This is a genomic window from Oceanibaculum indicum P24, from assembly GCF_000299935.1.
Classification (GTDB): Bacteria; Pseudomonadota; Alphaproteobacteria; order Oceanibaculales; family Oceanibaculaceae; genus Oceanibaculum; species Oceanibaculum indicum.
On the sequence record NZ_AMRL01000014.1, the window covers coordinates 1 to 105,047 of the forward strand.

Genomic DNA, 105,047 nt, shown 5'->3' on the forward strand with positions numbered 1-105,047 from the left:
AGCCGGTCCAGCGCGGCGCGGGCATCGCCGGCCAGCGCGGCCTCGCGCCCGGCATCGCTGTCGAGCTGGCGCAGCCGCTGTTCGGCCAGCGCCTTGGCGTCGGCAATCCGGCGCTCCTCGGCATCCAGCTCGGTCTTCTTGATCGTCAGGTGCTGGAATTGCGCCCCGGCCTCGGCTTCGGCCTGCCGCAGGCCGGGCAGCTTCTCCTGCGCCTCGGAGGCGAGGCGGGAGGCTTCCGAGACCTCGCCGGTCAGCTTCGCCACCGTGCGTTCGGCCTCGCGCAGCCGGGCCAACACCGTCTCGCGTTCGGCCAGCGCCTGCTGCCAGCGCAGATGCAACAGGATCGCCTCGGCGCGGCGGATATGGTCGGAAAGGTTACGGTAGCGGCCAGCCTGCCGCGACTGGCGCTTCAGCGCCTGCAGCTGGCTGTCCATCGTCTTCAGCACATCTTCCAGCCGGGCGAGGTTGCCCTCCGCCGCCCGCAGCCGCAGCTCCGCCTCATGGCGCCTTGAATGCAGGCCGATGATGCCGGCGGCTTCCTCCAGCAGCATGCGCCGGTCAGCCGGCTTGGCGTTGATGATCGCACCGACCTTGCCCTGGCTGACGAGGCCGGGGGAGCGTGCACCGGTCGAGGCATCGGCGAACAGCAGCTGCACGTCGCGGGCGCGCACCTCCTTGCCGTTCAGCCGGTAGGCCGAGCCCTTGTCGCGCTCGATACGGCGGCTGATCTCGATTTCCAGATGGTCGTTGAAGCCGACCGGGGCGCGGCGCTGGCTGTTGTCGAGATGGACCGAGACCTCGGCGATATTGCGCGGCGTGCGGCTGGAGGTGCCGCCGAAGATGACGTCATTCATCTCCCCACCGCGCATCTGCCGGGCGGAGGTCTCGCCCATCACCCAGCGCAGCGCCTCGACAAGGTTGGACTTGCCGCAGCCATTGGGACCAACGATTCCGGTGAGGCCCGGCTCGATCAGCAGTTCGGTCGGATCGACGAAGGATTTAAATCCCGTAAGGCGGATTTTCCTGAACTGCACCGATGCCCCATTCCCCGGATGATATCGCCGGCTGCTCCCGTCAGGAGCCGCCGACCAGCGGTTTCAGCACCTTCTCGAACTCGGCGAAGGGCTGCGCCCCGCTGATGACCGCCTTCTGCTCGCCATTCACCCGGACGATGAAGGTCGGCGTGGACTGGATGTTGTAAGCGTTCTGGCCGTCCAGCCGGATCTGCAGCACGCCATCGGCCAGCTTCTCGTCGGCCATGCAGGCCTCGAAGCGTTCCTTGCTCATGCCGCCCAGCCGGGCGATCTGCCCCAGCGCGCCAATCGGATCAGCCGCGCGGCTCCAGGCGTTCTGGTTGTGGAACAGCGTCTCCAGATAGGCGAAATACCGGTCCTCCGGCGCGCAGCGCGCCAGCATGGAGGCGCGCAGCGCCAGCCCGTCCAGCGGGAAGTCGCGGTAGGTCAGCTTCACCTTGCCGGTGTCGATGAAAGCCTTTTTCACCTCGCCCAGGATTTCCCGGTGGAACTGCGCGCAGTGCGGGCAGGTCAGCGAGGAGAATTCGAGAATCTCTACGCTCGCCTCCGGATTACCGAGGACGCGGTCCTTCAGCATGGTCTCCAGCGATTGCTGGGCACTAGCCGCCACGCTCCAGGTCAGCAGCACGGCGCCCACTACAATTTGTGCAATTCGCTTCAAAATCGCCTCCGACACGCAAGATGTTGAGTGAGAATACCGGCCACCACCAGCCGGTGCAAGATTCGAATCCGCCCCGCCAATATGGCGAATTTGCGGGTGCCTTTCCGGGGCTAACGCCGGTCCGGGCCCGGTTTCGCCAGCACCGCCTGGCCGAGCCTGTCCAGCGCCTGGCGCAGCCCGTCATCGGCGATGCCCGAAATATCCTGATCCAGCTGCTGACGGGTCGGCGCTGCCAGCGGCGGAATCTGCGGCAGCCGGGGCTTTTCCTCGCGCAGCAGCTCGCCCTGATGCAGCGCCAGCCGGGCCACCGCCGGATAGCCCAGATAGCGGTTCACCCGCTCGACGATCTGCGCCGCGCTGTACTGGATTTCCAGCGCGAAGGGCGCATCCACCGTCAGATGCAGCGTCGCCGCCCCGGCATTGGCCCCGCGCCCGCGCGCCAGCTTGCGCGGCTGGCAGCGCTCCGCGATCTCCGTCCCGACGATGGCGGGCCAGTCCAGCATGACCGAGGCCTCGACCGCCGCCTTGCCGCCCAGCAGCTTCTTGGCAAGGCCGCGCACCGGGGCCGCCACCGAGGACAGGCGCCGGTGCCGCACCGCCGCTGGTGGTGCGTTCTCCCCTGACGCACTCACTCCGGACTCAGGCTGGGTTTTGCGTTTCGTCATGTGACTGGCATATGGGAAGCGGGCGCCTATAGTCTAGCCGCAAACCGCCGCCCGACCCGAACCGAATTGCATGGCCGCCCCTCCCATCGCCCCGCAAGAGCTGAACCGCCTGCTGCTGGACTGGTATGACCGGCACCGCCGCCGCCTGCCCTGGCGGGCGGAACCGGGGAAGCGCGCCGACCCCTACCATGTCTGGCTCAGCGAGATCATGCTGCAACAGACCACCGTAGCAACGGTCGGCCCCTATTTCCGGCGGTTCCTGGAGCTGTGGCCGACGGTGGAGGACCTGGCCGCCGCCGATCTGGATGCGGTCCTGCATTCCTGGCAGGGGCTGGGCTATTACGCCCGCGCCCGCAATCTGCACAAATGCGCGCAGGCGGTCGCCGGACGCCATGGCGGGGTCTTCCCCGACACCGAGGCGGAATTGCTGACGCTGCCCGGCATCGGCGCCTATACAGCCGCCGCCATTGCCGCCATCGCCTTCGACCGCAAGGCCACCCCGGCGGACGGCAATTTCGAGCGTGTCTTCGCCCGGCTACACGCGGTGGAAACGCCGCTGCCGGACGCCAAGCCGATCCTGCGCGGCCTCGCCGCAGCCCTGACACCGGAACGGCGGCCGGGCGATCATGCGCAGGCGGTGATGGACCTCGGCGCCACCATCTGCACCCCGCGCAGCCCGAAATGCATGGCCTGCCCCTGGCACGAACCCTGCGAAGCCCGGAATCTCGGCATCGCCGCCGACCTGCCGCGCAAGAGCCCGAAGAAGCAGAAGCCGACCCGGCGCGGCATTGCCTTCTGGGCTGTCACGCCCGGGGGTGCTGCACTGCTGCGCCGCCGACCCGAAAGCGGGCTGCTGGGCGGCATGATGGAGGTGCCCTCCACGGACTGGACCGAAGCCGATAGCGCGCTGGCTGAGGCAGAAGCACCGGTAAAGGGCGAATGGCGGCTGCTGCCGGGGCTGGTACGCCATACCTTCACCCATTTCCATCTGGAACTGACGGTGGCATCCGCGTCTGTCGCAGAGCAGAAGGTCACCGACGGCGTCTGGGTGCCGCTCGACCGGCTGGGCGAGCACGCGCTGCCGACGGTCATGAAGAAGGTGGTGACCCATGCGCTGGCACAGGCAGGGAAGCAAAAGCGCTAAGCGCGGCACCGGACAAGTGCGCACCAACCGCCCCACATCCTCCATCCGTCACCCCCGCACTTGTTGCGGGGGTCCAGGCCTCCGCTAGCTGGATGACCGCCCGAGCAAACTGAACCCTGGATTCCCGGGACAAGCCCGGGAATGACGGTCTGAGTAAATGGCATCATCCGTCACCACATACGATCTGGTCCGGGCGGGCGGTCTCGCCTATCTTCCCTGCCATGACAACCGAACCCTCTGCCTCTCCGCCGCTTCGCGCCCGCCTGTCCGACGTGCCGCTGCCCGCCCTGGTGCTTGGGCTGGGCGGGCTGATCCCGTTCCTCGCCGGCGCGGTTGCCGTCTGGCTGTTCGAGCCGATGGCGGCGCGCGTCGCGCAGGACATGCAGGTCGCCTACGCCACGGTCATCCTCTCCTTCCTGGGGGCGGTTCATTGGGGTGCAGCGCTCAGCCGGCCTGACGGCGCACGCAGCTGGGGCTGGATGGGCTGGTCGGTGACGCCGGCGCTGCTCGCCTGGTTCTCCGTCATGATGGCGCCGGAGAGCGCGCTGATGGCGCTGATGGCCTGCTACCTCGCCGCCTTCGCGGTGGACATGCAGGCGGTGAAGAAGGGGCTGCTGCCGCTGTGGTATCTCAGCCTGCGCCGGGTGCTGACGACCGGCGCCTTCCTCTGCCTCGGTGCCACATTACTCAGGCTGGGCTAGGGGCTGGGCTGACCTTGCCTTGACGCGCCCCCGCGCGCTATTACCGATGGAAAGCCCGGCGAACGGGTATATCGGGGATGCAACACGGGAGGCGGAGATGCAGTTTCTGGTCATTGCCTATGACGGCACCGACGATCTGGCGCTGGCGCGGCGCCTGGCTGTACGCGAGAAGCATCTGGAAGGCTGGTACAAGCTGGTGGCCGACGGGCACGGCATCACCGGCGGCGCCATCCTCGACGAGGAAGGCAAGATGATCGGCTCCTCCGCGCTGCTGGAGTTCCCCGACCGCGCCGCCTTCGACAACTGGCTGAAGAACGATCCCTACGTCACCGGCGATGTCTGGCGCGACATCACCGTGCACCCCTTCCGCGTCGCGCCCACCACCAAGAGCTGAGCGACCATGACCGATACTCCCCCCTCCGAAACGCCCCTGTGGCAGCCCTCGGCCGACCGCATCGCGCAGGCGAACGTCACCTGCTTCATGGCCGCGCTGGAGAAACGCCACGGCGTGAAGGCCGGGGATTTCCGGGGACTGTGGCGCTGGTCGGTGGAGAACAGCGCGGAATTCTGGGACCTGATCTGGGATTATTGCGGCGTGATCGGCGAGAAGGGCGGGCGCATCCTGATCGACGAGGACAGGATGCCCGGCGCGCAGTTCTTCCCCGATGCGAAGCTGAATTTCGCCGAGAATTTGCTGCGCAAGAATGACGACAGCGACGCCATCGTGTTCTGGGGCGAGGACAAGGTGAAGCGCCGCCTGTCCTGGCGCGACCTCAACGAAGCCGTCTCCCGGCTGGCGCAGGCGCTGAAGGCAGAAGGCGTGACCCAGGGCGACCGGGTGGCGGCCTATATGCCGAACCTGCCGGAAACCGTGATCGCCATGCTGGCGGCCAGCTCGCTGGGAGCGACCTTCACCAGCGCCTCCCCGGATTTCGGCGTGCAGGGCGTGCTCGACCGGTTCGGCCAGACCGAGCCGAAGGTACTGATCGCGGTTGAGGGCTATCACTATAACGGCAAGGTCATCGACTGCCTGGCGAAGCTGCGCGAGGTGGCGGCCCAACTGCCGACCGTGCAGCGCGTGGTGGTCGTGCCCTATGCCCGCGAGGCGATGGATTTGAGCGGCATCGACCGGGCCACCCCCTATGCCGACTATGTCGCGCCCTATCAGCCGAAAGCGCTGGAGTTCGTTCGGGTGCCGTTCAACCACCCGCTCTATATCCTCTATTCGTCGGGCACCACGGGCGTGCCGAAATGCATCATGCACGGCACCGGCGGCACGCTGCTGCAGCATCTGAAGGAATTGCAGCTGCACAGCGACGTGAAGCCGGGCGACCGGGTGTTCTACTTCACCACCTGCGGCTGGATGATGTGGAACTGGCTGGTCAGCGCGTTGGCCTGCGAGGCGACGCTGCTGCTCTATGACGGATCGCCCTTCTACCCCGACGCCCGCATCCTGTTCGACTATGCCGATGCCGAGGGCATGACGCTGTTCGGCACGAGCGCGAAATATATCGACGCGGTGCTGAAGAGCGGCCTCGTCCCGCGCGAGACGCATTCGCTGAAGAGCGTGCGGGCGATGACCTCAACCGGCTCGCCGCTCTCGCCGGAAGGCTTCGACTTCGTCTATGCCGGCATCAAGCCGGATATCTGCCTGTCCTCGATCTCCGGCGGCACCGACATCGTGTCCTGCTTCGTGCTGGGCAACCCCATCGGCCCGGTCTGGCGCGGCGAGATCCAGACCCGCGGCCTCGGCATGGCGGTCGATGTGTTCGACGATGAGGGCCAGCCGTTGCGCGAACAGAAGGGCGAGCTGGTCTGCACCAAGCCCTTCCCCTGTATGCCCATCGGCTTCTGGAACGATCCCGATGGCGCGAAATACCGCGCCGCCTATTTCGAGAGCTTCCCGAACATCTGGTGCCATGGCGATTTCGTCGAGCTGACGAAGCATGACGGCATGATCATCTATGGCCGCTCCGACGCCACGCTGAACCCTGGCGGGGTGCGCATCGGCACGGCGGAAATCTACCGCCAGGTGGAAAAGCTGCCGGAAGTGCTGGAGAGCATCGTCATCGGCCAGGACTGGGACAGCGATGTGCGCGTCGTGCTGTTCGTGCGGCTGCGCGACGGGGTGACGCTGGATGAGGAGCTGGAAAAGCGCATTCGCCAGCAAATCCGTTCGGGCGCCACGCCGCGCCATGTACCGGCGAAGATCGTGCAGGTCGCCGACATCCCGCGCACCAAGAGCGGCAAGATCGTCGAACTGGCGGTGCGCAACGTGGTGCATGGCCGGCCCATCAAGAATATCGAGGCGCTGGCCAACCCGGAGGCGCTGGAGCTCTACCGCGACCGCCCGGAACTGGCGGACTAGCGGGAGCCATTTTAAGCCGTTCCCTGTTTCACTGACCGTCGGTTCTCACAGACCGTCACGTTCTCTCGGGCCGTCACATTCTCTCGGACCGTCACCCCCGCATTTATTGCGGGGGTCCAGGCTTCCGTTTGCTGGATCATCGGCCGAGCAGGCTGAACCCTGGATTCCCGCAACAAGTGCGGGAATGACATTCTTGAGTAAATACCGGCGCATTCCAGCACCCGTCTTTCCTAGGGCAATACCTCCCCGGTTGCCGATTATGCCGGCAAGCCAATATCATAGGGGGAACCGGAGCCCTGGACGGGACAGCGGATGGCAGCGAGCGAACAGCGATACGGGCAGATGCGGGGCGGTAAGGAACCGCCCGAGCCGCTGACCCAGGAAGATATCGTCCGCCAGCTCGACGCCGCGATCCTGGAGCATCTGGACTGGATGCTGCGCTGGAACCGCTCTGCCGTGTGCAAGGTGCAGCCGGCCGGCGACATTACCTCCGAACACGCGCATTTCCTGTGCGGCTTCGGCAACTGGTACGATCTGCATCAGCATGATCCGCTGGTCGCCCAGCCCGCCTTCGAGGCGCTGGCGCTGGCGCATCGCGACCTGCACCGCAACGCCGCCTGGCTGGCCGCGCGCGCCTGGAAGGACGCGAAGATCCCGGTCGAGGAATATGACGTGCTGGTGGAGAAGGTGACTCGCTTCACCGACCTGGCGCGCAAGCTGCTGAAGGCGTTCCAAAAGGTCGCCTCCGACCTCGACCCGCTGACCGGGGCGCACACCCGCCAGACCATGACCAAGGAGCTGATGCGCGAGCGCGAGCGGTCCTTGCGTAGCGGTAAGCCCTGCATGGTTGCGATGGGTGACCTCGACCACTTCAAGAAGGTGAACGACACTTACGGCCACCAGGCCGGCGACATGGTGCTGCGGCTGGTCGCCGCCGCCTTCCTGGAGGCGCTGCGCCCCTATGACCGGCTCTATCGCTATGGCGGCGAGGAGTTCCTGTTCTGCCTGCCGGATGTCTCGGCGGAGGCGGCGAAGCAGGCGCTGGAGCGGCTGCGCCGCCGCATCGAGGAAATGCAGGTGCCGATCGGCGGCGGACGCACAATCCACGTCACCTGTTCCTTCGGCATTGCCGCCCTGTCCGGCGACAGCTCCGTGAAGACCGCGACGCAGCGCGCCGACGCGGCGCTCTATGCGGCGAAGGAAGCCGGCCGCAACCGGGTCATCGCCTGGACGCCCGATATCGGCTGAAGCCGGTCAGAAATCCGTCACCCGGCCCTTGAAGGCCCAGTCGCCATAGCGCGTCGGCTCCGGCCCGGCCGGCCCGCCAATCTCCTTCGGCATGTCCTCAGGCTTGGGGGCCGTCTTGGCGGCTGCGGGCGGTACCTTGCCGCTCTCCAGCTTGCGCTCGCGGAAGGCCGGCTTGGGGGTCTGGTCAGGCTTGTTCTCGGTCATTGCCCTTATATGGCGCAGGGATGCGCAGCCGCCAAGTCTTGAGGGGCAAGTCTTGAAGCGCGTGCCTTTGCTGCGCATTTATCATCGGCTTCAGATGTATTCCCGCAATCGGGCGGGATCGGTTGAAAGGACGGGTTTCCGACGATGGGTTTCACGCGCACCGCGATCTTGATGGCCGGGCTGACCGCGCTGTTCCTCGGCATCGGCTTCATGCTGGGCGGCGAGGGCGGCATGCTGATCGCGCTTGCCTTCGCGGCGGCGACCAACCTGTTCGCCTACTGGAATTCCGACAAGATGGTACTGCGCATGTACGGCGCCCGCGAGGCGACGCGGGAGAGCCAGCCCTGGCTGTTCGACATTGTCGCCCGCATGGCGGAGCGCGCCAGCCTGCCAATGCCGCGCGTCTATATCATCGAAACCGACCAGCCCAACGCCTTCGCCACCGGCCGCAACCCGGAGAACGCCGCCGTCGCCGTGACCACCGGCCTGATGCGCGTGCTGTCGCCGGAAGAGGTCGCGGGTGTGCTGGCGCATGAGCTGGCACATGTGAAGAGCCGCGACACGCTGATCATGACGGTGACCGCCACGGTCGCCGGTGCGGTGTCCATGCTGGCCAATTTCGCGCTGTTCTTCGGCAACAACCGCAACAACCCGCTAGGCATCGTCGGCACCATTCTGGTGATGGTGCTGGCGCCGATGGCCGCGATGCTGGTGCAGATGGCGATCAGCCGCTCGCGCGAATACGAGGCCGACCGGGTTGGCGCGGAAATCTGCGGCCGCCCGCTGTGGCTGGCCTCGGCCTTGCGCAAGATCGAGCAGGCAGCTCAGGTGATCGACAACAACCCGGCCGAGAGCAACCCCGCGACCGCGCACATGTTCATCATCAATCCGTTGCATGCGCATGCGGTGGACGGGCTGTTCACCACCCATCCGAAGACGGCGGAGCGTATCCGCCGGCTGGAGGAAATGGCCGGGCAGAAGCTGGCGGCCGCTGCCGGCCCCTGGGGTTAAACCTGATGGGGAAAGCGGTGGTTCAGCAAGCGATGGCCTGCGGTCCCTGCAGCCGGTCGATCTTGCGGATCAGGTAATCGACGTCCGCCTGGTCGAGGATATTGTCCGGGTTTTCATCCACCGCCGTCAGCACGCGCTCGATCATCCGCACGGCATAGCGCTCGCGGTCGCGCTCAAGCCCGTCGAACTGCGTCTCGTCGGCAACCTCCACGGCGGTCTGCAGCACGACGGCGAGCCGCCCCGGCAGATCGGCCTTCTTCAGCAGCGAGGCGAGGCCGCGCCGGCCGGCATCATGCACCAGCAGCCGCGCATTCTCGCGCGGGATGCCGGCAATGACCGCCAGCGAGGATTCCAGGAAATCGATGTCGCCCAGCACGGCGGCACGCAGGATCAGCGATTCGGTGAGCCGGCCATTCTTGTGCAGCTGCTTCGCCAGCGCCTCGACCGCCAGGGTGGAGCGCGCGCCGCGCAGCAGCGACATGGTCGCCCGCTCGCGGCTTTCCAGCACAAGATCGGTCGCCATGTCGGGCGACAGGGCGTGATGCGTGACCAGCCGCTCGCGCAGCCGCTCGGACACCAGATTGACCAGCCGTTCGGCGATGGTCACCGGCAGCACCGGCCGGCTGACCAGCCCTTCCTTCACGGTCTCGCTGTTCGGGAAGGCGGCAAGCGCCCGCTCCATCGCGCGGTCACTCAGATCGGCGCCGGGATTGGACACCACGGTCGCCACCACGGCCTCGTTGCCGCTGTCCACCAGCGCGTCGGCGACGCTGCCCGGCACATGCTCGCGCTTGGCGATGGACAGCAGCTTCGCGGTGTCGCTGTCGCGCACCAGCATCAGCAGGTCGGCCTCGGTCAGCACCGAGGCGCTTTCCAGGATCGGCCCGGCCACCTCGGCCTCGTCGCTGGCCAGGATCATCGCCAGATCATGCGGCAGATCGGGAAGCGACTTCACGCTGGCGGCAAGCGCCGCGCGCACCCGCTGCTCGGCATCGCGCGCGAACATCTGGAACAGCGCCATCACCGCCTCGCGCTCGGCGGGCGACATCTCGCTCTCGGCATAGGTGGCGGCGAGCTTCTGGACAGTCGCCTGCCGGCTTTCGCCGGAACGGTCGGCGGCCAGCCGCGCCACATCCTGGGCGCTGAGGCCGTGGCCCGCGGATTCCTTGGCTTTAGGGCTCTCGCCCTTCGGGTCGCCGGATTTCGTCACCTTGTCCCTCACCCCGTCGCGGAATGACATAAAATTTACATCATTATGCGCTTAATCATGCATTCCATGCAATCCAGCGAATCTGGCCTGCGACCAACAGTCCGGTTGCCGCGCGGCCCGCAACAACTAGAATTAGTCCGCGTATGTGCCCTAAACACATGCCCGTACATATGGGAGAAAACAGAATGCTGATGAGGAAGCTAAGCCTGCCGGTCGTTGCCGCCGCGCTCGCCACCGTCATTTTCGCCCCCCAGGTTCAGGCCGGGGATGCCGCGGCCGGGCAGAAGGTCTTCAACAAGTGCCGCGCCTGCCACGTGGCGGACAAGGAGACCAACCGGGTCGGCCCGCATCTGGTCGGCATCATCGGCCGCAAGACCGCCAGCGTCGATGGTTTCAAGTACTCCGATGGCATGAAGGCGGCCGGCGAGAAGGGCCTCGTCTGGACCGAGGAGAATTTCACCAAGTACATGAAGGACCCGAAGGATTTCGTGCCGGGCAACCGCATGGCCTTCGTCGGTCTGAAGAGCGACAAGGAAATCGAAGACCTGATCGCCTTCCTGAAGAAGTAGTCTGCACGACAGCACGTTAATGCGCGTTTCCCTCGCCCCGGAAGGGGAGAAGGATGCGAACGCTTACGAACGTAAGTGAGTTAGCGGAAGCCGGGTGAGGGGAGATTTGGTGCCACCCTTGTGCATGTCCCCCTCACCCAGCTTCGCCTAGCCTCGGCTTCGCCTAGCCAAGGCTGCGCAACCCTCTCCCCCAAGGGGGCGAGGGAATCACCAGAAAGCAATTATAGAAATCCCTCACACCGACAGATAGGCTTGGCGGGCGTCCTCGTCCGCCATCAGCTCGTCCATGGTGCCGGAAAAGCGGATGCCGCCCTTCTCGATGATGGTCGCGCGGTCGGCGACCAGCTTCGCGAAATGCAGATTCTGCTCCGACAGGATGAGCGTCAGCCCTTCCGCCTTCAGCGCCTTCAGCGTGACGGCCATCTGCTCCACGATCTTCGGCGCCAGCCCCTCGGACGGTTCGTCCAGCAGCACCAAAGAGGGGTTGCCCATCAGCGTGCGTGCGATGGTCAGCATCTGCTGTTCGCCGCCGCTCATCTGCCCGCCCGGCCGGCGCCGCATCTCCGCCAGGTTGGGGAACAGCGCATAGAGCTTCTCCGGAGTCCATTCCGGCACGCCAGGCCGGGCCGGCTGGCGCCCGACCTCCAGATTCTCCTCGACCGTCAGCTCGGTGAATACACGGCGTTCCTCCGGCACGTAGCCGAGGCCCAGCCGGACGATCTCGTGCGGCGGCCGTCCCGCCACTTCCGTTCCCTCGAAACTGATGCTGCCCGATGTCGGCGGCACCAGCCCGACGATGGATTTCATGGTGGTGGACTTGCCGGCCCCGTTGCGGCCCAGCAGCGCCAGCACCTCGCCACGCGACACTGACAGCGCCACATCGGCCAGGATATGGGCGCGGCCATAATGCGCATTCAGCCCTTCGACGGTCAGCATCACGAAGCCTCCCCCGCGAACATGGCGCCACTGCCGAGATAGGTTTCCTGCACCAGCGGATTGTCGCGCACCGCCGCCGGCGTGCCCTCGGCCAGCAGCCGGCCCCGGTTCAGCACCAGCACCCGGTCGGCATGGCCGAACACCACATCCATGTCATGCTCGGTGAACAGCACGGAGATGCCGCGCTGCTTCACGATACTGGCGGTCAGCTCCATCAGCCCGACGCGCTCGCGCGGGGCCATGCCGGCGGTCGGCTCGTCCATCAGCAGCAGCTTCGGCGCATTCGCCAGCGCCACCGCCAGCTCGACGCGCTTCAGGTCGCCATAGGCCAGCACGCCGCAGGCGCGCTCCGCCTGCTCCGCCATGCCGACGAGGGCGAGCAGCTCCATCGCCTCCTCCCGGTACTGGCGACCGGCATCGGCGAACAGCGACAGCAGGCGGTTATGGTGCGACAGCAGCGCCATCTGCACATTCTCGCGCACGCTCATCGAGCCGAAGGTGGCGGTGATCTGGAAGGTGCGCCCAACGCCCAGCCGCCAGATGCGGCGCGGCGCCATGCCGGCAATGTCACGGCCCAGCAGCCGGATGGTGCCGGCATTGGGCTTCAGCTGGCCCATCAGCATGTTGAAGCAGGTGGTCTTGCCGGCGCCGTTCGGGCCGATCAGCGCCAGCAGCTCCCCGGCATCCAGCGTGAAGGACACATCGCTGACGGCGTGGATACCGCCGAAGGATTTGGCGAGGCCCGCAACCTCAAGCACCCGGCTCATGCCGCATCCTCCCGGTCCATGAAGCGATGGCGCACGAAGCCGGCGATGCCCTGCGGGAAGGCCACCACAAGCCCGACTATGACGAGGCCCAGCAGGATGCGCCAGTAATTGGTCAAGCTCACCAGCTCGGTCTTGATGGCGGTGAAGCTGACCGCGCCGACAATCGGCCCGGCCAGCGTCTGCACGCCGCCCAGCAGCACCATGACCAGCGCATCGACCGACAGCGGGATCGCCATTAGGTCGGGCGAGACGCTGCCCTTCAGGAAGGCGAAAAGCCCGCCGGCGATGCCGGCGAACAGCCCGGCCAGGGTGAAGCCGAACCAGCGCATGCGGCGCACATCGATGCCGATGGCATCCGCACGCAGCGGCGAATCACGGCCGGCCCGCAGCGCATAGCCGAAGGGCGAGAAGGCGGTGCGCCTGAGCGCCAGCAGCGCCAGCACCACGACGATGGCGGCAAAGCCGTAGAAGGCCGCCGCCGAGGACGCCCAGGAGGACGGCCAGATGCCCAGCATGCCATTGTCGCCGCCGGTGACATCGAGCCACTGGAAGGCGACCGCCCAGGCGATCTGCGCGAAGGCCAGCGTCAGCATGGCGAGATAGACGCCCGACAGCCGCACGCAGAACCAGCCGAACAGCAGCGCCCCCAGCGCGCCTCCGACCGGCGCCATGAACAGGGCGGCCTCCATCGGCCAGGCGAAATGCTTCACCATCAGTGCCGCCCCATAGGCGCCGAGGCCGAAATAGGCGGCATGGCCGAAGGAGATGACGCCGCCGATCCCCATCAGGAAATGCAAGGACGCGGCGAACAGCGCGAAGATCAGGATTTCCGTGGCGATGGTCAGCGCGTAATTGCCCGCCATGCCGGGCAGCGCCACCAGCAGGGCCAGGACCGCGAGGCCAAACCATTTCAGCGAGGCGGGGGCGGGCAGCAGCGGCGGTTCCACCGCGCCATGCGCGGCATGCAGTGTTTCCCGCCGGCCCAGCAGCCCCCAGGGCCGCACCACCAGCACCACCGCCATGACGGCGAAGATCAGCACCAGCTCGACCTGCCAGAACTGGATGCCCAGCACGCTCATATCCGCATTGGCGACGGCGAAGACGCGGATCAGCGCGATCAGCAGCGCCGCCAGATAGGCGCCGAGGATCGAGCCCATGCCGCCGACCACCGTGACGACGAACACTTCGGCGATGATGCCCAGATCCATGGTCAGGCTGGCATTGCCCTTGGGCAGCTGGATCGCCCCGCCCAGCCCGGCCAGTGCGGTACCCAGGAAGAACACGCCGGTCAGCAGCCATTTCTGGTTCACGCCCAGCGCCGCCACCATCTGCCGGTCCTGCGTCGCGGCCCGCACCAGAATGCCGAAGCGGGTGCGGTGGAACAGCAGCCACAGCCCGGCCAGTACCAGCGGCGCGAAGGCGATGAGGAAGAGATCATATTCCGGCAGGCGCTGCACGCCGAACGGCACGGCGCCGGTCAGCCCCGGTGCACGCGGGCCCAGCAGGTCTTCCGCGCCCCAGATATAGAGCGCGATATCCTGCACGATCAGCACCACACCGAAGGTGGCGAGCAGCTGGAACAGCTCCGGCGCGTGGTAGATGCGGCGCAGGATGGTCATTTCCATCGCCACGCCGATCAGCCCGACGGCGATGGCAGCCAGCAGCACCCCGCTCCAGAAGGCGAGCACGCCGCCGCCCATCCCCTCGATCAGCGTCCAGGCGATATAGGCGCCCAGCATGTAGAAGCTGCCATGGGCGAAATTCACGATCCGGGTAACGCCAAAGATGATGGTCAGCCCGCAGGCGACCAGAAACAGGGCAGAGGCGCTGGCAAGCCCGGTCAGCAACTGGGCGATGAACAGTTCCAAGGGCGGGGTTCCCTACTTCTCCCCTCTCCCCCAAGACTTACGCCCAGGGCGGGAGAGGGTTGACGAGGCTTGGCGAGGAACGAGGCTAGCCGAGGCTGGGTGAGGGGTAACCTTATCGACACAAGCCCCCTCACCCGGTTCGCTATCGCTCACCACCCTCTCCCGCGAGGGGAGAGGGTGAGCAGGGCGGTTAGCCATCCCAGCGAGGGAAAAGGCCTACGATAAAAGCTTACTCCTTCGCGCGGAGCTTCTTCACCACCTCGTCGGGCGGCAGATAGTCCTCGCCCTTGCCGAAGCGCCAGTCGACCATGCGCGGCATGCCGTCCTTCACGGTCAGCGTGCCGACATAGGCGCCCATGGTGCTCTGGTTGTCGATGGCGCGGTAGGTGATCGGCCCCAGCGGCGTGCCGAGCTTCAGGTCGGCGAAGGCATCCACGACCTTCTCCGTCTCGGTCGTGCCGGCCTTCTCCATCGCCGCCTTCACCGAATACAGCGCGGCATAGCCGACCACCGAGCCGAGGCGCGGATAGTCGTTGAACTTCTTCTGGAAGGCCTCGCGGAACTTCACATGCTCCGGCGTCTCGATGGCGTACCAGGGATAGCCGGTGACCAGCCAGCCCTCCGGTGCCTCATCCTTCAGCGGGTCGATCCAGTCCGGCTCGCCGCCCAGCATGCTGGCCACGGTGCGCTTCTCCCACAGGCCGCGCACCTTGCCTTCGCGCACGAACTTCAGCAGGTCGCCGCCGAAGGTGACGTTGAAGATGGCGTCCGGATTGGCCGCCGCCAGCGCCTGCACGGCGGCACCGGCATCGATCTTGCCCAGCGCCGGCCACTGCTCGGCGACGAACTCCACATCCGGCTTCTTCGCCTTCAAGAGCTCCTTGAAGGCGGCGACGGCGGACTGGCCATATTCATAGTTCGGCGCGATGGTCGCCCAACGCTTGGCCGGCAGCTTCGCCGCCTCCTCCGCCAGCAGGGCCGCCTGCACATAGGTGCCGGGGCGCAGCCGGAAGGTGTAGCGGTTGCCCTTCTGCCAGGCGATCGAGTCGGACAGCGGCTCGGCGGCGATGAAGATCACCTTCTTCTGCTTGGCGAAGTCGGACACGGCAAGGCCGACATGCGACAGCAGCGTGCCGAACAGCAGGGTCGCGCCCTCGCGGCTGACCAGCTCGTTCGCCACGGTCACCGCGTCGGCCGGCTTGGCGCCATCATCGCGGCTGACCACCGTAACCTGTTTGCCGAGAATGCCACCGGACGCGTTGATCTCCTCCAGCGCCAGCTCCCAGCCCTGCTTGTAGGGGATCGTGAAGGAAGCGAAGCCGGTATAGGAATTCATATCGCCCAGCACGATCTTGTCGGCGGCGACAGCCGACCCGTTAGCCGCCAGTGCGGCGGTCATGCCGGCGGCGAGTGCCAGGCCGGAAAAGCGTCTGCGTGTCATCATCGTCGGTCCCCCAAACAAAGTGGATTGCTCTAACAACCTGGCCCGTTCTTAACGCAGGCCATCCTCTCCCTTGATCTCGCTGACCTGCAGGCCGCCGACACGGGCATGGATGCGCCCGCCGGTGGTCATGACCAGGCAATAGACGATCTCGTCGGCGCGCGGCGCGTCGTGAATGCCGACCTCCATCGCGTCGAAATGGCTGCGCACATAGGCAGCGTCCTTGTGGCCCAGCGCGACATCGAGGCGCGCGCCCGCCGACCCTACCTTGGTGGCGGACGGCACGATGGCCTTGGCGCTGCCCAGCAGCTCGCGCATCGCATAGCCGCCCGGCACATGCCAGCAGGCACCATGCTCCAGCTCGCCCGCCGTGCCGATGATCGAGCCCTTGCCGTAGCTCTCGATCTTCGCAACGTCGCCGCCCAGTGCTGCGATCAGCCGTTGCGACATCTCCAGCCCCAGCGGCTTCAGCGCCTCCATCAGCGGCGTGATGTCTGCGACATAGCGCCCGGCATAGGGATTCTTCAGCACCGCCAGACAGGCGGCGCGCAGGATCGGTCGTTCCGGCGCGGGGCCGCCCTCGTGGCGGATTTCCTCCACGGTCAGGACCATCTTGCGGATCTGGACCAGCTCGCTCATCTCGTCTCCGTCAGTTCGGGCAGTTCGGGGCTGAGGGCGGTGCCGCACAGGGCAAAACGTCCGCGCAATGACAGCACCGCCGCATGGATGTGTCCAGCCTCGCGCATCGCATGGGCCCGTTGCAGCCCGACGGCAAGCGCCTGGCCGATCTCGTCATCGCCCAGCGGCCCGACCTCCAGCGTCACCGGCAGGTCGCCGAGATCGCTGTCGGGGTCGAGGCTGCTGGCCGGCGCGCGGCGGATTTCGGGGTGGCCCGGCAGATCGACGGCATTGGCGATCAGCGTCGCCGCCGCATCCGCCGCCGCCGCATCGCGCGCGAGCACGGTCACCGCATCGGCGATCCCCAGCGACAGCGACCGCCCGCCAGAACCGCTGGTGGCGATGCCGCGCACCGGCGTCTCGAAGGGGATTTCCGCCAGCCCATCCATCGCGCCCTGGGTGAGGTCGGGCACCAGTCCGGCGCGGAAGCTCTCACCCGGTGTCAGGTGGAAGGCGATATCGCCGCCATCATTCACATAGGCCTTTGTCAGTCGACGGTCGCGCAGCATTGCGGCCAGCACATGATCCGCCACCGATCCCGCCACCGCCGCCATCGGCGTCACATAGAGGCCGCGGAACGGCCAGACCGCCGCCAGCATCCGCCGCGCCACCGGGCCGTGCAGCGCGGGCGGCGCCTCGCCCAGCGGGCGGCGCAGCAGGTGCAGTTCCAGCGTCAGCCTCTCCAGCAGCCCGTCGAAACCCTGCACCGCCTGCCAATAGGCGCGGCGCACCTCCGCCAGCGGACCGAACGCCTCGATCACCAGATCGATGGGGCCATGCTGCAGATGCAGCCGGCCATCGGGCAGGAAGGCGCGCTGCACGCTCATGTAAGCCTGTCCTGAGGGTCGAGAGGCCAGGGATTATCCGATGGCTGCGGCCATGACTGGCGGCGCGCCACCGCCTCCAGCACCGCTTCCAGCGGCTTCACTTCGCCGCTATGGCCGCCCAGCGCCTCGTAATCGGGCAGCGGCAGGGTGAATTCGATGGGCGCCACCAGCGCTGGGGTCGGCACATAGCCGAAGGAATTCTCCGGCATGCGGGTGACATCGACCATCAGGGTGATGCCGCCGCCCGGCCAGACATAGACCGGCGCGCCGCCACAGGTGACACGGGTGACCAGTTCCCGGACGGAGCGCGTGAGGCGTACCGGATTCTCGGTAACACCGGCGCGCAGGCTGCCGCCCGCGCCTGCCATGAACAGCACGGAGGTCATGGCCGGCTCGCAATTCTCCTCGATGCGCCCGACCACCGGGTTCAGCCCCGGCGGCAGCGGCTGCGCCACCGGCACGAGGTTCTCGTCCAGCACGAAATAGGCATGGTCCTCACCGGTGGTGGAGACCATCAGCAGGCGCAGGCCGGGCCAGGCGGTCTTGGGATCGATCCTGTCGATGATCGACAGCGGATCGGTGACATCCGTGCCGCCCCAGCCGCTGCCCGGATTGGCGACCTGGAAATAGCGGCCCGGCGTGGAGCGCCGCCCGCGCACCCGGATGCCCGCCGCCCGCACGTCCAGATACTTGCCGGCCTGATGTTCGGTGAAGACGCCGGTGATGTGGTCGTCCACCACGATCACCTCGTCGGCATGCTCATGCCATTGCTTGGCGAAGATGCCGATGGTGGCCGACCCGCAGCCGACCCGCATGCGCTGTTCCTGCTTGCCATCGACGATGGGCGGCTTGCCGGCCTGGACGATCAGCGCGGAGCCGCCATCGACGGTCAGTTCCACCGCCTGCTTGTTGCACAGCGCCAGCAGCGCCGCGCAGGTGGCGTTGCCTTCCTTCTTCGACCCGCCGGTCAGGTGATGCACGCCGCCCAGGGAGAGCATCTGCGAGCCATATTCGGCGGTCGTCACATGGCCCACCGCCTCGCCCTCATGGCGCACGGCGGCCTGTTCCGGCCCCAGATAGCGGTCGGTATCGATCTTCAGCTTCACGCCGCAATAGCTGAAGATGCCCTCGGTCACCACGGTCACCGTATCGACGCCGCGATGCTGCGTGGAGACGATGAAGGGGGCCGGCTTGTAGTCAGGATAGGTGGTGCCGGAGCCGATGCCGGTCAGGAAGGTCGGCGCGCCGGCCACCAGCGATCCGTCCCAATGCTCCTTCAGGAAAGGCACGACGGCACCCTTCTCCGCCGCCACCTGCTGGGTCACCACCAGCGGGTCGAGCCGCACCAGCTCGCCATCGACATTGCCATAGCGGTCGCACGCCCCGCTGCGCCCCTTGCGGATGCGGCAGATCACCGGGCAGGCGTCGCAACGGACGATTTCGCCCTCATCCTGTTCCGCTGTCTTCGGCGTGGCGTCGTTCATTGCGCGGCCTCCGCCTCTCTGATCGCCTTCAGCACCCGGTGCGGCAGCGCCGGCACCTTGGCCACCACCGCCCCGGTGGCGTCGCGGATCGCCCCCAGGATGGCCGGCGCGGTCGGCACCAGCGCCGGCTCGCCGATGCCCTTGGCGCCATAGGGGCCAAGCGGCTCAGCATCCTCGATCAGGTGCATCTCGATATCCGGCACATCGCCGAAGGTGGGGATCAGGTAATCATGCAGATTCTCGGTGCGACCGGGGATGAATTCCTCCATCAGCGCCAGACCAAGGCCCTGCGCGATGCCGCCCTGGATCTGCCCTTCCACCAGCATCGGGTTGATCGACCGGCCGACATCATGCGCGGCGGCGATCAGCAGCGGCTTCACCGTGCCCAGCTCGATATCCACCTCGACCTCGGCGATCTGCGCGGCGAAAGCATAGGTGGCATAGGGCACGCCCTGGCCGTTCTCGTCCAGCGGGCTGGTCGGCGGATCGAAGGTGCCCTCGCCGGTCAGCACATCGCCTTCCTGGCCTTCCACCGGGATTTCCCGCAAATCGATGCGGCGCACCACGACCCCTTCCGCCACCATCAGGATCGGACCGTCCAGCGACAGCACCGATTCAGGACCGGCATTGGCGAGGCGCAATATGGTCGCGCGCAGGTCGAGGCCCGCCAGCTCCGCCGCCTTGCCGGACACGAAGGTCTGGCGCGAGGCCGAGGTCTTGCCGGCATCCGCCGTGCGGTCGGTATCGGCATAGATCTGCTCCACCAGACCGACCGGCAGGCCCAGCGCATCGGCGGCGATCTGCGCCATGATGGTATAGCTGCCCTGGCCGATATCGTGCGCGCCGTTATACAGCGTCAGCCGCCCGTCAGCCTTCAGGCCAATGCGCATGGTCGACGGGTTCGACATCGATGTATTGCCGCAGCCATACCACATGCACCCCACGCCGACGCCGCGCCGCAGCGGACCGCCCTTCGCCTTTTCCGCCGCGTTGAACGCCATGTTCTGGCCGACCAGCGCGCGCCAGCGCGGGCGCAGCGCCTCCAGGCAGGCGGCCATGCCGACCGACTGTTCGATGATTTGCCCGCAATGCGTCGCCTCGCCGGCGCGCAGCGCGTTCAGATGGCGGAATTCCAGTCGGTCGATACCCAGCGCCAGCGCCAGATCATCCATCGCCGCCTCATGCGCGATGGCGGCCTGCGGCACGCCGAAGCCCCGGAAGGCACCTGAAGGCGTGCCGTTGGTATAGACCGCGCGGCTGGTGCACAAGGCCGCCCCCACCTTGTAGGGGCCGGTCGCGTGGACCGGCACGCGGTTCGCCACGGTCGGCCCCCAGGAGGCATAGGCGCCGGTGTCGAAATCGCCATGGAAGCGGAAGGCGGTGATCTTTCCTTCAGCATCCGCCGCCGCCTCCACCGCGATGGTCGCCGGGTGGCGCTTGGTGGTGGAGGCCATGGATTCCGGCCGGTGGTAGATCATGCGGACGGGCCGCTCCAGCAGCCAGGCCGCCGTCGCCAGCAGCGGCTGCACCGACATGTCCAGCTTGCCGCCGAAGCCACCGCCGGTCGCCGTCGGGATGATCCGCACATCGGCCTTCGCGATGCCCAGCACATGGGCAACCTCGTCGCGGTCCATATAGGGCGTCTGGGTGCAGGCGGTGATCTCCATGCGGCCGCCGACGCGCCGGGCGAAGCCGGCCTCCGGCTCGATATAGGCATGCTCGACATAGCTGGTCTCGAAGCGCCGTGCCGTGCGCGCCACAGCATTGGCGAAACCGGCCTCCAGATCGCCACGCGCGACATGGCCCCGGATCAGCACATTGCCCGCACTGGCGGCGTGCAACTGCGCAGCGCCCTCGGCCAGCGCGGCCTCGGTGCCGATCAGTGCCGGCAGTTCCTGCCACACGATGGGGATATCCGCCTCGGCCACCCCTTCCAGCGCGGCGCGATCGCCGACCAGCGCCAGCACCGCCTCGCCCCGGAAGCGTACATAACCATCGGCCAGCACCGGCTGGTCCTTCAGGTCAGGATAGATGCCGAAACTGTTGCTGCCGGGCACGTCAGCGGCGGTGAAGATGCGCTCGATGCCGGGATGGTTTTTCCGGAAGGCATCCAGATCGCCCAGCGTGAAGCGCGCATGGGCATGGGGCGAGCGGATCGCACGCAGCCACAGCGCATCGGCGGGCGCCTCGTCGGCGCCGAATTTCTCCTCGCCGGTCAGCTTCGGAATCCCGTCCTTGCGGGGAATGCGCGCGCCAACGGCGGCACCGCTCTTTGCCCCCACAAAAGCCCCGGACGCGCCGGCATCCAGTACGGCATCGACGATCTTGCGGTAGCCGGTGCAACGGCACAGCACGCCGCCCAGCGCATCCTCGACCTGCTGGCGGGTGGGCGCAGCGGTAACAGCCAGCAGCTCGCTCGCCGCCATCAGCATGCCCGGCGTACAGATGCCGCACTGCGCCGCGCCATGGCGATGGAAGGCCTGCTGCAGGCCGTTCAGCCGGCCCTCCTCTGCCAGCCCCTCTACCGTGACAATATCCGTCCCGTTCGCCTGTGCGGCCGGCACCAGGCAGGCACAGACCTGCCGCCCGTCCATCAGTACGGTGCAGGCGCCGCAATCCCCGGCATCGCAGCCCACCTTGGTGCCGGTCAGCCCCAGATTGTCGCGCAGCACCCGCGTCAATCGCCGGCCTGGCGGCACGGAGAGCGTCACCGGCTGGCCATTCACCGTCAGGCGGATGCGGCTGTCACTCGCGTGTGACATGGCGATGGGCGCGTTCATGCTGTTGCTCCAAGCTCGGCAAGGCAGCGTTTCACCAGCACCAGCGCCGCCTCAAGGCGGTAGCCGGCATCGGCACGGATATCATCGATCGGTGCCAACGCGGCCAGATGCTCCGTCGTGACCATACTGGCGAGGCCCGCATCGGCAGGCTGTCCGACCAGTGCGACTTCCAGCACCGGCAGGCGCTGCGCCACGGCGGAGCAGGCGCCAACCGCGATGCGCGCGGCGGCGACCCTGCCCTCCTTCACCTCCAGCAGGCCAGCGACCATGGTGATGGAGATGACCAGATATTTGCGCGCACCCAGCTTCAGGAAGCTGGCGCGGGCGGCCTCCGCCGGCTTCGGCACCAGAATGGCGGTCACCAGCTCGTCCGGCCGGCGGGCTGTCTTTCGGTTGCCGAGGATGAAGCCACCCAGCGGCAGCACCCGCACCCCGTCGGCCGAGGCCAGCTCCACCGAGGCGTCCAGTGTCAGCAGCGGCGGCACGCCATCGGCGGCGGGCGAGGCGTTGCAGAGATTGCCGGCGATAGTGGCGCGGTTCTGGATCTGCGCGCCGCCAACCTCCCGCGCCGCGCGGCGCAGCCCGTCGAAGCAGGGCGGCAGGTCGCCTTCGGCAATATCAGACCAGCGCGTCAGCGCGCCGATGCGGAAATGATCGCCGGCATCGGCAATGCCACGCAGCCCGGCAAGGCCGGTAATATCGAGAATATCCTCAGGGCGCTGCGCGGTGACGCGCGCCGGGTAATGGTCGGTACCGCCGGCAAGCAGGGTCCAGCGTCCCTCGCGCAAGGCGGAAACCGCGTCCTCGAGCCGCTCCGGGCGCAGATATTGGCCGTCGCTCACCCGTATTCTCCCAATCTGCTGGCCGCCCACCACCCTTAACAGTGCCGGGACGCTTGCTGCCAGGAAACCCTGTTACCCTGTTCGCCGCCGGGTTGGTCCCAGTCAGCTATTCATTTGTGTACATATGTTTTCTTGCATAGTGAGACCGCCCGACCCCACCCGTCAAGAGGGGAGAATCAGTGGCAACTCCTGTACGGCCGCTTCGCGGCCGCAGACCACATTCGCTTCTGCATGCGGCCTTGCATCAGCAGCATGTTGTGCAGCGCCGTAATGCCGGCCATCATACACTTATGCGCACACTTGAAACCGACATCGCGATCATCGGTGCGGGCGGGGCCGGGATGGCCGCCGCCATCGCCGCCTCGGAAGCGGGCAGCCGCTCCATCCTTATCGACCGCAGCCTGATCGGCCGCGGCGGCGCCACGGTGATGGCGCAGATGACGGTGGCCGCCGCCGTCGGCGAGCAGACCGAGGATCACTGGACACACCATCTGAAGGACACGCTGGCCGCCGGGCGCGGGCTGTGCGACGAGCGGCTCGCCCGGCTGCTCTGCGAGGAGGGCGTTACCGCCATCCGCCGCCTGCAGGACTGGAAGGTCGGCTGGGCCGCCGAGGACGGGCATCTGAAGCAGGTGCAGGCACCGGGCCATGACCGGCCGCGCTGCGTCTATGTCGATTTCCTGAATACCGGCCCCGCCGTGTCCAAGACGCTGCGCACGCAGGTCATCCGGCACGAACCGGTACGCCGGGTCGGCGATCTCTATGCGGTGGACATCGTGCAGCGCGACGGCGCGGCGGTCGGCGTGCTGTGCCTGCATCTCCACACCGGCGAGCCGGTGCTGGTCTCCGCCCCTGCCACCATCATCGCCACCGGCGGGCTGACCCGGCTGTACCGGCGCAACAGCGCCTCGCTGAACATGGGCGGCGATGGCTACGCGCTGGCGCTGCGCGCCGGGGCCAGCCTGATCGATATGGAATTCGTGCAGTTCTTCCCGATCGGCCATCTGGCGCCGCGCCTGATCGGCATGGACCCGATCATGTGGGACCCGTTCCGCTACAAGCTGGGCGGGCGGCTGCTGAACGGCAACCGCGAGGAGTTCACGCAGAAGTACGGCGTCGCCGATGGCGGCCGCTACCAGATCACACGCGATCAGGCGACCTATGCCATCACCAAGGAGGTCGAGGCCGGGCGCGGCAGCCCGGCCGGCGGCGCCTATCTCAGCTTCGAGCATGTGCCGGAATCGGAGCTGCGCAAGGCCTTCGGCCCGATCATCGACAAGCTGGCGAAGAATGGCATCGACCTGACCAGGACCGCCATCGAGGTCGCCCCCATCGCCCATTACCATATGGGCGGGGTACAGGTCGGCCCCGACATGGAGACCGAGGTGCCGAACCTCTATTGCGCGGGCGAGGCGGTCGGCGGCGCGAACGGCGCCAACCGGCTGTCCGGCAACGCCATCACCGAGGCGCTGGCCTTCGGCTTCGTCGCCGGGCGCAGCGCCGCCAGCCGCGCCAAGGCCACCGGCCCGGTCGGCGATATTGCGTCAGACGCGGCAGAAGGGCTGGCGCTGCTGCGGGCCGACGGTCCCAAGAACGCGCCGAACAGCGCCGCCCTGATCGCCGAATTGCAGGACCTGATGCAGGATTATGTCGGCCCGTTCCGCACGGCGGAGAAGCTGGCCCATGCGCTGGCCGAACTGCGCCGGATGAAGGCCGATCTTGGCGCTGTGCCGTTCGGCAGCGGCGCTGCCTACGATCCCGAGCGGCTGGACTGGCTCGACCTGCGTACCATGCTGACCGTCGCCGAGGCGGTCACGCTCTCCGCCCAGGCCCGCACCGAGAGCCGCGGCGCGCACCAGCGCGAGGATCACCCCGGCCTCGACCCGGCCTGGGAGCTGAACCAGATCGTGCAGCTGAAGAATGGCGGTCTCTCGCTGGAACGCCGCGCCGTCATCCGCCAGGAAATGGAGGCCGCCTCGTGAACCAGACCGCCCGCCTCATCCTCCAGCGCGGCCGGCCCGGGGAAGCGCCCCGCGCCGAGGCCCATGACGTACCGTTCGAGCCCGGCCAGTCGGTGCTGGATGGGTTGCGCTGGATACGCGCGCACCGCGACCCGGCGTTGGCCTTCCGCTTCTCCTGCATCAACGCCAATGCCTGCAAGGAATGCATGATGCATCTGGACGGCAAGGTGATCTATGCCTGCACCGAGCGGCTGCGCGAGGGCGACATGACTCTGGCGCCGCTGCCCAACAAGGCGCTGATCCGCGACCTCGTCACCGAGATCGCCCCGCCCGACGAACGGCTGGAGTAGGGATTTGGGTATTCCCCCCTCACCCAGCTTCGCCTAGATCGCTTCGCTCACAAGGCTGCCCATCCCTCTCCCCTTCCGGGGCGAGGGAAGAAAAAAGAGACATCAAAAAGAAATCCCTCGCCCCGGAAGGGGAGAGGGTTGCGAAAGCTTGGCGAACGTGAGTGAGCCTAGCGGGAGCTGGGTGAGGGGAGATCGATATCCCCTACCCCGCCAGTTCCTTCAGCCGGGCGAGGCAGGCGGCGCGGTCGGGGCGGAAATCCGCCTCCATCCACCAGCCCTCAACCTGTTTCAACAGCTTCCCGACCGCCGGGCCGGTGGGGATGCCGAGCGCCATCGCATCCTCGCCATTGACCGGCAGCTTCGGGCGCACCCAGCCATCGGCAGCGGCAAGCTGCACGCGGTAGCCCGCCTCCACCCAGGCCGGCACCGCGCCCGGCTGGTCGGCCAGCCGCCGCGCCCAGTCCAGCAGCACCAGATCGCGGTAGGTTTCATCCCCGATGGCGTAGAGCAGGCGGCGGCGGTCCTGCGGCCCGGCGGCGGGGTCGATATCGGCCGCCGGTTTCAGCATGGCGGTCAGACGGTCGCGCTCCGCATTGGACAGGCGCAGCCGCGTGGCCACTTCCTTTCCCGCCTTCGCATCCGGCAGGATCGAGGCAAGCCGGCGCAGCGGATCCGGGGCGGCCTCCTCCATCTCGCCGGTCAGCAGGGTCAGCGCCGCCAGCCGTCGCAGATGCGTCGCCTCCGGCAGGGCGTGGGAAAGAACGCCGGCCTGCCGCATCAGATAGAAGGTCGGGGCCGGGTCGCGCGCCGCCAGCAGCTTCAGCAGCTCGTCGCGGATACGCTCCCCGGCGAGGTTCGGCAGCAGCGGCGCGAAGCGCTTGCAGGCGGCCAGCCCCTCCTCGTCCGGCGCCATCCGCCCGTAATGCGCGTGGAAGCGGAAGAAGCGCAGCAGCCGCAGCACATCCTCCTGGATGCGGCGTTCCGCCTCGCCGACGAAGCGCACCCGCCCCGTTTCGATATCGGCCAGACCGCCAACCGGGTCATAGAGCGTGCCATCGGGATCGAGGAACAGCGCGTTCATGGTGAGGTCGCGGCGCTTCGCATCCTCGGCCCAATCGTCGGTATAGGCGATGCGCGCGCGCCTGCCATCCGTCTCCACATCGACGCGCAGGGTGGTGATCTCCACCTTCACATGATCCTTCACCGCCGTGACCGTGCCATGGTCCAGCCCCGTCGGCACAGCGCGGATGCCGGCGGCCTCGATCCGGCGCATCACCTCTTCCGCTTGCACATCGGTGGCGGCGTCGATATCGGCGACCGGCAGCCTCATCAGGCTGTTGCGCACGCAGCCGCCGACGAAGCGCACGCGCCCGCCGCCTGCCATGGCCGCCTGCATGATGGAAATGACCGCGGGATCGGATACCCAGTCGGGCAGTGGGTCGAGGCGCCGTACAGGCTGCATGGTCCGCGCCGCCGGTCAGCGGCTCGGCGCGGCAGGCGCATCGCTGTGCCCCGGCGCGATCTGCCCGTCGATCAGCTTCGGCGGCGTATAGACATCGCCCGGATGCCCGCCTTCCTGAAAGAACAGCGCGCCGGCGCCCAGCACCAGCAGCATGAGGCCGACGCCGAAGGCCGCCAGATAGACCCAGGGCGCATCGCCCAGCTTCGGTGCTGAGTCCGGCGTGCCAGCCGCCATCGCCTTGCGGCGGGCATGGCTGAACCACAGGAAATACAGGATGGTCGGCGTCAGGATCGGCAGCAGCACCATAAGGGCGACGCGCAGCATGATCAGTCCTCGCCCGTACGGAGCACGATATTGGCCAGATTGACCAGCATCGCCGCCGTAGCGCCCCAGATGTAGTAATCCATGTAGGGCAGCACATAGAAGGAGCGCTTCACCCCATCGCCCTCGCGGCTGTGCACCTGATGGTTGGCCCGGTCCAGGATGAAGGACAGCGGCACCTCGAAAATCTCCGCAACCTCGAACGGGTCGGGCCGCGTCTCGAAGGGCGGGGTCAGCAGGCCGATGACCGGCACCACGGAAAAGCCGGTGCGGGTGCGATAGGGCGACAGCCGGCCGATAACCTCCACCACATCGCGGGGGATGCCGGTCTCCTCCTCCGTCTCGCGCAGGGCGGCGGACACCGGATCGTCGAGGTCGTCCGCCTCGATCCGCCCGCCGGGAAAGCTGATCTGCCCCGGATGATGATAGAGATGGTCAGTGCGCTTGGTCAGCAGCACGGACATCTCGTCGGGACGCTGCACCAGCGGCACCAGCACGGCGGCGGGGCGGCCGGGGATAAAGCCAGGCGCGGTTTCGGGCAGGCCGGGGCTCATATCGCCATCGCCGGTCAGCAGCCCGCCATGCCGCGCATCGCCGCCGAACAGCGTGCGCAGCCGGACCGCATCGACGGTCAGCCGTTCAGGCTGCCCAGCGTGAAGAATGTTCCCTTGCTCCATACGCCCAGTCGCGGTGTTCCGCCCTCTTCGGTTTCCTCGCCGATCTCGACAAGCTGGTAGAATATCGGCCGCAAGATCAAGGCCTCAAGCCTGTCCCTCACCAATATATAGGGGCTCGGCTCTCCCGTCGCCGCATTAGTCTCCACCCGGATGGGATGATCCGGCCCGGCCTCGACCCAATCGTCCAGATTGGTGCGGAAGCGCAAGACCTGGTCCCGGCCCGTGCCCTCGACCTGCAGTTCCACGGCGGTGAAGGGCGCGTCCTCGACCTCGATCAGGCCGCGCTCCACCGGCGTCACCAGCCAGTAGCTGCCGTCATCTTCTCGCCGTAATACCGTCGAGAATAGCTTTACCAGTGGCTTCCGGCCGATTGGCGAGCCAAGATAGAACCAGGTGCCATCGCGGGCGATCCGAATGCCGAAATCTCCGCAGCTTTCCTCCGGTCCGTCGCCCTTCGGCGAAGGGCCGGGATTTGCGCTGCCGGATGCACTGGCGTTGTTTCCGGCTTTTTCACGCCCCGGCACTGTGCGCGCCGCCCCCAGATGCCTAAGTATCTCTTCAGGAGCCTTGTTCCCTGACAGCCGGTCCTGTGGCGTGTCCGGGGCAGAGGATCGCGTCGGACGGTCAGGGTCGGGGTTCGCGCCAGTCATTTCCTGTCCTTCCATCTGGCTTTCTGGCTATTCGGCCTTCTGTCGGGTCGGCGTGCCGCGCCAAAGAATATTGATGGTTCCGGCAGCTTCGGCGCCAACAGCTTAGGGAGAATATTGGCATGAGCGTGACCGATCCCACCCCTTTTTCCGGCAGCGCCGGCACCGCCGACGACAAGCTGGTGGCCGAGATCGAGACCCTGGCCGAACGGCTGCGCCTGGTGCGCGAGCGGGTCGGGCGGGTGATCTTCGGCCAGGAGCATGTGGTCGATCAGGCTGTCATTACCCTGCTGGGCGGCGGCCATTGCCTGCTGATCGGCGTGCCGGGCCTGGCCAAGACCAAGCTGGTGGAAACGCTGGGCACGGTGTTCGGTCTGGGCGAGAAGCGCATCCAGTGCACGCCCGACCTGATGCCCGCCGACATCCTGGGATCCGAGGTGCTGGAGGAAGGTGAGGGCGGCAAGCGCGCCTTCCGCTTCATCCAGGGGCCGATCTTCGCGCAGCTGCTGATGGCCGACGAAATCAACCGCGCCAGCCCGCGCACCCAGTCCGCGCTGCTGCAGGCGATGCAGGAGCGCCGCGTCTCGGTCGCCGGCCAGTATCACGAACTGCCCGCCCCCTTCCATGTGCTGGCGACGCAGAACCCGATCGAGCAGGAGGGCACCTACCCGCTGCCCGAAGCACAGCTTGACCGCTTCCTGCTGCAGATCGATGTCGGCTATCCCGGCCGCGATGCCGAACGCCAGATGCTGATCGCCACCACCGGCGCGGAGGAAGAGCGCCCGGTACAGGTGATGAGCGCTGCCGACCTGCTGCATGGCCAGCGCCTGCTGCGCCGCATCCCGGTCGGCGACAGCGTGATCGACGCCATCCTGACGCTGGTGCGCAATGGCCGGCCCGAGGAAAGCCCCATCGCCGCCGTGCGCGAGCATGTCGCCTGGGGGCCGGGGCCGCGCGCCAGCCAGGCGCTGATGCTGGCGATCCGCGCCCGCGCGCTGATGGATGGGCGGTTCGCCCCGTCCATCGACGATGTGCTGGCGATGGCGAAGCCGGTGCTGCGCCACCGCATGGCGCTGAATTTCGCTGCCCGCGCCGAGGGCGTCACGCTGGACGCGGTGCTGGACAGCATCGCCGCCCCGCTGGGCTGAGACGGCGGACCCGGACCGCATGCTGCGCCAGCGCGCTGAACAGCTCGCCTCTACCCTGCCGCCGCTGCTGGTCGCGGCGGAGCGGGTGGCCTCGACCGTGGCGCAGGGCGTCCACGGCAGGCGGCGCGTCGGCCAAGGCGACAGTTTCTGGCAGTTCCGGCATTACACCTTCGGCGATTCGGTGCGCAGCGTCGATTGGCGGCAATCCGCCAAGGGCGACCATGTCTATGTCCGCGAGACCGAGTGGGAGGCGGCGCAGAGCGTGTGGCTGTGGCGCGACGCCTCGCCCTCCATGCGCTACCGCTCCGACCGCAAGCTGCCGGAAAAGCTGGAGCGCGCGGAACTGCTGTTGGCGGCCCTGGCAGCATTGCTGGCCGGCAGCGGCGAGCAGGTGGCGCTGCTGGGCGGCGTGCATGCCCCCTTGCGCGGCCAGAGCGCCCTGCCCCGGCTGATCGGCGAGCTGGAGCGCACGCGGGATGCCGTCGATGTCGCGGCCAGCCTGCCGCCGGCCATTCCGCTGCCGCGCCATGGAGCGACCGTCTGGATCGGCGATTTCCTGTCGCCGGTCGCAGAGATCGAGGCGCGGATCGCCCGCGATGTCGGGCGTGGCGTGCGCGGCTTCCTGCTGCAGGTGGTGGACCCGGCGGAGGCCGGCCTGCCGTTCCGCGGCCGGGTGCGCTTCGACGGGCTGGAGGGCGAGGCCTCGACCCTGATCAGCCGGGTGGACACTGTCCGCGCGGATTATCACCGGCGCTTCGCCGAACATCAGGCGGCGCTGCGCCACCTCGCCCGCACCGCGGGCTGGCATTTCGCCCAGCACCAGACCGACCAGCCGCCGGAAAAGGCGCTGCTCGACCTCTATATCGGACTGTCGCAGCCAGCCGGTGCCGGCGGCAACCGCGACCGGATGAGGGGCTGACATGCTGACGCTCGGTCCGCTCGCCTTCGCCACGCCCTGGATCCTGGTCGCCCTCGCCGCGCTGCCGGTGCTGATCTGGCTGCTGCGCGTGGTGCCACCGGCCCCGCGCCGTGTCGCCTTCCCGGCGATCCGGCTGCTCTACGGGCTGAAGCCGCGCGACGAAACCTCCGCCACCACGCCCTGGTGGCTGATCCTGCTGCGCGTGCTGCTGGCCGCCCTGATCATCCTGGCGCTGGCGCATCCTCTGCTGAACCCGCGCGCGCCGCTGGTGGGCGGCGGGCCGCTGGTGCTGGCCATCGACGATGGCTGGGCGGCGGCGCGCGACTGGCCGCAGCGCCAGCAGGCCGCCGAGGAACTGCTGGACCAGGCCGAACGCGCCGGACGGCCGGTGCTGCTGCTGACCACCGCGCCCTCCTCCGCCGGCCTGCCGGACCGGCTGTCGCCGCTGCGCGCGGGGGAGGCCCGCAGCCTCGTGCAGGCTCTGCAGCCGAAACCCTGGGCTACCGACCGCGCGGCGCTGGCGACCTGGCTGCGCAGCCAGGAACTGCCGGCCAGCGCGGAGAGCTTCTGGCTGTCCGACGGGCTGGGCGGCGAAGGCACCGCGGCGCTGGCCGAAACCCTGCAGCGGCTGGGTGCGCTGACGGTGATGACCACCCCGCCCTCCACCGTGCCGCAGCTGGCCTTCCCGCCGGAAAGCGAGATTGACGGGCTGATCGCCAGCCTGGCCCGCGCCGATGACCGGGGGGCGCTGGACAGTGCCGTGCGCGCGGTGGCCGCCGATGGCCGCATCCTGGCGCGCGAGGCGATCCGCTTCGAGGATGGCGAGACACGCGCCGAGGCGCGCATCGTGCTGCCCAGCGAGCTGCGCAACGAAATCGCCCGGCTGGAGATCGAGGATCAGGCGACCGCCGGCGGCGTGGCGCTGATCGACGAGCGCTGGCGCCGGCGCCCGGTCGGGCTGGTGTCGCAGACCAGCTTCAGCGCCTCGCAGCCGCTACTCTCCGAACTGCATTATCTGGATCAGGCGCTGAGCCCGTTCAGCGAGGTGCGGCGCGGCCCGCTGGAAACGCTGCTGGCGCGCGAGCTGGCGGTGATCCTGCTGCCCGACAGCGGCACGCTGAGCACCGCCGAGCAGGATATTCTGCGCCGGTGGGTCGCCGATGGCGGCGTGCTGCTGCGCTTCGCCGGGCCGATCCTGGCCGCCGCCGAGCCGTCCGGGCAGGCGCTGATCCCGGTGCCGCTGCGCCAGGGCGGCCGGCTGCTGGGCGGTGCCCTGTCCTGGAGCCAGCCGGCCCGGCTTGCCGCCTTCCCGCCGGAGAGCCCGTTCGCCGGCCTTGCCATCCCACCGGAAGTGACGGTGCAGCGTCAGGTGCTGGCGCAGCCCACTCTCGACCTGGCGGAACGCAGCTGGGCAACGCTGGAGGATGGCACGCCGCTGGTGACGGCGGCGCGCGAAGGCGATGGCTGGGTCGTGCTGGTGCACACCACCGCCAACCCGGACTGGAGCAATCTGCCGCTGTCCGGCCTGTTCGTGCAGATGCTGCAGCGGATCGTGGCGCTGAGCCAGGGCATCCGGGGCGGGCGCGGCGAACAGCCACTGCCGCCGGTCGAAACACTGGATGGCTATGGCCGGCTGGTGACACCGCCGAACAGTGCGCAGGCGCTGCCACCCCACACAGATCCGGGCGCTGGCCCCGGCGACACGCCGATCCGCCCCGGCCCGTCCCTGCCGCCTGGCTTCTACGGTACCGATCAGGCGCGCGTCGCGGTGAACCTGGCCCCCGCCATCACCGAGTTCCAGCCGCTGGGCGCACTGCCCTCCGGTGTCGCCGTGACCGGCTATCAGCAAGGCGAGGAAGTGGATTTGCGGCCCACCCTGTTCACCGGCGCGCTGCTGCTGCTGCTGGCGGACCTGCTGATTTCCATGTTGCTGCGCGGGCTGGTCCCTAGCGCGGGCCGCGCCCCTGGCCGCGCCGCCATGCTGCTGCTGGCGTTCGGACTGGCAGCGGCGATGCCCGCCACCGTGCAGGCCCAGCAGGGTGACGACAGTTTCGCCCGCGCCGCCAGCCTCAGCACGCGGCTGGCCTATGTGCGCACCGGCGACCGCCAGCTCGACACCGCCAGCGAGGCCGGGCTGGCCGGGCTGACGCGCATGCTAGAACGCCGCACGGCGGTCGAGCCGGGCCCGCCGATGGGGGTCGATCTGGAGCGTGACGAGCTGATGTTCTTCCCGCTGCTCTACTGGCCGGTCGGCACCAGCCAGCAGCCGCTGAGTCCGGCCGCCATCGCCCGGGTGAACAGCTACATCAAGACCGGCGGCACTATCCTGTTCGACACCCGCGACCAGGGCGAGGTCGGCTTCGGCGGCGCCACGCCCGGCATCGAGCGGCTGCGCGTGCTGGCGCACGGCCTCGACGTGCCGCCGCTGGAGCCGGTACCGCCGGAGCATGTGCTGACCAAGGCCTTCTACCTGATGGACAGCTTCCCCGGCCGCTGGACCGGCGGCACGGTCTGGGTGGAACGCGCCGATACCGCGCGCGACGACGAGGTGTCCTCGATCATCATCGGCGGGCATGACTGGGCCGCCGCCTGGGCGATGGACGAGGGCGGGCGACCGATGTTCCCGGTGGTGCCCGGCGGCGAGGTGCAGCGTGAATGGTCCTACCGTTTCGGCGTGAACCTCGTCATGTACGCGCTGACCGGCAACTACAAGGCCGACCAGGTGCACATCCCCTCCATCCTCGAACGGCTGGGGCAATAGAATGATTTCATCGGGCCTCGATATCGCTTTCGCGCCGATGCTGCCGCTCTGGGCGCTGGCGGCGCTGGCCGTCTTGTCCGTGCTGGTGCTGGCCGCTGGCCTGTGGCGGCGGGCGCGCGGCATCTGGCTGCGCGCGGCGGCGGTCGCCGTGCTGCTGCTGGCGCTGGCCAACCCGGCGATCATCGCCGAGCAGCGTGAGGACCAATCCGATATCGCCCTGCTGCTGACCGACCGCTCGCCCAGCCAGCGCATCGGCGAACGCCCGCAGCAGACCGATGCGGTGCTGGAGGCCCTGCGTGCCGAGCTGGCCCGCCAGCCCAATCTGGAGGTCCGCGAGGTTACGGTGGAGCCGGCCGGCGCCAACCGCGAGGGCACGCAGCTGTTGGCGACGGCGCAGCAGGCGCTGTCCAACATTCCGCGCCGCCGGCTGGCCGGCATCATCGCGCTGACCGACGGGCAGGCGCACGATGCCGACACGATGTCCGAAACCCTGCCCGCCCCGTTCCATGCGCTGATCACCGGCGAGAAGGACGAACAGGACCGCCGCCTGGTGATCCGCCAGGCTCCCAGCTTCGGCATGGTCGGCAAGGAGGTCACCATCCGGCTGGCGGTCGAGGATGCCGCTGCCGCCGAGGGCACGCCGGTCTCGCTCCGGCTGCGCCTGAATGGCGAGCGCGAGGAGGTGATCGCCGTGCCCGCGAACAGCGAGGAAGAGATTGCCTTCACGCTGGACCGCGGCGGCCAGAGCGTGCTGGAGATCGAGGCCGCCCCCGGCGAGCGCGAACTCACGCTGATCAACAACCGCGCGGTGCTGAGCATCAACGGCGTGCGCGACCGGCTGCGCGTGCTGCTGGTCTCCGGCGAGCCGCATGCGGGGGAACGCACCTGGCGCAACCTGCTGAAGGCCGACCCGTCGGTCGATCTGGTGCATTTCACCATCCTGCGCCCGCCGGAGAAGCAGGACGGCACGCCGATCCGTGAGCTGTCGCTGATCTCCTTCCCGATCCGCGAGCTGTTCGAGGTGAAGATCGACGAGTTCGACCTCATCATCTTCGACCGCTACAAAAGGCGCGGCGTGCTGCCCCGGCTCTATCTCGGCAATATTGCGGAATATGTGCGCAAGGGCGGCGCGCTGCTGATGGCGGTGGGGCCGGATTTCGCCTCGCCGGTCAGCCTGTTCCAAACCCCCATCGGCGATATATTGCCGGCCGAGCCCAGCGGCGACGTGCATGAGGAGGGCTACCGCCCGACCCTGACAGCGATGGGCCGCCGCCACCCCGTCACCGCCGATCTGGCCGGCGCCGGGCCCGAGGGCGGCGTGCCGGGCTGGGGCCGCTGGTTCCGGCTGGTCGATACCCAGCCGCGCAGTGGCACCGTGGTCATGCAGGACGAGCGCGCCCGCCCGCTGGTAGTTTTGGACCGCGTCGGCGAGGGCCGCGTGGCGCAGATCAACAGCGACCATATGTGGCTGTGGACGCGCGGCTTCGAGGGCGGCGGCCCGCAGGCCGAGCTGCTGCGCCGGGTCGCGCACTGGCTGATGAAGGAGCCGGACCTGGAGGAGAATGATCTGCGCGCCACCGTGCGCGGCGACCGCATGGAGATCGAGCGCCGCTCGCTGGAGCCGGCGGCGGAAACGGTGGAAGTCACCGGCCCGTCCGGCGAGACCATCACCGTGCCGCTGGCGGAATCCGGCGAGGGCCGCGCCACCGGCACGCTGACCGTAGAGGAACCCGGCCTCTACCGCCTGTCCGACGGGGAGCGCACCCGCCTGGTCACGGTGGGCGCGGTCAATCCGGTGGAATATGCCGATGTCCGCGCGACCGACGCGGTGCTGGCCCCGGTCGCCGAAGCTTCGGGCGGGTCGGTCCACTGGCTGGCCGACGGCATGCCCGATCTGCGCCGCGTCGATGCCGACCGCCGCGCCACGGGCCGCAACTGGATCGGGCTGCGCGCCAACAACGACTATATCGTGACCGGCGTGCTGGAAGTGCCGCTGCTGCCCGCCCTGCTCACCCTGCTGCTGGCGCTGGGCGCGCTGATCGGCGGCTGGCTGCGCGAGGCGCGATGAGCGTGCAGGAGGATGCTCCCGGAAATCCGCCCCCTACGAAACAGCTGGAGTTCCACGAGGCCGGGCTGATCGAGAACCGGCTGCTGCGGGTCACGCTCTACGCGCTGGGCTGCATTTTCGCCGCGCTGGGGCTGATTGGCGCCTTCCTGCCGGTGGTGCCGACCGTGCCTTTCCTGCTGGTCGCAGTGTGGTGCTTCGCGCGCTCCTCCCCGCGGTTCCACCACTGGCTCTATACCCATCCGACCTTTGGCCCGCCGATCCGCAACTGGTTCCAGCACGGCGTGGTGCCGCTGAAGGGCAAGCTCTACGCCGTCGGCGGCATGGCATTCAGCTGGATGATGACCGTCATTTTCGTGTTCGACGACTGGCTGAAGCCGGCGCTGATGGGCGGCACGATGGTTCTGATCGGGATCTATGTCTGCACCCGCCCCAGCCGCGTGCGGGCGGAGTAGCTACCAGCCAGCTAGCTGATTGTTGCGCTAGTGGCAGCGCTAGAGTTCCTCTGTCCGTCACCCCCGCACTTGTTGCGGGGGTCCAGGCTTCAGCTAACTGGATCGTCGGTCGAGTAAGCTGAACCCTGGATTCCCGGGACAAGCCCGGGAATGACAGATGAGAGAAAGCCGGAAGGCCGTAATCTCTCCAATCTCCCTTTCCGCTTGCGGGCCGGGCGGGAAGCCCGCATATCTCGGCTCCATGAAACGCAGCCAGCCACCCCGACATCCCCTCGGCAAGCAAATGGGCAAGTCGCACCGCGCCGCCGGCACGCCCGCCCGCCCGTTCGAGAAGCGTCCTGACCGGAAGCCGGCGCGCGCCGCCCGCAAGCTGCCGGCTAACACGCCGCCGGTCGAGCTGACCGTCACGGCGCTGGGCGTGCGCGGCGACGGGCTGGCGGAGGCCGGTGGCAAGCGCTATTTCGTGCCGCTGACCGTGCCCGGCGACCGGCTGCTGGTCCGCCCGGTCGAGGAGACCGGCGACGGCGTCCGCGCGGAAATCCTGGAGATGCTGGAACCCGGCGCGGACCGGCGCGAGCCGCCCTGCCCCTCTTTCGGGCGCTGCGGCGGCTGCACGCTGCAGCATCTGACAGACACCGCCTACCGCGCCTACAAGCAGGCGCTGCTGCTGGACGCGGTGGCGCGCGAAGGTATCGACCCGGAGCTGATCGCCGAACTGGTGACGGTGCCGCCGCACAGCCGGCGCCGCGCCATCCTGGTGGCCCGCAAGCTGGCGCAGGGCACGGTGCTGGGCTTCCATGAGCATCGCGGCCATTTCATCGTCGATATCGAGGAGTGCACCGTCCTCGCCCCGGCGCTGATGGCAGTGCTGCCGCCCTTGCGCGCCCTGCTGGACAGGCTGCTGCCGGCGGCCGGCAATGCCCGCGCGACCATGCTCAGCCTCGATGGCAGCGTCGATCTGCTGCTCGACCTGCCGGAAATGCCGGACCTTACCGGACGCGAAGCTCTGGCCGGCTTCGCGGCGGAGGCCAACCTCGCGCGGCTGTCGATCACCATCGAAGGCGGCACACCGGAACTGCTGGCCGAGCGCCGCGCCGCCACCCTCTCCTTCGCCGGCATACCGGTCGCGGTGCCGCCGGGCGCCTTCCTGCAGGCCACGCCGGAGGCCGAAGCCGCGCTGCTGGAGGCCGTGCTGGCCGGCGTCGGCGAGGCGAAGAATATCGCCGACCTCTATGCCGGCTGCGGCACCTTCAGCCTGCCGCTGGCGGCAAAGGGGGCCGCGGTGCATGCGGTGGAAGGCCACGCCCCGGCGCTTGAGGCACTGGCGGCGGCGTCCCGCAAGGCCGGCCCGTCCGTGAAGCTGAGTGTCGAGAAGCGCGACCTCGCCGGTGACCCGCTGGCGGAGGATGAGCTGGACCGGTTCGATGCGGTGGTGTTCGACCCGCCGCGCACCGGCGCGCGGTCCCAGGCAGCGGCTCTGGCGAAGAGCCAGGTGCCGGTGGTCGTGGCCGTCTCCTGCAACCCGGCCACCTTCGCGCGCGACATGCGGTTGCTGCTGGAGGGCGGCTACCGGCTGGAGCGCATCACCCCGGTGGACCAGTTCCTGTGGTCAGCGCATCTGGAGCTGGTGGCGGTGTTCCGGCGCGCATAAGAAAAACCCCCTCGCTGCCGGCAGCGAGGGGGTTTTCCGTTCAGACGCCTCAGATGTAGTAGGAGGCCAGCGGCTTGAAGCCGTTGAAGGCCACCGCCGAGTAGGTGGTGGTGTAGGCACCGGTGGAGCCGATGCGCACCCGGTCGCCGATGGCGAGGTCGAGCGGCAGCTTGTACTCCTCCTTCTCGTACAGCACGTCAGCGCTGTCACAGGTCGGGCCGGCCAGCACCACTGAGTCGCCCTCGCCGGTCAGCTCGCGGTCGAAGGTCAGCGGGTACTTGATCGCCTCGTCCATGGTCTCGGCCAGACCGCCGAACTTGCCGATGTCGAGATAGACCCAGCGCTTCGTCTCGGCCGCCGACTTGCGCGAGATCAGCACCACCTCGGATTCGATGACGCCGGCATTGCCGACCATGCCGCGGCCCGGCTCCACGATGGTCTCCGGGATGCGGTTGCCGAAATGGCGGCGCAGCGACTCGTCGATGGCCTGGCCGTAATCGGCCGGGGTCGGCATGTCCTTCATGTAGCGGGTCGGGAAGCCGCCGCCCAGATTGACCATGCGCAGCAGGATGCCGCGATGCTCCAGGTCCTGGAACAGCTTGGCGCAGCTGGCAATGGCCGCATCCCACTGCTGCGGATCGCGCTGCTGCGAGCCGACATGGAACGAGATGCCATAGGGGATGACGCCCTTCTCCGCCGCCTTCAGGAGAAGATCGAACGCCATCTCCGGCTCGCAGCCGAACTTGCGCGACAGCGGCCAGTCAGCACCCTCGCCCGAGGTCAGGATGCGGCAGAACACGCGCGCCCCCGGCGCCGCACGGGCGATCTTGTCCAGCTCCGCCTCGCTGTCGAAGGCGAAGAGACGGACACCCAGCGCATGGGCGCGCGCGATGTCCGTCTCCTTCTTGATGGTGTTGCCGTAGGAGATGCGCGACGGCGTGGCGCCGGCCGCCAGGGCGTCCTCGATCTCCGCCACGCTCGCCGTGTCGAAATTCGACCCCAGCCCGGTCAGCCGCTTCAGGATCTCCGGCGCCGGATTGGCCTTTACCGCATAGAAGATCTTGGCGTTCGGCAGGGCCGAGGCCAGGGCGCGGTAATTTTCCTCCACGACGTCCAGATCGACGACCAGGAACGGGGTCTCGACTCGTCGCTCGGCGAGGAAGCGGGCAATCTTTTCGTTCATCTCTCTACTCTCCCAAACCGCTGATTAGGCGGCATTAAAGTACGGTTCAGGTACGCAACACTCGTATCGGTGCCGGACTAGACGACCAGCACGTTCTTGAACTGCCAGGGATCGTCGTAATCGACGTCCTCGGCGAACAGAACCCCCCGGCTTTCCAGCGGCGTCCAGTCGCTGTAGGCCCCGACCACCGGGCCGAGATAGGGCATGCAGACATCCAGAACCCGCTGGAAGTCCATCTCGTCGGGTTCGACGATGCCTTTCTCCGGGTTCTCCATCGCCCAGACCAGGCCGCCGAGCACGGCGACGGTGACCTGCAGCGAGGTGGCGTTGTTGTGCGGGCACAGCTTGCGCGCTTCCTCGATGGAGAGCTGCGATCCGTACCAGTAGGCATTCTTCTTGTGACCGGCGAGCAGCACGCCCAGCTCATCAATGCCGCTGACGACCTCGTCAACGATCAGCCGCTGGTTCGGCTGCTGCTGCCAGTTCTTACCCGCCAGCTCGTGCACCGACATGACCGCGTCGTCGCACGGGTGGTAGGCGTAATGCACGGTCGGCCGGTAGGTCACCGCCTTAGCCGCGCCGGTCTCTTCGGTCACCGTGAAATAGTCGGCGATGGAGATCGCCTCGCTATGGGTGATGAGGAAGCCGTGGAAATGGCCCTCGGTCGGCGTCCAGGTGCGCACCCGCGTGCTGGCCCCCGGCCGGTTCAGGAAGATCGCCGCGTCGCAGCCAAAGGCATGCCGGCTGGCGTTGTACGGCCAGTGCTTCTCGTGCGTGCCCCAGCCCAGCTCGGTCGGCTGCGAGCCTTCCGAGACGAAGCCGTCGATCGACCAGGTGTTCACGAATTCGCCGACCTTCTTCGGGTTATTCGTCACCTGGGTGTCGCGCTCGGCGATGTGAATGACCTTCACGCCGAGGGTCTTGGCCAGATTGCCCCAGCCCGCGCGGTCCGCCGGCACATCCGCCTTCACGCCGGTATCCTTGGCGATGTTCAGCAGCGCCTGCTTCACGAAGTGGGACACCAGACCCGGATTGGCGCCATGGGTGATAACCGCCGTCGGGTCCTTCTTGCCGGGCCGGCGCTGCGCCAGGAATTCCTCCCGCAGCGCGTAGTTGGAGCGCAGCGAGGGCGGCAGCGAGGTATCGGTATAGCCGCCGACCCAGGGCTCGATGCAGGTGTCGAGATAGAGCGCACCCTTGTCGCGCGCCAGCTCGGCCAGCGCGATGGAGGACACATCGACCGACAGGTTCAGCAGGAAGTCGCCCTTGCCGATCTCCTTGCCCACCAGATCCTTGTAGTTCTCGCGCGTGACCGGGGCGACCCGGAATTCCACGCCATACGCGTCGGCAACTTCCTTGCCCTTCTCCTCGGCGGTGATGATGACGATCTTGTCCTTCGGCATGTCGATATGCCGCAGGATCAGCGGCAGCACGCCCTGGCCGATGCTGCCGAAGCCGATCATCACGATACGTCCGCCGAAGGCGGTATGGCGCTTATAGTCCGTCATTCTTTGTCACACTCCGTTCAGTTTCGATGCGGGCCGGCTCCTGTTCCCGGCCCCGCCGCACATAAGCGCTGACTTTTATTGTTTCCTCAAGCCACGGCACGCAGCTTCGCGCGCCGCCGCACCACACGGGCCGGATGGCTGACCTGCACCGGTGCTTCCTGACCCGCGCCCGCCTGACCTGAGCCGGGGTGGCCGGCGGTCGCCAGCAGCGGCCCGTCGGACACGGCAACCGTGCCGATCCGGTCAAAGCCGTTGAACTGGGTGCGCAGGCAGGCACCGTAGGCGCCCAGCTGGCCGATCTCGATCCAGTCGCCCTCGCGCAGGTCGGCCGGCAGCCAGAACGGGCCTTCCATGCGGTCCGCGCTGTCGCAGGTCGGGCCGAAGAAGACGTAGGGCAGCATCTCGGACGAAGCGGCTTCACCTTCGGGACGGATCACCCGCACCGGGAAGCGGAAGGCCGGCACACCGGCATCCGACAGCGTGCCGTACACGCCGTCATTGATGAACAGCTCCTGCCCGCGGCGGTGGTTCACCTGCACGACCAGCGAGGTGCCGGCGGCGACCAGCGCACGGCCCGGCTCGCACCACAGCTCGCAATTCGCGAGGTCCAGCCGGCGGAAGGCGCGGTTGATGGCCGCCATGTAGAGCCACAGCGCCGGCGGGTTCACGTCCGGATAGGCAACCGGGAAGCCGCCGCCGACATCCAGCACGTCGGGCGTCACGCCGGACAGGCGGATGACCTCGCCGGCGATCTCCATGGCGCGCTCATAGGCGGACGGGTCCAGGCACTGGGAACCGACATGGAAGCACAGGCCGACGCGGCGGCCGGCATCGCGCGCGGCACGCAGCAGGGTGACCGCCTGCTCCACCGGGGCGCCGAACTTGCCGGACAGGTCATAGACCGCGCCGCCCTTCGGCAGCTTCAGGCGGATGAACAGGCCCAGATCGTCGGCATGGCCGGTCTCGGTCACGATCTTCGCCAGTTCCTCCATGGAATCCAGCGAGAAGTCGCGCACGCCATGCTGCATGTAGGCAGCCCGGATCGAAGCCCGCGGCTTCACCGGATGCATGTAGGCGAGGCGCGCGTCCGGCAGCAGCCGGCGCACGGTCTCGATCTCGGTCAGCGAGGCGACGTCGAAATTGGCGACACCACCAGCCGACAGGGCGCGCAGCACCGCCACATCCGGATTGCACTTCACGGCATAGAAGACACGGCCCGGAAACAGCGACACGAAGGTGCGCGCGGTCGCCTCCATGAGGGCCGGACGCACGCACAGCACGGGCTCTTCCGGACGGGAGGCGGCAATCACGCCATCGACCGTCAGGCCGGCAATCTCGCGGTTTGCATCGAAACCAAGGAACATCGCACCAACTCCCAAAAACTGATCGCGCCCTTACCGGACACGCCAAGAACACGCGCGGATGCCGACGCACCGGTTGAGGTGCAGGAACCCGCTGGCCTGCCCGAAAACCGGGACAGGTCACGACGAAAGCTTGCCCGCCCCCGGCCCGCAAAAGAGCTGGCGGCGATATCGAAAGCCTATGAAGTGAGACGTGCTTGGCGGGTTCAGCGGCCTTCCCTCTGCGGGAGGCCTGTGGGACCGCTCAAGGTTCGTTTTTCAGGGGGGTGTCTCAGCCCCCGGTGGTACAGGACGCAATCATAACAGGACCCCTTCGGACCAGAGCGGCAGCGCCGCCAGATGAGCCAAAAGAGACGCGTTACGTCGTTACTTAACCACGGTGGGCCATTGGTACGTGCGAATACGCTCTGGGGCGTCATATATGCCCAACAATCTCCCCACGCAAGCCCGAATTTTCCCTGTAAGGCCCGACACTTAGCGGCAGGGCAGCAGATCGCCCGCCGACTGTTCGAACGCTCAGCGAAATTAAACGCCAAGTATCTGATTAGAAGCCTTTTTTGCGATATTTTTCGGGATAATTTTTAACTGCCGCCGGAATTATGAAATTTTTCGGGCGCATCCCGGCCCGCCTGTAACAATCGGCATGACAAGCGGCAATGCCCCGGCATCCAACGGCCCCATCGCCAAGACAATGGAATTCGCGCATGATAGGTGCGGTTGCAGCAACGGGACGCAAGAGCCTTGGAACCATGACGATCATCCGCCGACTAACGCTGCTGAGTTTCATCGGGCTGTCCGGCCTGGCCGCACCCCTCCTCAACCCTGTCCTCGCCGCCGAGACCATCCGCATCGGCGGCTACCCCTTCCCGCCCTTCGTCGAGGTGATCGATGGCCAGCCGGGCGGGCTGACGCTGGATCTGATCGCCGCCGCCAACAAGGCGCAGACGCGTTACCGGCTGGAGTTCGTGCCCACGGCCGCGGAGCAGCGCTATGCCGATCTTGAGAAGGGAAGTTTCGACCTGATCCTGTTCGAGAGCGCCGACTGGGGCTGGCCGCGCGGAAAGATCGCCTCCGCCGCCACCCTGCATGAGGGCAGCGAGATCTATGTCGCTCTGGCGGAACCCGGCCGCGATCAGGGCTTCTTCAGCCCGCTGTCGGAGCGCCGCATCGCCATCGTCAGCGGCTTCCATTACGGCTTCGCCGGCATGGAGACGGACAGTGCTGCGCTGGCCAGGCGCTTCGACATTCTGGAAACACCGGAACCGGGCGACAGCCTGCAGGCGGTGCTGGATGGCGAGGCCGAGGTCGCGGTGCTGAACGATGTGTTCCTGAAACGGCTGCTGGCCGAAGTGCCGGAGATGAAAGAGACGCTGCTGATCGGCGATACGCCGGACCAGCGCTACAGCCAGGCCGTGATCGGCAGCGCGCGGCGGGCGGAGATGGCGACCGCCATCGGCCGGCTGCTGCTCGACACCATGCGCGCGCCCGCGTTTCAGGAGGTACTGCGCGGCTACGGGCTGGGCACACCGTAGGCAAAAGAAAAGGGCAGGCCCGATGGCCTGCCCTTTCCGGTGCACTCATTGTTCCCGACGTCAGGCCAGGGTGAGGGAACCCGCCGACATCTTGCCGTTGCGGCCCTGCTGCAGGTCGTAGCTCAGGCGCTGCCCCTCGGCCAGATCGGCCAGTCCGGCCTGCTCAACCGCACTGATGTGCACGAACACATCGGCCCCGCCCTCATCCGGCTGGATGAAACCGTAGCCCTTGGTACGGTTGAACCATTTCACGATGCCAGTACTCATAATCTTTCTCCTTCATCGCCACGCGTCCGCGGCGACACACCTTCGCAAGTGCATGCGGACTCGTCGGGAACGAAGGGAAATCTGCGTCACTCAACGGCGGCCAAACGTCTTTGCCGCTCCACACAACGCATTATCCTATGCGCAAAGCCTATTGGCGCGCAATCGACGCCGCGCGCCGGAATTGCCCACCGGTTTACTTCGTCAGGATCAGCTTGCCCTTGCGCGTCAGGCGCAGCCGGTAGAACTCCTCGGCGTGCTGGATCAGCACCTCGCGCCCGGCGGTGAACAAATCGCCGCTGTCGAGGATGCGTTGGGCCGCCGGCACCGGCTGGACCGGGCGGTAGCCGTCGAGGCCGGGATGGGCCGGACCCGGCATGGAAGGTTGGCGCATGACGCTCATAGCCTGTCTCCTCTGTGCGTGTCAGCAGTACGCGCGCTTAAAACTAATTTGCGAATAACTCGCAATAGCAAGACTGAAGGCTAAAACCGCCCTTGTCAACGCCGATCCGTCATCCCGATGGGGCATAAGAAAAACCCTCCCGGCCAGAGCCGGGAGGGTTGTGTAGAACCATAGCAGTGCGGCGCCCGGTCAGCCGGTCCGCACCTGCGTCAGGAACTGGTCGACCTGGTTGCGCAGGCGCTCGCTCTGTGACATCAAATCGTTGGCGGAGTTCAGCACCTCGTGCGCCGTGGTGCCGCTCAGCTCCGCCGCCGTGCTGACGCCGACGATGTTGGAGCTGACCTCCTGCGTGCCCGAGGCCGCCTGCTGCACATTGCGGGCGATTTCCTGGGTGGCGGCATTCTGCTCCTCCACCGCCGAGGCGATCACCGTGGCGATCTCGTTGATCTCGCCGATAATGCTGGCGATCTCGGTGATCGCGCCCACCGCCTCTTCCGTGGTGCCCTGCATGACCTCGATCTGACCGGACACATCCTCGGTCGCCTTGCCGGTCTGGTTGGCCAGGTTCTTCACCTCCGAGGCCACGACGGCGAAACCCTTGCCCGCCTCGCCGGCGCGCGCTGCCTCGATGGTCGCGTTCAGCGCCAGCAGGTTGGTCTGCTCGGCGATGCCACGGATCAGCTGCACCACCTCGCCGACCTGCTGGGCGGCCTTCATCAGTTCCTGCACCGTGCCGTTGGTGCGCTGCGCCGCGCTGACCGCACGCTGGGCGATGGTCGCGGATTCGCTGACCTGGCGCCCGATCTCGCTGATCGAGCTGGACAGCTCCTCCGCCGCCACGCCGACGGTCTGCACATTGCTGGAAGCCTGTTCCGAGGCCGCCGCGACGGTGGTGGCCTGGGTACGGGTCTCCTCCGCCGTGTGAGCCATGCTCTCCGCCGAAGTCTTCAGGCCGGAAGCCGCCGTGGCCACCGCCTTCACGACATCGCCGATCTTCGCCTCGAAATCGTCGGCCAGCTGATACATCATCTTCCGGCGTTCCTCGGCCGCCTGCCGGCGTTCCTGATCGGCGGCAGCGCGGCTTTCCTCCAGCGCCACCGCATTGTCGCGGAACACCGCCAGCGCATCGGCCATGCGGGCGATCTCGTCACGGCCGCTGTTCGGAATCTCAGCGGTCAGGTCGCCCTGGCTGATCGATTCCATCGCCGTGGTCAGGCGCATCAGCCTGCCGACGACGGCGCGCCCGACATAGAGCCAGCCCAGCAACACCGCACCGATGATGCTGGCGCCGACAATGACGAGCATTGCCGTGGTGCTGGCCATAATGACGTCGTTGGTGGCGGCCTTCGCGTCCTCGATCTTGCCGGAGGCTTCATCGACCAGCGCATCGACGGCGAACTGCAATGCGGTCGCCTGCACCTTGCCGGCGGCAAGCGCCTCGCTGGCCTTTTCACCCAGGGCCAGCTCCTGCCGGCGCAGGTCGAACAGATTGCCATCGGCGGTGCCATATTCGATCAGCATGTTGACCGTGCTGGCCAGCATGGCGACGTCCTGCCCGCCATTCTGCAGCTCTTCCAGATAGGCGTTCACGCGCGAGGCGGCACCGGCGAAGCGGCCGGACAGGGCGTCGATCTCAGCCGTGCGGCTTTCATTTGACGCCGCCGCCAGCACGCCGGCCAGCAGATTGGCCTCGCCCTGGATGGACAGCAGCGCGCGCAGCATGCTGACGTCCTTCTCCATCAGCCGGGTGATGATGAAGCTGTTGTCGGCGATGGTGACCTCGGAACTCAGCACCAGGTCGAAGCCGGTATCGTCAACCAGCGTGACCAGCGCCAGGGTCAGATTCTCATAGAGCGCCAGCAGTTCGCGCATCAGCTCGACACGGCGGCTGCGCATCGCCTCCAGCTTCTGGAAGTCGGAGCCGGTCAGCTCATCCATGCGGGTGGCGAACAGCCCGTTGGCATCGCGCCCCTTGGCGACCATCTCCTCGACCAGCATCACCACATTGGCGCCACTACCCAGATCCCACAGCTTTTCCAGATTGGGGGCGATCCGCCGCGCCGTGGCGTCGAACTGGTCGCGCAGGGGACGCAGATGCGTGGCATCCTGCGCCGAGGCAACCTGGGTATAGATGCCGAGCAGCGAGTTGACCTCGGCCTTGACCTCCAGCGCCGCCCGCAGCGCGCCGACTTGGTTTTCCAGCAAATCGGTGATTGTGCGCCCGCTGTTCGCCGTCGCCTCCTCGGCGGCGGAGACAAGGCCGGTACGCGCGCTTTCCACCTTGGGGTCGATATCGGCCAGGATCGCGCCATGCGCCAGATTGGCCTCGTCCACCATGTCCTGGCGCTTGCGCTTGATTGCAAGCGACTCCTTCACGATCTGGTCGATGCTCTGCAGCCGGCTGGCCAGCGTCTCGACGCTGGTGCGCAGCCCCTGCACCTGCTGTTCGCCAGCCTCGCCCAGCACCCGGGCCAGGTCGATGATGTCGCTGTTCAGCAGGTTGGTGCGCTCGTCCAGCGCCGCACGGGCATCCTCGCGCTCCTTTGGCGTCGTCGCGGCCTGCAGCGCCGGGGCCACTGCCAGGAAGCCGTTCACGTCGGCGGCGATCTTCAACGCCGCTTCCGACATCGGCACGGCCTCGTCGGTGATCGTCGCCAGGCTGTCCTTCACACGCTCGAAGGAGAACCAGGCGACACCGCCGGCCAGCACCGTCATGATAGCCGCGCCACCGAACGCCATCAGCAGCTTCTCGCGGATGCCGAGGCCGCGCCCGCGCCGCTTCGCCTGCCGGGCCGTGTTTTCCGGGTCGTTTCCGGCTTCGGTATCGACCTCAGCCTCAATCGCTTCGTTATTCTCTGTCATGACTTGCCCCCGTCCCTTCCTGGACACAGCTTCAGCCGCCAGCGGCGGCCAGGCTTTCTACCTTCTTCACTGTTCCGTCATCCTGGATCACGGTCAGTGTCACCGTGTCCGACCCTTGATTGTCGCCCTTCCCGAAGGTCAGCGTGAAGCCACCCAGATCGAAGCTGCCGACCTTGTACAGCGTGTCGACAAAGGCGCGCTGCGTCGGCTCGCCCTCGATCTTGCGCAGCACCTCCAGGAACAGCCGCCCGGCGACATAGCCTTCCAGCGACACCGTGTCGGGGCGCGCCTTGTCGCTCACCGCCATCATGGCGGCCTGATATTGCTGCACCAGCGGCAGCGACTCATCCTGCGGCAGCGGCATGACCTGCGTGACGGCCACACCGGTGCGCTGCGCCGCCAGCGCCTGCGAGAACACCTCACCACCAACGAAGGAGGTGGTCAGGAAGCGCGGGTCCATGCCCAGGCTGCGCGACAGCTTGATGAATTCCGCCGCCGGACGGTAGGCGCCGACGATCAGCACCGCCTCCGGGTTGGCCTTGCGGATGGTCAGCAGCGCGGTCTTCACCGCCGTGGTGTTGCGGTAGTAGCTGCCTTCCGCGACCAGCGTCAGACCGTGCTTCTCCAGCGCCTTCTTCACCGCCCGCACGCCGGAAATGCCAAAGGCGTCATCCTGATACAGGATCGCGATGCGCTTGGCCTGAAGGTCGGCGGTCAGCCGTTCGATCCACAGCTCGGCCTCCTGATCGTAGGAGGCGCGGATATTGATCACATAGTCGAGTTCCGGCTGGCGCAGGGCCGGCGCGCCGGTGAAGGCGCCGATGAAGGGGATGCCCATGTCATTGGCCAGCTGCATGGCCGACATCGACGGCGCGGTACCGACCGAGCCGATCATCGCGAAGACGCCCTCGGTCAGGATCAGCTCCTCCGCATTCGCCAGCGCGCGGTCGGCGCGGTACTCGTCGTCCTTTGTCATCAGCTCGATCTTGCGGCCCTTCACGCCGCCGGCATCGTTCGCCTCCTTGAAGGCGGCGAGCAGCCCCTCGCGCATCGCCATCCCCAGTTCGGCGACCGAGCCATTCAACGCGGCACTCTGCCCGACCACAATGCGGTCGGCATAGACGCCGGAGGCGGCAGCCAGGGCTGGCGCCGCGCTGGCGGCGATGATTCCCAACCCCAGGACCGCGCCCAGGACAGTACCCCGAACAGTGGCGGCGGCTTTCGGTACGAAGCGCATGGACCCCTCCTTAATATCCTTCGTTTTTAACCTTACTCCCGCTCCTTTAAAAAGAGGTTACTCTTTGCTTCCATTTGGGGAAATTAACCCTCAATTTTTATCTTATTATTCATGCACATATACTAATCACCCACATGGCCTTCAGCTGGCCCGCTCCACCGCGCCGGAAACGGCCTTGCCGGACATTGCCGGACGCATCCGGAACACCAGCCCCAGCACGATGACCAGATTGACCAGGTTGAAGCCAACCCCGGTCAGGAAGGCGATGCGGTAACTGCCGGCCAGGTCGAAGACCAGCCCGCCCAGATAGCCGCCGCCGGCCATGCCCAGCGTGCCGCACAGCAGGATCACGCCGATCCGCCAGCCGACCTCGCCCAGCGGGAACACCTCGCGCGCGACCAGCGAATAGGTCGTGACCAGCCCGCCAAAGGCGAGACCGAAGGCGAGTGCGGAGAGGTACAGGCCGGTCAGCCCGTCCACCCAGACGAACAGCGACAGGGTGGCGGCCTGCCCGATGGAGCCGATCAGGATGGTGCGCAGCCCGCCGATGCGGTCCGCCAGCAGGCCGAATCCGAGGCGGCTGACAAAGCCGCCGGCCAGCAGCAGCGACAGCATTTCCGCCCCGCGCGCGGCGGAGAAGCCGAGATCGATGGCGTGCGACATTAGATGCACGATGGGCATCGCCATCGCCACGCAGCAGCCGATGATCGCCAGGCACAGCAGCGCATGCAGGAGATGGAGCGACGGCACCGCGCGCCGCACGAACGCGACCGCGTCATCGCCCGGCAGGGTAATGGGCAGCGGTGTAGCTTGAGGTTCAGATGCGGACACCGACACCGGTGCGGGCCGGCGCAGCAGCAGCGACAGCGGCAGGATGACGGCAAGGCAGGCAATGCCGTAGCCGATCATCACGCTGCGCCAGCCGGCCTCGTCCATGGCGTATCGGAACAGTGGCGGCAGCAGCATGCCGGCAATCGACTGGCCGCTGCCGACCACCGCCAGCGCAAAGCCGCGGTTGCGGTCGAACCAGCGTGTCGCGTTGCTGAGCAGCGGCACCATCAAGGCACCCTTGCCGAATATGCCGAGCAGCAGCAGGTGCGAGGCGTAGAGCGACCATTCCCCCTGCATGCTGCCGGCCAGCACGCAGCCGGCGGCCAGCGAAAGGGCGCCGATGATCGCGCTGCGGCCCGCGCCATAGCGGTCGGCGAACCAGCCCATCAGCACCCCGCCGATGCCGGCGCCGGCCCAGTTCAGCCCGTTCGCCAGCGAGGGTACGCTGCGCGGCCAGCCCATTTCCTGGCTGACCGGCACCATGCCGACGACGATCAGATACATGGCGCCGAACGCCATCGAGACCATCGCCATCGAGGCGATGACGACGAGCCAGCCATAGGGGCGCTCAATGCTGGTTTCCGCAGCCTTGTCGGCCATGCCGGACGTTCCTCCCGCTTCTTCTTTTGTCTCGACGCTAGCATGCGCCTGTCCGTAAAGACAAAGTGGCCGTAAAGACAAAGCGGCAAGACCCTGTCTGCGTGTCGATATGAAGTGCGACTTGATTAGTGCCTTATACTCAAACCGCACCCGGCACTCAGACCGTCACCCCCGGTCCTGTACCGGGGGTCCAGGGTTCAGCCCACTTGGGCGATGCCGAAGCGAGCCGAGGCCTGGATTCCCGCAACAAGTGCGGGAATGACGGACAGAGGAAACTGAAATTCAGCATGACGCCCCCGTCTCCACCGCCAGTTAAAGCCGTTATCGTCCGCACGCTGGACGAGGCGCTGGCCGCACTCGATGCGGCGCGGGAGGCCGGCGTCGCCGTCACGCTGCTTAGCCCGCCGGGCGCCGCCGGGACGATGGGGGCGGGATTCTGGCAGGCGCTGATTGAGGCTGCTGCCGAAGAACGCCCGGATGCCCGCTTCACGGCATTGCTGGATTGCGGCCCCTGGCCCGGCTTCGCGATGGCCGCCCTGCGCCAGGGCGTTAAGGGACTGGTCTTCACTGGTGACGCCCAAACCCTCATGCGCCTGCGCGGCATCGCCGAAGCCAGTGGCGCCACGATCCTGGACCGCGCGCCTGCCGCCCTCGACCCCGCCGCCCTTGACCCCGACGCCAGCCGGAACCAGCCCGCCGCCCTGCGCGTTTGGCTGGCAGGAGAGAGGCGCGATGGTTAAGGCGATCTGACAACCTCTCCGCCCGTCACCCCCGGGCCTGACCCGGGGGTCCAGGGGCCACATGCCGAAACGATGCAGGCAGAGCACCGCCCCTGGATTGCCGGGTCAAGCCCGGCAATGACAAAAGAGTGTGGCCCAGGTCAGAACTCAAACTGGCCGACCGCCACCCCCCGCCCCAGATTGCAAAAGCGGGGCGTATCGGCTATTTCGTGGGCGCGATAACGCCGTCGCGCCGAAACTGGCCGCGATGCGCCCCAGGAAACCGCACCCCGAAAGGATTTCGCCCGATGAAGATGACCCAGCGCGTCAAGAAGATCCTCGACAATTACGAATCCGATTCGCCGGGCGTGAAGGCCAACCTCGCGCGCATCCTGATGCAGGGCAAGCTGGGCGGCACCGGCCGTCTGGTCATCCTGCCGGTCGATCAGGGCTTCGAGCATGGCCCCGCGCGCAGCTTCGCGCCGAACCCCGAGGCCTATGACCCGCACTATCACTTCAAGCTGGCCATTGATGCCGGCCTGTCGGCCTATGCCGCCCCGCTCGGCATGCTGGAAGCCGGCGCCGATACCTTCGCCGGCCAGATCCCGACCATCCTGAAGGTCAATTCCTCCAACTCGCTGTCGCGCGAGAAGGAAGCCGCCAACCAGGCCGTCACCGGCTCCATCGGCGATGCGCTGAAGCTGGGCTGTTCGGCCATTGGCCTGACCATCTATCCGGGCTCCGACGCCGCCTTCGACATGATGGAAGAGGCCCGCGAACTGGCCGAGGAGGCGAAGTCGGTCGGCCTTGCCGTCGTCATGTGGTCCTATCCGCGCGGCGGCGACCTGTCGAAGCCGGGCGAGACGGCAGTGGACATCTGCGCCTATGCCGCGCATATGGCAGCCCTGCTGGGCGCCCACATCATCAAGGTGAAGCCGCCGACGGCCGCCCTGGAGCTGGACGCCGCCAAGAAGGTCTATGAGAGCAAGAAGATCCCGATCGGCACCATGACCGAGCGCATCTCCCACGTCGTGCAGTCCTCCTTCAACGGCCGCCGTCTGGTCGTCTTCTCCGGCGGCGAGGCGAAGGACCTGGACGGGCTGTACAACGAGATCCGCGAAATCCGCGATGGCGGCGGCACCGGCTCGATCATCGGCCGCAACACCTTCCAGCGTCCGCGCGCCGATGCGCTGGCGATGCTGGACACCATCGTGAAGATCTATCAGGGGAAGGCCTGACCATTCGCACCAGGCTGTATCTCGTAACGCCGCCGGAGATCGATCTGGCGGCGTTTCCCGACCGGCTCAGCCAGGCGCTGGAAGCGGGCGATGTCGCCTGCCTCCAGCTGCGGCTGAAGACCGGCGACGGCCCGGCTGACGAAGCGGTCATCCGCAAGGCGGTCGAGCGGCTGCGGCCGATCTGCCACAACCATGATGTGGCGCTGATCCTGAACGACGACCCCGCCCTCGCCGCCGAGCTGGACTGCGACGGCGTGCATGTCGGCCAGGAAGACACGCCCTACGCCGAAGCCCGGCAGATCGTCGGCCCCGACGCCATCGTCGGCGTCACCTGCCACAATTCCCGGCACCTCGCCATGAGTGCCGCCGAGCAGGGTGCGGACTATGTCGCCTTCGGCGCCTTCTTCCCGACCCACACCAAGCAGGCCAAGACCCAGGCCGATATCGAGCTGCTGTCCTGGTGGGCCGAGCTGATGGAAGTGCCCGTCGTCGCCATCGGCGGCATCACGGTCGAGAATTGCCGGCCGCTGGTCGAGGCCGGGGCGGATTTCCTGGCCGTGGTCGGCGGGGTGTGGAACCACAAGGACGGCCCCGCCGCCGCGGTATCCGCCTTCAACCGCATCTTCGACGAGGTCGAGGCGGCGCAAAAGGGCGGCAAGACGCGGAAATAACCGCCCAGCCGCCGAATAGTTGAGGCGCCCTTCTATTCCGCAAGCTCGCGCATGACCTTGATGAGGTCGGACTTGCCCTCGAAGCCGATGCCCGGCAGGTCCGGCATCACGATATGGCCGTCCTCGACCTTCACCCCGTCCGGGAATCCGCCATAGGGCTGGAACAGGTCGGGATAGCTCTCATTGCCGCCGAGGCCGAGGCCTGCCGCGATGTTCAGCGACATCTGGTGGCCGCCATGCGGGATGCAGCGCGACGGCGACCAGCCGAACTGGCGCAGCACATCGAGCGTGCGCAGATATTCGACCAGCCCGTAGGCCAGCGCGCAATCGAACTGCAGCCAGTCGCGGTCGGGGCGCATGCCGCCATAGCGCAGCAGGTTGCGGGCATCCTGATGGGAGAACAGATTCTCGCCCGTCGCCATCGGCGCGTCATAGAATTCGGAGATTGCCGCCTGAAGGGCATAATCCAGCGGATCGCCGATCTCCTCGTACCAGAAGATCGGATAATCGCGCAGCATCTTGGCGTAGGCGATGGCGGTCTCCAGGTCGAAGCGGCCATTGGCATCCACGGCGAGCCGGGCCTGCGAGCCGATCTCCTTCAGGACGGATTCGATGCGGCCGCGATCCTCATCGAGCGAGGCGCCGCCGATCTTCATCTTCACGACGGTATAGCCCCGGTCGAGATAGCTGCGCATCTCCGCGCACAGGGCGGAATTGTCCTTGCCCGGATAATAATAGCCGCCGGCAGCATAGACGAAGACCCTCGGGTCGGCCTCGCGCCCCTTCATCTCGGCCAGCAGGCGGAACAGCGGCTTGCCCTCGATCTTGGCGATGGCATCCCAGACCGCCATGTCGATGGTGCCGACCGCGACCGACCGCTCGCCATGCCCGCCGGGCTTCTCGTTGGTCATCATCCTGGCCCAGATCTTGTGCGGGTCGAGATTGGTGCCGGCCTCGTTCAGCAGGCTCTCCGGCGATGCTTCGAGGATACGGTCGCGGAAGCGTTCGCGGATCAGCCCGCCCTGCCCGTAGCGCCCGTTCGAGTTGAAGCCGTAGCCGACCACGCGGCGGCCATCGCGCACCACATCGGTGACGACCGCGACCAGGCTGGCCGTCATCTTCGAGAAATCGATATAGGCGTTGCGAATGGGCGAGGCGATCGGCTTGGTCACCTCGACGATATCGACGATCCGCATGGGGGCGCTCCTGTACTTGCTTTTGCCGGCATTGACGTTTGCGCGCGACACTAGCGCCGCACCCCGCCGCCGTCCAATGCCCATGGCGGATCAGGCCATGCCGGAACGGGATGGCTTATAACCGGCGAGTGCGTGGTGTGGATGAAACGGCGCTATATTCGCCCAGACCATCGGTGGGTATTGAACATGGCCATCTTGCAGACGACACGATTAACGCTCAGCCCCTGCCGCCCGGATGACCGGGCTGACTTCATGGCACTTGAGCTTGACCCGGAGGTGATGCGCTTTCTGAACGGCGGATACGCCGTCGATCATCAGCGAATTGATGAGAACGCAACCTTTCTGATGCCCAGAGGAACGGAGCCTTACGTCTGGACGGCGCGCCGCAAGACCGACGGCGCGTTCGTCGGATGGTTCTGCCTGTCGCCAGAAGGCGATCATTCAGCCGAACTCGGATATCGGCTGCGCCGGAATGAGTGGGGTCAGGGACTGGCTTCGGAAGGGGCTTCGGCGCTCGTCGACTGGGGCTTCAGGAACGGCGGATATGACAGCATCGTGGCGACCACGATGGCGGTGAATCTGGGATCGCGCCGCGTCATGGAAAAGATCGGCATGAAGTACATTCGCACCGTCTTTGCCGATTGGCCCGACCCCATACCGGGCAGTGAGCAGGGCGACGTCTGGTATGAGATGACGCGCCAGGATTGGCGTGGCGGCTGACCACCCCCAAACCCGAAATCCCCCCGTTTCACCGCTCCCCGCCCGCACGCTTGCCCTTATCAGGCCAAGCTGATAGCTTCCGCGCGCCCGGCACCGGGTGAAACCCGAACATCTAATGGAATCGAAGCGATGAAAATCGACGGCAACGCCATCCGCCCCGGCTACGTCATCGAATACAACAACCGCCTGTGGGTGGCGGTGAAGACGCAGCATGTGAAGCCGGGCAAGGGCGGCGCCTACATGCAGGTCGAGCTGAAGGACATCCGCGACGGCACCAAGCTGAACGAGCGCTTCCGCTCCGCCGATACGGTGGAACGCGTGCGGCTCGACCAGAAGGACATGCAGTACATCTTCGGCGACGACACCACCCTGACCTTCATGGACATGGAAACCTACGAGCAGGTCTCCATCGCCCGCGAGCTGGCCGGCGACCCCGCCGTGTTCCTGCAGGACGGCATGAAGTGCGTGGTCGAGTTCTATGAGGAAGAGGCGCTGTCGGTGCAGCTGCCGGAAACCGTCATCATGACCATCGTCGAGGCCGACCCGGTGGTGAAGGGGCAGACCGCCGCCTCCTCCTACAAGCCGGCGATCCTGGAAAATGGCGTGCGCGTCATGGTGCCGCCGCATGTCGAGAGCGGCACCCGCATCGTGGTGCGCACCGAAGACCAGACCTATGTGGAGCGCGCGAAGGGCTGACCGCCTTTCGCCGCCCTTTCCCTACGTTTCAAGACTTTCAGGACATCATGGCCGTTCGTTCCCCCCTCATCAATGTCATGGTCAACGCTGCCTACAAGGCGGCGCGCGGCCTGGTCCGCGATTTCGGGGAGGTCGAGCAGCTCCAGGTCTCCAGGAAGGGCGTGGCCGACTTCGTCTCCACCGCCGACCTGAAGGCGGAGAAGGTGCTGAAGCAGGAGCTGGGCAAGGCCCGGCCGCGCTTCTCCTTCCTGATGGAGGAAAGCGGCGCCACCGCCGCTGCCGCCGGTGGCGACCAGGAGCCGGAGGGCCGCTGGATCGTCGATCCGCTGGACGGCACCACCAACTTCCTGCACGGCATTCCGCATTTCTGCATCTCCATCGGCGTCGAGAAGGCCGGCGAGATCGTGGCCGGCGTGATCTACGAGCCGGTGCGCGACGAGCTGTTCTGGGCCGAGAAGGGCGCCGGCGCCTTCCTGAATGACCGCCGCCTGCGGGTTTCCGGACGGCGCAACCTGAACGAGGCGCTGTTCGCCACCGGCATTCCCTTCGCCGGGCGGCCGGGTCACGAAAAGCTGCTGACCGAGATGGCCGCGGTGATGAAGGTGTCGTCGGGCATCCGCCGTTTTGGCGCCGCCGCGCTGGACCTCGCCTATGTCGCCGCCGGGCGCTATGACGGCTACTGGGAAACCGGCCTGAACCCCTGGGACATCGCCGCCGGCATCGTCATCGTGAAGGAGGCGGGCGGCTTCGTCACCACCATCTCCGGCACGGGCGACCCGCTGGACAGCGGCGACATCCTCGCCGCCAACCGCGAGCTGCACGCCCCGCTCGGCAAGATCGTGCGCGAGGCCTGAGGCCGCTTATCCCGCTACCGTTTTCCCGCCACCTCCGGCGGGCAAGCGAGTTGTTCTCCCCCGTGCCATGCGATATGGTCGCAGCAGCCGGCAGCGGACCGCTTGCAGGAAGCGGTCGCATAAACGCGTGCATGGTCAAGAGGCTATGAGCCAAAAGGGCTATGGGCCACGGCAGAGGGGGACACTGACGCATGGACCAACGCAAACACGGTTTGAAACCTGCGCTCATGGCGGCGACGGCAGTGTTCGCGCTGTTGCTCGTCACGCCAGCGACCGCGCAGATCGTCATCGGCGGCGACGGCAATTCCTCCGTGACCGTGAACATGGATGTGCTCGATGGCGGCACGCGCGGGCGCCTCACCACGCCGGGCAGTGACGGCCGCATCCTGCTGATGCCGAACGCACCGCGCGAAGGCCAGGAGCGTATCGTCCTGAAGCCGCCGGCCTCGATGCGCGGCGCGGCACAGCCTGCTGCCCCCTCCTCCAGTGCACCCGCCCTGGCGGCAGCCCCGCAGCTGACCCCGCCCGCTTCGATGCGGAGCACTTCCCGTCCTGTTGCGGCACCAGCGGCCCCAAGCGTAACGCCGCCCACCGCCCCGGCAGTGCGCGCGCCGACCGCGCTGCAGCCCCAGAAGCCGGAAGCCCCGAAGGTCGCAGCACCGCAGATAGCAGCCCCCAAACCCGCCGAGACGCCGAAGCCGGCGGCCCCCGCCGCCAGCACCGAAAAGCCGCAGCGCACCGCCGCCCTGCCCTCGGCCAAGCCGGAACCGGTAACGCCGCCCGCGCCAAAAGTGGAAGCGAAGCCTGAGCCGAAAGCTGAAACCCAAACTGCGCCAAAACCCGCCGAGCAGCGCGTCGCCGCACTGCCGCCGCAGAGCAGCGCCCCCAGCCAGCCGGCACCGGCCGGCATCACCCGGCTCTCCTTCGGCTTCAATCAGGCGGAGATGGACGAGGCGGCGCGCACGCAGCTTCAGGCCGTCGCCAAGCGCCTGCAGGACAATGAATCGCTGCGCGTGCAGCTGCTGGCCTATGCCGGTGGCGAGGGCGTGTCCTCCAGCCAGGCGCGGCGGCTGTCGCTGTCGCGCGCGCTGGCCGTGCGCTCGCAGCTGATCGAGCAGGGCATCCGCAGCACCCGCATGGATGTCCGCGCGCTCGGCGATACCGACAAGGACGGCCCGGCCGACCGCGTCGATATCCGCATCGTTGACCGCTAGGGGGAATGACGGCGCGCCTTGCCGCCTCACAGCACCGGGCACGCCGCCATGACCCCGCCAAATTCCGGCTGTTAGCTGCCCTTCCCCGGCGCTGCACCACCCCATCATCAGGCCGCCGACGCCGCGGCGCGAAAGGCTGTAAACGATGAGTACGCCCAAACGCTTCCTCACCCGCATGGCGCTGTTCCTCGTCGCGGTGCTGGTCGCGGTGGCGCTGCTGTTCCCGGCCCTGCAGGTGGCTTTCCTGGCGGCGCCGATCCTGAACGGCATGATCATCGCGGTGCTGCTGATCGGCATCGTGTACAGCTTCCGCCAGGTGCTGATGCTGGGGCCGGAAGCGGCCTGGATCGACTCCTTCCGGCGCGGCGGCGCCAGCACCACCGTGCAGCGCCAGCCCCGGCTGCTGGGGCCGATCGCCAATCTGGTGACCGAACGCCAGGGCCGCGTCAGCCTGTCGGCGATGACCCTGCGCTCGCTGCTCGACGGCGTGTCCTCCAGGCTCGACGAATCGCGCGACCTGTCACGCTACATGGTCGGGCTGCTGATCTTCCTGGGCCTGCTGGGCACCTTCTGGGGGCTGATCCAGACCATCGATTCGGTCGGCAGGGTGATCTCCGGCCTGTCCTTCGCCAGCGGCGATCTGGCCACCGTGTTCCAGGAGCTGCAGGCCGGGCTGGAGGCGCCCTTGAGCGGCATGGGCACGGCCTTCAGCTCCTCGCTGTTCGGCCTGTCGGGCTCGCTGATCCTGGGCTTCCTCGATCTGCAGGCGGGCCAGGCGCAGAACCGCTTCTACAACGAGCTGGAGGACTGGCTGTCCAGCCTGACGCGCCTCGGCTCCGCCGGCCCGGTCAGCGAGGGCGACGCCTCGGTGCCGGCCTATGTGCAGGCGCTGCTGGAGCAGAGCGCGGACACGCTGGACCGGCTGCAGCGGACCATCGAGCGCGGCGAGGAAAGCCGGCGCGGCGCCAACACCAACCTGATCGCGCTGACCGAGAAGCTGAGCATGCTGACCGACCAGATGCGCGTCGAGCAGTCGCTGATGCAGAAGATCGCCGAGGGGCAGGTTGAGCTGCGCAGCGTGCTGGCGCGGCTGGCCGATGGCGGCATCGGCGCCGACGAGCAGACCCGCTCGCACATCCGCAATATGGAACTGTATCTGGCCCGCCTGCTGGAAGACAGCGCCAGCGGCCGCAACCAGGCCATCGAGGAGGTCCGCAGCGAGATCCGCCTGCTGGCCCGCACCATCGCCGCCATCGCCGAAGAAAGCCAGCGATGAGCATGGCCCGCCGCCAGCGCCGGCATCTGGATATCTGGCCGGGCTTCGTCGATGCGCTGGGCGCGCTGCTGGCCGTCATCCTGTTCCTGCTGATGGTGTTCATCGTCGCCCAGTTCTACCTGACGCAGGCGCTGTCCGGGCGCGAGCAGGCCTTGCAGCGGCTGGAACGGCAGATCGTCGAGCTGACCGACATGCTGGCGCTGGAACGCGAGACCAATGCCGATTTGAAGCTGAACATCGCCCAGCTCTCGGCAGACCTGCAGGGCTCGGTATCGGCGCGCGATGACCTGACCGCGCGCATCAGTCAGCTGACCGAACAGCGCGACACGATGGAAAGCCGGCTGGCCACGGCGTTGGCCGACCTGTCAGGCGCGCGCACCAGCCTCGATGCCGCCGAAGCCGAGCGCGGCCGCGCGATGGCCGGGCTGGAGGAGGCCTACAAGACCATCCGCGCCGACAAGGAAACCATCGAGGCGCAGCTGCGCGACCTGGAACGGCTGAACCGCGACATCGCCTCGCTGCGCAAGACGCGCGAGCAGCTGGAAGCGCGGGTGACGGAGCTGGCCGGCGCGCTGAAGGCCGCCGAGGACAAGGCCGTCGATCTGACCAAGCAGGCGGAGGTGAGCGCGGCCGAGAAGGAAGCCCGCATCCAGGCGCTGATTGCCGACCTGACGGTGGCGCGCGACCGCACGCGGGAGCTGGAAGCCCGGCTCAGCACCTCGGAAGAGCGCACCGCCCTGGCGCAGAAGGAGATCGACGAGCGCGACACGCGGCTCTCCGCGCTGCGCGGCGAACTGGATTCCGAGAAGCAAATCTCCACCGAGGCGCAGCGCCAGGTGGAACTGCTGAACCGGCAGCTGCTTGCGCTCCGCCAGCAGCTGGCCCAGATCAGCGCCGCCCTTGACGCCTCGGAGGCCAAGTCGGCCGAACAGCAGGCGCAGATCGTCGATCTCGGCCGCCGCCTGAATCTGGCGCTGGCCAGCAAGGTGGAGGAGCTGGCGCGCTACCGCTCGGAATTCTTCGGCAAGCTGCGCGAGGTGCTGGCCGACCGGCAGAACATCCGCATCGTCGGCGACCGCTTCATCTTCCAGTCTGAAGTGTTCTTCGATTCCGGCTCGGCCACGCTGGGGCTGGAAGGCCAGACGCAGCTGACCCAGCTGGCCAGCGTGCTGCTGGATATCTCCAAGCAGATTCCCGACAATATCGACTGGGTGCTGCAGGTCGAGGGCCATACCGACAATGTGCCCATCGCCACCCTGCAATTTCCGTCGAACTGGGAGCTGTCGGCGGCGCGCGCCATCCAGGTGGTGCGCCAGCTGATGGCCGCCGGCATTCCGGCGAAGCGTCTCGCCGCCGCCGGCTACGCCGACAATTACCCGATCGCCAGCAATGCGACCGATTCAGGCCGCCGGCAGAACCGCCGCATCGAGCTGAAGCTGACGCAGCGGTAGAAGGGACTAAGCGCCTGCTTTTGGCGTCGGCGTCTGCTTCCTCTCCTTGTCATTGCCGGGCTTGACCCGGCAATCCAGAGCGGCTGGCTGAAGCGCCTCAGGCAAGGCGCCGCCCCTGGACCCCCGGGTCAAGCCCGGGGGTGACAACAGAGGGTATCATCCCGAAGCATCAGGCCGCTGAGCGCTCAGCCCCACAGCTCCCGGCTGGGCGGGTGCACGAGGCTGCCCTCGTAGGTGAGGCCACCCGGACGGTCGGCAGCCAGCAGCAGCGGCGCGTCGAGATCGACCACCTTTGCCCCCTGGCCGGCGACAATGCCCGGCGCCATGGAGAGCGAGGTGCCGATCATGCAGCCAACCATAACGCCGAGACCGGCCTGCTCCGCCGCCTGCTTCAGCCGCAGCGCCTCGGTCAGGCCGCCGGTCTTGTCGAGCTTGATGTTGATCATCTCGTACTTGCCGACCATGTGCTCCAGCGAGCGCAGATCGTGGCAGCTCTCGTCGGCACAGACTGGCAGCGGATGCTCGGCACCGGCCAGCGGCGCATCGTCGGCCGCCTTCAGCGGCTGCTCGATCATCTCCACGCCAAGTTTCACCAGCGCCGGGGCATAGCGCAGGTAATGCTCCAGGCTCCAGCCTTCATTGGCATCGACGATCAGCCGGGCCTTCGGCGCGTTGCGGTGGATCGCCTCGACCCGCTCCAGATCGCCGTCGCCGGTCAGCTTCAGCTTCAGCAGCGGCCGGTCGGCGTTCTCCGCCGCGTTGCGGCCCATCGCCTCCGGCTCGTCCAGGCTGATCGTATAGGCGGTGATCAGCGGCTTCGGCGCCGGCAGGCCCGCCAGCTCCCAGACCCGCTTGCCGGCCTGCTTCGCCTCCAGGTCCCACAGCGCGCAATCGACCGCGTTGCGGGCCGCCCCGTTCTTCATGACGGTCAGCAGCTCTTCCCGCCCGATCCCGGATTCGATCAGCGGGCGCACCGCCTCGATCTCGGCGATGACGCTGTCGATGGTCTCGTCATAGCGCGCATAGGGCACGCATTCGCCGCGCCCCGCAACGCCGCCATCGGTCAGCGTGACGGTGACGACATGGGCCTCGGTGCGTGCCCCGCGCGAGATGCGGAACACGCCCCGGATCGGGAAACTCTCCCGCTGGATGGCAAGCTGGCGCATTACAGCCTGGCGACGAAATCGACGATCTTGCCGACGCCGAACCGCACCGGATCGGTGGCCGGCAGACCAGTCTCGTCCTCGGCGCGCTTCAGGAAGTCCTGCGCCTCGGCCTCCGACAGCATGGAGGTGTTGGCGGTGATGCCGCCGGCCTTGATCGCCGGGTTGGTCAGGCTGCCGCAGCGCAGATTCAGCTCGATGGTCTCCTTCAGGCTGGGCAGCTTGTAGGTCGGCAGGCCGCGCATGTGCGGGCGGTTCGCCTCGGTGCCGATGACGATGACGTCGGCCTGCGCGCCATGCAGCAGGCCCAGCGACACGCCGGCATAGGAGGCGTGGTAGAGCGAGCCCTGGCCCTCGATCAGGTCCCAATGATCCGGATCATGCGCCGGGGCCAGCCATTCGACCGCGCCGGAGATGAAGTCGGCGATCACCGCATCGACCGACACGCCGTCGCCGGCGATGAAGATACCGGTCTGGCCGGTGGCGCGGAAATCGGCCTTCATGCCGCGCTTCTTCATTTCCGCCTCAAGGGCGAGCGAGGTGAACATCTTGCCGACCGAGCAGTCGGTGCCGACGGTCAGCAGGCGCTTGCCCGGGCGCTTCACGCCGCTGGCGACGTCGAAGTCGCGGGTCGGGTGGCGCACATCGGTAATCTTGCGGCCATTGGCGGCGGCGGCTTCCTTCAGCGCCGGCACGTCGGCAACCTTCTTGTGCAGGCCGGACGAGATGTCCATGCCCAGCTCCAGGCCCTTCTTCAGCGGATCGATCCAGCTCTGCCCCATCACGCCGCCGCGGTTGGCGACGCCGACGATGATGGTCTTCACCCCGGCCTTGGCCGCTTCCTCGATGGTCATGTCGGGCAGGCCCAGATCGGCCTTGCAGCCCGGCAGGCGGAACTGGCCCAGGCACTTTTCCGGGCGCCAGAACTTCACGCCGAAGGCCGTCTTGGCGGCCAGCTGGTCGGGCGCATCGCCCAGGAACATGAGATACGGCGCTTCGATGGCGGACACGGGCCTGATCCTTCTTGCAGAAAAGGTGGATGGTCACGGCACCGCGCCGCGACCCGCTTGTAAGCGGATGAAACAACTACCGCAGGATAACGGACTCTTCAATCGGCTGCTTCAGGGGCGAGTGTCCCTGACCGGCCCACCGGCAGGCAAGGGGTAAGCTTCCCTCGTCACGCGGCCATATGCTTCGAGACGCCGCCCATAGTCATGGGCGGCTCCTCAGCATGAGGTCACCAGGAGGCACCGCCAGCATTCCCATTCTCCCCTCGCCCTGAGGAGCCGGCGTCAAGCCGGCGTCTCGAAGGGCATGGCGGCAAACTCCGCCCGTCACCCCCGGCCTTGTGCCGGGGGTCCAGGCTTCCGCTTGCTGGAGATTCGCCGAGCAGGCTGAACCCTGGATTCCCGGGACAAGCCCGGGAATGACAGCCAGAGAATGCGGCAAGGTCGCGTTTCTCTGGAAAGCCTTCCCCCTACTCCAGCGCGATGGCGGCGAGCGCGCGGCCGTAATCCTTCTCGCCGGTCAGGCAGGCGCGGCGGTAGCTGAAGAAATTCACCCGGTCGGCGCAGGTGTCGCGGTCCAGCCGCAGCACCTCGCCCAACGCCAGCCGCGACAACCGGCGCGCGACATAGCCGCCAAGGTCGAACATGAACTTTCCTTCCGCCTTGCCGGCGGAGAAGAACAAGGCGTTGGAGCGGTCCTCCTCCAGGAAGGGCGTGGGGAATTCCGGGCCGACCTCGTAGGATTCCACGCCGATGCACGGGCCGATGGCAGCGATGATGTTGGACGGTCGGGCGCCAAGCTCCACCATCGCGCGCACGGTCGATTCCAGCACGCCACCCTTCGCCCCCTTCCAGCCGGCATGGGCGGCGCCGATCACCTTCGCATCGGGATCGACCAGCAGCACCGGCGCGCAATCGGCGGTCAGCACGCCAAGGGCAATGCCCGGCACGGAGGTCACCATGGCGTCCGCCTTCGGCCCCTCGCCCGGCGCCCAGGGCTCGTTCACCGTCACCGCCTCGGCGCTGTGGATCTGGTGGCAGGTGATCAGCGCTTCCAGCGGCAAATCGAGCGCGGCCATCGCCCGCAGGCGGTTGGATGTCACGTCCTTTGGCTTGTCACCGGAGCCGAGGCCGCAATTCAGCGAACTGTACATGCCGCCGGAAACGCCGCCGCGCCGCGTGAAGAAGGCATGGCGGATACCGGGGATTTCCAGCTCGTCCAGAATGATCAAGGGGCGGCCTTTCGCCTGTACAGCTTGCGCGCCGCCGCCCGATCAGCCCCCGAAACCCGGCAATGGGCCGTCAAGGGTCGGGCCGGTCAACGCCAATATCTTGAACAGACTGCCCATTTCCCGGGCATCGATCAAGCGGCGCAACGCGGCATCCACATCCGCTGCACCTGATTGCCTTAAGGTTTCGGCGCGCGCCTCGATCCCCAGCGCCGTCAGGAAGGTGCCCTGCTCGACCGGGCCATGCGCCACGGCACCAGCCTCCACAGCGGCGCGGGCCAGCGCCTGGAAATCGACATGGGCGGTCAGGTCCGCCGTCCCGGGATCGGCCAGCGGATCGTGGAAGCGATGCGCCTTCAGCGCCTGGAAACTGTCGCCCGGCGCACTGCGCGCGGTGCCGTAATCGATCAGCAGCGCCGCCCCGCCCTCCGCCTTCAGCCGCGCGCCGATGGTGGCGGAGATCGCAAGGCCGGCGGGGCAGATTTCCGCAATGGCGCCAACGGGCGCAGTCTCCCGCACGCCGGGATCGAGCAGCGCCGCCCCGGTCGAGCGGCCGGGCGAGACGACGAAGCGGAAGCCCGTTCCAGCCTCATCCAGATCGACCAGCCTTTCGTGCCAGCCACCCGGCAGCCGTTGCAGCTGGCGGATTGGCAGCGCGTCGAAGAATTCGTTGGCGATCAGGATCATCGGCCCGTCCGGCACCGAGGCGATATCGTCATGCCATTCGACTGCCACGCCGGAGGCGGCCAGCGCCTGCTTCTGCCGGTCGCGCAGGGGACGGCTGGTCTCCACCAGATGCAGGCGGATCGATTCCCGAAAGCCCGGCACAAGGCGGGCGGCGCGCAGGAAATCCGCCATCAGCATACCGCGCCCCGGCCCCAGCTCGACCAGCCGCACCGGGTCTGGGCTGCCCATCTGCTGCCAGACCACGGCGGCCCACAGGCCGATCAGCTCGCCGAACATCTGGCTGATTTCCGGCGCGGTGGTGAAATCGCCCGCCGCCCCCAGCGGATCGCGGCTGCGGTAGTAGCCATGCACCGGGTGGCCCAGCGCTTCGGCCATGTAATCGGCGACCGTGATCGGCCCGTTGGCCGCGATGCGCCGCGCCAGCAGGGCCGCTACAGGCGTCATGCCCGCTTCGGCGTATCGTCGGACGGCTCGGCGGTCAGCGCATGGCGGACGAGCAGCAGCCCCAGCAGGATCATCGGCAGGGAGAGCAGCTGCCCCATGGTCGCCCCGAACCACAGGAAGCCGAGGAAACTATCCGGCTCCCGGAAGAATTCGCCGATGCAGCGCGCCACGCCATAGCCGGCGAAGAAGCTGCCGGCCAGCAGCCCCGGCCGGCGCTTGGCATTGAAGCCGAAGATCAGCACCGCCATCAGCACGAACAGCGCCAGCCCTTCGAGGCCGGCCTGATAGAGCTGGCTGGGATGGCGCGGCAGCGGCCCGCCATGCGGGAACACCATGCCGAGTGCGGCGTCGGTCACCCGGCCATACAGCTCGCCATTGATGAAATTGGCGATGCGCCCGAAGAACAGCCCGATGGGGGCGGCGGCGCAGATGATATCCGCCAGCGCCAGCAGCGGCAGCTTGTTGCGGCGCGCGAACAGGAAGGTCGCAGCGACCACGCCCAGCAGCCCGCCATGAAAGGCCATGCCGCCCCGCCAGACCATCATGATCTGCAACGGCTCGGCGAGGTAATAATCGGGCCGGTAGAACAGCACATAGCCCAGCCGCCCGCCGATCACCACGCCCAGCGTCGCCCAGACGATGAAATCGTCCAGCAAGCGCGGCTCGAAATGCACCGGCTCGCGCCGGGCGAGCAGCAGCGCATAGCGCCAGCCGCCGATCAGCCCGACGATATAGGCCAGCGCGTACCAGCGGATGACGAGGGGGCCAAGCTCCAGCGCGACCGGATCGATGGCGGGGAAGGTGAACACGCTGTTCTCCTAGCGATACGGGTCTTCGGCGGCGAGATAGTCCAGCACATAGCGCGACACCCCCGCCTCCAGCGACGTGAACTGCCGGTCGTACCCAGCCCGGCGCAGCTTCGCCATGTCGGCCTGCGTGAAATACTGGTACTTGCCGCGGATCGCCTCGGGCGTGTCGATGAATTCGATATCCGGCTCCTGCCCCAGCGCCCGGAACACCGCGTTGGCGAGGTCATGGAAGCTGCGCGACGCCCCGGTGCCGCAATTATACAGGCCGCTGACCGTCGGGTTGGCGTGCAGCCAGAGCATCACATCGACGCAATCCTCGACCGCGATGAAGTCGCGCAGCTGGCCGCCATCCGGATAGTCTGGCCGGTGCGAGCGGAACAGCCGCGCCGGCTGGCCCGCCGCGACGCGGTTATAGATCTGCGGCACCACGCTCATCTGCCCGCCCTTGTGATACTCGTTCGGGCCATAGACGTTGAAAAAGCGCAGGCCCGCCCATTGCGGCGGCTTGGCTGCCTGGCCGACGAAGCGGGCGACCCGCCGGTCGAAGGCCAGCTTGCTCCAGCCATAGGCGTTCAGGGGGCGCAGCGCCGCAAGATCGGCGGCGTTCATGCTGTCGGAAAAGCCCTGCGCGCCATCGCCATAGGTGGCCGCCGAGGAGGCATAGATCAGCCGCGCCCCGTTCGCCGCGCACCAGTGCCACAGGCGCTGCGGCAGGTCGATATTGGCACTGACGATCAGGTCGGCGTCGGTCGCCGTGGTCGCCGAGATGGCGCCCATATGGAAGATGGTCTCGATGGTGCCCTTGCGGGCTTCCAGAAAGTCGAACAGGGCCTCCGGCGCGATCAGGTCGGCGAGGTCGCGCTTGGCGATATTGCGCCACTTATCGTCCTGGCCCAGCCTGTCGCAGACCACCAGGTCGCGCTGCCCCGCCGCTTCAAGCGCGGCGACGAGGTTGGAGCCGATGAAGCCGGCGCCGCCGGTGACAACGATCATGGACAAGCCTTTCCGGAACCTTTTGTCGCGGGCGAGAGATTGTTCTCCGGGTATTGATCTTTCGCCCGGCGAGTTATAGTTGGCAAGTGAAGGGGCGGCAAGCGAGCCGCCCGGCACCGCGTCAGGAGTGACCAGGATGACCGCGCAGAACCGCCTGTTCGAGGATATGGCCAAGCTTGCCAGCGGCGCGCTGGGCGCGGCCGCCGGCATCCGTGGCGAGATGGAAGCCCTGTTCCGCCAGCAGATGGAGCGCGTGCTGCACGAGATGGACCTCGTCACCCGCGACGAGTTCGAGGTGGTCCGGCTGATGGCGGAGAAGGCGCGCGCGGAGAATGAGGCGCTGTCCCAGCGCGTCGCGGCGCTTGAGGCCCAGCTTGTCCAGGCAGTAAAGGCAAAGCCGGCGGCCAAGCCCGCGGCGAAAAAGCCCGCCCCGCGCCGCCAGCCGAAGCGGCCGACGCCCGCCAGTTGACACCCCATACCATATCGTCACGATAATTTAGCAGACGACACGAAATCTTGTGTTGCGTCGCCGTTGGGCATTTGGCAGGCTACAGGTCGTGGTGGTGATAAGGCCAGAGCCCCACTAGATGTTGGGCGCGTTTGGAACCACACCAACCCTGCACAGCAACCCTTCCTGCCAAGGAGGTGCAGGTCCAATGCTCGAGATAGAGACCTCTGACGAAGCTGCCATCGTCAATCCCCTCGACTTGATCGAAGAGCTGGTGGAGGCCAATGAATGGGCCTTTGACCGGTCGCGCGAGGATGAGCTGGCGGTCGAGATTTCCGGTCGCTGGTGTGATTTCCACCTGTTCTTCGTCTGGCGCGGCGAGATGAGCGCCCTGCATTTCTCCTGCGTGTTCGACGCCAAGGTCGGTGTCGGCAAGCGCGCGGAAATCTGCAGCCTGCTTGCACTGGCCAACGAACGGCTGTGGCTCGGCCATTTCGACCTCTGCTCGGAGGACGGGATGCCGATGTTCCGCCACACCGTCCCGCTGCGCGGCGCGCGTGGCGCCACGGTCGAGCAGATCGAGGATCTGGTGGATGTCGCCGTCACCGAGTGCGAGCGCTTCTACCCGGCCTTCCAGTTCGTGCTGTGGGGCGGCAAGACCGCCGTCGAGGCGATCGACGCCGCCATGCTGGACACGGTCGGCGAGGCCTGAAGGTTTTTCTGGCTTTCTTCTCTTCCTTGTCACCCCCGGGCTTGACCCGGGGGTCCAGGGGCCACAGGCTGAAACGTCTCAGGCAGAGCACCGCCCCTGGATGCTCCGAACCCCATTGGGATCAAGTCCGGGCATGACAACCTGAATATAACTCCCCCCTTCCCCGAAAGGCTGCCCTGCGCCGTCGCCGGCTGACAGCCCTTGATCCCCATGCCAGAGTATTGGCCCTCCGATAACTCCAGACCGCATGGAAGGACCGACCGGCATGCAGCTGCATCTGAGCACCTGGGAAGAGGTGGACAGCTACCTTTCCACCTCCAAGGGCATCATCATCCCCATTGGCTCCACCGAGCAGCACGGCCCGAACGGGCTGATCGGCACGGATGCGATCTGCCCCGAGGTGATCGCCCGGGAAGTGGGCGAGCGCACCGGCGCGCTGGTCGGCCCGACCATCTCCATCGGCAATGCGCAGCATCATCTGGGCTTTTCCGGCTCGGTGACGCTGCGCCCGACGACGCTGATCGCGGTCATCAAGGACTATGTCGCCTCGCTGGCGCGCAACGGCTTCGAGCGGTTCTATTTCCTGAATGGCCATGGCGGCAATATCGCCACCGTGGGGGCCGCCTTCGCGGAGATCTACGCCGATTACAGCATGGCCATGCCCGGCTCCAACCGGCCGCAGGTGCGCTGCGTGCTGAAGAACTGGTGGGACACGCCGGGCGTGCAGGCGCTGTCCAAGGAACTCTATGGCGACAAGGACGGCTCGCATGCCACCGCCAGCGAGGTGTCAGTGACGCAGGCCGCCTATCCCGACGCGATCAAGCGCAAGGAAATGAAGCAGGCAGGTCGTGCACCGCGCCCCTTCGCCGATGCCGACGATTACCGCAAGCTCTACCCCGACGGGCGCATAGGCTCCGACCCGACGCTGGCGACGCCGGAGCATGGCAAGCGGCTGATTGAGGCCTCGGCCAGTGACGTGATCGAGGATTACCGCCGCTTCCTGGCGCTCGACTGAGGGCACCCGCCGGACGTGCCCTGGGAACGTGCCCTGGGAAATCGCCTTATGACATACCCCTCATGCAGTTGCATGTTAGGCATTTCCGGCGGAGCCGCCTATACTCGTTCCAAATAAAGGAACAATGAGCCGGTGCCGAAGAGGCGTCTCGCGGAATGCGAAATCGGGCGTTCCGCCAAGCCTCCAAAGCAAGCTGTCCTCGATGTCTCCAGGATCATTGAGGAAAGACTTGCATGGCCGGCCGGAAGGGGCGGCGCATGGACCATTTACTGCAGCAGCGGCTGATCGATCTGCATGGGTTGAGCGAGGCGGGGGAGTTCAAGGCCCACCTCCAGGATATCGCGCGGACCATGGGGTTCGCCCGTATTTTCTATGTCAGTGCCCGGCTGGTGCCGGCCAGCCTGCCAGGGCCGGGCGGTTTCGCCGAAATCCCGCTGATCCTCTGCGATTATCCCGAGGATTGGGTATCCCACTATCAGGGCCGCCAGCTGGCACGCATCGACCCGGTGATCGCGGCCTGCAACGCGACGCGCCGGCCGCTCAGCTGGGATGTGCGCGGCTTTGCGCCCGAGGCGGATGAGCCGGTCCGCCGGCTGCTGGACGATGCCATCGATGCCGGCATCGACCGGGGCATCTCGGTGCCGATCTACGGCGTGGGCGGCGAGTACGGCATGGTCACCTTCGTCGCCGACCGCGCGGAGCCTGCCCGGCCGCTCGACGATAGCGGGCTGCTCAACGACTGCACGCTGGTCGCCAACCATTTCCACATGACGCTGCGCCAGCGCATCGGCAACGACCCGGCCCAGATCGAGGCGCTGCGGCTGACCGCGCGCGAGCTGGAGGTGATGAAATGGGCCGCGGCCGGCAAGACGCGGGAAGAGATCGCCGACATCCTGAAGGTCACGCCGCATACGGTGAAGTTCCACATCTACAACACCCACGCCAAGCTGGATGTCTTCTCCACCCCGCATGCCATCGCCAAGCTGGTCTATCTCGGCCTGCTGGAGCCGCCGGGCCTCTCCGGCAGCCGGGGCTACCGCATGGTCTAAACCACCGGTTTAGGGCCCTTCCCCACCACCCCTAGACAATTGTCCAGCTAGTCCGGACCGGCCCCGCGCCGCCACCTTTCCCATAACAGGGAAAGGGGAACGGACGTGCGGATTCTGGTCAACCAGCCGACAGGTGGCGAGCGCTTCGGGGACGGTCTTCTGGATGCCATCTTCCGGCTCCGCGCCCGTTATTTCAACGGCCTGCGCGGCTGGAACCTGCCGCTGGAAAGCGGCTGCGAGATCGACCGCTTCGATGGCGCCGGCACGCTCTATGCCGCGGCGCTGGAGGATGACGGCACGCTGGTCGGCTGCTTCCGGCTGCTGCCGACGGAACGGCCGCATTTGCTGGACAGCTGCTTCCCCGGCCTGATGGCCGCGGCGTCCGAGCGCACCCTGATGCGCGGCCCCTGCCTGTGGGAGATCAGCCGGCTGGCGGTCATCCCGGCGGAACCCGACTCCCCTTTCCGGACCGAGACAGTACGCATCACCGCAGCACTGCTGGACTGCCTGTTCGCGCTGTGCGCGGAAGGCGGCATCCGCCGGGTGACCTGCGTGACCGACCTGCAGTTCGAGCGGCTGCTGCAGGTGCTGGGCTTCGACTGCCACCGCACCGCCGGGCCGGTGCGCATCGGCGTCGAGGATTGCGTCGCCGGCTACCTGGACACGCATGCGGAAAACCATGCGGCGGCGCGGCGTGCGGCGGCGCGCTGGGCCCGCCCGGCAGTGGCGTTGCCGGCAACACCCCAGCACCCCGACGCGTCAGCCCGCAGCGCCGTCGGTTGAGTAGAGCAAAACCACCAAACCCAGGGAGACGATCATGCATATCAGCGACCAGCTTCTGACCCATTCCGCCGCCGACATCGACAGTCTGGGCGGTATCGCCAACTGCCTGCTGTTCCTGGCCGAGGAGGCGGAGGCCAACAAGGAGATCGTACTGCGCGACCTGCTGAAGGCGGCGGCAATCTACGCCAAGGAGCGGTCCGACAGCATCTCCCCCTATGCCGTGCTGAGTGCGACCGATGGCGACTGATATCCAGTTCGCGCCTGTTGAGGCAGCGCCCCGCCCGCGCAAGGCGGCGCGACGCATCCTCACCAGCCGGGAGGAGTTCCGGGCCGCGAAGCGCGTGCCGAAGGCGAAGCTGCTGCCCTTCGTCGGCGTGCTGTTCGCCTCGAAGCCGCATCCGCCGAGCTTCTTCGTGCGGATGGCGAACGAGTATGGCGAAATCGTCGGCTTCGACATCGCCGGCAAGCCGCTCTATCTGGTGAACCATCCGGACTACATCCAGCATGTGATGCAGACCAATGCCGGCAATTACCGCAAGAGTGACTTCTATTACCGGCTGAAGGCGATGTTCGGCGACGGCATGCTGGTCACCGAGAACGAGCTGTGGCGCTCCAAGCGCACGCTGGCGCAACCTTCCTTCCGGCGCCACCGCTTCGACCATTACTGCAATGTGATGGCGGAATGCGGCACCAACCTGTGCGATGTGGTGGAAGCCGAGACGCGCGATGGCCAGCCGATCAACATCGTGCCCAAGGTCATGGCCGCCGCCCTGAACGTGGCGACCCGCACGCTGATGAACTGCGACCTCGCCGAGGATAAGGACCGCTTCACCGAGATCATCACCACCATCATGGTGCAGAGCGAGAAGCGCGTCTGGTCGCTGTTCGAACTGCTGCACGATCTGCCGACCAAGGCACGGGCCGAACGGCTGCAGGCGATCGCCGATTTCGACGCGCTGCTCTACAAGGTCATCAAGGACCGGATGGAGGGCCGCTCCACTCCCGATCCGGCCGGGCCGGACATGCTGCAGATGCTGCTGGAATCGGCCTGCCCGGTGACCGGGGAGCCCCTGTCCCTGTCCCGGCTGCGCGATGATTTCCTGACCATGGTGCTGGCCGGGCACGAGACCACGGCAGTCTCCATCGCCTGGTGCCTCTATATGCTGTGCCGCCATCCCGAGCATATGGCGACCGCGCGGGAGGAGGTGGACCGCGTGCTGGGCGGCCGGCAGCCAACCTATGAAGACCTGTCCGAGCTGAAATTCGTGAAGATGGTGGCGCAGGAGACGATGCGGCTCTACCCGCCCTTCTGGACGATGAGCCGGGCGGCGCTGGCGGATGACGAGGTGCGCGGCTATCGCATTCCGAAGGGCGCGACGATCATGCTGTGCCCCTATGTGATGCACCGGAACCCGGAATACTGGCCGGAGCCGGAGAAGTTCGACCCCTACCGCTTCACGCCTGAAGCCGGGGCCGACCGGCCGAAGCATGCCTACTTCCCGTTCGGCACCGGGCCGCGCCAATGCATCGCCAATCATTTCGCGATGTTCGAGGCACAGATCATGGTGGCGCAGATGCTGCAGCGTTTCGATCTGTCACTGCTGACCAGCAAGGAAGTGGAGTCGGAGCCGATGATCTCGCTCCGGCCCAAGCAGGGCATCCATTTCACTGCCCGGCCCCGCCTCTAGTGCCCCCAGCCTCTACGCTGAGAGCCGATGCGTTGCGGGCCGCACTTGGCCGGTGCGGTGCCCTACTTCGCTGCCTTGGCCGACCGGGCCGACCGGCCACCGCTCGCGGCGCCCTTGGGGCTGTCTGGCCCGCCGGTGCTGGTGCTGCTGAGGTGCGCTACCATGGCCCGAAGCTGCTCGCGCAGGGTGCGATCCTCGATCCGCTGGAGCCAGTAGAGGAAGGCCATCGCCTCGGACAGCGCCTCCTTGGTGATGTCCGGGAAGGCCTCGCGGACCTCATCCTCCAGCGTGCGGGTGAAGAAGTAGTTGGGCGAGATGTTCAGCGCCTTGGAGATGCTGAACAGGATGCTGGCCGGAATACGGTCCTGCCCGCTCTCGTATTTCTGCACCTGCTGGTAGGAAACGCCGACCTGGGCCGACAATTCCTGAAGGCTCTGCTTCAGAAATTTGCGGCGGTCACGCAGGCGCCGTCCGATCAGCAGATCCTGGGCGGTCCGTCTGGGTTTGCGTGGCATCGGCGAAGGCTTTGCGGTTCGGTCCATTTTCATCGGATTAAACTTGTATGATCCATACTACACGAGGTTGTCGAGAAGTGCATCAACCCTTCTCGGAGGTTGCATCCAACGCCTGCTGCCCCACCGCCTGTCTCTGGCGACCGGAAGCGTGCCGATGCTGACCCATCCCAGCGAACAGCTGCTGCAATGCGCCGAAAAACTGAGTGCGGCCATGCCCGGCCAGGCCGCCCATTTCGCCGTCGATCAGGCGCTTGCTATGCTGCGCCATCAAAACAGCGATCTGTATTTCTTCTGGATCGAGATACTCCGCGCCATTCTCGTCGTCGAGGAAACGGACGAACCGCCTCATTTGCTGCATTAGAGTTACAAATCTCAAATAAGCAATGGTCCATATGACGCCGCTGTCAAGTGCGGTCGGTCAGCGCCCCTGCGCGGCCCGCCAGCGCCGTGCGTCCGATTCGGCGGCCTCGCGGTCCTCCGTGGCGATCTCCCCGGCCAGCTGGCGCAGCATGTCGGCGGTGCCGGGCTCTCCCGCTTCTGACGCCAGAATCAGCCACTTATAGGCCTCGCGCAGATTCTGCTGCCCATCCTCCCCACGCGCATGGAGGCCGCCCAGCGCGGTCAGCGCCCGGGACACGCCGCCGACCGCCGCCTTCTCGTACCAGTAGATCGCGCGGGAGGTGTCGCGCGGCCCGCCCAGACCGGCCTCCAGCAGATAGGCGAGGTTGTACTGCGCCCCGGCCAGCCCCTGTTCGGCGGCCTTGCCGTACCAGCGCCGCGCCTCCGCCGGATCGGCCGCGACGCCACGCCCGAACTGCAGGGCCAGCGCCAGCTTGGCCTGTGCCTCCGGCACCCCCTGCTCCGCCGCCTTGCGATACCAGCGCACCGCCTCCGCCGCATCGGGTTCGGCCCCCCGCAAGCCCTGCTCATACGACAGGCCCAGCAGAAACTGTGCACGGGCATTGCCTGCCCGCGCCTGCGCCTCGTACCAGCGCATCGCCTCCACATAGCCGGCCGGCGGCTCGGCAGCCCGCGCCGGAGGCAGGGGCGACAGTGCGATGAGTCCGGCAACGAGAACCGGCAGCATCACCGGCACCATTGGGCGAAACGGAAAGCGAAGGGACAAGGAAGACATTACCCGAAGCAGCTGGATCAAGGCCGGGCCGGGCCGCTGCCGGTGAGCGCGCGCGGCGGCGCGCCATAATAGCCGATCAGTCGGCCGGCCTCGCTCGGCGGCAGCGGGGCCGGGTAGCACTCCGCCCGTCCCAGCGTCTGGTAGCAATAGACCGGCGTGTCGGGCGCGGCCACCTTCTCTTCCTTCTTGCCGGAGAGGCTGGCGGTGATCTCGTCGGTCAGCGCGCAGCCGCCCAGCAGCGTCAGGCAGGCAAGGATCGTCAGGCAGCGCGTCATGACCGGTTCCCCGATGCGGTATCACAATGCAGCAATCCCGCAACAATACGGCAAAAACCCCGCGCTATCCATCGTAACGCAAGAAAAGACCGGCGAGCCGGCATTGCCGGGCGCAAATCGCCTCGCATATCCGCCATATAGGTTGTATAAGAATATTTATATGCACTCATTGAGAGAGCTGCGATGCGCCTTTCCGTCATCCAGGGACGCTTCCGGGCCGGCGCCTTGCCGGGTTCGGTCATCCAGCGCCATGGCGGCGGCGAGGCCTTTCAGGTGCCCGCCACGATGGCGGCCCGGCTGGGCATGCCGGGCGGCGGCCAGCCGCTGCCGCCGACGATCCAGCGCCATATGGAGGGATTGCTGGGCGTGCCGCTGGGCGATGTGCGGGTACGCGTCGGGCCGGAGGCATCGGCACTGGGCGCGGTCGCCTTTACCATGGGTTCCACCATCCATTTCGCGCCGGGCCGCTACGACCCCGGCAGCCGGCAGGGGCTGCAGCTGCTGGGCCATGAACTCGCCCATGTCGTTCAGCAACGCCAGGGCCGGGTCGCCAACCCGTTCGGCAACGGCATCGCGGTGGTCAGCGACCGCGCGCTGGAGGCGCAGGCCGACGCCATCGGCATCAAGGCGGCGATGGCGGCGAGCGCGGCCCCATCCATGCAGATGAAGGGGCGGATGCAGGCCGGCCCGATGCCGCTGCGACCGGGTACTGCGGGTGGCGGGCAGGTCGCGCAGCCCATGTTCGGCCTCGAGACTCTGGCCAGCTATGCCATGCCAGCCCTCGGCTATGTTGGTTCCATGATCGCCGCGCATCCCTATATCGCCACAGCAATCGGCGCCGGCATCCTCTATGATCAGTTCAAGAGCTATATCTGGGGTTCGACAAAGCTGAACACCTTGCTCGGCCTGTCCGATCCGGCGGCCTACAAGCTGACGATCATTTCTTGGCATGGCGACGCCAGCACCTTCGCGGCGATGCATGAAAATGCCAGGATGTCGACGCAGAAGCGAGGGCGGGATGGCACCGAGCTCTCTAGATATCAAATCCTCTTCAAAAGCGTACTGGTCTGGCCAGTCAATGTTGTCCTTGGCCATGTTTCAGTCGAGCTGGCGGACATGACGGGCAAGGTGATCTTCATCAAGGGATACTGGCCAACTGGCGTGAAAGACGATTCGACGGAGTATATTGGCGTCTCATCCACACGCGAGACCTTCCACATTTCGCAAAAACAGGCCGACCGGCTGGTCGCTGCTATCGACAAATCGGAAAAGGCGCCCGCCCGTTTCGCCTGGACCGGCTATGGCGGCGACAGTTGCGCCTCCTGGGCTTTGAAGATGATGCGCACCGCCGGTGTCAGCGGCGGTACCTTCTTCGACCGCTACATGCTCTCCCTGCCGAAGCTGGTGGCCTGGACCGGCGGCAAGAAGTCCGGCCACGCGCACGCCCTCTGACCTGTTCCCCCGGTTGACAAGCCGATAGGGCGGGCGCACGATCCCATCGAAATTCGCCAACCGCCTATCGCAATCCGATAAAACCAGAGAGACATCATGGCCGAAGCCGACCGTATCCAGCCGATCAGCCTGGAGATGATCCGCACGCTGATCGGCATGCCCACCGTCAGCCGCGACAGCAATCTCGAGCTCATCGCCTATGTGCAGGACTATCTGAAGGGCTTCGGCGTCGAGTCCACGCTGGTGCATGACGAGACCGGCAAGAAGGCCAATCTCTACGCCACCATCGGCCCGAAGGACAAAGGCGGCATCTGCCTGTCCGGCCATACCGACGTGGTTCCCATCGACGGGCAGGACTGGCATACCGACCCGTTCCAGGTGGTGGAGAAGGACGGGCTGCTCTATGGCCGCGGCACCAGCGACATGAAGAGCTTCATCGCCATCGCGCTCGCCTTCGTGCCGGAATTCCTGGCAAAGCCGCTGAAGACGCCGATCCATTTCGCCTTCTCCTATGATGAGGAGGTCGGCTGCATCGGCGTGCGCCGCCTGCTCGACATTCTGGAAAAGCAGCCGGTGAAGCCGGCGGCCTGCATCGTCGGCGAGCCGACCTCGATGAAGCCGGTTGTCGCGCACAAGGGCAAGAAGAGCACGCGCTGCCATGTGCACGGGCTGGAATGCCATTCCTCGCTGGCGCCGACCGGCGTGAACGCGGTGGAGTTCGCCGCCGAGATCGTCACCTACCTGCGCGGCATGGCGAAGCGCAAGCGGACAGAAGGCCCGTTCGACCCCGGCTTCGATCCGCCGCACACGACCGTCCATACCGGCCTGATGCATGGCGGCACGGCGCTGAACATCGTTCCGAAGGACTGCTATTTCGATTTCGAGTTCCGCCACCTGCCGGAGGATGACCCCGAGGAACTGCTGGGCGAGGTGCGGGAATTCGTGGAGACCAGGCTGTTGCCGGAGATGCACGCCATCGACCCGGCGACCGGCGTGCGCTTCGAGCAGATCTCGCAGATTCCCGGCCTCGACATGAAGGATGACGACCCGCTGACCCAGCTGGTCATGGCGCTCAGCGGCGCCAACTCCACCGGCAAGGTCGCCTTCGGCACCGAGGCCGGCCTGTTCCAGCAGACCGGCATCCCGACCATCGTGTGCGGCCCCGGCGACATCGCCCAGGCGCACAAGCCGAACGAGTTCATCGCCCTCAGCCAGGTTGCCAAGGGCGAGGCCTTCATGCGCCGCCTGCTGGATAAAGTGCGGGCGTAAGGGCGTTTAATGACCTTGTCACCCCCGGGCTCGACCCGGGGGTCCAGGGGCCACAAACCGAAACGATACAGGCAAAGCGCCGCCCCTGGATTGCCGGGACAAGCCCGGCAATGACCAATAGAGGCGGGCAAGACGGCCCGCCCTAATCAGTTCGACAGTTCGCGTGAGCGCTGCGTGGCCGCGTCCACGGTCTTTTCCATCAGCTGCGTCAGGCCGGCCTTTTCGTCCATCAGAACCTGCAGGCCGGCATAGGTGGTGCCGTTCGGGCTGGTGACGTTCTGGCGCAGCACCGCCGCATCCTCACCGGTCTGGCGCATCAGTTCGCCGGCGCCGGCGACGGTGGCGCGGGCCAGCTGCATGGCGATGTCCGCCGGCAGCCCGACCTTCTCCCCGGCTGCCGCCATCGCCTCCACCATGTGGAACACATAGGCCGGGCCGCTGCCCGACAGGCCGGTGATGGAATCGATCAGCGCCTCGTCCTCGACCCACACCGCCTCGCCCACCGCGCGCAGCAGCCGGTCGGCGAGGTCGCGCTCGGCCTTGCCGACATTCGCGTTGGCGGTGCAGCCGGTGATGCCGCGCCCGATGGCAGCCGGCGTGTTCGGGATGGTGCGCACGATGGCGGCCTTGTCGCCCAGATGCTGCTCGAAATAGGCGATGGTCTTGCCCGCCGCGACCGACAGGAAACAGGTGCCGGGCTTCGCGAAGCGGCGATAGGCGCCGATCACGTCGCTCATCACCTGCGGCTTCACCGCCAGCACGATCATCTCCGGATGCAGATCAGCCGGCAGGGCGTCGGCGGACGCAACGACACTGATGCCGGGCTTGCTGCCCAGCCCGTAAGGCAGGCTGCCCGACGGCTCCACCACATAAACACCGGCATCGGCGGTACCCTGCGCCAGCCAGCCTTCCAGCATGGCGCCGCCCATCTTCCCGCAGCCCACCAGCAGCAATGGCCGTTCCATCTTGCATCCCTCCCCGTCCAAAAGCATGAGCGGGCGTTATACGCGATGGTTTTCACGCAGCAAACCGGGGAAAGACAGAATTGCCCGGCGCGCGATTGCCGCCGCCCCGTTCCGGCGATAGCCTGCGTGCCATGAAACGCTCCCTGTCGGGAGCGACCCCCAAACCGGAGAGGGACATCATGACGATGAACCGACAGATCACCCTGGCCTCCCGGCCGGTCGGCGCGCCGACGCCCGACAATTTCAAGCTGGTGGAAACCGCCGTACCGACGCCAGAGCGCGGACAGGTGCTGGTGAAAGCGCTTTATCTCTCGCTCGATCCCTATATGCGTGGCCGGATGAGCGACGCGAAATCCTATGCCCCCAGCGTGAAGATCGGCGAGGTGATGACCGGCGGCGCGGTCGGCCGCGTCATCGATTCCCGCCATCCGGGATTCAAGGAAGGCGATATCGTCGAAGGCCGCATCGGCTGGCAGGATTACGGCCTGGTCGAGGGCGGCATGCTGCGCAAGGTGGATCCCGATGTCGCCCCCATCTCCACCGCGCTGGGCGTGCTGGGCATGCCGGGCCTGACCGCCTATTTCGGCCTATTCGAGATCGGCAAGCCGCGCCCCGGCGAGACGCTGGTGGTCTCCGCCGCCTCGGGCGCTGTCGGCGCGGTGGTCTGCCAGCTGGGCAAGATGGCCGGTGCGCGGGTCGTCGGCATCGCCGGCGGGCCGGACAAATGCGCCTATGTGAAGGATGAGCTGGGCGTCGATGCGGTCATCGACTACAAGGCCGAGAAGGATTTGGCGAAGGCGCTGGCCGCCGCCTGCCCGGATGGCATCGATGTCTATTTCGACAATGTCGGCGGCCCGGTGACCGACGCCATCGCCAATCTGTTCAACCTGCGTGCCCGGATGATCGTCTGCGGCCTGATCTCGCACTACAACATGCCCGACGGCTATGTCGGCCCGTCGATCCTGCGCTCGGTGCTGACCAACCGCGTGCTGATCCAGGGCATGATCGTGTTCGACTGGCACGACCGCTGGCCGGCGGGCATCGCCCAGCTCGGCAAGTTCGTGAAGGCCGGCAAGCTGAAATACAAGGAGGACGTGACCGAGGGGCTGGAGAACGCCCCGGCGACCTTCATCGGCATGCTGGAGGGCCGGAATTTCGGCAAGACGATCATCAAGATCGCCGAATGAGCCTTCTGGAGGAGCGGACGGCGCAGCTGGCCGAGGATCTGGCCGCGCTGTCCGCCCGCGACCCGGATATCGCGGCAGCATTGCGGGAGATCGGCGCGCCCGATCCCCGCATCGCCGAGCCGGGCTTCGAAACGCTGCTGGGCATCATCCTGGAACAGCAGGTCTCCGTCGCCTCGGGCAAGGCGATCCGCCGCAAGCTGGAAGATGCGCTGGGCGACGTGACCGCGGAAACCGTTGGCGCCGCCGAGGATGCGGTGCTGGTCGGCTGCGGCTTCAGCCGGCCGAAGCTGCGCTACGCCCGCATCCTGGCAGCGGAGGTGGCGGAAGGCCGGCTCGACCTCGCCGGGCTGGCGGCGCTGCCGGACGAGGACGCGATGGCACGGCTGACGGCGATCACCGGCATTGGCCGCTGGACGGCGGAAATCTACCTGATGTTCGCGCTTGGGCGGCGCGACATCTGGCCGGCGCCGGACCTTGCATTGCAGGTTGCGGCACAGCATCTGAAGGGCCTGCCGGCACGGCCCGATGTCCGCGCGATGGACGACATCGCCCGGGAATGGCGGCCGTTCCGCAGTGGCGCAGCGCTGTTGCTGTGGCGGTTTTACCGGCATGTCCGCAACCGCCCTTCGACGGATGCCGTCTAGATTCTGGAGGGCGCGTTAAAAACTGACGAAATCTGACAAAGCCATGGCGCTATTTTTATCGATTCGTTAGTATTTTTAAGCCAGTATGTATTTATTGAAAAAATGCATGGCTGGGATATCGGTGCAGAGATGCCCGCCCGAATGACAAGGAACACGGCTATCCTATGGTCAACCGTTCGCCCGCGGTTGTGACGCTGCCCGAGACGGGCGATCTGCTGCACATTGTGCTGGATGGCCTTGATGAAGGCGTCGCCTATTTCGATGCCGCCAATAACCTTTTGGTGGCCAACAGGCAGTATCGCGCCTTTTATCCGCATCTGGAATCGCTCTGCAATCCCGGCACGCCCTATCACGACATCCTGGCCGCCGATGCCGCCGAACGGCTGGAACATGGCCTGATCGACGATGCCGACTCCTGGGTCCGGCAACGCCTGCTGGCAGCAAAGGAAGGCCGTCACCTGTTCCTGCAGCGCCAGGGCGATGGCCGCTGGCTGCGCATCAGCGAACGGCGCACCGAGGATGGCGGCCTGATCAGCATGCAGACCGATGTGACCGACCAGCGCCACCGCGAGGACGAGCTGGAACGCTATGCCGGCATGCTGCAGAACACGCTGGAGAATATCAGCCAGGGCATCGTCGCCTATGACGACGAGATGCGCATGACCTTCTGGAACGAGCGCTATGCCCAGCTGGTGGATTTGCCGCCGCAGTTCCGCATGGTTGGCACGCCGCTGATCGACCAGCTGCGCTATGTCGCCCAGCGCGGCGATTACGGGCCGGGCGATCCGGAAGAGCTGGCGATGGCGACCTTCCGCCAGTCCACCAAGCGCAACGGCAATGTGTACGAGCGGACCACACCGCGCGGCCAGACCCTGGAAATCCGCACCACCCCGATCCCCGGCGGCGGCATCGTGGCCACCTTCACCGAGATCACCGAGCGCAAGGCGAGCGAGGAAGCCCTGCGGCGCAGCGAGGAGCGCTACGCGCTGGCGGCGGCGGGTGCCAATGACGGGCTGTGGGACTGGGATCTGAAGGAAAACCGCATCTTCTTCTCGCGGCGCTGGAAGGAGATGCTGGGCTATAACGACCAGGAGATCGGCGACGCGCCGGAGGAATGGTTCAGCCGCATCCATCCCAGCGACGTGCAGCAGGTGACGGCGCAGCTGGACGCCCATCTGGCCGGTGCCAGCAGCCATTTCGAGAGCGAGCACCGCATGCTGCACGCCGATGGCCGCTACCACTGGATGCTGATCCGCGGCCAGGCGGTGCGCGACATGGCGGAGAAGACCCAGCGTATCGCCGGCTCGCAGACCGACATCACCTCGCGCAAGATCGCCGAGGAACGGGTGCAGCATGACGCGCTGCACGACACGCTGACCGGCCTGCCGAACCGCACCCTGCTGACCGACCGGCTGCGCCAGGCGCTGGCGCGCAGCCGCCGCTCCGGCCAGGACATGCGGTTTGCCGTGCTGCTGATCGACCTCGACCGCTTCAAGGTGGTGAACGAAAGCATGGGCCATCTGCGCGGCGACGAGCTGCTGGTCTCGCTCGCGCTGCGGCTGGGCGAAAAGGTCCGCGCCGGCGACACGCTGGCCCGGCTGGGCGGCGACGAGTTCGCCATCCTGCTGGAGGATGTGACCAGCCCGGACGAGGCGCTGGCCTTCGCACGCGACGTGCTGGACACGGTCAGCCAGCCCTTCCAGCTGGACGGTAAGGAGATCGTCAGCACCGCCTCCATCGGCGTGGCGATGTGGGACCCGTCCTACGGCAAGGCCGAGGACATCTTGCGCGACGCCGACCTTGCCATGTACAGCGCGAAGAGCGACGGCAAGGCGCAGGTCGCCCTGTTCCACGCCAACATGCACAAGCGCGCGGTCGCCATGCTGGACCTGGAAAACGATCTGCGCCGGGCGCTGGACCGCGACGAGATGCTGCTGCACTACCAGCCCATCATATCGCTGGATTCGGGCAAGATCGTCGGGGTCGAGGCGCTGGTGCGCTGGCACCATACCGACCGCGGCGTGCTGTCGCCGCTGGACTTCATCCCACTGGCCGAGGAAACCGGCCTGATCGTGCCGATCGGCGAATGGGTGCTGCGCCGCGCCTGCGAGCAGATGGCGCACTGGCACCGGGAATTCCCGGACCGCCCGCCGCTGCAGGTGAATGTGAACCTGTCCAGCCGCCAGTTCGCCAAGACCGACCTGGTGGACAGCGTGACCCAGGTGCTGGCGGAAACCGCGCTCGACCCGGCGCGCCTCAAGCTGGAGATCACCGAAAGCGCGCTGATGGAGAATGCGCAGCGTTCGGCCCATATCCTCGAACAGTTCAAGCGGCGGGATATCCAGCTGTCGATCGACGATTTCGGCATCGGCTATTCGTCGCTCGCCTATCTGCGCACCTTCCCCATCGATACGATCAAGATCGACAAGTCCTTCATCATTGACATGGTGACCAACCGGGACAATCTGGAGATCGTACGGACCATCGCGGCGCTGGCGCAGAACCTGAACCTCGACGTGATCGCCGAGGGGGTGGAGGCGCCCGACCAGCTGGCCCAGCTGCGCGCGCTCGGCATCGAATATGCGCAGGGCTATCTGTTCTCGCGGCCGCTGGACACCGCCGCCATCACCGCGTTGCTGCGCCAGAATCCCGCCTGGTAGCCGGAACCGGCCTGAGGCGGGCATGAAGGGAAGCGAGATGAAACGGCCTGTAGGCCTTGCTGTTGGTGCGATCGCCCTGGTCTTCCTGCTGGCTGTGCCGGCGGGCGTCCAGGCGCAACAGATTCCGCCGGGCCAGTCGGAGGTCCAGCAGGATATCGACAAGCGCACCAAGCGGGTGACCCTGCCGGGTGAGCGCGAGCATGCGCGCTGCTATTCCAACATCCTGATCGATGCCTTCCGGCGCTATGGCGTGTTCGGAACCATCGACACCATGCCGGCAGAGCTGATCAATGTAATGCCGGCCGGCATCAATGCGGTGCTGTATTACTGCAACGGGAACTTCCCCGCCTGCGAGAAAGCCGCCAAAATCTATCGCGAGCGGCTGGGCATGGCGCCCGGCACCTGTAACTAAGCAGCTTCAGGCTTATCGCGGCCGGCAGACGATCTGCTGGTTGCCATCGACGATGGCCAGCGTGCCGCCGACCTGCACATTGCTCCAGCAATTGTCGCCCTGCTTGCGGCTCTTCGCCTCGACCTGCACGGTCTGGTACTGGCTCGGCACCTCGAACTGCTGGCTACGGCCAACCGAAATGCGCGTGAAGTCGCGCTGCCACAGCTTCATGCGGACCTGAACCTCGGTCGAGGATTCATTATTCACCGTCACCATCCGCTTTTCGCTGGCCGTGGCATCCCATGCCGGCACGGCAAGGAAAATGGCCGCCGCGGCAATTGCCGTCAGGCGCAAGGAAACTTTCCGAAAGCCGCTCTGCATGGCGACGCTCTCCCCATCACGTCCAAAGAGACATTAAATCCTGCGTGCGGGAATAATTGCGCAAATCCTTGCTCACGCCAAGTGAAGATGGTTAAGCAGCCCGCTGGCTTTCTCCATATCTTCCGGCGTATTGGCATTGAAGAAAGGATCGATATTGTCATCAATGCCGAACTCGACGCGGGCCACCCGATAGTTCGCCGTCCAGGCATCGACCTTGCGGATGCCGCGCACCACCACCGCATCGCGCAGATCGTCCAGCAGCCTTACCGGCCACAGGCCGAACACCGGATGCGCCCGCCCGCCCGAGGCGGCGCAGGCCATGTCCGCCTTGCCGCCGGCGACCGCCTCTAGCATGCGCGGCACCAGATCGGCCGGCAGGAACGGCGTGTCGGCGGCGAAGCTGGCGACCCACTGGGCCTGCGGCGCATTGCGTGCCGCCCAGTCCAGCCCGGTCAGCACGCCGGCCAGCGGCCCGGCGAAGCCGTCCACGATATCCGGCACCACCGGCAGCCCGTAGGCTGCGAAGCGCGCCGGATCGCCATTGGCGTTCAGCACCGCGCGGGATACCTGCGGGCGGACCCTGTCCAGCACATGCGCCAGCACGGTACGGTCGCCCAGCGGCAGCAGGCACTTGTCGCCGCCGCCCATGCGCCGCGACAGGCCGCCGGCCAGAACGAGCCCGACAACTGAGTCTTCAGCCCCGGTTTCAGGCAGCATCGTCTTCCACGCTCCCCTTGCGGCGCATGTGCTTCGGCTCCTCCTCGACTGCGGACAGGTCGGCATCGAAGATCAGCCGGTTCTCGCCGGACACCGCGACGAAGCGCTTGCCCTTGGCGCGGCCGATCAGCGTCAGCCCCGCCTGCCGCGCCAGCTGCACGCCCCAGGCGGTGAAGCCGGAACGCGAGATCAGCACCGGGATTTCCATATGCACCGTCTTGATGACCATTTCGCTGGTCAGCCGCCCGGTGGTGTAGAACAGCTTGCCCTTGGGTGAGACGCCGTTCAGGAACATGTAGCCGGCGATCTTGTCCACCGCATTGTGGCGGCCGACATCCTCCATATAGACCAGCGGCCTGTCGCCCTCGCACAGCACGCAGCCATGAATGGCGCCGGCGGCGAGATAGAGGCTGGGCGTCATGTTGATCTTGCGCGACAGGGCGTAGATCCAGCTGGTGCGGATCGTCGCCTCCGGGTCCAGTTCGATCTCCTCGAACCGCTCCATCAGGTCGCCGAACACGGTGCCCTGCGCGCAGCCGGAGGTCTGGGTTCGCCTTGTCAGCTTCTGCTCGTAATCGGTCTTGCGCGCGGTGCGCACAACCACCGTCTCGATATCCTCGTCATAATCGATGCCGGTGACCTCATCGTCGGCGCGCAGCATGTGCTGGTTCAGCAGATAGCCGACCGCCAGGTAATCCGGGTGGTCGCCGATGGTCATGGCGGTGACGATCTCCTGATTGTTCAGATAGATCGTCAGCGGCCGCTCCATCGGCACACGGATATCGACCTTGTTGCCCTCATGGTCGAGGCCGTTGACCGGCTCGGTCAGCCTGGGGGCGTCGGGGTTCGGCTTGATGGCGAATTCCTGCATGCCCTGACTATGGGGCAGCGCCCTGTTCCGGGCAAGGGAGGGGTGCCCTCCCCCGATGCCTTTCGAGACGCTGGCTTAACGAACCACTCCACCCGTCACCCCCGCACTTGTTGTGGGGGTCCAGGCCTCCGCTTGCTGGATATCCGCCCGAGTAGGGTGAACCCTGGATTCCCGGCACCCAATGGGGCTTGGGGCCGGGAATGACGGCAGAGTAAAAGGCACTTCTCCCGCGAGGGGTGAAGGTTCTTGCTGGCCAATCGCGGCATATCGTCCGTCTGGAATGTCCTTGAAAAACCTGTGGATGAAATTCCGGGCAAGGCACCCTATAGTCTAGAGTGGAATTGGTAGCACCAAGGCGCCCGGCCTGAACCGGCGCGCCGCGACAGTGAAAACGACACCTGAAACGAAGGACGGCCCGGCAAGGGCCGCCGGGAGTAAACCGCCAGATGCTCGACCCGTTCGGCCGTACCGTCTCTTATCTCCGGGTTTCCGTGACCGACCGTTGCGACCTGCGCTGCGTCTATTGCATGGCGGAGGACATGACCTTCCTGCCGAAGAAGGACGTGCTGTCGCTGGAGGAGCTGGACCGGTTGTGCAGTTCCTTCGTCGATCTCGGCGTGCGCAAGCTGCGCCTGACCGGCGGCGAGCCGCTGGTCCGCCGCAATATCATGAGCCTGATCCGCAACCTCGGCCGGCATCTGGACAGCGGCAAGCTGGACGAGCTGACGCTGACCACCAACGGCACCCAGCTCGGCAAGTACGCGACGGAGCTGTATGACGCGGGCGTGCGCCGGCTGAACGTCTCGCTGGATACGCTGGACCCGCAGAAATTCACCGCCATCACCCGCTGGGGCGACCTTGCCAAGGTGCTGGACGGCATCGCGGCGGCCAAGGCGGCCGGGCTGGAGATCAAGATCAACGCCGTGGCGCTGAAGGGCGTGAACGAGGACGAGCTGGCCGACATGCTGGCCTGGTGTGGCAGCCTCGGCTACGACATGACCATCATCGAGGTCATGCCGATGGGCGATATCGGCAATGAGGACCGGGTGGACCAGTATCTGCCGCTGTCGCTGGTGCGCCAGCAGCTGGCCCAGCGTTTCACCCTGACCGGCATCGACTACAAGACCGGCGGCCCCGCGCGCTATGTCCGGGTCGAGGAGACCGGCCGCAAGCTGGGCTTCATCACGCCGCTGACGCATAATTTCTGCGAAAGCTGCAACCGCGTGCGGCTGACCTGCACCGGCACGCTGTATATGTGCCTGGGGCAGGAGGATGCCGCCGACCTGCGCGCACCGCTCCGCGCCAGCGAGAGCGACGAGCCGCTGCGCGAGGCGATCCTGGAGGCCATCGGTCGCAAGCCCAAGGGCCATGATTTCATCATCGACCGCCGCAGCAGCAATGTCGCCGTGCCGCGCCATATGAGCGTGACCGGCGGGTAATTCTCCCGAAACGGACTTCCATGCCGCTGGCGATCCGCACCCTCTCCCATCAGGATGGCGACCATCGCTGGGAGATGGCGTCGCGCGATCCCGACCCGCGGCTCGCCGCCTGTATTTCCGGCTATCAGGGCTATGCCGAGCTGGCAGCGCTGCCAATGCGGCGCATGGAGCTGCCCTTCGCCGGACTGCCGATGATCGTCAGCCTGGGCCCGCGAATCGGCGTGAAGCTGCTGGACGAGGCGGCGGGCTGGACCCAACACCGCAGCTTCATCGCCGGGCTGCATGACCGGCCGGCGCTGACCGAATATACCGGCGCGCAGGAAGGCGTGCAGGTGAACTTCACGCCCATCGGCGCCTGCCTGATCCTGGGCCGGCCGCTGGCCGAGCTGTTCAATGAGGTCGTGGCGCTGGAGGATATCTTCGGCGAGGCCGACGCCCGCCGGCTGGTCGCACAGCTGCAGGAGGCGCCCGGCTGGGCCGCGCGCTTCCAGATCATGGATGGGTTCCTGCTCGACCGCCTCGCCGCCGCCCCGTCCCTGCCATCGGAACTGACCTGGGCCTGGCGGATGCTGGAGCAGAGCGGCGGACAGTACGAGGTCGCCAGCCTCGCGGAGGAGATCGGCTGGAGCCGCAAGCACCTCTCCGTGCAGTTCCGCCAGCGGTTCGGCCTGCCGCCCAAGACCGTCGCGCGCATCCTGCGCTTCCACCGCACGGCGGCGCTGCTGGGCGAGGCCGCATCCGAAGGCAGGGCCGATATCGCGCTGGCCGGCGGCTATTACGACCAGCCGCATTTCAACCGCGATTTCCGCCAGTTCGCCGGCTGCACGCCGGGCGACTATCTAGCCCGGCTGCTTCCCGAAGGCGGCGGCATTGCCGCTGTCGAGCCCAGGTAACATCCGTCCAAGATTACACTCCTGAGACCGGGCATCCTCCGCCGCGTCACGTCACGCAACGCCATCACGGAGGATCAGACCATGGCGCTTTCCCCGACCATCTTCCCCGTCTTCACCTATCGCGACGCGCCGGCGGCGCTGGACTGGCTGGCAAAGGCCTTCGGCTTTTCCCAGCATGTCGTCTATCCGAACGAGGAGGGCGATATCGCCCATGCCGAACTTAAGCATCAGGATGGCTTCCTGCTGATGGCGACGCGGGCGAAGAAAGCCGACCCGGCCAACCCGTTCCCCTCTACGCCGATCAGCCTCTATGTCTATGTCGAGGATGTGGACGGCCATTTCGCCAGGGCCAAAGCGGCCGGCGCGGAAGTCGTGAGGGCACCGCACGACACGCATTACGGATCGCGCGAATACTGGGTACGCGACCTGGAAGGCAATCTCTGGAGCTTCGGCAGCTACCACCCCGCCGTCGGCGTGCCGGCCGGTTACGCCGGCTAAGCCGCGACGCCTTTCGGCGGGCGCTTGTCCTCCAGCCCCTGGAACTCAATGAACTTGCTCATCCAGCTCCAGACATGGTCGCCATAGGCGAAGGGCTCGAAGGCGGGCGCCCCCGCGACGGGCAGTGGCCGGATCACCGCATCGACGGCGGGTTCGTAGAAGAAGGGGACGGAGACGCGCTCCCGGTTCGGGCTGGCGACGCGGTGCTCCGTCGCCTTCACCCTGCCGCCGGTCCATCGTTCCAGCAGCTGGCCGAAATTCACCGCCAGCCCGTCCTCGCGTGCCGGCACATCCAGCCAGTCTCCGTTTCTGGCCCCATGGCGCGCCCGCGCATGCAGCCCGCCCAGCGCATCCTGGTTCAGCAGGGTGACGAAGCCGGAATCGCAATGCGCGGTGCCGACGATGTAGCGCTTCTCCTCTCCATCGAGCACCAGCTCCGGCGCCAGTGCCACCAGCGCCTCGGGCGAGCGCGCCGGATAGCGGATGATACGCAGGGTGGAGACGCCATCGCGAAACGGTGCCTCGAAGAAATCCTCATCGAGGCCAAGGCCGCGCGCAATGGCGCGCATCAGTGCCGCGCCCACGCCGGCCATCGCCCGGTGATAGGCAGCCGCCTCGGCGCGCCAGCCGGGCAGATCGGCCTCGTCCGGCAATGGCGACGCCTCGCGCAACGGATCGTCCGGGGCGATGGCCGTTGGGTCGGCGATGTCCGGCCCCAGATCGATGCCTTCCTTGTAGGTCGGATCGCCTTCCTTCAGCGGGAAATAGCCGCGATAGACATTGGCATTGCCGGGCGCGTATTTCTGCCGCGCAAGGCGCATCCGGCCATCCCGGTCCAGCGTGAAGAAGCGCATCATGCTGGCCCGCGCGGCCTCCCCCAGCGGCACCCCTTCGGGCAGGCCGGTCACCGTCATGAAGCCGTGCACCGTCGCCGCCTCGATGATAGCGGCATCCGTCCTGTCGCGGGCCGGGCTGGCTGGACCGAAGATCGGTGCGATATCGATGACCGGGATCATGCGGGCTTCCCCTCCGCGCTGCGCATCCACCCCTGCCACCTAGGAAGCCCGCCTTGAAATCGCAAGCAAAAGCGGCGGCGACAGCCTGTTTTCATCGGTATATCCTGTCGCCCTACCGTGACCCGGAAGAACCGCAATGCCGAACGACCTGCCGAAGCCCAACCCCGATCTGCCGTCCAGCGGACTGGCGGCGCGCAAGCTGTGCTTCGTCGCCGCCGAGGGGGCGGAGGCGCAGACCGCCCTGCGCGCGCTGACCGACCGTTATGGCCAGCAGCCGGCGGAGCAGGCCGACATCGTCGTGGCGCTGGGCGGCGATGGCTTCATGCTGGAAACCCTGCACCGCTTCCGCGACCGCGGCATTCCGATCTACGGCATGAACCGGGGCAGCATCGGCTTCCTGATGAACGAATATGCCGAGGAGGATCTGGCAGCCCGCATCGCCCGCGCGCAGGAGGTGACGCTGCATCCGCTGCGCATGAGTGCCGCCACCGCCGACGGCCAGGTGCATGAGGCGCTGGCGATCAACGAGGTCTCGCTGCTGCGCCAGACCCGGCAGGCGGCGAAGATCAGGGTCGATGTCGATGGCGTCACCCGCGTGGCCGAGCTGATGTGCGACGGCGTGCTGCTGGCCACCCCGGCGGGCAGCACCGCCTATAACCTGTCGGCGCATGGCCCGATCATCCCGATCGGCGCCAACCTGCTGGCGCTGACGCCGATCAGCGCCTTCCGGCCCCGGCGCTGGCGCGGCGCGCTGCTGCCGCAGGGCGCCACTGTTACCTTCACCGTGCTGGAGGCCGACAAGCGGCCGGTCAGCGCGGTGGCCGACCATACCGAGGTGCGCCGGGTGGTGCATGTCACCGTGCGCGAGGACCGCTCGGTCGGCGTGCGGCTGCTGTTCGACCCGGAGCATAATCTGGAAGAACGCATCCTGAAGGAACAGTTCGAACCCTGAGCGGAGGCGCCGCCATGCTGGGCCATCTCTCCTTCGGCGTCACCGACCTCGACCGCGCCATCACCTTCTACGATCCGGTAATGGCGGCGCTCGGCCATGTCCGGCTGTGGCAGAATGAGCGCGGCGCCGGCTATGGTCCGCCCGGCGGGAATGACCGGCTGGCGCTGTTCCTGCGGCCCGGCGCACACCCGCCCGGCGAGGGCTTCCACCTGGCCTTCAGGGCGGAGAGCCGCGATGCGGTGGACGCCTTCCACAAGGCGGCCCTGGCGCATGGCGGCACCGACCTTGGCGCGCCCGGCCTGCGCCCGCACTACAGCCCGACCTACTACGCCGCCTTCGTCACCGACCCCGAGGGCTGGAAGCTGGAAGCGGTGTTTCAGTAGGGACACGGTCGTATAGCGCACGGGCATCTCGGCCACTCCGACCGTCATTCCCGCACTTGTTGCGGGAATCCACGTCTCGGCATGCTCCCTGCCGCCCGTGCGGGCTGCACCCTGGACCCCCGGCACAAGACCGGGGGTGACGGAAAGAGCAATGGCAACCGCCAATGCGCCGGCCATTCTCGCTGCCCAATTCCCGTCGCCATCTTGCCCCGCCCCTCATGCTTGCATATATTGCTAGCATGAACAGCAAGCAGCGGAAGACCCTGGCGGCGGTGTTCCGGGAACCGGTGGCAGGCACCATCGCCTGGACCGACATCGAGAGCTTGCTGCTGGCGGCGGGTGCCAGCCTGATCGAGGGATCGGGCTCGCGCGTGCGCTTCCACAAGGATGGCGAGGTGGAGAGTTTCCACCGCCCGCATCCCGCCAAGGAAGCAAAGCGCTATCAGGTGCGCGCCGCGCGGGATTTTCTGGAGAGGATCGGGGTCAGGCCATGACCAACGCCATGCGCTACAAGGGCTATACCGCCCGCATCGACTATGACGACGAGGACGCGATCTTCACCGGGCGCCTCCTCGGCATCCGCGATGGCGTTGGCTTCCACGGCGAGACAGTCGAGGAGCTGCGCGCCGCCTTCCGCGAGGCCGTGGAGGATTACATCGAGACCTGTGCGAAGATCGGCAAGTCGCCGCAGAAGCCCTATTCCGGGCGCATGATGTTCCGCACCAGCCCCGAGGTGCATGAGCAGGCGGCCCGCGCGGCGGAGCTGGCCGGCAAGAGCCTGAACCAGTGGGCCGAGGAAGTGCTGGCCGAAGCCGCGCGGAAATAAGCCGCTCCACCTCCCCCTGCGCCATCCTGCCGCTTGCGCTGCATCTGCTTGCGCTGGGATGCGGCATCCGGCATGCTCGCGCCCCTCATTATTACCGGATAAGACTGGACGGATCATGACCAAGGAGCGGGTCTATCTCTACGACTCCACGCTCCGCGATGGCGGACAGACGCAAGGCGTGGATTTCTCCGTGCCGGACAAGATTGCGATTGCCCGCGCGCTTGACCGTCTGGGCATCGATTATGTCGAGGGCGGCTGGCCCGGCGCCAACCCGACCGACGACGCCTTCTTCGCCGCGCCGCCGAAGCTTTCCCGCGCGCGCCTGTCCGCCTTCGGCATGACCCGCCGGCCCGGCCGCTCGGCAGCCAACGATCCCGGCCTGATGGCAGTGCTGAACAGCGGCGCCAAGTCGGTCTGCCTGGTCGGCAAGACCTGGGACTTCCACGTCACCACGGCGCTGAGCTGCACGCTGGAGGAAAATCTGGAGATGATCGCCGACAGCCTGAAGCTGGCGGCGGAGCGTACCGAGGAAGTCATGTTCGACTGCGAGCATTTCTTCGATGGCTACAAGGCGAACCCGGAGTTCGCGCTGGCCTGCGCCAAGACGGCCTATGAGGCCGGGGCGCGCTGGATCGTGCTGTGCGATACCAATGGTGGCACCCTGCCGCACGAGATCGAGGCCATCGTCGCCGAGGTGGCGAAGCATGTGCCGGGCGACCGGCTGGGCATCCACTGCCATAACGACACCGAGAATGCGGTGGCCAACAGCCTGGCCGCCGTGCGTGCCGGCGCGCGGCAGGTGCAGGGCACGCTGAATGGGCTGGGAGAGCGCTGCGGCAACGCCAATCTGGTCTCGCTGATCCCCAGCCTGACGGTGAAGATGGGCTTCGATGTCGGCATTGGCGAGGACGGGCTGAAGCACCTGCGCGAGGTCTCGCGCATGCTGGACGAGCGGCTGAACCGCCAGCCCAACCGGCAGCAGCCCTATGTCGGCGAATCGGCCTTCGCGCACAAGGGCGGGCTGCATGTCTCGGCCATCGAGAAGGACCCGCGCTCCTACGAGCATATCGACCCGTCCCTAGTCGGCAATGCCCGCCATGTCGTGGTGTCGGATCAGGCCGGCCGCTCCAACATCCTGGCGCGCTTCCGCGAGATCGGCTTCGAGGTCGATCCCAAGGACCCGAAGGTGAACCGGCTGGTCGAGATCGTGAAGGAACGCGAGTTCGAGGGCTATGCCTATGACGGCGCGGAAGCCAGCTTCGAGCTGCTGGCCCGGCGCACGCTGGAGCATGTGCCGGACTTCTTCGATCTGCAGCGCTTCCGGGTGATGGACGAACGGCGCTTCAACGCGCGCGGCAAGCTGGTGACCGAGGCGGAGGCGACCGTGTCCGTGCTGATCGGCAACGAGACGCGGCACGAGGTGGCGCTCGGCAACGGCCCGGTGAACGCCTTCGACAATGCGCTGCGCAAGGCGCTGGTAACGGCCTATCCCGGCCTCGAAAAGCTGCAGCTGGTGGACTACAAGGTCCGCATCCTGACGCCGAATGACGGCACCCGCGCGATCACCCGCGTGATGATCGAATCCGAGGATGAGGACGGCACGCGCTGGACCACGGTCGGCGTCTCGCCAAACATCCTCGACGCCTCGGTCGATGCGCTGTCCGACAGCATCACCTACAAGCTGATGCGCGACGGCATCCGCCCGGCGGCGTGACAGAGCCAGCGGCCATGAGCACACCTATCGTCATTCTGGTGCGCCCGCAGCTGGGCGAGAATATCGGAATGGCCGCGCGCGCCATGCTGAATGGCGGGCTGACCGAGATGCGCCTCGTGCGCCCGCGCGACGGCTGGCCGAACGAGGCCGCCTGGGCCGCCGCCTCCGGCGCCGACCGGGTGCTCGACGAGGCGAAGCTCTATGCCACCGTCGCCGATGCCATCGCCGACCTGAACCATGTCTATGCCACCACGGCGCGCAGCCGGGCGCAGGCCAAGCCCATCGTCACCGCCCGTCAAGCCGGCGCCGAGCTGCGCGACCTGATCGCGGATACCCGGCGCTGCGGCGTGCTGTTCGGACCGGAACGCGCGGGTCTTGAGAATGACGAGGTCGCCGCCGCCGACACGGTGCTGACCGTGCCGCTGAACCCCGACTTCACCTCGCTGAACCTGGCGCAGGCGGTCTTGCTGCTGGCCTATGAATGGTATCAGGCCGGCGATCAGACGCCGGGCCGCTATCTGGCCGGTGGCGCCGATGTGCCGGCACCCAAGGCGGAGTTCGAGAATTTCATGGACCGGCTGGTCGCCCATCTGGAGCGCGGCGGCTTCATGACGGAGCCGCAGCTGCGCCACACGGTCACGCGCAATCTGCGCAACCTGTTCCAGCGCGCCGCGCCCACAGAGCAGGAGCTGCGCACGCTGCATGGCGCCGTGAAGGCGCTGACCAAGGCGGGAACGCCGGAGTAGGACGCTCCAGCGCCCTTCTGCCCTTCTAGACGCCCAGACCGGGCCATACACTCTACCCGTCACCCCCGCACTTGTTGCGGGGGTCCAGGCTTCCGCTTACTGGATCGTTGGTCGAGTTTGCTGAACCCTGGATTCCCGGGACAAGCCCGGGAATGACGATGAAAGAAAGTGAAACCTACCGTCCCGCCCGCAATTGCGCCGTGGCGGCCTCATCCACCGCGCCGGCGGAGGTCAGCGCCACGGCAAAGCGGCGCTCCGCCTCGGCGGAGGTGTAATAGCCGCGCTGCACGTCATGGGCGACGTCTTCGGGATCGCGCTGCATCGGGTCGCCATAGCCGCCACCGCCCGGCGTCGTCACCTCGACGCTGTCGCCTTCCGCGATGCGGATATCCTGGTCCTTGCTGAGATGCGGCGGATCATAGACGCGGCCATCGGCATAGCGGATGCGCACGGCGTTGCGGCCGCCCTCCTCGCCGCCGCGCGCGCCGTTCGGGCCGGTGCGGCCATGATCCATGACGAAGCTGGCCCGCGCCTGCCCGCGCGCGATGCGGACCTTGTAGTTCACGCCGAAGCCGCCGCGATGCGCCCCCGCCCCGCCGGAGCCCTCGGCCAGCGAATATTCCTCGAACAGGATGGGGTAACGCTGCTCCACCACCTCCAGCGGCGTGGTCTTGGAAATGCCGATGGTCGAGCAGCCGTTCGACAGCCCGTCCACCTCCAGCGAACCGCCATAGCCGCCGCCGGAAATCAGGTAGAGCACGTAATTCTTACCGGTCGCCGGATCATGGCCGCCCAGCGCGAAATTGCCGCTGGTGCCGGCCGGCGCGCCGAACAGCCGGTCGGGGATCGCCTGCGCGATGGCGTCGAACACGGCCTCGGCGATGCGCTGCGAGACCTCCGCCGCGCAGCCGGAGACGGGGCGCGGGTATTTCGCATAGAGGAAGGTGCCGTCCGGGTCGGCGATGTGCAGCGGCGCGAAGGTGCCGGCATTGATCGGCACGTCCGGGAAGATGTGCTTCATCGCCAGATAGATCGAGGATTTGGTGGTCGCCAGCACGCTGTTCATCGGCCCCTGGCAGGGCGGGGAGGAACCGGCCATGTCGAAATGCAGGTCGGTGCCTTCCTTGCGGACCTTCATCACGATCTTCAGCGGCTCGTCCACCACGCCGTCGCTATCGACATAGGCGGTGCCTTCATAGGTGCCGTCCGGGATGGTGGCGATCTTCGCACGCATCTGCTGCTCGGCGCGGGATTTCAGTTCGACGATGGCGGCGTCCACCGTATCCGCCCCATAGCGGTCGAGCAGCGCGCTCAGCCGCCGGTCGCCGACCGCCAAGGCAGCGGCCTGCGCCTTCACGTCGCCGATGCGCTGGTCGGCAATGCGGATGTTGGAGAAGATGATGGAGAGGATTTCCTCATCGATCTCGCCCTGCTTGAACAACTTGACGGGCGGCAGGCGCAGGCCTTCCTGCTCCACCTCGGTCGCCTTGGCGGAAAAGCCGCCCGGCACCATGCCGCCGAAATCCGGCCAGTGTCCGGTATTGGCCAGCCAGGCCCAGAGCTGCCCCTTGTAGAAGAAGGGGCGCACGAACTTCACATCCATCAGATGCGTGCCGCCCAGATAGGGGTCGTTCACGATATAGACGTCGCCCGGCTGCGGGTTGCGGGCGCGCTGGATGACGGCCTGGGTGGAGAACTGCATGGTGCCGACGAACACCGGCAGGCCGGTATCGCCCTGGGCGATCAGCTCCCCCGTCTCCCGCCGGTAGATGCCGTCGGAGCGGTCCAGCGTCTCCGAGATCACCGGCGAGAAGGCGGCGCGCTGGAACGCCAGGTCCATCTCGTTGCAGACCTGCTGCAGCCCGGCCTGGATGACGGTCAGCGTAACCGGGTCGAGGGCACCGGCATCGGTTGCTGCGGTCGGTGTCGCCATCTGCGTGCTCATGCCTGTTGCTCCTGTGCCATCCCGTTCCCCCCTCACCCAGCTCCGGCTAAGGGCTACGCCCTAAGCCTGCGCGTCACCTGCCCTCTACCTCCATCCGTCACCCCCGCATTTATTGCGGGGGTCCAGGCTTCGGCTTGCTGGATATCCGCCGAGCAGGCTGAACCCTGGATTCCCGGCACAAGGCCGGGAATGACGATGAGAAAAGGGGCACCGTGAGTCGTCAAAATTATTCAACATCCACCCTACTCCAGCGCCGGTTTCAACTCGGCGTCGAACTGCGCCAGCGCGTCGCGGGCCAGCGCCGAATCACAGCCAGCCGCAGCCAGCGTGGCGCGCGCGTCGGAGATCAGCACCAACCGGGTGGCGGTGCCCATTCCACCGCCGATCTCGGCATCGATGGCCGCCCCGACCTTGTTCGCCACCGAGGGGCTCATCTCCAGCCCGCCGCACAGCTTCGCCGCCTCGAAGGACAGGTGCAGTTCTGTAAAGCGCGGCGCCAGCGGATGGTCCGCCGGGTCCGGCGGCGGCGAGATCAGCGTCGCCGCCAGCGCCCCGCAGGCCAGCAGGATGAAGGCGATCGCTGCCCAGCTGACCGGGCTTAAACTCCTCATGCCCCGAAGCCTGTGGGCGGAACCTTCACCAGCAGATTGCCGAGATCGTCCACCCGGACTGTGCAGCCCGGCTCGATGACGATGGTGGTGTCCAGCTGCTCGACGATGGCCGGGCCGGCAAATTCCCCGCCCAGCGGCAGGGCGGCGCGGCGATAGACCGGCGTGTCCTGCCAGCCGCCCGCCTCGAACCAGACCGAGCGCCGGTCCTCGATAGCAGCCTGAACGGTCGCTTCCTGCCGTTCCGGCTCCACCAGCGCGGTCAGCGAGACCGCCGGGCGGCGGCCGATAACGGCGGTGTGCAGGTTCACCAGCACCGGGCGGATTTCCGGCAGCTCGACCTCGAACCGCTCCCAGTAGGCCTTCGCGAAGGCCTCAGCGAGATAGTCGCGGCTGACATCGGGGCCGGGTACCTGAATGGTCAGGATATGGGTCTGCCCCTGGAACTGCATGTCGGCATCGTGCAGCACGGTGATCTCCTCGACCTCCGTACCTTCGCGGGCGATGATTTCGCGGCCCGCCGCCACCTGCTCCTGCAGGATCGCCTTCACCTGATCCATGTCCACGGCTTCCAGCGGCGTGTTCACCGTGTTCACATAATCATGGCGCAGATCGGCAACGACGCAGCCCAGCGCGTTGGTGATGCCGGGCCGTGCCGGGATCAGCACGGTCGGGATCGCCAGCTCGCGCGCCAGCGCCACCGCGTGCAGCGGACCGGCGCCGCCGAAGGCGAACAGCGCGAAGTCACGCGGATCGTGGCCGCGCGCCAGCGAGACCATGCGGATGGCATTCGCCATCTTCATATTGCCGATGGCGAGGATGGCGGCCGCTGCCGCGTCGGTTTCGAGCCCCAGCGGCGCGCCGACATCGCGGGCAATCGCGTTCTTCACATCGTCAACGGAGACCGGTGAGTCGACCGCCAGCAGCCCCTTGGGGTTCAGCCGGCCCAGCGCCAGATTGGCGTCGGTGATGGTCGGGCGGGTGCCGCCGCGGCCATAGCAGATCGGCCCCGGATTGGCGCCGGCACTCTCCGGCCCGACCTGCAGCAGGCCGGCCTCGTCGATGCGGGCCAGCGAGCCGCCGCCGGCGCCAATGGTATGGACATCGACCATCGGCACATGGATCGGGATGGCATATTCCAGCTCCAGCTCGGCGCTGACCGCCGGCACGCCGTCGAGGATCAGCCCGACATCGGAGCTGGTGCCGCCCATATCGTAGGTGATGAGGTTGGGATGGCCGGAGGCGCGCGCCGTATAGGCCGCCGCCATGACGCCAGAGGCCGGGCCGGACATCACCGTGTTCACCGCCGCCTCCGCCACGATGCGGGCCGAGACGGTGCCGCCATTGCCCTGCATGACCAGCAGGTCGCGGCCATAGCCCTGCGCCGCCAGCTCGTCGGTCAGCCGGCGGATATAGCGGTCCAGCACCGGCTGGATGGCGGCGTTCACCGAGGCGGTGGTGCCACGCTCATACTCGCGGAACTCGGACAGGATATCGCTGCCGACGGTGATGTAGGGGTTGGGCCAGATCTCGCGCAATATCTCCGCCGCGCGCCGCTCATGCGCCGGGTTGGCATAGGCGTGCAGGAAATGCACCACCACCGCCTCCACGCCGCGGTCGAGCAGCGCCCTGGCCGCGGCGCGCACGCCTTCCTCGTCCAGCGGGGTCAGCTCGCGCCCCTGCGCATCGATGCGCTCCGCCACTTCCAGGCGATTCTCGCGGGCGATCAGCGGCTCGAAGCTGCCGATCAGGCCATAGGGCTTCGGCCGTGTGCGGCGGCCCAGCTCCAGCACGTCGCGGAAGCCCCTGGTGGTGATCAGCCCGCATTTGGCGATCTTGCGTTCCAGCAGCGCGTTGGTCGTCGTCGTCGTGCCATGCACGATGGAGGCGAGGCTGGCGAGGTCCGCCCCGGCCTTCTCCAGCGCCGCCATCACGCCGAAAGCCTGGTTGTGCACCGTGGTTGGTACCTTGGCGATGCGCAGCCCCTTCTCCGGGTCGATCAGGATCAGGTCGGTGAAGGTGCCGCCGACATCGATGCCGACGAGTGCGCCCTTGAGCGCAGCGGCGTTAGGCCTGGCGGGCACGGAATGAGGCCCAGACTGGGGCGTGGAATCGGGCATGCGGGCTTCCTGTCCAGATCGCGCCGGAGACGAGAGCCGGCGGCGAAACGCTACATCCTTTCGCCGCAACACGGCGAGACGAAAGTTTGTTCGTGTACATATGAAATCGTCAAGAGGGATTGCGATCTCACCTTCCGGGGCGATGGAAGGTTTTATACGATGACAATCATGCCCACCCGTAACGCACGTCGGTTTCGCGTAAAGCAAACCGAGGCAGAGACAGCCTTGTGGAAGCGGCTACGCAATGGCCAGCTGTGCGGGGTCAAGTTCCGGCGCCAGCATCCGGTCGGCCCCTATACGGTAGATTTCGTCGCCATCGCCGAAATGCTGATCATCGAACTGGATGGTGGTCAGCATGCGCTGCAACAGGCACGTGACGACCAGCGTACCGCCTATCTAAGCCAGCAGGGCTACAGGATCATCCGCTTCTGGAACAATGAGGTTCTGGAAAATCCGGATGGAGTAATGCTCCGTATCCGGGCGCTTCTTGAAGTTGGCAGAAACAAATAAAGAAGTCCCTCGCCCCCCGCTGATGACGACCCATCGTCATCAGCTATCGTTGGCCAAAGGGGGGAGAGGGTTGCGCAGCCTTGGCGAGCCAAAGCCGAGGCTAGGCGAAGCTGGGTGAGGGGGACTTGCACGAACATCGCCGATCTCCCCTCACCCAGCTCCGGCTAAGGGCTACGCCCTAAGCCTTCGCATCCCTCTCCCCTTCCGGGGCGAGGGATGATTAAGAGAACTCCCCTGGCATCTCCCCTTCTGGGGCGAGGGAATTATTTGAAATATCTCTTCGCCCCTACAGCCGCCTTGCGAACCAGACGACGCGGCCGATGATGGTGACTTCCTCGGCCGGGCGCTCGTAGGAATCGTAGCGCGGATTGGCGGAGCGGATCGACAGCCTCTCGGTATTCGGCAGCCGCTCCAGTTGCTTGGCCAGCAGGCCCATGCCGTCATGCAGCACGAAGATGCCGGGCGGCGAGGGCACAATGCGCGACAGATCGATCAGCACCTTGTCGCCGCTCATCAGCACCGGCTCCATCGAATCGCCGTCGATGGTGACGATGCGCAGATCGGCGGGCCGTGCCTTCAGCTCGTGGCGTAGCCAGGCCAGCGGGAAGTGCCAGCGCGCGCCATCCTCCTCCGCCTCGACCAGCGCGCCGGCCCCGGCGGCGGCGCGGACATTCACCTCCGGGATTGCCGCCACGCCCGGCAGCTCAAAGCGGGAAAGATCGAAGGCGGGCATCTGCGAAGTCTCCGCCTCCCCCTCCTCCGGGTCGCGCAGCGCGGATTCGGCAACCCCTAGATAGGCAGCCAGCGCGTGGCGCACCTCCTCCGGCAGGCGGCGCGGCGTGCCGCGCTGGATGAATTGCTGCAGATAGGCGTGGTTGCGGCCAATCGCCAGCGATGCCTTCTTCAGGTCGGTCGGCGGATCGCGCAGCGCGATCAGCTGGATAAGGGTTCGGCGCACCGGGTCGAGCTTCATGCCGGCCAGCATATCAGACGGATTTTTCCTATCAAGTAAGAAACCACCTCTTGAATCGGATCGGCGACTCGGCTTAGCCTGACTCCAACAGTCGAACCGACAGACGCTTTACACCCGTAAAGAGAACAAATCATGAATATGAAAGCCTATACGATCCACCCGCCCGGTCAAGCGCACCGCGTCACCGTGGTCGTGCGGCGCTCCGGGGGGAGCGGCAAAGGCAAGGCCCTGCTCGCCCCCGCCACGCGCGACCGGCTGCTGGCCGAGGCCGCCGAGGGCGAGAGCGACGCCGATCTCGCCGCCGACTATGGCCTCACCGAAGCGCAGGTGCGCCGGCTGCGCCACAATCACCGGGTGAAGCTGCAGGCGCTGCGCCGGGACATCGCCGCCCGCGCCGAGCCGGAGGATGAAGCCACCGAGGTGCCGGAGCCGCTGAAGCTGGCCTTCCGCACGCTGGACGGGCGCACCGCCATCCTGCGCCGGGGCGCCTTCCTGCTCGATGGGCGGCCCGCCGACCTGCGCCGGATCGTTGCCGCCGCCAATCTGGTGCGTGCGGCAACCGGGGAAGCGCTGATCCGCTATCCCGGCGTCGCCCCGCTGATCGAGCGCGCCTGCCGGTAGGAGCCCCCCCATGACCAACACACCCTACACGCCCGATCTGGTGAAGGCCCGGCTGGTGGAGGCCGCCGACACGCTGCGCCGGCTGCCCTCGGCCCGGATCAGGGCGAAGCTCACCGCCTGGCCGGATGTGGTGCAATCCGCCGCCACCGCCTATGGCTACGAGGCGGCGCAAACCCGCCCCGCAGCACCCTCGCCCGAGGCGATCAGCCGGATGGATGAGACGCTGGGCTGGCTCTTCTGGGTCGAGAATGACGGGCGCCGGCTGCTCTGGGCGCGGGCGCTGGGCGTGCCCTGGCGGCGGCTGGAGGATATCGACGGGCGCAGCCATGTGACGCTGAAAAAGCTGCATGACCGGCTGCTGGGCGACATTGCGCAGCGGCTGGCGGGCTTGCCAGCGGCGATGCATTAACGTAATAACCCGATACTCCCTAAGGATAAATCGGCGGCGTTGCGCTGGTGGAATACCTGCCTCCTGCAAGGAAGCGCGTGTCCATGCTGGCCCTCGCGGGCTTAGATTGCCAATTATTGCGGCCTCGAATTGTCCCCAGGACAAAACGCAAGCAGCCAACGGACGAACCCTATGGTCATAGAGATCGACACCTACGCAGCTTCGGAAAAGACGGATGCGTCGGCCGCCGCGGCGGCGGCCATTGATAAATTCCTGGCGCGGCATGGCGACTCCTCGATGTTCCTGCGCTCCAACCTCGCGCGCTCCGGCCTGGTGAATGGCGACCAGCCCTTCCAGGGCGCCTATGCCGTGGCACGGAACGAGGCCGGCGAGATTCGCGGCGTGGTGGCGCAGTACTGGAGCGGCCTCGTCGTCCTGCAGGTGCCTTCCAACGATCCCGAGCTGGATTCCGCCCGGCTGGCGCAGGCCGCCGTGGATGCCGGCGGAAAACCGGTGCGCGGCTTCGCCGGGCCGCGCGCGCAGGTGCTGGCCGCCCGTGCGGCGCTGGGCATGGAGGAGCGCAAGACGCGCCTCGACAGCGCCGAGGAGCTCTATGCCGTCGATCTCGACGAGTTGCAGGTGCCGGACCCGCTGAAGCGCGGCGTGGTGACCTGCCGCCAGCCGCTGGAAAGCGAGCTTAACCTGCTGATCGAATGGCGCGTCGCCTATGCCATCGACCAGCTGGGTGCCGAGGATACGCCGGCGCTGCGCCGCCAGGCGAAGGAGGAAATCCAGCGCTACTGCGCCGATGGCCATAATTGGGTGCTGCTGCGCGAGGACAAGCCGGTCGCCTATGCTGCCTTCAATGCGGTGACCGACGACATGGTGCAGATCGGTGGCGTGTGGACCCCGCCGCTGCTGCGCTCCAACGGCTTTGCGCGTTATTGCGTGGCCGGCGCGCTGCAGGCCGCGCATGAGAAGGGCGTGCGCCGCGCCGTGCTGTTCACCGGCCGCTCCAACTGGCCGGCCCTGCGCGCCTATGTCTCGCTGGGCTTCAAGAAGGTCGGCGATTATTCGCTGGTCCTGTTCGCCGATTAGAATCATTGCGCCGCCGGTCCCGCCAGAACCGATCCCAGGGGGCGGCGATTTTTTTTGCGCAAGCCCCGTTTTTTTTTCACGAAGTAAGTACGGACGGGTTTCAGGATTTTCGAAAATCCGGCATAAATCGTGACACGCTGAGAGTTGAAGCGCCCGCCCAGCCCCACCGGCCCGGCGGGCGTTTTTGCGTTTGTACAACCCTCTCTGTAACCGTCACCCCCGCACTAGTTGCGGGGGTCCAGGCTTCCGCTTACTGGATACCCGCCCGAGTAAGCTGAACCCTGGATTCCCGGGACAAGCCCGGGAATGACGGCTGGAGAGATGGCACCTTAGGGTGCACTCACTTTCTTTCACCCCCACTCCCGCGAGAGCCCCATGCCTGAACCGAGCCCGACCGCGCGGCGCCGGATGCGGCGCTTTCTCGGCCATCTGGCCGATACCGGCAATGTTTCGGCGGCCTGCCGGCTGGCCCGGCTCGACCGCCGCACCGCCTATCAGTGGCGCGGCGCCGATGCCGATTTCCGCCGCCTCTGGCAGGAGGCGCTGGATGCCGCCGTGGATGCGCTGGAGGCCGAAGCGCGCCGCCGCGCCGTCGAGGGGGTGGAGCACCCGCATTTCCACCAGGGCCAGGTCGCCGGCACGGTGAAGCGCTATTCCGACGCGCTGCTGATGTTCCTTCTGCGCGCGCACCGGCCCGAAAGATTCCGTGAACGCCCTGGGGACCGCGCCACCGAAACCCCGACCACCGCCGAGGGAGATTCCGACGATGCCGAGCAGGCCGCCCGCGCCGCGCTGGAACGCCGCCTCGATTGCCTCGCTGCCGGCCGAGACCCGCAGGACGATCCTGACGGGGCTGAGCGCGGAGGAGGCGGTCCGCCTGCTGCATGACTGGCGCTTCTGGGCGCGCGCGGCGCAGCTGCCGCCGGCCGGGCGCTGGCGGATCTGGCTGATCCTCGCCGGGCGCGGCTTCGGCAAGACCCGCGCCGGGGCGGAATGGGTGCGCGCCCGCATCGAATCCGGCCGGGCAAAGCGTGTCGCGCTGGTCGGCGAGACGCTGGCCGATGCCAGGCAGGTGATGGTGGAGGGCGAGAGCGGGCTGCTGGCGATCTCCCCGCCCTGGAACCGGCCGCTCTGGCAGCCCTCGCTGCGCCGGCTCAGCTGGCCGAACGGCGCCGTCGCCACCGCCTTCAGCGCCGATGATCCGGAACAGCTGCGCGGCCCGCAATTCGATGCCGCCTGGGCCGACGAGCTGGCGAAATGGCGGCATCCGGCGGCCTGGGACAATCTGATGTTCGCGCTGCGGCTGGGGGCCGATCCGCGCTGCGTGGCCACCACCACGCCGCGCCCGCGCCCCTGGCTGAAGCCGATCCTGGCCGACCCGGCGACCGTGGTGACGCGTGGCAGCACCCGCGACAATGAAGCCAACCTCGCGCCCGGCTTCCTGGCCGAGGTGCTGCGCCGCTATGACGGCACGCGGCTGGGAAGGCAGGAGATTGACGGCGTGCTGCTGGAGGATGTGCCGGGCGCGCTGTGGCCGGCCTCCCTGCTGGAAGCCGCGCAGGAAGACACGGCACCGGAACTGGTGCGCATCGTCGTCGCGGTCGATCCGTCCGGCAGTTCAGGCAAGGGCGACTCCTCCGACGAGACCGGCATTATCGTCGCCGGACGCGACGACGAGGGCACCGCCCATGTGCTGGCCGACCGGTCGGGCCGGATGAGCCCCGCCGACTGGGGCCGCGCGGCCGTCACGGCCTACCGCGAATTCCGCGCCGACCGGCTGATCGCCGAGCGCAATTTCGGCGGCGCCATGGTCGGCCATGTCATCGCCACCGTCGATCCCGGCGTGCCGGTCACGCTGGTAACCGCCAGCCACGGCAAGCGCATCCGCGCCGAACCGGTGGCAGCCTTGTACGAGCAGGGCCGGGTGCGGCACCTGCCCGGCCTCTCGCTGCTGGAGGCGCAGATGGCCGCCTTCTCCCGCGAGGGGTATCAGGGTGAAGGCTCGCCGGACCGGCTCGACGCGCTGGTCTGGGCGCTCTCCGACCTCATGCTCCGCCCCGGCCTCGCCGGCTCCGCGGAACTGGAAGGGTTTTATTAGGCACTATCAGAGGCAGGGCACCGCCCCTGGCCCCCCGGGTCAAGCCCGGGGGTGACAAGAGAAGTGGTTACGAGGCGATGATGTCAAAACAGATCACGCCAGCTGGGATTGCCCGCCTCTATCAGGGCAAGCTTCCAGGCACGTGACCAGTGCTTCAAATTCTTCTCGCGCTGCAAGGCGATGCGGACATCTTCGTGCGCCTCGGCATAGACCAACCGCTTCACGCCATACTGTTTCGTGAAGCCCGGCACCAGTTCTTCGCGATGCTCATAAATTCGTCGCGGAAGATTGCCGGTCACGCCGACATAGAGCGTGCCGTTACGACCGCTGGCGAGGATGTAGACGTAATAAGCCATCGTCCCGCCAGCATCATCCGAACTTCTTTCTTTGTCATGCCCGGGCTTGACCCGGGCATCCAGGGGCGGTGCATGGCCGCAAGCCTCGCGGCAACCATCGACTACTCCCGAAAGGACGCCCATGCCGATCACCGATCCGCATCCCGAGCATCTGGCCGCCGCGCCGCTGTGGGCGCGGATGCGCGACTGCGCCGCCGGCGAGGACGCGGTGAAGGCCAGGCGGCTGGAATATCTGCCGCGCCCCGGCGGGCAGAGCGAGCGCGCCTACCGCGCCTATCTCGCCCGCGCCGTCTGGTATGGCGCGACCGAGCGCACGCTGAACGGGCTGGCCGGCGCCATCTTCCGGCACCCGCCGGTGGTCGAGGCGCCGGACACGCTGGCGCGGCAGCTCGACAGCATCGCCGCCGATGGCGGCCCGTTCGAGGGGCTGGCGCAATCGGTCACGCGCGAGGCGCTGCTGGCCGGCCGCGCCGGGCTGCTGGCCGACCGTCCTGCGGAGGCCGAGGGCGATCCCTATCTGGCGCTCTATCCGGCGGAAGCGATCCTGAACTGGGAAAGTGCGCCGCTGGCCGGCCGCCAGCGCCTGACGCGGCTGGTGCTGCGCGAGGATATGGAGCGCTGCCGCGAGCTGCTGCTGGACGCCACCGGCCAATACCGCGTGCGGCTGTGGCGGCGCAAATCGCGGCAGGCGGGCGCCTACGAGATCGCGCAAGAACACCGCCCGACCCGCGCCGGCCAACCGCTCGATGCCATCCCCTTTACCTTTGTGGGCGCGCGCAGCCTGTCGCCTGCTGTCGAGAAGCCGCCGCTGGCCGACCTCGCCGGCATGAACCTCGCGCATTACCGCAATTCAGCCGATTACGAGCAGTCGCTGTTCCTCACCGGCCAACCCACCCCCTGGATCGCCGGACGGCTGGAGGCGCGCGAGCGCCCCACATCCATCGGCAGCGGCACGATCTGGCACCTGCCGGAGGGCTGCAGCGTCGGCATGCTGGAATTCACCGGCGCCGGACTGGAGGCGCTGCGCCAGGCGATGCTGGACAAGGAGGCGCGCATGGTGCAACTGGGCGCGCGTCTGCTGGAGGCGCCGAAGCGCGCCGCCGAGACGGCAGAAGCGGTACGGCTGCGCGGCGAGGCGGAGGCGTCCTCCCTGTCGATCCTGGCCGAGACGGTCGGGCGCGGCCTGACCCAGGCGCTGCGCCGTCTCGCCTGGTGGCAGGGGCTGGACCCGGAGTCCGTGACCATCCGGCTGAACCGCGATTTCGTCGAGGCACGGCTGGCCGCTCCCGAGATTCTGGCGCTGGTCGAGAGCTGGCAGAGGGGCGCGATCAGCCGGCACACGCTCTATGACAATCTGCGCGCAGGCGAGGTGCTGCCACCCGGCCGCGACTTCGCCGAGGAAGAATCGCTGATCGCCGCCGAAACCGCATAGGCGCAACCCTCAAAAGCATTTTCTAATACCCATACCACTGCTACTATATTCGCAATAACGAATATGCGGTGGGGGATAAAATGAGAATTGGTGCGCTGCTGCTCGCGGCCTTTCTGCTGACCGGCTGCCAAAGCATGATGGAAAGGGCAGGCCTCGCCATCTCCGGCCCGGGTGTCGAGATCGACAATGAGACGCTGACAGGCTTCATCGACCGGCAGGACAAGGCCATCGAGCTGCTGGGGGCCCTCGCCTATGGCAAGGACAACAGCGTCACGGCGAAGCTGAAGGCCGGCACCGCCAGCGAAGAGGAATGGACGCGGACAGTCTATGCCGGCATCCATTTCGCCGATGTGCGGTGCGAGCACTACATGGAGGCGCTGTTCAAATACAACCGCACCATCCGCACCACCAGCAACCAGCTTTCCATTCTGGGCGGCGCCACCGCCGCCACGCTGGCCGCCGCGCAGGCCGCCGCGAAGGAGGTGGCGCTGACCGCCGTTGCCTTCGGCCTCGCCGTCGCCTCGCTGGATAATCTCGGAGGCAGCATCCTGTACCAGATCGAGCCCAGCACGGTGCGCAATCTGGTGGAGGAACAGCAGGACGAATTCATGCAGCAGATCGGCACCTACGATAACCGTGTCGATGCGCTGCGCACGGTGCAGGCCTATGTCTCGCTCTGCCTGCCGACGGTGATCGAGAATGCGGTCGCCAATGCGATTAAGGCCGGCACCCAGGCCAGCGAACGCAGCAGCGACCGCTGGGGCGACATGCTGCGAACCATCGAACTGGTGGACAAGGATCTCGCCGACCGCCTGCGCACCGCACTGACCCGGACCGAGGCTGAAACCGAAACGCCTGCTGAAACCGAAACGCCTGCCGGGCAGGGTGAAGGCCAGGAGGAGAAAGCCAAGGCCGAAGACAGCAAACCGCCCGCCCCCGGTGCACCGGCCTCCAGACGGAACTTCGTGCCCAACGTCGGCATCCAGCAATAGCTGACCCCGATCCCGCTGACCTGTTCCTGTTCGTCTGCCCCCTCGCCCGCCGGTTCTCCGGCGGGCTTTTTCTTGCCCGCTTTCAGGAGAACCGCATGACCGAAACCGACGATGTCGAGGCGCTGCAGACCGCGCTGGCCGAGACCCGCGCCGCCCTCGTGGAAGCGGAAAGCCGCATCGCCACGCTGGCGCTGGAGACCGCCTTCCGCGCCGCAGCACACGCCGCCGGGCTGAAGCCGGACGCCGTGGCCGAAGCGCTGGCGCTGGCCGCCGCCGGCC

General features: G+C 67.0%; 103 protein-coding genes. 57 read left to right on the forward strand and 46 right to left on the reverse strand.

From position 1 onward, the window contains the following. The 3 genes from P24_RS11500 to P24_RS11510 form a co-directional block, all read right to left on the reverse strand. On the reverse strand, positions 1–1,034 hold a 1,034-nt coding region (locus tag P24_RS11500), incomplete at its 3' end, for an AAA family ATPase (RefSeq protein ID WP_008944895.1). Between the two features lie 40 nt (positions 1,035–1,074). Beyond that, positions 1,075–1,695, reverse strand: a complete 621-nt coding sequence (locus tag P24_RS11505) for a DsbA family protein (protein ID WP_040707468.1) — start codon at positions 1,693–1,695, stop codon at positions 1,075–1,077. Positions 1,696–1,805: 110 nt separating this feature from the next. Then, positions 1,806–2,360 (reverse strand): DUF721 domain-containing protein, encoded by a 555-nt coding sequence (locus tag P24_RS11510; RefSeq protein WP_083859722.1) that lies wholly within the window; start codon positions 2,358–2,360, stop codon positions 1,806–1,808. Positions 2,361–2,430: 70 nt separating this feature from the next. On the opposite strand from P24_RS11510, the gene mutY reads away from it, so the two are divergent. The 5 genes from mutY (at position 2,431) to P24_RS11535 (ending at position 7,821) form a co-directional block, all read left to right on the forward strand. Then, entirely contained in the window at positions 2,431–3,504 is a 1,074-nt protein-coding gene (mutY, locus tag P24_RS11515) for an A/G-specific adenine glycosylase (protein ID WP_008944898.1), read from the forward strand. A 221-nt stretch (positions 3,505–3,725) separates the two neighbouring features. Then, positions 3,726–4,205 (forward strand): DUF3429 domain-containing protein, encoded by a 480-nt coding sequence (locus P24_RS11520; protein WP_008944899.1) that lies wholly within the window; start codon positions 3,726–3,728, stop codon positions 4,203–4,205. A 97-nt stretch (positions 4,206–4,302) separates the two neighbouring features. Further along, positions 4,303–4,599, forward strand: coding sequence for a YciI family protein (locus P24_RS11525; protein ID WP_040707490.1), 297 nt, complete (start codon positions 4,303–4,305; stop codon positions 4,597–4,599). A 6-nt stretch (positions 4,600–4,605) separates the two neighbouring features. Then, complete coding sequence (locus tag P24_RS11530) at positions 4,606–6,573, forward strand: acetoacetate--CoA ligase (RefSeq protein ID WP_008944901.1); 1,968 nt, start codon at positions 4,606–4,608, stop codon at positions 6,571–6,573. 312 nt (positions 6,574–6,885) lie between these two features. Then, entirely contained in the window at positions 6,886–7,821 is a 936-nt protein-coding gene (locus P24_RS11535; protein ID WP_083859724.1) for a diguanylate cyclase, read from the forward strand. A gap of 6 nt (positions 7,822–7,827) precedes the next feature. On the opposite strand, the gene P24_RS11540 is transcribed toward P24_RS11535, so the two are convergent. Beyond that, positions 7,828–8,025 carry a succinate dehydrogenase assembly factor 4 gene (locus P24_RS11540; protein ID WP_008944903.1) on the reverse strand — a complete coding sequence of 66 codons (198 nt, stop codon included), beginning with the start codon at positions 8,023–8,025 and terminating at the stop codon, positions 7,828–7,830. 144 nt (positions 8,026–8,169) lie between these two features. On the opposite strand from P24_RS11540, the gene htpX reads away from it, so the two are divergent. Beyond that, positions 8,170–9,036 carry a zinc metalloprotease HtpX gene (gene htpX / locus P24_RS11545; protein WP_008944904.1) on the forward strand — a complete coding sequence of 289 codons (867 nt, stop codon included), beginning with the start codon at positions 8,170–8,172 and terminating at the stop codon, positions 9,034–9,036. 22 nt (positions 9,037–9,058) lie between these two features. On the opposite strand, the gene P24_RS11550 is transcribed toward htpX, so the two are convergent. Beyond that, a complete protein-coding gene (locus P24_RS11550; RefSeq protein WP_008944905.1) occupies positions 9,059–10,276 on the reverse strand; it encodes a DUF2336 domain-containing protein in 1,218 nt (405 codons plus the stop codon). Positions 10,277–10,431: 155 nt separating this feature from the next. Between P24_RS11550 and P24_RS11555 the strand changes: the two genes are divergently transcribed. Beyond that, positions 10,432–10,815, forward strand: a complete 384-nt coding sequence (locus P24_RS11555; protein ID WP_008944906.1) for a c-type cytochrome — start codon at positions 10,432–10,434, stop codon at positions 10,813–10,815. Between the two features lie 234 nt (positions 10,816–11,049). Here the strand turns inward: P24_RS11555 and P24_RS11560 are convergent, their stop codons facing one another. From P24_RS11560 to P24_RS11600, 9 genes are all read right to left on the reverse strand, one after another. Further along, complete coding sequence (locus P24_RS11560) at positions 11,050–11,751, reverse strand: ABC transporter ATP-binding protein (protein ID WP_008944907.1); 702 nt, start codon at positions 11,749–11,751, stop codon at positions 11,050–11,052. Then, positions 11,751–12,518, reverse strand: a complete 768-nt coding sequence (locus tag P24_RS11565; protein WP_008944908.1) for an ABC transporter ATP-binding protein — start codon at positions 12,516–12,518, stop codon at positions 11,751–11,753. Before P24_RS11565 ends, P24_RS11560 begins: the two co-directional genes overlap by 1 nt. Beyond that, on the reverse strand, positions 12,515–14,386 hold the full coding sequence (locus tag P24_RS11570) for an ABC transporter permease (RefSeq protein ID WP_008944909.1): 1,872 nt from the start codon (positions 14,384–14,386) through the stop codon (positions 12,515–12,517). The genes P24_RS11565 and P24_RS11570 overlap by 4 nt, the downstream gene beginning before the upstream one ends. A 229-nt stretch (positions 14,387–14,615) precedes the next feature. Further along, positions 14,616–15,830 carry an ABC transporter substrate-binding protein gene (locus P24_RS11575; RefSeq protein ID WP_008944910.1) on the reverse strand — a complete coding sequence of 405 codons (1,215 nt, stop codon included), beginning with the start codon at positions 15,828–15,830 and terminating at the stop codon, positions 14,616–14,618. A 48-nt stretch (positions 15,831–15,878) separates the two neighbouring features. Further along, on the reverse strand, positions 15,879–16,466 hold the full coding sequence (locus P24_RS11580; RefSeq protein ID WP_008944911.1) for an amino acid synthesis family protein: 588 nt from the start codon (positions 16,464–16,466) through the stop codon (positions 15,879–15,881). Beyond that, positions 16,463–17,332, reverse strand: a complete 870-nt coding sequence (locus P24_RS11585; RefSeq protein WP_008944912.1) for a UPF0280 family protein — start codon at positions 17,330–17,332, stop codon at positions 16,463–16,465. Before P24_RS11585 ends, P24_RS11580 begins: the two co-directional genes overlap by 4 nt. After that, positions 17,329–18,816: a hypothetical protein gene (locus P24_RS11590; protein ID WP_008944913.1), complete on the reverse strand. Its 1,488-nt coding sequence runs from the start codon at positions 18,814–18,816 to the stop codon at positions 17,329–17,331. The genes P24_RS11585 and P24_RS11590 overlap by 4 nt, the downstream gene beginning before the upstream one ends. Further along, positions 18,813–21,596 (reverse strand): molybdopterin-dependent oxidoreductase, encoded by a 2,784-nt coding sequence (locus tag P24_RS11595; RefSeq protein WP_008944914.1) that lies wholly within the window; start codon positions 21,594–21,596, stop codon positions 18,813–18,815. The genes P24_RS11590 and P24_RS11595 overlap by 4 nt, the downstream gene beginning before the upstream one ends. Next, positions 21,593–22,438, reverse strand: coding sequence for an FAD binding domain-containing protein (locus tag P24_RS11600; RefSeq protein ID WP_008944915.1), 846 nt, complete (start codon positions 22,436–22,438; stop codon positions 21,593–21,595). Before P24_RS11600 ends, P24_RS11595 begins: the two co-directional genes overlap by 4 nt. A 290-nt stretch (positions 22,439–22,728) precedes the next feature. Here P24_RS11600 and P24_RS11605 point away from each other — a divergent pair, with 290 nt between their 5' ends. Together P24_RS11605 and P24_RS11610 are read left to right on the forward strand one after the other, a co-directional pair. Further along, the gene (locus tag P24_RS11605; RefSeq protein ID WP_008944916.1) at positions 22,729–24,420 is read left to right on the forward strand and encodes an FAD-binding protein; all 1,692 of its coding nucleotides are present in this window, start codon (positions 22,729–22,731) and stop codon (positions 24,418–24,420) included. Next, positions 24,417–24,749 (forward strand): 2Fe-2S iron-sulfur cluster-binding protein, encoded by a 333-nt coding sequence (locus tag P24_RS11610; RefSeq protein WP_008944917.1) that lies wholly within the window; start codon positions 24,417–24,419, stop codon positions 24,747–24,749. The genes P24_RS11605 and P24_RS11610 overlap by 4 nt, the downstream gene beginning before the upstream one ends. Before the next feature lie 202 nt (positions 24,750–24,951). On the opposite strand, the gene P24_RS11615 is transcribed toward P24_RS11610, so the two are convergent. From P24_RS11615 to P24_RS11630, 4 genes are read right to left on the reverse strand one after another with little or no spacing between them, the layout of a single operon-like run. Beyond that, positions 24,952–26,211, reverse strand: coding sequence for a CCA tRNA nucleotidyltransferase (locus P24_RS11615; protein WP_008944918.1), 1,260 nt, complete (start codon positions 26,209–26,211; stop codon positions 24,952–24,954). 15 nt (positions 26,212–26,226) lie between these two features. Next, positions 26,227–26,535, reverse strand: coding sequence for a hypothetical protein (locus tag P24_RS11620; RefSeq protein ID WP_008944919.1), 309 nt, complete (start codon positions 26,533–26,535; stop codon positions 26,227–26,229). Positions 26,536–26,537: 2 nt separating this feature from the next. Beyond that, positions 26,538–27,209, reverse strand: coding sequence for a CoA pyrophosphatase (locus P24_RS11625; RefSeq protein ID WP_008944920.1), 672 nt, complete (start codon positions 27,207–27,209; stop codon positions 26,538–26,540). Further along, positions 27,164–27,874, reverse strand: a complete 711-nt coding sequence (locus tag P24_RS11630; RefSeq protein WP_237740192.1) for a DUF1285 domain-containing protein — start codon at positions 27,872–27,874, stop codon at positions 27,164–27,166. Before P24_RS11630 ends, P24_RS11625 begins: the two co-directional genes overlap by 46 nt. Positions 27,875–27,978: 104 nt before the next feature. Here P24_RS11630 and P24_RS11635 point away from each other — a divergent pair, with 104 nt between their 5' ends. The 6 genes from P24_RS11635 to P24_RS11660 all read left to right on the forward strand — a co-directional run bounded on the left by P24_RS11635 (position 27,979) and on the right by P24_RS11660 (position 36,855). Beyond that, the gene (locus tag P24_RS11635; RefSeq protein ID WP_008944922.1) at positions 27,979–29,004 is read left to right on the forward strand and encodes an AAA family ATPase; all 1,026 of its coding nucleotides are present in this window, start codon (positions 27,979–27,981) and stop codon (positions 29,002–29,004) included. A 19-nt stretch (positions 29,005–29,023) separates the two neighbouring features. Beyond that, positions 29,024–29,923: a DUF58 domain-containing protein gene (locus P24_RS11640; RefSeq protein WP_008944923.1), complete on the forward strand. Its 900-nt coding sequence runs from the start codon at positions 29,024–29,026 to the stop codon at positions 29,921–29,923. A gap of 1 nt (position 29,924) precedes the next feature. After that, a complete protein-coding gene (locus tag P24_RS11645; protein ID WP_008944924.1) occupies positions 29,925–32,684 on the forward strand; it encodes a DUF4159 domain-containing protein in 2,760 nt (919 codons plus the stop codon). A gap of 1 nt (position 32,685) precedes the next feature. Next, complete coding sequence (locus P24_RS11650; protein WP_008944925.1) at positions 32,686–34,752, forward strand: membrane protein; 2,067 nt, start codon at positions 32,686–32,688, stop codon at positions 34,750–34,752. Beyond that, positions 34,749–35,204 carry a YbaN family protein gene (locus P24_RS11655; protein ID WP_008944926.1) on the forward strand — a complete coding sequence of 152 codons (456 nt, stop codon included), beginning with the start codon at positions 34,749–34,751 and terminating at the stop codon, positions 35,202–35,204. The genes P24_RS11650 and P24_RS11655 overlap by 4 nt, the downstream gene beginning before the upstream one ends. Positions 35,205–35,487: 283 nt before the next feature. Continuing rightward, positions 35,488–36,855 (forward strand): class I SAM-dependent RNA methyltransferase, encoded by a 1,368-nt coding sequence (locus P24_RS11660; protein ID WP_008944927.1) that lies wholly within the window; start codon positions 35,488–35,490, stop codon positions 36,853–36,855. A gap of 49 nt (positions 36,856–36,904) precedes the next feature. On the opposite strand, the gene P24_RS11665 is transcribed toward P24_RS11660, so the two are convergent. The 3 genes from P24_RS11665 to P24_RS11675 form a co-directional block, all read right to left on the reverse strand. Next, positions 36,905–38,038 (reverse strand): type III PLP-dependent enzyme, encoded by a 1,134-nt coding sequence (locus P24_RS11665; RefSeq protein WP_008944928.1) that lies wholly within the window; start codon positions 38,036–38,038, stop codon positions 36,905–36,907. A gap of 77 nt (positions 38,039–38,115) precedes the next feature. Further along, positions 38,116–39,546: a homospermidine synthase gene (locus P24_RS11670; protein WP_008944929.1), complete on the reverse strand. Its 1,431-nt coding sequence runs from the start codon at positions 39,544–39,546 to the stop codon at positions 38,116–38,118. Between the two features lie 86 nt (positions 39,547–39,632). After that, positions 39,633–40,910 carry a type III PLP-dependent enzyme gene (locus P24_RS11675; RefSeq protein WP_008944930.1) on the reverse strand — a complete coding sequence of 426 codons (1,278 nt, stop codon included), beginning with the start codon at positions 40,908–40,910 and terminating at the stop codon, positions 39,633–39,635. Positions 40,911–41,656: 746 nt separating this feature from the next. Between P24_RS11675 and P24_RS11680 the strand changes: the two genes are divergently transcribed. Further along, the gene (locus P24_RS11680; RefSeq protein WP_008944931.1) at positions 41,657–42,439 is read left to right on the forward strand and encodes a type 2 periplasmic-binding domain-containing protein; all 783 of its coding nucleotides are present in this window, start codon (positions 41,657–41,659) and stop codon (positions 42,437–42,439) included. A gap of 60 nt (positions 42,440–42,499) precedes the next feature. Here P24_RS11680 and P24_RS11685 read toward each other — a convergent pair whose 3' ends face one another. The 5 genes from P24_RS11685 to P24_RS11705 form a co-directional block, all read right to left on the reverse strand. After that, positions 42,500–42,706, reverse strand: coding sequence for a cold-shock protein (locus P24_RS11685; RefSeq protein WP_008944932.1), 207 nt, complete (start codon positions 42,704–42,706; stop codon positions 42,500–42,502). Positions 42,707–42,899: 193 nt separating this feature from the next. Further along, positions 42,900–43,106 carry a hemin uptake protein HemP gene (gene hemP, locus P24_RS11690; RefSeq protein WP_008944933.1) on the reverse strand — a complete coding sequence of 69 codons (207 nt, stop codon included), beginning with the start codon at positions 43,104–43,106 and terminating at the stop codon, positions 42,900–42,902. A 189-nt stretch (positions 43,107–43,295) separates the two neighbouring features. After that, positions 43,296–45,968, reverse strand: a complete 2,673-nt coding sequence (locus tag P24_RS11695) for a methyl-accepting chemotaxis protein (protein ID WP_008944934.1) — start codon at positions 45,966–45,968, stop codon at positions 43,296–43,298. Positions 45,969–45,999: 31 nt separating this feature from the next. Continuing rightward, a complete protein-coding gene (locus P24_RS11700) occupies positions 46,000–47,205 on the reverse strand; it encodes an ABC transporter substrate-binding protein (RefSeq protein ID WP_008944935.1) in 1,206 nt (401 codons plus the stop codon). A gap of 141 nt (positions 47,206–47,346) precedes the next feature. Continuing rightward, positions 47,347–48,636 carry an MFS transporter gene (locus P24_RS11705; RefSeq protein WP_008944936.1) on the reverse strand — a complete coding sequence of 430 codons (1,290 nt, stop codon included), beginning with the start codon at positions 48,634–48,636 and terminating at the stop codon, positions 47,347–47,349. 287 nt (positions 48,637–48,923) lie between these two features. Here P24_RS11705 and P24_RS19255 point away from each other — a divergent pair, with 287 nt between their 5' ends. From P24_RS19255 to thiE, 3 genes are all read left to right on the forward strand, one after another. Then, entirely contained in the window at positions 48,924–49,376 is a 453-nt protein-coding gene (locus P24_RS19255) for a hypothetical protein (protein ID WP_008944937.1), read from the forward strand. Between the two features lie 287 nt (positions 49,377–49,663). Next, positions 49,664–50,593, forward strand: a complete 930-nt coding sequence (locus P24_RS11715) for a class I fructose-bisphosphate aldolase (RefSeq protein WP_008944938.1) — start codon at positions 49,664–49,666, stop codon at positions 50,591–50,593. Then, complete coding sequence (gene thiE / locus P24_RS11720) at positions 50,590–51,264, forward strand: thiamine phosphate synthase (RefSeq protein ID WP_040707474.1); 675 nt, start codon at positions 50,590–50,592, stop codon at positions 51,262–51,264. The genes P24_RS11715 and thiE overlap by 4 nt, the downstream gene beginning before the upstream one ends. A 32-nt stretch (positions 51,265–51,296) precedes the next feature. Here the strand turns inward: thiE and P24_RS11725 are convergent, their stop codons facing one another. Beyond that, positions 51,297–52,460: a mandelate racemase/muconate lactonizing enzyme family protein gene (locus P24_RS11725; protein ID WP_008944941.1), complete on the reverse strand. Its 1,164-nt coding sequence runs from the start codon at positions 52,458–52,460 to the stop codon at positions 51,297–51,299. Between the two features lie 186 nt (positions 52,461–52,646). Between P24_RS11725 and P24_RS11730 the strand changes: the two genes are divergently transcribed. The 6 genes from P24_RS11730 to P24_RS11755 all read left to right on the forward strand — a co-directional run bounded on the left by P24_RS11730 (position 52,647) and on the right by P24_RS11755 (position 58,671). Further along, the gene (locus tag P24_RS11730) at positions 52,647–53,180 is read left to right on the forward strand and encodes a GNAT family N-acetyltransferase (RefSeq protein WP_008944942.1); all 534 of its coding nucleotides are present in this window, start codon (positions 52,647–52,649) and stop codon (positions 53,178–53,180) included. 129 nt (positions 53,181–53,309) lie between these two features. Then, entirely contained in the window at positions 53,310–53,876 is a 567-nt protein-coding gene (gene efp / locus P24_RS11735) for an elongation factor P (RefSeq protein ID WP_008944943.1), read from the forward strand. Positions 53,877–53,923: 47 nt separating this feature from the next. Continuing rightward, the gene (locus P24_RS11740) at positions 53,924–54,730 is read left to right on the forward strand and encodes an inositol monophosphatase family protein (protein WP_008944944.1); all 807 of its coding nucleotides are present in this window, start codon (positions 53,924–53,926) and stop codon (positions 54,728–54,730) included. A 191-nt stretch (positions 54,731–54,921) separates the two neighbouring features. Then, on the forward strand, positions 54,922–55,944 hold the full coding sequence (locus P24_RS19260) for an OmpA family protein (protein WP_156816282.1): 1,023 nt from the start codon (positions 54,922–54,924) through the stop codon (positions 55,942–55,944). 145 nt (positions 55,945–56,089) lie between these two features. Then, the gene (locus P24_RS11750; RefSeq protein WP_008944946.1) at positions 56,090–57,220 is read left to right on the forward strand and encodes a hypothetical protein; all 1,131 of its coding nucleotides are present in this window, start codon (positions 56,090–56,092) and stop codon (positions 57,218–57,220) included. After that, positions 57,217–58,671: a peptidoglycan -binding protein gene (locus P24_RS11755; RefSeq protein WP_008944947.1), complete on the forward strand. Its 1,455-nt coding sequence runs from the start codon at positions 57,217–57,219 to the stop codon at positions 58,669–58,671. Before P24_RS11750 ends, P24_RS11755 begins: the two co-directional genes overlap by 4 nt. Positions 58,672–58,856: 185 nt before the next feature. Here the strand turns inward: P24_RS11755 and dgcA are convergent, their stop codons facing one another. The 6 genes from dgcA to rfaD form a co-directional block, all read right to left on the reverse strand. Next, a complete protein-coding gene (gene dgcA / locus P24_RS11760; protein WP_008944948.1) occupies positions 58,857–59,837 on the reverse strand; it encodes an N-acetyl-D-Glu racemase DgcA in 981 nt (326 codons plus the stop codon). Then, entirely contained in the window at positions 59,837–60,844 is a 1,008-nt protein-coding gene (gene dgcN, locus P24_RS11765; protein WP_008944949.1) for an N-acetyltransferase DgcN, read from the reverse strand. Before dgcN ends, dgcA begins: the two co-directional genes overlap by 1 nt. 467 nt (positions 60,845–61,311) lie before the next feature. After that, the gene (pgeF, locus tag P24_RS11770) at positions 61,312–62,073 is read right to left on the reverse strand and encodes a peptidoglycan editing factor PgeF (RefSeq protein ID WP_008944950.1); all 762 of its coding nucleotides are present in this window, start codon (positions 62,071–62,073) and stop codon (positions 61,312–61,314) included. A 42-nt stretch (positions 62,074–62,115) separates the two neighbouring features. Beyond that, positions 62,116–63,201: a class I SAM-dependent methyltransferase gene (locus P24_RS11775; protein WP_008944951.1), complete on the reverse strand. Its 1,086-nt coding sequence runs from the start codon at positions 63,199–63,201 to the stop codon at positions 62,116–62,118. Continuing rightward, positions 63,198–64,010 (reverse strand): prolipoprotein diacylglyceryl transferase, encoded by an 813-nt coding sequence (gene lgt, locus P24_RS11780; protein WP_008944952.1) that lies wholly within the window; start codon positions 64,008–64,010, stop codon positions 63,198–63,200. The genes P24_RS11775 and lgt overlap by 4 nt, the downstream gene beginning before the upstream one ends. A 9-nt stretch (positions 64,011–64,019) precedes the next feature. Next, complete coding sequence (rfaD, locus tag P24_RS11785; protein ID WP_008944953.1) at positions 64,020–65,003, reverse strand: ADP-glyceromanno-heptose 6-epimerase; 984 nt, start codon at positions 65,001–65,003, stop codon at positions 64,020–64,022. Between the two features lie 136 nt (positions 65,004–65,139). On the opposite strand from rfaD, the gene P24_RS11790 reads away from it, so the two are divergent. From P24_RS11790 to P24_RS11820, 7 genes are all read left to right on the forward strand, one after another. Then, on the forward strand, positions 65,140–65,472 hold the full coding sequence (locus tag P24_RS11790; RefSeq protein WP_008944954.1) for an accessory factor UbiK family protein: 333 nt from the start codon (positions 65,140–65,142) through the stop codon (positions 65,470–65,472). Positions 65,473–65,659: 187 nt separating this feature from the next. Continuing rightward, positions 65,660–66,163: a type III secretion system chaperone family protein gene (locus P24_RS11795; RefSeq protein WP_008944955.1), complete on the forward strand. Its 504-nt coding sequence runs from the start codon at positions 65,660–65,662 to the stop codon at positions 66,161–66,163. Positions 66,164–66,428: 265 nt separating this feature from the next. Further along, positions 66,429–67,178: a creatininase family protein gene (locus P24_RS11800; protein ID WP_008944956.1), complete on the forward strand. Its 750-nt coding sequence runs from the start codon at positions 66,429–66,431 to the stop codon at positions 67,176–67,178. Between the two features lie 233 nt (positions 67,179–67,411). Then, positions 67,412–68,227, forward strand: coding sequence for a LuxR family transcriptional regulator (locus P24_RS11805; RefSeq protein WP_008944957.1), 816 nt, complete (start codon positions 67,412–67,414; stop codon positions 68,225–68,227). Positions 68,228–68,332: 105 nt separating this feature from the next. Beyond that, complete coding sequence (locus P24_RS19265) at positions 68,333–69,010, forward strand: acyl-homoserine-lactone synthase (protein WP_008944958.1); 678 nt, start codon at positions 68,333–68,335, stop codon at positions 69,008–69,010. A 34-nt stretch (positions 69,011–69,044) separates the two neighbouring features. Further along, on the forward strand, positions 69,045–69,257 hold the full coding sequence (locus P24_RS11815; protein WP_008944959.1) for a hypothetical protein: 213 nt from the start codon (positions 69,045–69,047) through the stop codon (positions 69,255–69,257). Next, positions 69,247–70,698, forward strand: coding sequence for a cytochrome P450 (locus P24_RS11820; protein ID WP_008944960.1), 1,452 nt, complete (start codon positions 69,247–69,249; stop codon positions 70,696–70,698). Before P24_RS11815 ends, P24_RS11820 begins: the two co-directional genes overlap by 11 nt. A gap of 62 nt (positions 70,699–70,760) precedes the next feature. Here the strand turns inward: P24_RS11820 and P24_RS19270 are convergent, their stop codons facing one another. Continuing rightward, entirely contained in the window at positions 70,761–71,213 is a 453-nt protein-coding gene (locus P24_RS19270) for a helix-turn-helix domain-containing protein (protein WP_051013129.1), read from the reverse strand. Between the two features lie 154 nt (positions 71,214–71,367). On the opposite strand from P24_RS19270, the gene P24_RS11830 reads away from it, so the two are divergent. Continuing rightward, positions 71,368–71,574 (forward strand): hypothetical protein, encoded by a 207-nt coding sequence (locus P24_RS11830; RefSeq protein WP_008944962.1) that lies wholly within the window; start codon positions 71,368–71,370, stop codon positions 71,572–71,574. A gap of 57 nt (positions 71,575–71,631) precedes the next feature. On the opposite strand, the gene P24_RS11835 is transcribed toward P24_RS11830, so the two are convergent. After that, positions 71,632–72,300: a tetratricopeptide repeat protein gene (locus tag P24_RS11835; RefSeq protein ID WP_008944963.1), complete on the reverse strand. Its 669-nt coding sequence runs from the start codon at positions 72,298–72,300 to the stop codon at positions 71,632–71,634. Positions 72,301–72,365: 65 nt separating this feature from the next. Continuing rightward, positions 72,366–72,623: a hypothetical protein gene (locus P24_RS11840; RefSeq protein WP_008944964.1), complete on the reverse strand. Its 258-nt coding sequence runs from the start codon at positions 72,621–72,623 to the stop codon at positions 72,366–72,368. A 183-nt stretch (positions 72,624–72,806) separates the two neighbouring features. Here P24_RS11840 and P24_RS19275 point away from each other — a divergent pair, with 183 nt between their 5' ends. Together P24_RS19275 and argE are read left to right on the forward strand one after the other, a co-directional pair. Next, complete coding sequence (locus P24_RS19275) at positions 72,807–74,075, forward strand: eCIS core domain-containing protein (RefSeq protein WP_008944965.1); 1,269 nt, start codon at positions 72,807–72,809, stop codon at positions 74,073–74,075. A gap of 96 nt (positions 74,076–74,171) precedes the next feature. Then, positions 74,172–75,344: an acetylornithine deacetylase gene (gene argE, locus P24_RS11850; protein ID WP_008944966.1), complete on the forward strand. Its 1,173-nt coding sequence runs from the start codon at positions 74,172–74,174 to the stop codon at positions 75,342–75,344. 146 nt (positions 75,345–75,490) lie between these two features. On the opposite strand, the gene proC is transcribed toward argE, so the two are convergent. Then, positions 75,491–76,309, reverse strand: coding sequence for a pyrroline-5-carboxylate reductase (gene proC / locus P24_RS11855; protein WP_008944967.1), 819 nt, complete (start codon positions 76,307–76,309; stop codon positions 75,491–75,493). A gap of 179 nt (positions 76,310–76,488) precedes the next feature. Here proC and P24_RS11860 point away from each other — a divergent pair, with 179 nt between their 5' ends. The 4 genes from P24_RS11860 to P24_RS11875 all read left to right on the forward strand — a co-directional run bounded on the left by P24_RS11860 (position 76,489) and on the right by P24_RS11875 (position 81,212). Continuing rightward, the gene (locus tag P24_RS11860; protein ID WP_008944968.1) at positions 76,489–77,496 is read left to right on the forward strand and encodes an NADP-dependent oxidoreductase; all 1,008 of its coding nucleotides are present in this window, start codon (positions 76,489–76,491) and stop codon (positions 77,494–77,496) included. Beyond that, a complete protein-coding gene (locus P24_RS11865; protein ID WP_008944969.1) occupies positions 77,493–78,140 on the forward strand; it encodes a DNA-3-methyladenine glycosylase family protein in 648 nt (215 codons plus the stop codon). The genes P24_RS11860 and P24_RS11865 overlap by 4 nt, the downstream gene beginning before the upstream one ends. A gap of 164 nt (positions 78,141–78,304) precedes the next feature. Further along, positions 78,305–80,800 carry an EAL domain-containing protein gene (locus P24_RS11870; protein ID WP_008944970.1) on the forward strand — a complete coding sequence of 832 codons (2,496 nt, stop codon included), beginning with the start codon at positions 78,305–78,307 and terminating at the stop codon, positions 80,798–80,800. Between the two features lie 37 nt (positions 80,801–80,837). Continuing rightward, positions 80,838–81,212 (forward strand): hypothetical protein, encoded by a 375-nt coding sequence (locus P24_RS11875; protein ID WP_156816283.1) that lies wholly within the window; start codon positions 80,838–80,840, stop codon positions 81,210–81,212. A gap of 12 nt (positions 81,213–81,224) precedes the next feature. Here P24_RS11875 and P24_RS11880 read toward each other — a convergent pair whose 3' ends face one another. The 3 genes from P24_RS11880 to P24_RS11890 all read right to left on the reverse strand — a co-directional run bounded on the left by P24_RS11880 (position 81,225) and on the right by P24_RS11890 (position 83,160). Next, complete coding sequence (locus P24_RS11880; protein WP_040707479.1) at positions 81,225–81,545, reverse strand: hypothetical protein; 321 nt, start codon at positions 81,543–81,545, stop codon at positions 81,225–81,227. A 99-nt stretch (positions 81,546–81,644) separates the two neighbouring features. Beyond that, entirely contained in the window at positions 81,645–82,289 is a 645-nt protein-coding gene (gene mobA / locus P24_RS11885) for a molybdenum cofactor guanylyltransferase MobA (RefSeq protein ID WP_008944973.1), read from the reverse strand. Continuing rightward, positions 82,279–83,160, reverse strand: coding sequence for a formate dehydrogenase accessory sulfurtransferase FdhD (locus P24_RS11890; protein ID WP_008944974.1), 882 nt, complete (start codon positions 83,158–83,160; stop codon positions 82,279–82,281). Before P24_RS11890 ends, mobA begins: the two co-directional genes overlap by 11 nt. Before the next feature lie 446 nt (positions 83,161–83,606). On the opposite strand from P24_RS11890, the gene moaA reads away from it, so the two are divergent. From moaA to P24_RS11905, 3 genes are all read left to right on the forward strand, one after another. Then, complete coding sequence (gene moaA / locus P24_RS11895; protein ID WP_008944975.1) at positions 83,607–84,599, forward strand: GTP 3',8-cyclase MoaA; 993 nt, start codon at positions 83,607–83,609, stop codon at positions 84,597–84,599. Between the two features lie 20 nt (positions 84,600–84,619). Then, entirely contained in the window at positions 84,620–85,492 is an 873-nt protein-coding gene (locus tag P24_RS11900) for an AraC family transcriptional regulator (protein WP_008944976.1), read from the forward strand. A gap of 81 nt (positions 85,493–85,573) precedes the next feature. After that, the gene (locus tag P24_RS11905; protein WP_008944977.1) at positions 85,574–85,990 is read left to right on the forward strand and encodes a VOC family protein; all 417 of its coding nucleotides are present in this window, start codon (positions 85,574–85,576) and stop codon (positions 85,988–85,990) included. Here P24_RS11905 and P24_RS11910 read toward each other — a convergent pair. Then, entirely contained in the window at positions 85,987–87,006 is a 1,020-nt protein-coding gene (locus P24_RS11910; RefSeq protein ID WP_008944978.1) for an isopenicillin N synthase family dioxygenase, read from the reverse strand. The two genes, P24_RS11905 and P24_RS11910, sit on opposite strands and share 4 nt — an antisense overlap. A gap of 136 nt (positions 87,007–87,142) precedes the next feature. Between P24_RS11910 and P24_RS11915 the strand changes: the two genes are divergently transcribed. The 6 genes from P24_RS11915 to P24_RS11940 all read left to right on the forward strand — a co-directional run bounded on the left by P24_RS11915 (position 87,143) and on the right by P24_RS11940 (position 91,627). Next, on the forward strand, positions 87,143–87,958 hold the full coding sequence (locus P24_RS11915; RefSeq protein ID WP_008944979.1) for an NAD kinase: 816 nt from the start codon (positions 87,143–87,145) through the stop codon (positions 87,956–87,958). 14 nt (positions 87,959–87,972) lie between these two features. Beyond that, on the forward strand, positions 87,973–88,341 hold the full coding sequence (locus tag P24_RS11920; protein WP_008944980.1) for a VOC family protein: 369 nt from the start codon (positions 87,973–87,975) through the stop codon (positions 88,339–88,341). Positions 88,342–88,580: 239 nt separating this feature from the next. Further along, the gene (locus P24_RS11925) at positions 88,581–88,835 is read left to right on the forward strand and encodes a type II toxin-antitoxin system HicA family toxin (RefSeq protein WP_008944981.1); all 255 of its coding nucleotides are present in this window, start codon (positions 88,581–88,583) and stop codon (positions 88,833–88,835) included. Next, positions 88,832–89,167 carry a type II toxin-antitoxin system HicB family antitoxin gene (locus tag P24_RS11930; RefSeq protein ID WP_008944982.1) on the forward strand — a complete coding sequence of 112 codons (336 nt, stop codon included), beginning with the start codon at positions 88,832–88,834 and terminating at the stop codon, positions 89,165–89,167. The genes P24_RS11925 and P24_RS11930 overlap by 4 nt, the downstream gene beginning before the upstream one ends. Before the next feature lie 115 nt (positions 89,168–89,282). After that, a complete protein-coding gene (gene cimA / locus P24_RS11935) occupies positions 89,283–90,881 on the forward strand; it encodes a citramalate synthase (RefSeq protein ID WP_008944983.1) in 1,599 nt (532 codons plus the stop codon). A gap of 14 nt (positions 90,882–90,895) precedes the next feature. Next, on the forward strand, positions 90,896–91,627 hold the full coding sequence (locus tag P24_RS11940; protein ID WP_008944984.1) for an RNA methyltransferase: 732 nt from the start codon (positions 90,896–90,898) through the stop codon (positions 91,625–91,627). Between the two features lie 175 nt (positions 91,628–91,802). Here P24_RS11940 and P24_RS11945 read toward each other — a convergent pair whose 3' ends face one another. The 3 genes from P24_RS11945 to P24_RS11955 all read right to left on the reverse strand — a co-directional run bounded on the left by P24_RS11945 (position 91,803) and on the right by P24_RS11955 (position 96,264). Continuing rightward, the gene (locus P24_RS11945) at positions 91,803–93,572 is read right to left on the reverse strand and encodes a hydantoinase B/oxoprolinase family protein (RefSeq protein ID WP_008944985.1); all 1,770 of its coding nucleotides are present in this window, start codon (positions 93,570–93,572) and stop codon (positions 91,803–91,805) included. Positions 93,573–93,814: 242 nt separating this feature from the next. Beyond that, the gene (locus P24_RS11950; protein WP_008944986.1) at positions 93,815–94,183 is read right to left on the reverse strand and encodes a hypothetical protein; all 369 of its coding nucleotides are present in this window, start codon (positions 94,181–94,183) and stop codon (positions 93,815–93,817) included. Next, positions 94,180–96,264: a hydantoinase/oxoprolinase family protein gene (locus P24_RS11955; RefSeq protein ID WP_051013132.1), complete on the reverse strand. Its 2,085-nt coding sequence runs from the start codon at positions 96,262–96,264 to the stop codon at positions 94,180–94,182. Before P24_RS11955 ends, P24_RS11950 begins: the two co-directional genes overlap by 4 nt. 195 nt (positions 96,265–96,459) lie before the next feature. Here P24_RS11955 and P24_RS11960 point away from each other — a divergent pair, with 195 nt between their 5' ends. Next, on the forward strand, positions 96,460–96,810 hold the full coding sequence (locus P24_RS11960; protein WP_192813244.1) for an endonuclease domain-containing protein: 351 nt from the start codon (positions 96,460–96,462) through the stop codon (positions 96,808–96,810). Between the two features lie 286 nt (positions 96,811–97,096). On the opposite strand, the gene P24_RS11965 is transcribed toward P24_RS11960, so the two are convergent. Beyond that, the gene (locus P24_RS11965) at positions 97,097–97,795 is read right to left on the reverse strand and encodes a S24 family peptidase (RefSeq protein ID WP_008944989.1); all 699 of its coding nucleotides are present in this window, start codon (positions 97,793–97,795) and stop codon (positions 97,097–97,099) included. Positions 97,796–97,915: 120 nt separating this feature from the next. Here P24_RS11965 and P24_RS11970 point away from each other — a divergent pair, with 120 nt between their 5' ends. From P24_RS11970 to P24_RS11990, 5 genes are all read left to right on the forward strand, one after another. Further along, positions 97,916–98,404, forward strand: a complete 489-nt coding sequence (locus tag P24_RS11970; RefSeq protein WP_008944990.1) for a hypothetical protein — start codon at positions 97,916–97,918, stop codon at positions 98,402–98,404. Between the two features lie 10 nt (positions 98,405–98,414). Then, positions 98,415–98,813, forward strand: a complete 399-nt coding sequence (locus P24_RS11975) for a DUF6362 family protein (RefSeq protein WP_008944991.1) — start codon at positions 98,415–98,417, stop codon at positions 98,811–98,813. Positions 98,814–98,984: 171 nt separating this feature from the next. Continuing rightward, positions 98,985–99,890, forward strand: coding sequence for a GNAT family N-acetyltransferase (locus P24_RS11980; RefSeq protein WP_008944992.1), 906 nt, complete (start codon positions 98,985–98,987; stop codon positions 99,888–99,890). A 375-nt stretch (positions 99,891–100,265) separates the two neighbouring features. Further along, positions 100,266–100,778, forward strand: coding sequence for a hypothetical protein (locus P24_RS20505; RefSeq protein ID WP_237740193.1), 513 nt, complete (start codon positions 100,266–100,268; stop codon positions 100,776–100,778). Continuing rightward, positions 100,708–101,988: a DNA-packaging protein gene (locus P24_RS11990; protein ID WP_237740194.1), complete on the forward strand. Its 1,281-nt coding sequence runs from the start codon at positions 100,708–100,710 to the stop codon at positions 101,986–101,988. The genes P24_RS20505 and P24_RS11990 overlap by 71 nt, the downstream gene beginning before the upstream one ends. Before the next feature lie 83 nt (positions 101,989–102,071). Here P24_RS11990 and P24_RS11995 read toward each other — a convergent pair whose 3' ends face one another. Continuing rightward, a complete protein-coding gene (locus P24_RS11995) occupies positions 102,072–102,467 on the reverse strand; it encodes a GIY-YIG nuclease family protein (RefSeq protein ID WP_237740195.1) in 396 nt (131 codons plus the stop codon). Between P24_RS11995 and P24_RS12000 the strand changes: the two genes are divergently transcribed. From P24_RS12000 to P24_RS12010, 3 genes are all read left to right on the forward strand, one after another. Then, the gene (locus P24_RS12000) at positions 102,466–103,776 is read left to right on the forward strand and encodes a DUF4055 domain-containing protein (protein WP_008944995.1); all 1,311 of its coding nucleotides are present in this window, start codon (positions 102,466–102,468) and stop codon (positions 103,774–103,776) included. The two genes, P24_RS11995 and P24_RS12000, sit on opposite strands and share 2 nt — an antisense overlap. An 80-nt stretch (positions 103,777–103,856) precedes the next feature. Next, positions 103,857–104,768, forward strand: a complete 912-nt coding sequence (locus P24_RS12005) for a hypothetical protein (RefSeq protein WP_008944996.1) — start codon at positions 103,857–103,859, stop codon at positions 104,766–104,768. Positions 104,769–104,863: 95 nt separating this feature from the next. Further along, positions 104,864–105,047: hypothetical protein (locus P24_RS12010; protein ID WP_008944997.1), on the forward strand; the 184-nt coding region annotated here is incomplete at its 3' end.

Excerpts from the sequence above, each read along its gene's own strand:
- P24_RS11510 (WP_083859722.1), bottom strand. The coding sequence starts at position 2,360 with ATGACGAAACGCAAAACCCAGCCTGAGTCCGGAGTGAGTGCGTCAGGG.
- mutY (WP_008944898.1), top strand. The coding sequence starts at position 2,431 with ATGGCCGCCCCTCCCATCGCCCCGCAAGAGCTGAACCGCCTGCTGCTG.
- P24_RS11520 (WP_008944899.1), top strand. The coding sequence starts at position 3,726 with ATGACAACCGAACCCTCTGCCTCTCCGCCGCTTCGCGCCCGCCTGTCC.
- P24_RS11525 (WP_040707490.1), top strand. The coding sequence starts at position 4,303 with ATGCAGTTTCTGGTCATTGCCTATGACGGCACCGACGATCTGGCGCTG.
- P24_RS11530 (WP_008944901.1), top strand. The coding sequence starts at position 4,606 with ATGACCGATACTCCCCCCTCCGAAACGCCCCTGTGGCAGCCCTCGGCC.
- P24_RS11535 (WP_083859724.1), top strand. The coding sequence starts at position 6,886 with ATGGCAGCGAGCGAACAGCGATACGGGCAGATGCGGGGCGGTAAGGAA.
- P24_RS11540 (WP_008944903.1), bottom strand. The coding sequence starts at position 8,025 with ATGACCGAGAACAAGCCTGACCAGACCCCCAAGCCGGCCTTCCGCGAG.
- htpX (WP_008944904.1), top strand. The coding sequence starts at position 8,170 with ATGGGTTTCACGCGCACCGCGATCTTGATGGCCGGGCTGACCGCGCTG.
- P24_RS11550 (WP_008944905.1), bottom strand. The coding sequence starts at position 10,276 with ATGTCATTCCGCGACGGGGTGAGGGACAAGGTGACGAAATCCGGCGAC.
- P24_RS11555 (WP_008944906.1), top strand. The coding sequence starts at position 10,432 with ATGCTGATGAGGAAGCTAAGCCTGCCGGTCGTTGCCGCCGCGCTCGCC.
- P24_RS11560 (WP_008944907.1), bottom strand. The coding sequence starts at position 11,751 with ATGCTGACCGTCGAAGGGCTGAATGCGCATTATGGCCGCGCCCATATC.
- P24_RS11565 (WP_008944908.1), bottom strand. The coding sequence starts at position 12,518 with ATGAGCCGGGTGCTTGAGGTTGCGGGCCTCGCCAAATCCTTCGGCGGT.
- P24_RS11575 (WP_008944910.1), bottom strand. The coding sequence starts at position 15,830 with ATGATGACACGCAGACGCTTTTCCGGCCTGGCACTCGCCGCCGGCATG.
- P24_RS11580 (WP_008944911.1), bottom strand. The coding sequence starts at position 16,466 with ATGAGCGAGCTGGTCCAGATCCGCAAGATGGTCCTGACCGTGGAGGAA.
- P24_RS11585 (WP_008944912.1), bottom strand. The coding sequence starts at position 17,332 with ATGAGCGTGCAGCGCGCCTTCCTGCCCGATGGCCGGCTGCATCTGCAG.
- P24_RS11590 (WP_008944913.1), bottom strand. The coding sequence starts at position 18,816 with ATGAACGACGCCACGCCGAAGACAGCGGAACAGGATGAGGGCGAAATC.
- P24_RS11595 (WP_008944914.1), bottom strand. The coding sequence starts at position 21,596 with ATGAACGCGCCCATCGCCATGTCACACGCGAGTGACAGCCGCATCCGC.
- P24_RS11605 (WP_008944916.1), top strand. The coding sequence starts at position 22,729 with ATGCGCACACTTGAAACCGACATCGCGATCATCGGTGCGGGCGGGGCC.
- P24_RS11615 (WP_008944918.1), bottom strand. The coding sequence starts at position 26,211 with ATGCAGCCTGTACGGCGCCTCGACCCACTGCCCGACTGGGTATCCGAT.
- P24_RS11620 (WP_008944919.1), bottom strand. The coding sequence starts at position 26,535 with ATGCTGCGCGTCGCCCTTATGGTGCTGCTGCCGATCCTGACGCCGACC.
- P24_RS11625 (WP_008944920.1), bottom strand. The coding sequence starts at position 27,209 with ATGGAGCAAGGGAACATTCTTCACGCTGGGCAGCCTGAACGGCTGACC.
- P24_RS11630 (WP_237740192.1), bottom strand. The coding sequence starts at position 27,874 with ATGGAAGGACAGGAAATGACTGGCGCGAACCCCGACCCTGACCGTCCG.
- P24_RS11635 (WP_008944922.1), top strand. The coding sequence starts at position 27,979 with ATGAGCGTGACCGATCCCACCCCTTTTTCCGGCAGCGCCGGCACCGCC.
- P24_RS11640 (WP_008944923.1), top strand. The coding sequence starts at position 29,024 with ATGCTGCGCCAGCGCGCTGAACAGCTCGCCTCTACCCTGCCGCCGCTG.
- P24_RS11645 (WP_008944924.1), top strand. The coding sequence starts at position 29,925 with ATGCTGACGCTCGGTCCGCTCGCCTTCGCCACGCCCTGGATCCTGGTC.
- P24_RS11650 (WP_008944925.1), top strand. The coding sequence starts at position 32,686 with ATGATTTCATCGGGCCTCGATATCGCTTTCGCGCCGATGCTGCCGCTC.
- P24_RS11655 (WP_008944926.1), top strand. The coding sequence starts at position 34,749 with ATGAGCGTGCAGGAGGATGCTCCCGGAAATCCGCCCCCTACGAAACAG.
- P24_RS11660 (WP_008944927.1), top strand. The coding sequence starts at position 35,488 with ATGGGCAAGTCGCACCGCGCCGCCGGCACGCCCGCCCGCCCGTTCGAG.
- P24_RS11665 (WP_008944928.1), bottom strand. The coding sequence starts at position 38,038 with ATGAACGAAAAGATTGCCCGCTTCCTCGCCGAGCGACGAGTCGAGACC.
- P24_RS11670 (WP_008944929.1), bottom strand. The coding sequence starts at position 39,546 with ATGACGGACTATAAGCGCCATACCGCCTTCGGCGGACGTATCGTGATG.
- P24_RS11675 (WP_008944930.1), bottom strand. The coding sequence starts at position 40,910 with ATGTTCCTTGGTTTCGATGCAAACCGCGAGATTGCCGGCCTGACGGTC.
- P24_RS11680 (WP_008944931.1), top strand. The coding sequence starts at position 41,657 with ATGACGATCATCCGCCGACTAACGCTGCTGAGTTTCATCGGGCTGTCC.
- P24_RS11685 (WP_008944932.1), bottom strand. The coding sequence starts at position 42,706 with ATGAGTACTGGCATCGTGAAATGGTTCAACCGTACCAAGGGCTACGGT.
- hemP (WP_008944933.1), bottom strand. The coding sequence starts at position 43,106 with ATGAGCGTCATGCGCCAACCTTCCATGCCGGGTCCGGCCCATCCCGGC.
- P24_RS11695 (WP_008944934.1), bottom strand. The coding sequence starts at position 45,968 with ATGACAGAGAATAACGAAGCGATTGAGGCTGAGGTCGATACCGAAGCC.
- P24_RS11700 (WP_008944935.1), bottom strand. The coding sequence starts at position 47,205 with ATGCGCTTCGTACCGAAAGCCGCCGCCACTGTTCGGGGTACTGTCCTG.
- P24_RS11705 (WP_008944936.1), bottom strand. The coding sequence starts at position 48,636 with ATGGCCGACAAGGCTGCGGAAACCAGCATTGAGCGCCCCTATGGCTGG.
- P24_RS19255 (WP_008944937.1), top strand. The coding sequence starts at position 48,924 with ATGACGCCCCCGTCTCCACCGCCAGTTAAAGCCGTTATCGTCCGCACG.
- P24_RS11715 (WP_008944938.1), top strand. The coding sequence starts at position 49,664 with ATGAAGATGACCCAGCGCGTCAAGAAGATCCTCGACAATTACGAATCC.
- P24_RS11725 (WP_008944941.1), bottom strand. The coding sequence starts at position 52,460 with ATGCGGATCGTCGATATCGTCGAGGTGACCAAGCCGATCGCCTCGCCC.
- P24_RS11730 (WP_008944942.1), top strand. The coding sequence starts at position 52,647 with ATGGCCATCTTGCAGACGACACGATTAACGCTCAGCCCCTGCCGCCCG.
- efp (WP_008944943.1), top strand. The coding sequence starts at position 53,310 with ATGAAAATCGACGGCAACGCCATCCGCCCCGGCTACGTCATCGAATAC.
- P24_RS11740 (WP_008944944.1), top strand. The coding sequence starts at position 53,924 with ATGGCCGTTCGTTCCCCCCTCATCAATGTCATGGTCAACGCTGCCTAC.
- P24_RS19260 (WP_156816282.1), top strand. The coding sequence starts at position 54,922 with ATGGACCAACGCAAACACGGTTTGAAACCTGCGCTCATGGCGGCGACG.
- P24_RS11750 (WP_008944946.1), top strand. The coding sequence starts at position 56,090 with ATGAGTACGCCCAAACGCTTCCTCACCCGCATGGCGCTGTTCCTCGTC.
- P24_RS11755 (WP_008944947.1), top strand. The coding sequence starts at position 57,217 with ATGAGCATGGCCCGCCGCCAGCGCCGGCATCTGGATATCTGGCCGGGC.
- dgcA (WP_008944948.1), bottom strand. The coding sequence starts at position 59,837 with ATGCGCCAGCTTGCCATCCAGCGGGAGAGTTTCCCGATCCGGGGCGTG.
- P24_RS11775 (WP_008944951.1), bottom strand. The coding sequence starts at position 63,201 with ATGACGCCTGTAGCGGCCCTGCTGGCGCGGCGCATCGCGGCCAACGGG.
- rfaD (WP_008944953.1), bottom strand. The coding sequence starts at position 65,003 with ATGATCGTTGTCACCGGCGGCGCCGGCTTCATCGGCTCCAACCTCGTC.
- P24_RS11790 (WP_008944954.1), top strand. The coding sequence starts at position 65,140 with ATGACCGCGCAGAACCGCCTGTTCGAGGATATGGCCAAGCTTGCCAGC.
- P24_RS11795 (WP_008944955.1), top strand. The coding sequence starts at position 65,660 with ATGCTCGAGATAGAGACCTCTGACGAAGCTGCCATCGTCAATCCCCTC.
- P24_RS11800 (WP_008944956.1), top strand. The coding sequence starts at position 66,429 with ATGCAGCTGCATCTGAGCACCTGGGAAGAGGTGGACAGCTACCTTTCC.
- P24_RS11805 (WP_008944957.1), top strand. The coding sequence starts at position 67,412 with ATGGCCGGCCGGAAGGGGCGGCGCATGGACCATTTACTGCAGCAGCGG.
- P24_RS11815 (WP_008944959.1), top strand. The coding sequence starts at position 69,045 with ATGCATATCAGCGACCAGCTTCTGACCCATTCCGCCGCCGACATCGAC.
- P24_RS11820 (WP_008944960.1), top strand. The coding sequence starts at position 69,247 with ATGGCGACTGATATCCAGTTCGCGCCTGTTGAGGCAGCGCCCCGCCCG.
- P24_RS19270 (WP_051013129.1), bottom strand. The coding sequence starts at position 71,213 with ATGCCACGCAAACCCAGACGGACCGCCCAGGATCTGCTGATCGGACGG.
- P24_RS11830 (WP_008944962.1), top strand. The coding sequence starts at position 71,368 with ATGCTGACCCATCCCAGCGAACAGCTGCTGCAATGCGCCGAAAAACTG.
- P24_RS11835 (WP_008944963.1), bottom strand. The coding sequence starts at position 72,300 with ATGCTGCCGGTTCTCGTTGCCGGACTCATCGCACTGTCGCCCCTGCCT.
- P24_RS11840 (WP_008944964.1), bottom strand. The coding sequence starts at position 72,623 with ATGACGCGCTGCCTGACGATCCTTGCCTGCCTGACGCTGCTGGGCGGC.
- P24_RS19275 (WP_008944965.1), top strand. The coding sequence starts at position 72,807 with ATGCGCCTTTCCGTCATCCAGGGACGCTTCCGGGCCGGCGCCTTGCCG.
- argE (WP_008944966.1), top strand. The coding sequence starts at position 74,172 with ATGGCCGAAGCCGACCGTATCCAGCCGATCAGCCTGGAGATGATCCGC.
- proC (WP_008944967.1), bottom strand. The coding sequence starts at position 76,309 with ATGGAACGGCCATTGCTGCTGGTGGGCTGCGGGAAGATGGGCGGCGCC.
- P24_RS11860 (WP_008944968.1), top strand. The coding sequence starts at position 76,489 with ATGACGATGAACCGACAGATCACCCTGGCCTCCCGGCCGGTCGGCGCG.
- P24_RS11865 (WP_008944969.1), top strand. The coding sequence starts at position 77,493 with ATGAGCCTTCTGGAGGAGCGGACGGCGCAGCTGGCCGAGGATCTGGCC.
- P24_RS11870 (WP_008944970.1), top strand. The coding sequence starts at position 78,305 with ATGGTCAACCGTTCGCCCGCGGTTGTGACGCTGCCCGAGACGGGCGAT.
- P24_RS11875 (WP_156816283.1), top strand. The coding sequence starts at position 80,838 with ATGAAACGGCCTGTAGGCCTTGCTGTTGGTGCGATCGCCCTGGTCTTC.
- mobA (WP_008944973.1), bottom strand. The coding sequence starts at position 82,289 with ATGCTGCCTGAAACCGGGGCTGAAGACTCAGTTGTCGGGCTCGTTCTG.
- P24_RS11890 (WP_008944974.1), bottom strand. The coding sequence starts at position 83,160 with ATGCAGGAATTCGCCATCAAGCCGAACCCCGACGCCCCCAGGCTGACC.
- moaA (WP_008944975.1), top strand. The coding sequence starts at position 83,607 with ATGCTCGACCCGTTCGGCCGTACCGTCTCTTATCTCCGGGTTTCCGTG.
- P24_RS11900 (WP_008944976.1), top strand. The coding sequence starts at position 84,620 with ATGCCGCTGGCGATCCGCACCCTCTCCCATCAGGATGGCGACCATCGC.
- P24_RS11905 (WP_008944977.1), top strand. The coding sequence starts at position 85,574 with ATGGCGCTTTCCCCGACCATCTTCCCCGTCTTCACCTATCGCGACGCG.
- P24_RS11910 (WP_008944978.1), bottom strand. The coding sequence starts at position 87,006 with ATGATCCCGGTCATCGATATCGCACCGATCTTCGGTCCAGCCAGCCCG.
- P24_RS11915 (WP_008944979.1), top strand. The coding sequence starts at position 87,143 with ATGCCGAACGACCTGCCGAAGCCCAACCCCGATCTGCCGTCCAGCGGA.
- P24_RS11920 (WP_008944980.1), top strand. The coding sequence starts at position 87,973 with ATGCTGGGCCATCTCTCCTTCGGCGTCACCGACCTCGACCGCGCCATC.
- P24_RS11925 (WP_008944981.1), top strand. The coding sequence starts at position 88,581 with ATGAACAGCAAGCAGCGGAAGACCCTGGCGGCGGTGTTCCGGGAACCG.
- P24_RS11930 (WP_008944982.1), top strand. The coding sequence starts at position 88,832 with ATGACCAACGCCATGCGCTACAAGGGCTATACCGCCCGCATCGACTAT.
- cimA (WP_008944983.1), top strand. The coding sequence starts at position 89,283 with ATGACCAAGGAGCGGGTCTATCTCTACGACTCCACGCTCCGCGATGGC.
- P24_RS11940 (WP_008944984.1), top strand. The coding sequence starts at position 90,896 with ATGAGCACACCTATCGTCATTCTGGTGCGCCCGCAGCTGGGCGAGAAT.
- P24_RS11945 (WP_008944985.1), bottom strand. The coding sequence starts at position 93,572 with ATGAGCACGCAGATGGCGACACCGACCGCAGCAACCGATGCCGGTGCC.
- P24_RS11950 (WP_008944986.1), bottom strand. The coding sequence starts at position 94,183 with ATGAGGAGTTTAAGCCCGGTCAGCTGGGCAGCGATCGCCTTCATCCTG.
- P24_RS11960 (WP_192813244.1), top strand. The coding sequence starts at position 96,460 with ATGACAATCATGCCCACCCGTAACGCACGTCGGTTTCGCGTAAAGCAA.
- P24_RS11965 (WP_008944989.1), bottom strand. The coding sequence starts at position 97,795 with ATGCTGGCCGGCATGAAGCTCGACCCGGTGCGCCGAACCCTTATCCAG.
- P24_RS11970 (WP_008944990.1), top strand. The coding sequence starts at position 97,916 with ATGAATATGAAAGCCTATACGATCCACCCGCCCGGTCAAGCGCACCGC.
- P24_RS11975 (WP_008944991.1), top strand. The coding sequence starts at position 98,415 with ATGACCAACACACCCTACACGCCCGATCTGGTGAAGGCCCGGCTGGTG.
- P24_RS11980 (WP_008944992.1), top strand. The coding sequence starts at position 98,985 with ATGGTCATAGAGATCGACACCTACGCAGCTTCGGAAAAGACGGATGCG.
- P24_RS20505 (WP_237740193.1), top strand. The coding sequence starts at position 100,266 with ATGCCTGAACCGAGCCCGACCGCGCGGCGCCGGATGCGGCGCTTTCTC.
- P24_RS12000 (WP_008944995.1), top strand. The coding sequence starts at position 102,466 with ATGCCGATCACCGATCCGCATCCCGAGCATCTGGCCGCCGCGCCGCTG.
- P24_RS11995 (WP_237740195.1), bottom strand. The coding sequence starts at position 102,467 with ATGGGCGTCCTTTCGGGAGTAGTCGATGGTTGCCGCGAGGCTTGCGGC.
- P24_RS12005 (WP_008944996.1), top strand. The coding sequence starts at position 103,857 with ATGAGAATTGGTGCGCTGCTGCTCGCGGCCTTTCTGCTGACCGGCTGC.